Origin of the sequence: Curtobacterium sp. MCPF17_003 (assembly GCF_003224385.1) — a bacterium.
In the GTDB taxonomy this organism is placed as follows: domain Bacteria; phylum Actinomycetota; class Actinomycetes; order Actinomycetales; family Microbacteriaceae; genus Curtobacterium; species Curtobacterium flaccumfaciens.
On sequence record NZ_QKLC01000009.1, the window covers coordinates 1 to 115343 of the forward strand.

At 71.9% G+C, this 115343-nt stretch carries 100 protein-coding genes and 1 tRNA gene (1 of these 101 running past the window's edge); 40 read left to right on the forward strand and 61 right to left on the reverse strand.

The window, feature by feature from the left end:
* Positions 1-156: 156 nt before the first annotated feature.
* Positions 157-1230, forward strand: coding sequence for a nuclear transport factor 2 family protein (locus DEJ30_RS10375; RefSeq protein ID WP_146238556.1), 1074 nt, complete (start codon positions 157-159; stop codon positions 1228-1230).
* Positions 1231-1314: 84 nt separating this feature from the next.
* Positions 1315-2286 (forward strand): magnesium transporter CorA family protein, encoded by a 972-nt coding sequence (locus DEJ30_RS10380; protein ID WP_110861137.1) that lies wholly within the window; start codon positions 1315-1317, stop codon positions 2284-2286.
* Positions 2287-2333: 47 nt separating this feature from the next.
* On the opposite strand, the gene DEJ30_RS10385 is transcribed toward DEJ30_RS10380, so the two are convergent.
* Positions 2334-3485, reverse strand: coding sequence for an SLC13 family permease (locus DEJ30_RS10385; protein ID WP_110861378.1), 1152 nt, complete (start codon positions 3483-3485; stop codon positions 2334-2336).
* Positions 3486-3578: 93 nt separating this feature from the next.
* On the opposite strand from DEJ30_RS10385, the gene DEJ30_RS10390 reads away from it, so the two are divergent.
* On the forward strand, positions 3579-3767 hold the full coding sequence (locus DEJ30_RS10390) for a hypothetical protein (protein ID WP_027466522.1): 189 nt from the start codon (positions 3579-3581) through the stop codon (positions 3765-3767).
* A 121-nt stretch (positions 3768-3888) separates the two neighbouring features.
* On the opposite strand, the gene DEJ30_RS10395 is transcribed toward DEJ30_RS10390, so the two are convergent.
* Positions 3889-5052 (reverse strand): mechanosensitive ion channel family protein, encoded by a 1164-nt coding sequence (locus DEJ30_RS10395; RefSeq protein WP_110861139.1) that lies wholly within the window; start codon positions 5050-5052, stop codon positions 3889-3891.
* 138 nt (positions 5053-5190) lie between these two features.
* Between DEJ30_RS10395 and DEJ30_RS10400 the strand changes: the two genes are divergently transcribed.
* Complete coding sequence (locus tag DEJ30_RS10400; protein WP_110861142.1) at positions 5191-6723, forward strand: amino acid permease; 1533 nt, start codon at positions 5191-5193, stop codon at positions 6721-6723.
* A 76-nt stretch (positions 6724-6799) separates the two neighbouring features.
* Entirely contained in the window at positions 6800-7099 is a 300-nt protein-coding gene (locus tag DEJ30_RS10405; RefSeq protein WP_146238557.1) for a hypothetical protein, read from the forward strand.
* A 32-nt stretch (positions 7100-7131) separates the two neighbouring features.
* Here the strand turns inward: DEJ30_RS10405 and DEJ30_RS10410 are convergent, their stop codons facing one another.
* From DEJ30_RS10410 to DEJ30_RS10440, 7 genes are all read right to left on the reverse strand, one after another.
* Positions 7132-7773, reverse strand: a complete 642-nt coding sequence (locus DEJ30_RS10410; RefSeq protein WP_146248999.1) for a PepSY domain-containing protein — start codon at positions 7771-7773, stop codon at positions 7132-7134.
* Between the two features lie 49 nt (positions 7774-7822).
* Positions 7823-9214 (reverse strand): cell wall metabolism sensor histidine kinase WalK, encoded by a 1392-nt coding sequence (locus DEJ30_RS10415; protein WP_110861148.1) that lies wholly within the window; start codon positions 9212-9214, stop codon positions 7823-7825.
* Complete coding sequence (locus DEJ30_RS10420; RefSeq protein ID WP_110861150.1) at positions 9207-9884, reverse strand: response regulator transcription factor; 678 nt, start codon at positions 9882-9884, stop codon at positions 9207-9209. Before DEJ30_RS10420 ends, DEJ30_RS10415 begins: the two co-directional genes overlap by 8 nt.
* Before the next feature lie 158 nt (positions 9885-10042).
* Entirely contained in the window at positions 10043-10255 is a 213-nt protein-coding gene (locus DEJ30_RS10425) for an SCO4848 family membrane protein (RefSeq protein WP_110861152.1), read from the reverse strand.
* Between the two features lie 162 nt (positions 10256-10417).
* A complete protein-coding gene (locus DEJ30_RS10430; RefSeq protein WP_110861154.1) occupies positions 10418-11344 on the reverse strand; it encodes a hypothetical protein in 927 nt (308 codons plus the stop codon).
* On the reverse strand, positions 11341-11802 hold the full coding sequence (locus tag DEJ30_RS10435) for an ImmA/IrrE family metallo-endopeptidase (RefSeq protein WP_027466515.1): 462 nt from the start codon (positions 11800-11802) through the stop codon (positions 11341-11343). Before DEJ30_RS10435 ends, DEJ30_RS10430 begins: the two co-directional genes overlap by 4 nt.
* The gene (locus tag DEJ30_RS10440) at positions 11799-12239 is read right to left on the reverse strand and encodes a hypothetical protein (protein WP_051596928.1); all 441 of its coding nucleotides are present in this window, start codon (positions 12237-12239) and stop codon (positions 11799-11801) included. The genes DEJ30_RS10435 and DEJ30_RS10440 overlap by 4 nt, the downstream gene beginning before the upstream one ends.
* 101 nt (positions 12240-12340) lie before the next feature.
* Between DEJ30_RS10440 and DEJ30_RS10445 the strand changes: the two genes are divergently transcribed.
* Positions 12341-12991, forward strand: a complete 651-nt coding sequence (locus DEJ30_RS10445) for a YigZ family protein (RefSeq protein ID WP_375231875.1) — start codon at positions 12341-12343, stop codon at positions 12989-12991.
* 153 nt (positions 12992-13144) lie between these two features.
* Here DEJ30_RS10445 and DEJ30_RS10450 read toward each other — a convergent pair.
* Positions 13145-13217 (reverse strand) — tRNA-Lys (locus DEJ30_RS10450).
* Positions 13218-13312: 95 nt separating this feature from the next.
* On the opposite strand from DEJ30_RS10450, the gene bcp reads away from it, so the two are divergent.
* Complete coding sequence (gene bcp, locus DEJ30_RS10455; RefSeq protein WP_110861158.1) at positions 13313-13783, forward strand: thioredoxin-dependent thiol peroxidase; 471 nt, start codon at positions 13313-13315, stop codon at positions 13781-13783.
* Between the two features lie 79 nt (positions 13784-13862).
* Here bcp and DEJ30_RS10460 read toward each other — a convergent pair whose 3' ends face one another.
* Positions 13863-14294 carry a hypothetical protein gene (locus DEJ30_RS10460; protein WP_110861160.1) on the reverse strand — a complete coding sequence of 144 codons (432 nt, stop codon included), beginning with the start codon at positions 14292-14294 and terminating at the stop codon, positions 13863-13865.
* Positions 14295-14555: 261 nt separating this feature from the next.
* On the opposite strand from DEJ30_RS10460, the gene DEJ30_RS10465 reads away from it, so the two are divergent.
* Entirely contained in the window at positions 14556-14804 is a 249-nt protein-coding gene (locus DEJ30_RS10465; RefSeq protein ID WP_017888820.1) for a WhiB family transcriptional regulator, read from the forward strand.
* 163 nt (positions 14805-14967) lie between these two features.
* Here DEJ30_RS10465 and DEJ30_RS10470 read toward each other — a convergent pair whose 3' ends face one another.
* Positions 14968-16467, reverse strand: coding sequence for a sensor histidine kinase (locus DEJ30_RS10470; protein WP_110861162.1), 1500 nt, complete (start codon positions 16465-16467; stop codon positions 14968-14970).
* Positions 16468-16585: 118 nt separating this feature from the next.
* Here DEJ30_RS10470 and DEJ30_RS10475 point away from each other — a divergent pair, with 118 nt between their 5' ends.
* Positions 16586-17026 (forward strand): Rv3235 family protein, encoded by a 441-nt coding sequence (locus DEJ30_RS10475; RefSeq protein ID WP_110861164.1) that lies wholly within the window; start codon positions 16586-16588, stop codon positions 17024-17026.
* A gap of 70 nt (positions 17027-17096) precedes the next feature.
* Here DEJ30_RS10475 and secA read toward each other — a convergent pair whose 3' ends face one another.
* The 6 genes from secA to mtrA all read right to left on the reverse strand — a co-directional run bounded on the left by secA (position 17097) and on the right by mtrA (position 25848).
* Complete coding sequence (secA, locus tag DEJ30_RS10480; protein ID WP_110861166.1) at positions 17097-19877, reverse strand: preprotein translocase subunit SecA; 2781 nt, start codon at positions 19875-19877, stop codon at positions 17097-17099.
* A gap of 170 nt (positions 19878-20047) precedes the next feature.
* Positions 20048-20764, reverse strand: a complete 717-nt coding sequence (gene hpf / locus DEJ30_RS10485) for a ribosome hibernation-promoting factor, HPF/YfiA family (protein WP_110861168.1) — start codon at positions 20762-20764, stop codon at positions 20048-20050.
* Positions 20765-20922: 158 nt separating this feature from the next.
* Positions 20923-21585 carry a ComF family protein gene (locus DEJ30_RS18185; RefSeq protein ID WP_181420095.1) on the reverse strand — a complete coding sequence of 221 codons (663 nt, stop codon included), beginning with the start codon at positions 21583-21585 and terminating at the stop codon, positions 20923-20925.
* A gap of 140 nt (positions 21586-21725) precedes the next feature.
* Positions 21726-23408, reverse strand: a complete 1683-nt coding sequence (locus tag DEJ30_RS10495; protein WP_110861172.1) for a GerMN domain-containing protein — start codon at positions 23406-23408, stop codon at positions 21726-21728.
* The gene (gene mtrB / locus DEJ30_RS10500; protein WP_258369897.1) at positions 23408-25168 is read right to left on the reverse strand and encodes an MtrAB system histidine kinase MtrB; all 1761 of its coding nucleotides are present in this window, start codon (positions 25166-25168) and stop codon (positions 23408-23410) included. Before mtrB ends, DEJ30_RS10495 begins: the two co-directional genes overlap by 1 nt.
* 5 nt (positions 25169-25173) lie before the next feature.
* Positions 25174-25848, reverse strand: a complete 675-nt coding sequence (mtrA, locus tag DEJ30_RS10505; RefSeq protein WP_017888813.1) for an MtrAB system response regulator MtrA — start codon at positions 25846-25848, stop codon at positions 25174-25176.
* A gap of 151 nt (positions 25849-25999) precedes the next feature.
* Between mtrA and DEJ30_RS10510 the strand changes: the two genes are divergently transcribed.
* From DEJ30_RS10510 to DEJ30_RS10530, 5 genes are read left to right on the forward strand one after another with little or no spacing between them, the layout of a single operon-like run.
* On the forward strand, positions 26000-27364 hold the full coding sequence (locus tag DEJ30_RS10510; RefSeq protein WP_146238558.1) for a glycerophosphoryl diester phosphodiesterase membrane domain-containing protein: 1365 nt from the start codon (positions 26000-26002) through the stop codon (positions 27362-27364).
* A complete protein-coding gene (locus tag DEJ30_RS10515; protein ID WP_146238559.1) occupies positions 27319-28002 on the forward strand; it encodes a DUF4129 domain-containing protein in 684 nt (227 codons plus the stop codon). Before DEJ30_RS10510 ends, DEJ30_RS10515 begins: the two co-directional genes overlap by 46 nt.
* Positions 27999-29237, forward strand: coding sequence for a DUF4350 domain-containing protein (locus DEJ30_RS10520; protein ID WP_110861178.1), 1239 nt, complete (start codon positions 27999-28001; stop codon positions 29235-29237). The genes DEJ30_RS10515 and DEJ30_RS10520 overlap by 4 nt, the downstream gene beginning before the upstream one ends.
* A gap of 5 nt (positions 29238-29242) precedes the next feature.
* A complete protein-coding gene (locus DEJ30_RS10525) occupies positions 29243-30250 on the forward strand; it encodes an AAA family ATPase (protein ID WP_375231878.1) in 1008 nt (335 codons plus the stop codon).
* A complete protein-coding gene (locus DEJ30_RS10530) occupies positions 30250-31602 on the forward strand; it encodes a DUF58 domain-containing protein (RefSeq protein ID WP_110861180.1) in 1353 nt (450 codons plus the stop codon). Before DEJ30_RS10525 ends, DEJ30_RS10530 begins: the two co-directional genes overlap by 1 nt.
* Positions 31603-31615: 13 nt before the next feature.
* Here the strand turns inward: DEJ30_RS10530 and DEJ30_RS10535 are convergent, their stop codons facing one another.
* Positions 31616-32614: a stage II sporulation protein M gene (locus DEJ30_RS10535; protein WP_110861182.1), complete on the reverse strand. Its 999-nt coding sequence runs from the start codon at positions 32612-32614 to the stop codon at positions 31616-31618.
* Between the two features lie 42 nt (positions 32615-32656).
* Here DEJ30_RS10535 and DEJ30_RS10540 point away from each other — a divergent pair, with 42 nt between their 5' ends.
* Positions 32657-33526, forward strand: a complete 870-nt coding sequence (locus DEJ30_RS10540) for an RDD family protein (RefSeq protein WP_110861184.1) — start codon at positions 32657-32659, stop codon at positions 33524-33526.
* Positions 33527-33668: 142 nt separating this feature from the next.
* Here the strand turns inward: DEJ30_RS10540 and ahcY are convergent, their stop codons facing one another.
* Positions 33669-35147 (reverse strand): adenosylhomocysteinase, encoded by a 1479-nt coding sequence (ahcY, locus tag DEJ30_RS10545; RefSeq protein WP_110861384.1) that lies wholly within the window; start codon positions 35145-35147, stop codon positions 33669-33671.
* Between the two features lie 104 nt (positions 35148-35251).
* Positions 35252-35467, reverse strand: coding sequence for a DUF3499 family protein (locus tag DEJ30_RS10550; protein ID WP_110861186.1), 216 nt, complete (start codon positions 35465-35467; stop codon positions 35252-35254).
* A 59-nt stretch (positions 35468-35526) separates the two neighbouring features.
* Here DEJ30_RS10550 and DEJ30_RS10555 point away from each other — a divergent pair, with 59 nt between their 5' ends.
* Entirely contained in the window at positions 35527-35967 is a 441-nt protein-coding gene (locus DEJ30_RS10555) for a metallopeptidase family protein (RefSeq protein ID WP_110861188.1), read from the forward strand.
* A 48-nt stretch (positions 35968-36015) separates the two neighbouring features.
* On the opposite strand, the gene DEJ30_RS10560 is transcribed toward DEJ30_RS10555, so the two are convergent.
* From DEJ30_RS10560 to manA, 5 genes are all read right to left on the reverse strand, one after another.
* Entirely contained in the window at positions 36016-37419 is a 1404-nt protein-coding gene (locus DEJ30_RS10560; RefSeq protein ID WP_110861190.1) for a DUF5719 family protein, read from the reverse strand.
* Positions 37416-40253, reverse strand: coding sequence for a glycosyltransferase family 2 protein (locus tag DEJ30_RS10565; protein ID WP_146238560.1), 2838 nt, complete (start codon positions 40251-40253; stop codon positions 37416-37418). Before DEJ30_RS10565 ends, DEJ30_RS10560 begins: the two co-directional genes overlap by 4 nt.
* Positions 40254-40438: 185 nt before the next feature.
* Positions 40439-40771, reverse strand: coding sequence for a WhiB family transcriptional regulator (locus tag DEJ30_RS10570; RefSeq protein WP_375231876.1), 333 nt, complete (start codon positions 40769-40771; stop codon positions 40439-40441).
* 188 nt (positions 40772-40959) lie between these two features.
* Positions 40960-41922 carry a UDP-glucose 4-epimerase GalE gene (gene galE / locus DEJ30_RS10575; RefSeq protein WP_110861386.1) on the reverse strand — a complete coding sequence of 321 codons (963 nt, stop codon included), beginning with the start codon at positions 41920-41922 and terminating at the stop codon, positions 40960-40962.
* Between the two features lie 55 nt (positions 41923-41977).
* On the reverse strand, positions 41978-43186 hold the full coding sequence (gene manA, locus DEJ30_RS10580; RefSeq protein ID WP_110861196.1) for a mannose-6-phosphate isomerase, class I: 1209 nt from the start codon (positions 43184-43186) through the stop codon (positions 41978-41980).
* 45 nt (positions 43187-43231) lie between these two features.
* Here manA and DEJ30_RS10585 point away from each other — a divergent pair, with 45 nt between their 5' ends.
* Both DEJ30_RS10585 and DEJ30_RS10590 read left to right on the forward strand, forming a co-directional pair.
* A complete protein-coding gene (locus DEJ30_RS10585; protein WP_110861199.1) occupies positions 43232-45376 on the forward strand; it encodes an acyltransferase family protein in 2145 nt (714 codons plus the stop codon).
* A 17-nt stretch (positions 45377-45393) separates the two neighbouring features.
* A complete protein-coding gene (locus DEJ30_RS10590; RefSeq protein ID WP_146238561.1) occupies positions 45394-46773 on the forward strand; it encodes an O-antigen ligase in 1380 nt (459 codons plus the stop codon).
* 37 nt (positions 46774-46810) lie between these two features.
* Here the strand turns inward: DEJ30_RS10590 and DEJ30_RS10595 are convergent, their stop codons facing one another.
* On the reverse strand, positions 46811-48178 hold the full coding sequence (locus DEJ30_RS10595; protein ID WP_110861203.1) for a hypothetical protein: 1368 nt from the start codon (positions 48176-48178) through the stop codon (positions 46811-46813).
* A 90-nt stretch (positions 48179-48268) separates the two neighbouring features.
* Between DEJ30_RS10595 and DEJ30_RS10600 the strand changes: the two genes are divergently transcribed.
* Entirely contained in the window at positions 48269-49570 is a 1302-nt protein-coding gene (locus tag DEJ30_RS10600) for an O-antigen ligase (RefSeq protein ID WP_110861205.1), read from the forward strand.
* A 120-nt stretch (positions 49571-49690) separates the two neighbouring features.
* Positions 49691-51556: a hypothetical protein gene (locus DEJ30_RS10605; RefSeq protein WP_110861207.1), complete on the forward strand. Its 1866-nt coding sequence runs from the start codon at positions 49691-49693 to the stop codon at positions 51554-51556.
* A gap of 71 nt (positions 51557-51627) precedes the next feature.
* On the opposite strand, the gene DEJ30_RS10610 is transcribed toward DEJ30_RS10605, so the two are convergent.
* Together DEJ30_RS10610 and DEJ30_RS10615 are read right to left on the reverse strand one after the other, a co-directional pair.
* The gene (locus DEJ30_RS10610) at positions 51628-51873 is read right to left on the reverse strand and encodes a glycosyltransferase (RefSeq protein WP_110861388.1); all 246 of its coding nucleotides are present in this window, start codon (positions 51871-51873) and stop codon (positions 51628-51630) included.
* Entirely contained in the window at positions 51870-54524 is a 2655-nt protein-coding gene (locus tag DEJ30_RS10615) for a glycosyltransferase (RefSeq protein ID WP_375231877.1), read from the reverse strand. The genes DEJ30_RS10610 and DEJ30_RS10615 overlap by 4 nt, the downstream gene beginning before the upstream one ends.
* Between DEJ30_RS10615 and DEJ30_RS10620 the strand changes: the two genes are divergently transcribed.
* The gene (locus DEJ30_RS10620) at positions 54502-55821 is read left to right on the forward strand and encodes a glycosyltransferase (protein WP_146238562.1); all 1320 of its coding nucleotides are present in this window, start codon (positions 54502-54504) and stop codon (positions 55819-55821) included. The genes DEJ30_RS10615 and DEJ30_RS10620 overlap by 23 nt on opposite strands.
* 101 nt (positions 55822-55922) lie before the next feature.
* On the opposite strand, the gene DEJ30_RS10625 is transcribed toward DEJ30_RS10620, so the two are convergent.
* Both DEJ30_RS10625 and DEJ30_RS10630 read right to left on the reverse strand, forming a co-directional pair.
* Positions 55923-58436, reverse strand: a complete 2514-nt coding sequence (locus DEJ30_RS10625) for a hypothetical protein (protein ID WP_110861211.1) — start codon at positions 58434-58436, stop codon at positions 55923-55925.
* Positions 58436-58834: a hypothetical protein gene (locus tag DEJ30_RS10630; RefSeq protein ID WP_110861213.1), complete on the reverse strand. Its 399-nt coding sequence runs from the start codon at positions 58832-58834 to the stop codon at positions 58436-58438. Before DEJ30_RS10630 ends, DEJ30_RS10625 begins: the two co-directional genes overlap by 1 nt.
* Before the next feature lie 370 nt (positions 58835-59204).
* Between DEJ30_RS10630 and DEJ30_RS10635 the strand changes: the two genes are divergently transcribed.
* The 5 genes from DEJ30_RS10635 (at position 59205) to DEJ30_RS10655 (ending at position 64448) form a co-directional block, all read left to right on the forward strand.
* The gene (locus DEJ30_RS10635) at positions 59205-60104 is read left to right on the forward strand and encodes an ABC transporter permease (RefSeq protein ID WP_110861215.1); all 900 of its coding nucleotides are present in this window, start codon (positions 59205-59207) and stop codon (positions 60102-60104) included.
* 3 nt (positions 60105-60107) lie between these two features.
* Positions 60108-61337 (forward strand): ABC transporter ATP-binding protein, encoded by a 1230-nt coding sequence (locus DEJ30_RS10640; protein ID WP_110861217.1) that lies wholly within the window; start codon positions 60108-60110, stop codon positions 61335-61337.
* A gap of 14 nt (positions 61338-61351) precedes the next feature.
* The gene (locus DEJ30_RS10645) at positions 61352-62371 is read left to right on the forward strand and encodes a glycosyltransferase family 2 protein (protein WP_181420096.1); all 1020 of its coding nucleotides are present in this window, start codon (positions 61352-61354) and stop codon (positions 62369-62371) included.
* A gap of 74 nt (positions 62372-62445) precedes the next feature.
* Positions 62446-63597: a glycosyltransferase family 1 protein gene (locus DEJ30_RS10650; RefSeq protein WP_220032951.1), complete on the forward strand. Its 1152-nt coding sequence runs from the start codon at positions 62446-62448 to the stop codon at positions 63595-63597.
* Positions 63594-64448 carry a glycosyltransferase family 2 protein gene (locus DEJ30_RS10655; RefSeq protein WP_110861223.1) on the forward strand — a complete coding sequence of 285 codons (855 nt, stop codon included), beginning with the start codon at positions 63594-63596 and terminating at the stop codon, positions 64446-64448. Before DEJ30_RS10650 ends, DEJ30_RS10655 begins: the two co-directional genes overlap by 4 nt.
* Positions 64449-64467: 19 nt before the next feature.
* Here DEJ30_RS10655 and DEJ30_RS10660 read toward each other — a convergent pair whose 3' ends face one another.
* Genes DEJ30_RS10660 through DEJ30_RS10670 form a run of 3 tightly spaced genes read right to left on the reverse strand, consistent with a single transcriptional unit; the run spans position 64468 to position 67827 of the window.
* Positions 64468-66309: a glycosyltransferase gene (locus DEJ30_RS10660; protein ID WP_110861225.1), complete on the reverse strand. Its 1842-nt coding sequence runs from the start codon at positions 66307-66309 to the stop codon at positions 64468-64470.
* A gap of 23 nt (positions 66310-66332) precedes the next feature.
* Positions 66333-67196, reverse strand: a complete 864-nt coding sequence (rfbA, locus tag DEJ30_RS10665; RefSeq protein ID WP_110861227.1) for a glucose-1-phosphate thymidylyltransferase RfbA — start codon at positions 67194-67196, stop codon at positions 66333-66335.
* Between the two features lie 22 nt (positions 67197-67218).
* Positions 67219-67827 carry a dTDP-4-dehydrorhamnose 3,5-epimerase family protein gene (locus DEJ30_RS10670; RefSeq protein ID WP_110861229.1) on the reverse strand — a complete coding sequence of 203 codons (609 nt, stop codon included), beginning with the start codon at positions 67825-67827 and terminating at the stop codon, positions 67219-67221.
* A gap of 131 nt (positions 67828-67958) precedes the next feature.
* Between DEJ30_RS10670 and DEJ30_RS10675 the strand changes: the two genes are divergently transcribed.
* The 6 genes from DEJ30_RS10675 (at position 67959) to DEJ30_RS10700 (ending at position 75973) form a co-directional block, all read left to right on the forward strand.
* A complete protein-coding gene (locus DEJ30_RS10675) occupies positions 67959-68900 on the forward strand; it encodes a glycosyltransferase family 2 protein (RefSeq protein ID WP_110861231.1) in 942 nt (313 codons plus the stop codon).
* Entirely contained in the window at positions 68890-71805 is a 2916-nt protein-coding gene (locus DEJ30_RS10680) for a hypothetical protein (protein WP_146238563.1), read from the forward strand. Before DEJ30_RS10675 ends, DEJ30_RS10680 begins: the two co-directional genes overlap by 11 nt.
* A gap of 142 nt (positions 71806-71947) precedes the next feature.
* A complete protein-coding gene (gene rfbB, locus DEJ30_RS10685) occupies positions 71948-72934 on the forward strand; it encodes a dTDP-glucose 4,6-dehydratase (RefSeq protein WP_027466479.1) in 987 nt (328 codons plus the stop codon).
* 82 nt (positions 72935-73016) lie between these two features.
* Positions 73017-73868, forward strand: a complete 852-nt coding sequence (gene rfbD / locus DEJ30_RS10690; protein ID WP_110861392.1) for a dTDP-4-dehydrorhamnose reductase — start codon at positions 73017-73019, stop codon at positions 73866-73868.
* Positions 73865-74812 (forward strand): NAD(P)-dependent oxidoreductase, encoded by a 948-nt coding sequence (locus tag DEJ30_RS10695; protein WP_110861235.1) that lies wholly within the window; start codon positions 73865-73867, stop codon positions 74810-74812. The genes rfbD and DEJ30_RS10695 overlap by 4 nt, the downstream gene beginning before the upstream one ends.
* A gap of 9 nt (positions 74813-74821) precedes the next feature.
* Positions 74822-75973, forward strand: a complete 1152-nt coding sequence (locus tag DEJ30_RS10700; protein WP_110861237.1) for an acyltransferase — start codon at positions 74822-74824, stop codon at positions 75971-75973.
* A 121-nt stretch (positions 75974-76094) separates the two neighbouring features.
* Here the strand turns inward: DEJ30_RS10700 and DEJ30_RS10705 are convergent, their stop codons facing one another.
* Positions 76095-77276, reverse strand: a complete 1182-nt coding sequence (locus tag DEJ30_RS10705) for a glycosyltransferase family 4 protein (protein WP_110861239.1) — start codon at positions 77274-77276, stop codon at positions 76095-76097.
* A gap of 29 nt (positions 77277-77305) precedes the next feature.
* On the opposite strand from DEJ30_RS10705, the gene DEJ30_RS10710 reads away from it, so the two are divergent.
* Both DEJ30_RS10710 and DEJ30_RS10715 read left to right on the forward strand, forming a co-directional pair.
* Entirely contained in the window at positions 77306-78361 is a 1056-nt protein-coding gene (locus DEJ30_RS10710; protein ID WP_110861241.1) for a YbhN family protein, read from the forward strand.
* Positions 78362-78418: 57 nt separating this feature from the next.
* Entirely contained in the window at positions 78419-79561 is a 1143-nt protein-coding gene (locus tag DEJ30_RS10715; RefSeq protein ID WP_110861243.1) for a glycosyltransferase family 1 protein, read from the forward strand.
* Positions 79562-79586: 25 nt separating this feature from the next.
* Here DEJ30_RS10715 and DEJ30_RS10720 read toward each other — a convergent pair whose 3' ends face one another.
* The 5 genes from DEJ30_RS10720 to DEJ30_RS10740 form a co-directional block, all read right to left on the reverse strand.
* Positions 79587-80348, reverse strand: coding sequence for a glycoside hydrolase family 16 protein (locus DEJ30_RS10720; protein ID WP_110861246.1), 762 nt, complete (start codon positions 80346-80348; stop codon positions 79587-79589).
* Positions 80349-80523: 175 nt separating this feature from the next.
* Positions 80524-80991, reverse strand: a complete 468-nt coding sequence (purE, locus tag DEJ30_RS10725; RefSeq protein ID WP_071244222.1) for a 5-(carboxyamino)imidazole ribonucleotide mutase — start codon at positions 80989-80991, stop codon at positions 80524-80526.
* A gap of 54 nt (positions 80992-81045) precedes the next feature.
* Complete coding sequence (locus tag DEJ30_RS10730) at positions 81046-82194, reverse strand: glycosyltransferase (protein WP_146238564.1); 1149 nt, start codon at positions 82192-82194, stop codon at positions 81046-81048.
* Positions 82195-82269: 75 nt separating this feature from the next.
* Positions 82270-84243 carry a glycoside hydrolase family 6 protein gene (locus DEJ30_RS10735; protein ID WP_110861251.1) on the reverse strand — a complete coding sequence of 658 codons (1974 nt, stop codon included), beginning with the start codon at positions 84241-84243 and terminating at the stop codon, positions 82270-82272.
* Positions 84244-84446: 203 nt separating this feature from the next.
* On the reverse strand, positions 84447-85583 hold the full coding sequence (locus DEJ30_RS10740; RefSeq protein WP_110861253.1) for a 5-(carboxyamino)imidazole ribonucleotide synthase: 1137 nt from the start codon (positions 85581-85583) through the stop codon (positions 84447-84449).
* Between the two features lie 113 nt (positions 85584-85696).
* On the opposite strand from DEJ30_RS10740, the gene DEJ30_RS10745 reads away from it, so the two are divergent.
* Both DEJ30_RS10745 and DEJ30_RS10750 read left to right on the forward strand, forming a co-directional pair.
* Positions 85697-86215, forward strand: coding sequence for a GtrA family protein (locus tag DEJ30_RS10745; protein ID WP_110861255.1), 519 nt, complete (start codon positions 85697-85699; stop codon positions 86213-86215).
* 10 nt (positions 86216-86225) lie between these two features.
* The gene (locus tag DEJ30_RS10750; protein WP_110861257.1) at positions 86226-87764 is read left to right on the forward strand and encodes a DUF2142 domain-containing protein; all 1539 of its coding nucleotides are present in this window, start codon (positions 86226-86228) and stop codon (positions 87762-87764) included.
* Here DEJ30_RS10750 and DEJ30_RS10755 read toward each other — a convergent pair.
* The 4 genes from DEJ30_RS10755 to DEJ30_RS10770 all read right to left on the reverse strand — a co-directional run bounded on the left by DEJ30_RS10755 (position 87742) and on the right by DEJ30_RS10770 (position 92426).
* Entirely contained in the window at positions 87742-89625 is a 1884-nt protein-coding gene (locus DEJ30_RS10755; protein ID WP_110861259.1) for a hypothetical protein, read from the reverse strand. The genes DEJ30_RS10750 and DEJ30_RS10755 overlap by 23 nt on opposite strands.
* 56 nt (positions 89626-89681) lie before the next feature.
* Positions 89682-90989: a UDP-glucose/GDP-mannose dehydrogenase family protein gene (locus tag DEJ30_RS10760; protein WP_110861261.1), complete on the reverse strand. Its 1308-nt coding sequence runs from the start codon at positions 90987-90989 to the stop codon at positions 89682-89684.
* Positions 90990-91072: 83 nt separating this feature from the next.
* Positions 91073-91621 carry a PH domain-containing protein gene (locus DEJ30_RS10765; protein ID WP_181420097.1) on the reverse strand — a complete coding sequence of 183 codons (549 nt, stop codon included), beginning with the start codon at positions 91619-91621 and terminating at the stop codon, positions 91073-91075.
* A 4-nt stretch (positions 91622-91625) separates the two neighbouring features.
* Positions 91626-92426 (reverse strand): biotin--[acetyl-CoA-carboxylase] ligase, encoded by an 801-nt coding sequence (locus DEJ30_RS10770; RefSeq protein ID WP_220032952.1) that lies wholly within the window; start codon positions 92424-92426, stop codon positions 91626-91628.
* A gap of 74 nt (positions 92427-92500) precedes the next feature.
* Between DEJ30_RS10770 and DEJ30_RS10775 the strand changes: the two genes are divergently transcribed.
* Together DEJ30_RS10775 and DEJ30_RS10780 are read left to right on the forward strand one after the other, a co-directional pair.
* Complete coding sequence (locus tag DEJ30_RS10775; RefSeq protein WP_110861265.1) at positions 92501-94096, forward strand: acyl-CoA carboxylase subunit beta; 1596 nt, start codon at positions 92501-92503, stop codon at positions 94094-94096.
* Complete coding sequence (locus tag DEJ30_RS10780) at positions 94096-94350, forward strand: acyl-CoA carboxylase subunit epsilon (RefSeq protein ID WP_051596908.1); 255 nt, start codon at positions 94096-94098, stop codon at positions 94348-94350. The genes DEJ30_RS10775 and DEJ30_RS10780 overlap by 1 nt, the downstream gene beginning before the upstream one ends.
* A gap of 657 nt (positions 94351-95007) precedes the next feature.
* Here the strand turns inward: DEJ30_RS10780 and DEJ30_RS10785 are convergent.
* The 4 genes from DEJ30_RS10785 to DEJ30_RS10800 form a co-directional block, all read right to left on the reverse strand.
* Entirely contained in the window at positions 95008-96057 is a 1050-nt protein-coding gene (locus DEJ30_RS10785; RefSeq protein WP_110861267.1) for a hypothetical protein, read from the reverse strand.
* Entirely contained in the window at positions 96054-97307 is a 1254-nt protein-coding gene (locus tag DEJ30_RS10790) for a sensor histidine kinase (protein ID WP_110861269.1), read from the reverse strand. Before DEJ30_RS10790 ends, DEJ30_RS10785 begins: the two co-directional genes overlap by 4 nt.
* Positions 97308-97312: 5 nt before the next feature.
* Positions 97313-98032, reverse strand: coding sequence for a response regulator transcription factor (locus tag DEJ30_RS10795; RefSeq protein ID WP_110861271.1), 720 nt, complete (start codon positions 98030-98032; stop codon positions 97313-97315).
* A gap of 176 nt (positions 98033-98208) precedes the next feature.
* Positions 98209-99468, reverse strand: coding sequence for a class I SAM-dependent RNA methyltransferase (locus tag DEJ30_RS10800; RefSeq protein WP_110861273.1), 1260 nt, complete (start codon positions 99466-99468; stop codon positions 98209-98211).
* A gap of 14 nt (positions 99469-99482) precedes the next feature.
* Between DEJ30_RS10800 and DEJ30_RS10805 the strand changes: the two genes are divergently transcribed.
* Positions 99483-100277, forward strand: coding sequence for a nucleoside triphosphate pyrophosphatase (locus tag DEJ30_RS10805; RefSeq protein WP_110861275.1), 795 nt, complete (start codon positions 99483-99485; stop codon positions 100275-100277).
* A 79-nt stretch (positions 100278-100356) separates the two neighbouring features.
* Positions 100357-102141, forward strand: coding sequence for a biotin carboxylase N-terminal domain-containing protein (locus DEJ30_RS10810; protein WP_110861277.1), 1785 nt, complete (start codon positions 100357-100359; stop codon positions 102139-102141).
* An 88-nt stretch (positions 102142-102229) separates the two neighbouring features.
* Here the strand turns inward: DEJ30_RS10810 and DEJ30_RS10815 are convergent, their stop codons facing one another.
* The 13 genes from DEJ30_RS10815 to DEJ30_RS10875 form a co-directional block, all read right to left on the reverse strand.
* The gene (locus tag DEJ30_RS10815; protein WP_110861279.1) at positions 102230-103156 is read right to left on the reverse strand and encodes a hypothetical protein; all 927 of its coding nucleotides are present in this window, start codon (positions 103154-103156) and stop codon (positions 102230-102232) included.
* A gap of 173 nt (positions 103157-103329) precedes the next feature.
* Positions 103330-104994: a phospho-sugar mutase gene (locus DEJ30_RS10820; RefSeq protein ID WP_110861281.1), complete on the reverse strand. Its 1665-nt coding sequence runs from the start codon at positions 104992-104994 to the stop codon at positions 103330-103332.
* A complete protein-coding gene (locus DEJ30_RS10825; RefSeq protein ID WP_110861284.1) occupies positions 104991-105833 on the reverse strand; it encodes a purine-nucleoside phosphorylase in 843 nt (280 codons plus the stop codon). The genes DEJ30_RS10820 and DEJ30_RS10825 overlap by 4 nt, the downstream gene beginning before the upstream one ends.
* Before the next feature lie 29 nt (positions 105834-105862).
* Complete coding sequence (locus tag DEJ30_RS10830; protein ID WP_027466460.1) at positions 105863-106141, reverse strand: PTS sugar transporter subunit IIB; 279 nt, start codon at positions 106139-106141, stop codon at positions 105863-105865.
* Positions 106138-106584, reverse strand: coding sequence for a PTS sugar transporter subunit IIA (locus DEJ30_RS10835; protein ID WP_110861286.1), 447 nt, complete (start codon positions 106582-106584; stop codon positions 106138-106140). The genes DEJ30_RS10830 and DEJ30_RS10835 overlap by 4 nt, the downstream gene beginning before the upstream one ends.
* A 3-nt stretch (positions 106585-106587) precedes the next feature.
* Positions 106588-107700, reverse strand: a complete 1113-nt coding sequence (locus DEJ30_RS10840) for an adenosine deaminase (protein ID WP_110861288.1) — start codon at positions 107698-107700, stop codon at positions 106588-106590.
* A 120-nt stretch (positions 107701-107820) separates the two neighbouring features.
* A complete protein-coding gene (locus DEJ30_RS10845) occupies positions 107821-109119 on the reverse strand; it encodes a thymidine phosphorylase (protein ID WP_110861291.1) in 1299 nt (432 codons plus the stop codon).
* A gap of 1 nt (position 109120) precedes the next feature.
* A complete protein-coding gene (locus tag DEJ30_RS10850; RefSeq protein ID WP_110861294.1) occupies positions 109121-109603 on the reverse strand; it encodes a cytidine deaminase in 483 nt (160 codons plus the stop codon).
* A 19-nt stretch (positions 109604-109622) separates the two neighbouring features.
* Positions 109623-110912, reverse strand: a complete 1290-nt coding sequence (locus DEJ30_RS10855; RefSeq protein WP_110861296.1) for an ABC transporter permease — start codon at positions 110910-110912, stop codon at positions 109623-109625.
* On the reverse strand, positions 110909-112276 hold the full coding sequence (locus DEJ30_RS10860; protein ID WP_181420098.1) for an ABC transporter permease: 1368 nt from the start codon (positions 112274-112276) through the stop codon (positions 110909-110911). Before DEJ30_RS10860 ends, DEJ30_RS10855 begins: the two co-directional genes overlap by 4 nt.
* Positions 112273-113793: an ABC transporter ATP-binding protein gene (locus DEJ30_RS10865; protein ID WP_110861298.1), complete on the reverse strand. Its 1521-nt coding sequence runs from the start codon at positions 113791-113793 to the stop codon at positions 112273-112275. The genes DEJ30_RS10860 and DEJ30_RS10865 overlap by 4 nt, the downstream gene beginning before the upstream one ends.
* A gap of 141 nt (positions 113794-113934) precedes the next feature.
* Positions 113935-114999: a BMP family protein gene (locus DEJ30_RS10870; protein ID WP_027466452.1), complete on the reverse strand. Its 1065-nt coding sequence runs from the start codon at positions 114997-114999 to the stop codon at positions 113935-113937.
* 198 nt (positions 115000-115197) lie between these two features.
* Positions 115198-115343, reverse strand: the final stretch of a protein-coding gene (locus tag DEJ30_RS10875) for a mannose-1-phosphate guanylyltransferase (protein WP_110861300.1). The gene runs 970 nt beyond the window's last position; the window shows 146 of its 1116 coding nt (coding positions 971-1116); its start codon lies off the right edge, out of view — the gene reads right to left on this strand; the stop codon is at positions 115198-115200.

Here is a 115343-nt window from a genome sequence, read left to right on the forward strand (position 1 = left end):
AGATGTGTATAAGAGACAGCTCCCGGTGCTCCCGCTGCGCCCGGCGCGCCTGTCGCCGCCGACGCTCCGGCCGCCGCTGCGTGGAACACTCCCCCGGCCGCCGGCCAGCAGGCGCCGTACCCGCCGTCCGGCTCTGGCCGGGAGCCCGCGGACGGCGTGCAGTCGATCTCCGGCGTGCAGCCGCCCTCCGGCACACAGCCCCCGTACGGCGCACAACCCGCCTCCGGGTCGCAGCCGTTCATCGGCGGTGGCGCCCCCGCTCCGGCCCCGATGTCCCCGCGGTCCAGGAAGATCCTGGTCCGTTCGCTCATCGCCGGCGGCGCCGTGATCGTCGTCGTCATCGCCGGCGCGGTCACGACGAGCGTCCTCCGCGCCGGCGTGTGGGGTCCGGCCCCGACCGTCGAGTCCTACGTTCAGGCCATCGCCAGCGGTGACGCCGACACCGCCGCCGACCTGAGCGAGGTCCCCGACGACGCCGCGATGCTCGACTCGACGGTGCTCGGGAGCGCGAAGGACCGCCCGTCGGACATCCGCGTCGGCCGGGTCGCCCGGACCGGTGACACCGCGATCGCCACCCTGAGCTACACGCAGGACGGCAAGAACCGCTCCGGCCAGGTGTCGTTGCGGCGCACGGGCACCTCGTTCCTGGTGAAGGACGAGTGGCGCGTCACGCAGCCGCTCGCCCAGCAGGTCACCCTGACGGCCTCCGACGTGCTCGAGGGTGCACCCGTGACCGTCGGCGGCAAGGAGATCGGGAAGATCAGCGAGGGCACGTTCACGTCCCTCGCCTACCCCGGCACCTACCAGGTCTCGGTCGGCGGGACGAAGTACTTCACCGGCGGCACCGAGAAGGTCTCCGTGGGCGCGGCCACGTCCGGCTACGTCGACTTCACACCGAAGGCGACCAAGGCACTCGAGCAGGACGCCGAGCAGTACGTGACCGACCTGATCGACGACTGCGCCGAGAAGACCGAGCTCCGGGCCCTGAGCGGTTGCCCCTGGTACGGCCCCTACGACGCCGACGGCGGCGTGCAGTACGACGTCACGTCGATGCCCGAGCTGGAGGTCGAGGCGTCCCGCGCCGGCACCGTGATGGTGACGAGCACGAAGGACGGGAGCGTCTCGTACGCATACACGTCGTACCTCGGTGACGAGAAGCGCGGCGAGGACTCGTTCGATGTGAACCAGTACCTGAAGGTGGAGGACGGCAAGCTCGTCTCCGCCTACTGAGCAGGAGCCGACTGAGCGGTTCCGCAGCACCACGACGGCCGTCCCGGGATCTTCCGGGTCGGCCGTCTCAGTAGGCTGACGAGCATGGTCAGGACACGGGCGTGGTGCAAGGGCGACACGGTCGAGCGGGACTTCCCCGTCGACCGGATCTCCGACCTCGTCGCCGACCCGGACACCTTCGTCTGGATCGACTACACCGACCCGACGCCGGCCGACCTCGAGCAGATCGAGGAGGAGCTCGGCATCCACGCGCTCGCGGTCGAGGACGCCGTCGAGCACGGACAGCGCCCGAAGCTCGACCGGTACCGGGACAGTCTGTTCCTGGTCGTCTACGACGTGGGCGGCACGGACGACGAGGGTGACCTGATCACGCACGAGGTCAAGGCCTTCGTCACCGAACGGGCCCTCGTCACGATCCACGGGTCCGACGTCGACACCACCCCGATGGAACACCGACTCACGGCGAACTCCGACATCGCCGAACACGGCGTGCCGTGGCTCGTCTGGGCGCTGCTCGACGCCGTCGTCGATCGGGCCACCGACACCGTCGAGGACCTGGAGCGGCAGATCGACGCGCTCGAGGACGACCTGTTCGAGCCGGGCGACCCCCGTGAGCAGCAGATCCAGCGGCGGTCCTTCCGGCTCCGCAAGACCCTCGGGGTGCTCCGGCGACTGGTCGTCCCGACGCGGGACAGCGTCGCCTCGTTGCTGCACGGTGACGCGGAGACGATCTCGAACGGCATCCGGCCGTACTTCCGCGACGTCGAGGACCACCTGGTCTCGATCGCCGACTCCGTCGAACAGCTCCGCGACGCCGTGTCGAGCGTGCTCGACACGACCCTGAACCTGGCGTCGAACCGCCAGAACACCGTCATGAAGAAGGTCACGAGCTGGGCGGCGATCATCGCGATCCCGACGGGGGTGACGAGCTTCTTCGGGCAGAACGTCGAGTTCCCGGGCGAGGGTGCCTGGAGCGGGCTCTGGGCATCGCTCGCGATCATCACCGCGTCGTCGCTCGTGCTCTACCGCGTCTTCAAGACCCGCGACTGGCTCTGACCGCGCGCACGGCTCCGGCACCCGAACGGTGCGAGGCCCCGCCGACGTCAGAGCGCGAGCGCCAGGACCCCGGCGACGACGGTGAGCGGCGCGACGACGCACCCGAGCGCCATGTACCGGCCCCACGACAGGTGCACGCCCTCCGCCGACAGCCGTGCGTGCCACAGGAGCGTCGCGAGCGAGGCCCACGGCGTGATGAGACAGCCGGCGTTCACGCCGATGAGCAGCGCCGCGTACCGCACGGCCTCGTGCCCGGCGGCCGGTTCGAGCACCAGGTACGCCGGCAGGTTGTCGATGCCGTTCGCCGCGACCGCGCCCGCCCCGCCGAGCAGCAGCAGCGGGCCGGTCCCGGTGCCGCCCTGCAGCGCGTGCACGATCGGGTCGGTGATGCCCGTCGTGTGCAGCGCCTCGACCACCACGAAGAGCCCGGCGGCGAACAGCAGCGTGGACCACGGCACGCGGGACACCCGGAGTTCGGACGGGGACCGGAACGCCGCGACCACGACGAGCACCACGGCGGCCAGGACCGCAGCGATCCACACGGTCACCCCGGCCGTCAGGGCGACGACCAGCGCGACGAGCACTCCGGAGGCCGCCCAGAAGAACACGGGGTCGCTCGGCGTACGGACGGACACCGGCGAGTAGCGACCGAACAGCTTGCTCCGGAACACCACGAGCAGGACGACGCACGGCACGACCACCCCGGCGACCGCGGGCCAGGCCATCAGCCCGGCGAACGGCAGCGGGCCGCCGAGCCCCATCCGGTCGACGGCGAGCAGGTTCGTCAGGTTCGACACCGGCAGCAGCAGCGAGGCCGTGTTCGCGAGCCAGACCGTGGTCAGGGCGAACGGCATCGGGGGCAGTCCCACACGCCGTGCGAGCGAGATGACGATGGGGGTGAGGAGCACCGCGGTCGTGTCGATCGACAGGAAGACGGTGCAGAGCACGGCGAGCACGACGACCGCACCCCAGAGACCGATGGTGCGCCCGCCACCGACCCGGGCGGCGACGTCGGCGAGGCGGTCGAACACCCCGGCGTCCGCGGCCAGCTCGGCGACGATGGTCAGCCCGAGCACGAACCCGAGGACCGGCAGGACCCGGTCGGCGAGCACGGCGAGGTCGTCGAGGGGCAGCAGCCCGAACACGACGCAGACCGCGCCGACCACGAGCAGGGCTGCTCCGATGACCGCTTGACGCACGAACACTCCTCCGGCAGACACCGCGCCAGGGTGACCGGCGGCGCTCCAATGTACGGGCCGGTAGCGTTGTCAGCACGACGACAGGAGGCCTCTGTGCGCAAGTTCATGTTCAACGGTGCGGTGTGGAGTTCGCTCATCAGCGGCTACAGCGTGCTGCAGACCACCCGCCAGGGACCGCGTGACTGGCGGCTCGCGCTGACCTGGGTCGCGTGGCTCGCCACCACGATCGTGGCGATCGGCACGGTCGTCGAGGACGACCGCGCGGTCAAGGCGCGCCAGTAGGTCGAGACGCAGGCGGTCGTCGACGCGACCGGCCTGACGAACGGGAGGCACGGTGCCAGCTGGCACCGTGCCTCCCGTTCGTCGTCCTGGCCGTGCAGGGCACGCCGCTCCCGTCACCGGGTCAGCGCTCGGACTCCGGGATGCCGGAGGTCTGGATCGGTCCGGTGAAGAGCGCACCGCGCTCGTCGTCGCCGAACAGCTGCGAGTCCCCCTCTGCCGGGCGTCCGCGTCGGCGCGGTGCCGTCGCGCTCGGCTCGGTGAGCTGCACCCGCTGGACCGGCAGGGCGTCCGGGTGGGTGCGCTGGAGCCACTCGACCATCTCCTCGCGGACGTAGCAGCGGAGGTCGAACAGCCCGCCGGCGTCGGGTGCCGTCACGAGGATGCGGACCCGGACCAGTCCCCCGACGGCGTCCGTGACCTGGAGCACCTTGACCCGGCGGTCCCAGATCGTCGAGGTGTCGAGGATCCGGTCGAGCTCCGCCCGCATGTCGGCCGGGCTCACCCGCCAGTCGAGGTCGAACTCGACGGCGCCGAGCAGTTCGCTGCCGGTCCGCGTCCAGTTCTCGAACGGCGTGCTCGTGAAGTACGTCGAGGGCAGCACGAACCGACGGTCGTCCCACAGGTGCACGACGACGTAGGTCAGGGTGATCTCCTCGATCCGGCCCCACTGCTGCTCGACCACGACGACGTCGTCCACCCGGATCGACCCGGAGAAGGCCAGCTGCATGCCGGCGAACACGTTGCCGAGCGTGGACTGCGCGGCGAGGCCCGCGACCACGGAGATGAGGCCGGCGCTGGCGAGGACGCTCGCGCCCGCCGCCTCGACCCCGTCGAAGGTCAGCAGGATCGCGCCGACCGCGATGATGACGAGCAGGGCGACGGTGAGCCGCCGGATGATGAGCACCTGGGTGCGGATGCGACGCGCCTGCCGGTTGTCGGGCACGTCGATGCGGAAGCGGTGCAGCCCGAGGTCCTCGAGGAAGATCGCGACCTGGCACGCGAGCCAGCATCCGGTCGCGATCGTGACGATGAGGAAGGCGTGCACCACCTCGTCGCGCCACGGGTAGGCGTCGGCGTTCCGCGGGATGCTCGACGTGAAGGCGATCCAGAGCAGGACCACCAGCAGCACGGTGCGGAAGGGGTGCCTCGTCCGGCGCGAGAGCACGCCGGCCCAGCGTTCCCGGCGTGCGATCGCCCGGAGGACCAGGTGCAGGACGAGGGCGACGACGGCGGTGACGAGCAGGGCGAACCCGATCGCGACGAGGAGTCGGAGGAGGATGTCCATCCCTCCATGCAAGCAACGGACGACGGTCGTCGTTCAGGATCGGGACGCCGTCGGCTGTGCGGACGTTCAGCAGCTGCGGTTCGATCGAACCGGGGTTTGCGTGACGGCCCGGTCCGGTGCGCATGTAGGTTGTCGCGCATGACAGCGCAGAACGACACGGGTGGCAGCCGAGCGCCGGCGAACGACTTCTCGCACGAGCAGGAGGGCTACCAGCACGGTCTGAAGCCCCGGCAACTGCAGATGATCGCGATCGGCGGCGCGATCGGCACCGGCCTCTTCCTCGGTGCCGGTGGACGCCTGCACACCGCGGGCCCCGCGCTCGCGCTGACCTACCTGGTCGCCGGGATCTTCGCCTTCTTCATCCTGCGGGCCCTGGGCGAGCTGGTGCTGCACCGCCCGTCCTCGGGGTCGTTCATCTCGTACGCCCGCGAGTTCTACGGCGAGAAGTTCGCGTACGCCGCGGGCTGGATGTACTTCCTGAACTGGGCGATGACCTCGATCGTCGACACCACCGCCGTCGCGATCTACCTGCAGTACTGGTCGGCCTTCACCGCCGCACCGCAGTGGCTGCTGGCGCTGATCGCCCTGGTCGTCGTCCTCGCCGCGAACATGGTCGCCGTGAAGGTGTTCGGTGAGCTCGAGTTCTGGTTCGCCCTGATCAAGGTCGCCGCGCTCGTGGCGTTCCTCGTCGTCGCGATCATCTGGCTCGTCTTCGCGTTCCCGGTCGAGGCCGGCGGCGAGGCCGTGCGCACCGGGTTCACGATCTGGGGCGACAACGGCGGACTGTTCCCGAACGGGCTGCTCCCCGCGGTCATCGTGATCCAGGGTGTCGTGTTCGCGTACGCGGCCATCGAGCTCGTCGGCACCGCCTCGGGCGAGACGCAGAACACCGAGAAGGTCATCCCCCGCGCGATCAACTCCGTCGTCTTCCGCATCGCGGTCTTCTACGTCGGCTCGATCATCCTGCTCTCCCTGCTGCTGCCGTACACGGCCTACAAGGAGGGCGAGAGCCCGTTCGTGACGTTCTTCTCGTCGCTCGGCAACCCGCAGGTCGGGTCGATCGTCGGCGGCATCATGAACTTCGTCGTGCTCACCGCGGCCCTGTCGTCCCTGAACGCCGGCCTGTACTCCACCGGACGAGCCCTCCACTCGATGGGCATGAACGGTTCGGCGCCCAAGTGGACCACGAAGATGTCGAAGGGCGGCGTGCCCTACGCCGGCATCCTGCTCACCGCGGCGTTCACCGTCGCGGGCGTCGTGCTGAACTACTTCGTGCCGAGCCAGGCGTTCGAGATCGCCCTGAACATCGCCAGCCTCGGCATCATCACGGCGTGGGGCACGATCATCCTGTGCCAGATGCGGCTGCGTCAGTGGGCCAAGCAGGGGCTCGCGAAGGAACCCTCGTTCAAGCTCCCCGGGGCGCCGGTCACCGCCTGGCTCACCCTGGCGTTCCTCGCCTCGGTCATCGTGCTGATGGCGATCGACTACCCCGTCGGCACGTACACGATCGCGTCGCTCGTCATCGTGATCCCGCTGCTCATCGTCGGGTGGTTCCTGCAGCGTGACCGCATCCTGCGCATCGCCGCCCTGCGCGAGGGCGTCACGGGGCCCTACCCGATCGGTGTCCGCGACCCCGCCGCCTCGGTGCGACGCGACGGCGACGGGAGCTGACGCTCCGCTTGTCCCCGGAACGCAAGGCCCTCAGCGCCGAACACGAGCGGTCCGGCACCGTCGCTACCATCAGCGGGTGCCGGACCGTTCTGCTTCTCCCACCCTCGACCTGCAGCTCAGCTGGCGAGGTGCCTACGGACGCCTCCGGGTGTTCGCGGATCGTCTCGAGGCCGAGACCGACTACCAGCGCGAGACGCGCACGGCGGTGCCGATGGACGCGGTGCAGGGGTGGCGCCTCGGACCGTGCGACGAGGACGCCGTCTGCGTCGAGTTCCTCGCCGGGCCGGACACCTACCGGGTGCTGCTCGACACCCCGGACGAGCAGCTCGCTGCGCTGGCGATCCGGAAGGTGCTCGGCCCGCCGCTGGAGTCCTGAGGACGCCGGTGCCGGGCCCACGGGGACCCGGGTCAGTCGTCGGTGTCGACGCGGTCGGTGACGACGTCACCGGAGCCGGCATCGATGCGCACGCTGTGCTTGGTGCCGGACGAGTCGAGCACGTCGCCCTCCCAGACGACCGTGCCGACGTGGTCGTCGAGTCCGAGTTCGGTCACGGTCCCCGCGTGCAGGTCCTGGAATGCGTCGACGGCCTGCTTGACGCTCAGGTCGGCGGCTGCGACGAAGCGCTCGTGCTCGGCCTTGTCGTCCGCGTCGGCGGCCTCGGTCTGCGGGGTGCCGGCGACCGAGGTGCCGTCGGCGTTCGTGTGCACCTCGTGCTCGGTGCCGTCCTTCGTCACGACCAGGACCTCGTAGGCGGAGGCGCCCTGTTCCTGCTCGACCGAGATGACGGTGCCCGAGCCGACCTCGCCGCGCGCGGTGGCGACCGCTGCGAGCAGGGCCTTGTTCGAGCCGGCGGACGCCGCGCCGGACGCACCGGCCGAAGACGAAGCGGAGCCCGACGAGTCCGTCGCCGACGAGCCGGCCGAGCCGGTGTCGTCGTCCGAGTCGTCGCTGGCGCAACCGGTGAGTGCGAGCGCCGCGACGATCGGCAGGGCGGCGAACGCGGCGATGCGGCGGGCGGAGGGCTTCTGGTGCTGGGTACGGAGGTTCATGTGGACGAGCATCGCGTCGGGGTGCTGAAGCAGCCCTGAAGCCGCCTGTTCAGCCGCCGAGTGCGATGCGGACGACGAAGCGCGCGCCGCCGAGCGGGGACGTGACCACGGTCGTGTCGCCGCCGTGAGCCCGCACGGCGTCGCGGACGATGGCGAGGCCGAGCCCCGCGCCGCCGGCGTCCCGGCTGCGGGCCTCGTCGAGACGGACGAACCGCTCGAAGACGCGCTCGCGCTCGTCCTCGGGGACGCCGGTGCCGTCGTCGTCGACCGTGAGCACCGCGGACCCGTCGTGTTCGGTGAGCGACACCGTGACGCGTGTGCTCGCGTGCCGGACGGCGTTGTCGACGAGGTTCCGGACCACCCCCGCCAGCACGCGCTCGTCGCCGAGGACCCGCGCTGCGGAGATCGCCGAACCGTCCACCCGGACCGCCGGGGCGTCGCCGTCCCGCGCGGGCGCGACACCGGTCGTCGACCGTGCCCGCGCCACCGCGTCCAACGCCAGGTCGTCGAGGTCGACGGGGCGCCGCGTGCGGATCCCGCCCTCGTCGAGGCGGGAGAGCTCGAGCAGCCCGGTGACCAGGTCCTGCAGGCGCACCGCCTCGGACCGGACGACGTCGGCGAGGTCGGCCACCTCGGTCCGCTCCGGGTGCGCGACGGCGACCTCGGCGTGCTGCCGGATCGACGCGATCGGCGACCGGAGTTCGTGGGAGGCGTCGGACACGAACCGCCGCTGGCTCTCGGCGGACCGTTCGAGGCGGTCGAGCATGGCGTTCATGGTGCTCGCGAGCCGGGCGACCTCGTCGCCGGTGTCCGGCACCTCGACCCGGGCGTCCGGACGGGCCGTCCGGATCGTCTCGACCTCGGTGCGCATCCGCTCCACGGGCCGCAGCGAGCGTCCGGTGACGGCCCAGGTGACCGCGACCAGCAGGAGCACCAGTACGGGCACCCCGACGGCGAGGAGCACGACGGCGGTGCGGACCGCGGTGTCGGCCTGGTCGAGCGTGGCACCGTAGACGAGCGTCGCCTCGCCGCCGCCGGGCAGGTCCACGTCGTCCGCCACGAGCAGCCAGCGTTCGCCGTCGTGGGTCCACCGGGACTCGTCGGCGGTGGGCAGGGCAGCGCCGTCGGCGTCCTCGCCGTGCGCCAGGACCGCCCCGCCGTCGCCGATCACCTGCACCAGGACGTCCTCGTAGCCGGTCACCGCGGCCGCACCGTCCGCCTCGACCCGGGAGGACACCTGCTCGAGACCGGCCTCGGCCGAGGTGCGCACGCCGTCGAGCAGCACGAGCCGCAGCACGACGACGAACGCGACGGCACCGATGACCAGGGCCGCGAGGACGACGACCCCGGCGCCGAGGGTGGTGCGGGCCCGGACCGACCGAGGGCGCCGTGGCCTTCCTCGTGCGGCCCCGCTCGCACGGGGGTTCGGCCGCTCAGCCACCGTCCGCCGCCAAGCGGTACCCGGCGCCGCGGACCGTCTCTATCGCGGCACGCCCGAACGGCCGGTCGAGCTTCCGGCGGAGGTGTCCGACGTACACCTCGACGATGTTCGGGTCGCCCTCGAAGTCGACGTCCCAGACGTTCTCGATGACGTCGCGCTTCGACCGGACCTGTCCCGGGTGCCGTGCGAGGTACTCGAGCACGGCGAACTCGCGGCTGGTCAGCTCGACGGGGGTCTCGCCGCGCGCCACGGTGCGCGCCGCGGGGTCGACCACCAGGTCGCCGAGGGTCAGCACGGTGGGGCGCTCGCGGGCACCCCGTCGGACGAGCGCCCGCAGCCGTGCCACGAGCACCGGGTGCGAGAACGGCTTGGTGACGTAGTCGTCGGCCCCCGCGTCGAGCGCCTCGACCTGGTCCCACTCGCCGTCCTTGGCGGTCAGCATGAGCACGGGGGTCCAGTCGCCGTCGGAGCGGAGCTGCGCGCACACGGCCCAGCCGCTCAGGCCGGGCATCATCAGGTCGAGCACGATCGCGTCGTAGCGGAACTCACGCGCGTGCCACAGACCGTCCACGCCGTCGTGCGCGACGTCGACCGCCCATCCCTCGGCCTCGAGGCCGCGGCGCACGCCGTCGGCGAGCCGGACCTCGTCGTCGACCACCAGCACCCGCATGGGGTCGATCCTGCCGTGCCCCGCTGAAGCAGGGCTGAAGCGGCCCGCGAGCGCGGCTCGCGACGGTGACCGGGGGCGGACGGGAGGCCCGTGGCGGCGGCGCCACGGGCCTCCCGTCCGGTGGCGGTCCGGACCAGAGCCGCGCCGCCTCGGCCGGCTCAGACCAGCAGCAGGATCCCTGCGATCACGGACGCGACGGCGATCGCGAGCGCGACGAGCAGGAGCACGAGGTGCACCGTGTAGAACGTCGTCGGCTTGCCTGCGGCGTCGCGGGCACGCGAGTCCTTCGCGACGCGCTGGAAGAAGCGCGGCCAGGTGACGACGTTGAAGACGGCGCCGATGAACAGGACGACTGCGGCGAAGACGAGCACGGGACGATCCTAGTGAACGCCGGGGGCGACGATGCTGGTACGGGGTTGCCGGGCGGGTGGTGCTCGGCCGCCCCCAACGCGGCCGAGTCCCGACCCGGCAGGCCACAGGATCTGTAGCACCTGCTACAGACTGTACACGGCCTGTTCGGCAGCGTCGAGGGACTACGCGGTCTCGAGGGCGGCCTCGGCGTCGGCGAGGGCGACACGCTCGGCGTCGGTCAGCGACGCCCGTGCACCCCGCACGCCGTCGTTGATCTCGACGATGCGGCGACTGAGCCGGGTCGCGGGGTCGTCGGTCGGCGGGTAGGCGTTGTCCACACCGATCCGGTCGTGCAGCGGCGCCAGGCGGCGCAGCGCATCGTCCACGAGGCGGGCCCGGCGTCGGCGGGAGATCCGGTGCCCGACGACGAGCAGGAGCATGCCGGACGCCACGCACAGCACGGCTCCCGGCGTGGTGACGTCGTAGGGCAGCGAGAGCGCGTGCGTGACGTCCAGGTCACCGGCGACGTGCGCGACGTCCATCACGACGACCACGACCATGCGGACGACCCCGAGGACCCCACCGAGGACCAGGACCCACAGCCCCACCAGGTCGGTGGTCGTCCGGGCTTCGCGCAGCCGGAGCACGCAGATGAACCCCGTCGCGCCGAGGGCCACCCCGAGGTAGACGGTCTGCGCGATCGAGTAGACGGTGGCCGCCGGGTGCGAGCCGGCGTCGAGCATGAAGGTCGTCGTGGTCGCGGGCTTGTCGAGCACGGTGAACGCGACGACGACCACCACGACGACCACGGCGAAGGACACCACGACCGCGTTCCGGAGCCAGGGCCGCGCCGCGCCGACCGCCTTCGCCACGCCCCACAGCAGCGTGCTCGTGCCGGCCACCATGAGGCAGTCGCTGATGACGGTCACGACGTTGTACCCGCCGAGCAGCGGGTCGAGCCACCGGTACAGCGGGTCGACGTTCGTCACGATGGTGGCGGCGAAGAGCAGGAACGTGAACGCCAGCGTGCGGTCCTGCCCGCGTTGCAGGACCAACAGCACGATCGTCCCGACGATGAGCAGCACCGCCTGGACGACGGCGATGATCACCCGAAGACCCCTCGGAAGGCGCTCGGGCGGCCGCGGTGCTGGCGGATCACGGTGGCCAGGCGGTCGGCGAAGACCTCGGCCTCGTGCTCGTACGTGTTCGAGAACATGCCGCGGGCCAGCGCACGCTCGACCTTGTACTCGGGCAGGTCGGGGATGACATCGCGGATGTACGCGCTCTGCGGGGCGTGCTCCTGGTGCCGGTGCAGCACGTGCCCGAGCTCGTGGCCGATGACGAACGACCGGAACGTCGGCGAGGCTGTCGGTGAGATCATCACGAGGTGCGCGTGCTCGAGCGTGGCCACGAAGCCGCAGACGGGCTCGGCGGCCAGGAACGACTCCTCGCGCACCACGATCGGCTTGCCGACGACGTCGGCGGCGGCGGCGACGGCCTGGTCGACGTCCGACCACCCCTCGGCGGCGCCACGAGCCCAGAACGCCTCGACGAGGGCGTCGGTCATGCGACGCTCCCCCGCTGCGATTCCTCCTCGAGCACCTCGGCGATGCGCCGCAGCGCGTCGGGTGAGAGTTCACCGGGGAAGGTCCGGGCCGCGAAGCCGCTCACGCGGGCGGAGCGCAGGGAGCGGACGAGGGCGAGCTGGGCCCCGATCCGTTCCGGTACCTCGCTGTCCTCGAGCAGGAAGCGTTCGTCGACCTCGAAGTACCCGGCCAGCAGGCGCAGGAGCTCGGTGTCGCGGTTGCGGCGGCCGTCGCCCGAGAGCATGTAGGTCCACTTCGCCCGCGACAGCGACCCGCCGTGTGCCGCGACGTACTCCTCGATCGAGGAGAACGGCACCGGGGCGCCACGCTGCGACTCCTCGAAGTCGAGGAGCAGGTTGAGGCGCCGCGCGAGCTCGGCGGCGTCGAGCGCCCCGCCCTTCAGATCACCCGTGTCCATGTCGGACTCCTCCCCAGCCGTGTCCGCGCGAGGTGTGGGTCCGGCGCGTGGACGCCATGCTAGCGCGGGCGCCCGACACCCGCGCCGCTACCCTCGTGGGCATGCCCCGCCGCTTCCCCGCCACCGTCGCGGCACCGGTCGAGCACGAGATCGTCATCACGAAGTCGCGGTTCATCACCACCGTGGCACCGGTCTCCGGCGTCGAGGACGCCGACCGCGTGATCACCGAGGTCCGGCGGCGGTACTGGGATGCCCGGCACAACTGCACGGCGATGGTCACCGGCGTGCTCGGCGACCAGGCCCGATCCTCGGACGACGGCGAGCCCTCCGGCACCGCGGGCGTCCCCATGCTCGAGGTCCTGCGACGCCGCGACCTGACCGACGTCGTCGCGGTCGTCACGCGGTACTTCGGCGGGGTGAAGCTCGGTGCGGGCGGACTGGTCCGGGCCTACTCGACCTCGGTGTCCGAGGCGCTCGACACGGCGGTCCTCGTCCGCCGCGAGGCCCTGACGCAGGTGCGCTTCGACGTCGACCACGCCGACGCCGGACGGCTCGACAACGTGCTGCGCGACTGGGTCCGGCACCACCACGCGACGCTCGGTCCGACCGAGTACGGGCAGTCGGCGACCTTCGAGGTGTGGGTCCCCCACGAGGCGCTCGGAGCCCTGACCGCCGACCTCGCCGCCGCGTCGGCCGGTTCGCTCGAACCCGTCGTCGGCGAGGAGCGGATCGTCGACGTCCCCGTGGACTGAATTCCGCGTGGACTGACGTCCGCGCGGACCGACGTCTCCGTGGACCGGATTCCCCGGTTCGACGCACCCCGGGCGTGTCTCGACGTCGACGCGTCCACACCCCCGGAACGCACGAACGCCCCGACTCGATGAGCCGGGGCGTTCGTCCTACGGTGCACCCCCTCGGACTTGAACCGAGAACCCACTGATTAAGAGTCAGTTGCTCTGCCAATTGAGCTAGAGGTGCATGTTCCGGCTTCCGTGCCGCAACGGGAATCAACAATAGCATGGGTTTCGCGCGCCCACGACCACTCGTGGGCGCACGACGCGAACAGGAGCACCATGACCGACCGTCTCGTCCCCGGCGACACCGCCCCCGACTTCACGCTGCCCGACCAGGACGGCGTCCGGCACTCCCTGGCTGCCCTGCGCGGCAAGAAGGTCATCGTGTACTTCTACCCGGCAGCGTCCACCCCGGGCTGCACCACCGAGGCCTGCGACTTCCGCGACAACATGTCCTCGCTGCAGGCCGCCGGCTACGAGGTCCTCGGTGTCTCGAAGGACGAGCAGGCGAAGCTCAAGACGTTCCAGCACGAGCAGGCGCTGACGTTCCCGCTGCTGAGCGACCCCGACCTCACCGTGCACAAGGCCTACGCGGCCTGGGGCGAGAAGAACAACTACGGCAAGATCGTCACCGGCACGATCCGGTCCACGATCGTGGTCGACGAGGACGGCGCCGTGCAGCTGCCGCTCTACAACGTCAAGGCGACCGGTCACGTGGCGAGCCTGCGGAAGAAGCTCGGCCTGGTCTGAGGACCGGCCACGCACCGCAAGGCCCGGTGCCGGTTCTCGGAACCGGCACCGGGCCTCCAGTGCGTCCGGACCAGACCGTCTACTCGGCCGGGCGCGCGAGTGCGGCCGTCACCGACCGCGACAGCACCAGTGTGATCCCGAGCAGGGCCGGGACGAGCAGCAACCAGCCGACTGCGGCGACCCGGAAGACGCCCTGGAACGCCCCGATCGCGATGGCGCCCTGCAGCACCTGCCAGACGATGATGCCGGAGCGCACCCACGCACGGCCCTGCCACAGGCCGTTCAGCAGCGCACCGAGCCAGAGCGCAGCGATGGCGACGAGGACGGTGAGGGCGATGCCGGAGGCGATGCTCGTGGCCGGGGCGACGAGCAGTTCGACGACCAGGACGACCGTCACGACCACCAGCGCGAGGAACTCGAGGCCGACCACGGCGAGCAGCCCCAGCATCGCCGGCGACCGGCGCGCGACGGGTGCGGAGGGATCGGCGTCGTTCGGGGTGTCGTCGTGCACAGTGATCCTCCAGCATCGGAACCCTTGATTTGGCCCTACCAGTATGGAACGATATTGGAGGTCGTTTGGACGGCACGATGTGGTGTGCGTCTCCCGTGGTTCATCGCTCCTCCCCCGAGCGTCTCGCGGGCGTCAGACACGCTTCCTGCGGACTCCTCCCCACAGTTGTCCCCTCCATGCCGCATGCATGGTCAGCGGTCCGATCCCCCGAACCACGGCCCCGGCCTGCCGTTCGAGCATCGACATCAAGGAGCACCACACATGGACTGGCGTGACAAGGCTGCCTGCCTCACCGCAGACCCCGAGCTCTTCTTCCCCGTCGGGAACACCGGGCCCGCCGTCGACCAGATCGAGAAGGCCAAGTCGGTCTGTGCGCGTTGCACGGTCACCGAGATGTGCCTGCAGTACGCCCTCGAGAACAACCAGGACTCGGGTGTGTGGGGTGGTCTCAGCGAGGACGAGCGTCGTGCGCTGAAGCGTCGCGCCGCCCGCGCTCGCCGCGCGTCCTGACCCCGGTCGTCTGACACCACGACGCCCGTCGTCCCCCCGGGGGCGGCGGGCGTCGTCGTGCGCGCGGGGCCGATTCTGCAAGACACCGGTGTTCACGCGTCGAACACCGGAACGCGGGTGTTCGACCGGCGAACACCGGTGTCTTGCGATCTCGGAGCGGGCGTCAGGCGGGGGCGGTCAGCCAGCGGAACGGGATCGTGATCGTCACCTCGGTGCCGCTGCCCGTCAGGGTGTGCCAGTCGATGGTGCCGCCGAGCTCGCCCTGGATGAGCGTGCGGACGATCTGCGTGCCGAGGCCCGAGCCGACCTTGCCCTCGGGCAGGCCCACGCCGTTGTCGCGGACCTCGATCTCCAGGTGGTCGTCGAAGCGGCGGGCGACGATCTCGACCTCGCCGTCACGGCCGTCCAGCCCGTGCTCGACGGCGTTCGTCACGAGCTCGGTGAGGCCGAGGGCGAGCGGCGTCGCGGCCTCGGACGGCAGCACCCCGAACTCGCCGGTCTTCTTCGGGTGCACGGTCGTGTTGTGCGACGCGGCGACCTCGGTGACGAGCTTGAGCACCGAGTCGAACACCTCGTCGAAGTCCACCGTCTGGCTGAGGCCGCTCGACAGGGTGTCGTGCACGACGGCGATGGCGGCGACGCGGCGCATGGCGTTCTGCAGCGAGGTCCGCGCTTCTTCCGAGTGCGTTCGACGCGCCTGGATCCGCAGCAGGGACGCCACCGTCTGCAGGTTGTTCTTCACGCGGTGGTGGATCTCGCGGATCGTGGCGTCCTTGGTGATGAGCTCGCGCTCCTGGTGCCGCAGCTCGGACACGTCGCGGCAGAGCACGATGGCACCGATGCGCTCACCGTGGTCGCGGAGCGGGATCGATCGGAGCGACACCGTGACGCCCTTCGACTCGATGTCCGCCCGCCACGGTGCACGACCGGTGACGACGAGCGGCAGCGACTCGTCGACGTCGAGCTGGGCGCCGATGAGCTCGGTGGTGACCTCGGCGAGGGACTTCCGCTCGAGTTCCCCCTCGAAGCCCATGCGGTTGAACGCGCTCAGGCCGTTCGGGCTCGCGAACGTGACGATGCCGGCGGTGTCGAGGCGCAGCAGGCCGTCGCTGGCACGGGGCGCACCACGACGGGGGCCCGCCGGCGCACCGAGGTCGGGGAAGTCACCGGTGGCGATCATGCCGAACAGGTCGTTTGCGCTCGCGGTGAAGTTGAGCTCCTGGCGGCTCGGGGTCCGCATCTCGTCCTGGTTGGAGTGCCGGGTGACGACCGCGATCGGCCGCTCGGTGGTCTCGGCGCTCTTCGCGCTCAGGCGGCGGAGCACCGGGATCGCGCGGACGCGGGTCGGGGTGTCCTCGTACCAGTCCGGCTCGGCGGAGTCGACGACCCGTGACCCGGCGAAGCTCTCGGTCACCTGGCCGCGCCACTCCTCGCGGATCTCCTGTCCGACGATGTCGCGGTAGAACAGCGTCGCCGCGGAACTCGGCCTGGCGTGTGCGACGGCCACGAACGAGCCGTCCTCGGCGGTCGGGACCCAGAGCACCATGTCGGCGAAGGACAGGTCGGCGAGGAGCTGCCAGTCCCCCACGAGCAGGTGGAGCCACTCCACGTCTGCTTCCGAGGAACGGCCTTGCGCGAGGACGAGGTCACTGAGGGTCGACACCCAGCCAGTCTAGGTCCGACGCCTTGTGGAGAACGTCGCCCTCTCCACAGGGTAGACCGGTGTGTATTTTGTATGTTGCACGCCCCATACGCTCGCTCCAACGACGGAAGGGGCAGGGGTGGCAGAGCAGGCACGCCGCATCGATCACGAGACGACGACGGCGCATCCACCGCCGTTGCGGGTCGTCGAACCGCCGCCGGAGCCCGCCACGGCGACCGGCCCCCCGGACCCGGCGACGACCGCACGAGCGCTCGGGCTCTGCGTCGCCGAGGTGCTCACCGGCGCGCGGGAGGTCGACAGCATCGCCCGGTGGATCAGCGACGACGTGCAGCGGCACCTGCAGCAGCGGGCCGCGGTGGCAGCGCACGCCCGGGGCTCCGGTCGGCGGGCACGCGGGCGCCCGGTACTCCGGGTCGGCAGCGTCCTCGTCTGCCGCCCGGCGGCGGGGGTTGCCGAGGCGACGGTGGTCGTGCACACGCGCAGCCACGCGCGGGCGGTCGCCATGCGACTCGAAGAGCGACACGGACGGTGGCAGGCGACCGCGATCGGGGTCCTGTAGTCGGGTCGGGTGGCGGACAGACGGGAGGCACGGTACCAGCTGGCACCGTGCCTCCTGTCCTGTGTGGACGCTAGTTCTTCTTGGCGGCCTGGCGACGCTCGGCGCGGTTGCTCGCCGCGGCCTGACCGGAGGCCGTGGCCGCGTTGCCGAACGCGGAGCCCTGCTCCGGCTCGGCGGCCGCTTCGGCCTCGGCCTGGGCGCGCTGCGCACGAGCGGTCGCGGCCTGCTCGAGGCGACCCTTCTCGTCGCGGACCTCGACCTCGCCATCGATCGACGGCGCCGAGTACTCGAGGCCGGAGACCTCGTCCTCGCCGAGACCCTTGGCCTCGATCACCGCGTTCTCGCCGTCGGACTGCACCTGGACCTCGAGGTTGAACAGGTAGCCGACCGACTCTTCGCGGATCTGTCCCATCATCGTCTGGAACAGTGCGTAGCCCTCGCGCTGGTACTCGACCAGCGGGTCGCGCTGCGCCATGGCGCGGAGGCCGATGCCGTCCTTCAGGTAGTCCATCTCGTACAGGTGGTCGCGCCAGCGGCGGTCGATCACCGAGAGCACCACGCGACGCTCGAGCTCACGCATCGCCTCGTCGCCGAGGAGCTCCTCACGCTGCTGGTAGGCCAGCTTGGCGTCCGAGAGGATCTCGCGGGCCAGGAAGTCACGCGACGCCTTGCCCTTCGAGCCGGCCTCGGTGATGACCTCGTCGATGGAGATCGAGATCGGGTAGAGCGTGCCGAGCTCGGTCCACATGGCGTCGAGGTCCCAGTCGTCCGGGGAGCCTTCGCCGGTGTGGCTGTCGATCACGTCGTCGATGACGGCCTTGAGGAACGACTGCGCGCGGTCGTGCAGGTCGTCGCCCTCGAGGATGTGGCGGCGGTCGCTGTAGATCGCCTCGCGCTGGCGGTTCAGGACGTCGTCGTACTTCAGGACGTTCTTGCGGATCTCGGCGTTGCGGCCCTCGACCTGCGCCTGGGCGGACCGGATCGCACGGCCGACGAGCTTGTTCTCGATCGCCAGGTCGTCCGGCACGTTCGAGCGGCCCATCAGGCTCTCGGCGGCACCGGAGTTGAACAGGCGCATCAGGTCGTCGGTCAGCGACAGGTAGAAGCGGCTCTCGCCCGGGTCACCCTGGCGGCCGGAACGACCACGCAGCTGGTTGTCGATGCGGCGCGACTCGTGGCGCTCGGTGCCGAGCACGTAGAGGCCGCCGACGGCGCGGACCTTGTCGCCCTCTTCCTCGACCTCGGCCTTGACGCGGGCGAACACGTCGTCCCACGCGGCCTCGTACTCGTCGGGGGTCTCGGTCGGTGACAGGCCCTTGGCGTGCATCTCCTGCACTGCGAGGAACTCCGCGTTGCCGCCGAGCATGATGTCGGTACCACGACCGGCCATGTTCGTCGCGACGGTCACGGCGCCGAAGCGACCGGCCTGGGCGACGATCGCGGCTTCACGGGCGTGGTTCTTCGCGTTGAGGACCTCGTGCTTGACGCCCTGCTTGGCGAGGAGCTTCGACAGGTACTCGGACTTCTCGACGCTCGTGGTGCCGACGAGGACGGGCTGGCCCTTCTCGTGGCGCTCCGCGATGTCCTCGGCGACCTGCTCGAACTTCGCCTTCTCGTTCTTGTAGACGAGGTCCGTCTGGTCGATGCGCTGCATCGGCTTGTTCGTCGGGATGGGCACGACGCCGAGCTTGTAGGTCGACATGAACTCGGCCGCCTCGGTCTCGGCGGTACCGGTCATCCCGGAGAGCTTCTGGTAGAGGCGGAAGTAGTTCTGCAGCGTGACGGTGGCGAGGGTCTGGTTCTCGGCCTTGACCTCGACGCCCTCCTTCGCCTCGATCGCCTGGTGGATGCCCTCGTTGTAGCGGCGGCCCATCAGGATGCGGCCGGTGTGCTCGTCGACGATGAGCACCTCGCCGTTCATCACGACGTAGTCCTTGTCCTTCTTGAACAGGGCGACGGCCTTGATCGAGTTGTTCAGGAACGAGATGAGCGGGGTGTTCGCCGACTCGTACAGGTTCTCGATGCCGAGGTAGTCCTCGACCTTCTCGATGCCGGGCTCGAGGACACCGACGGTTCGCTTCTTCTCGTCGACCTCGTAGTCCTCGCCCGGGGTGAGGCGCTTGGCGATCGAGGCGAACTCGGTGAACCAGCGGTTGGCCTCGCCCGAGGACGGACCGGAGATGATGAGCGGCGTGCGGGCCTCGTCGATGAGGATCGAGTCGACCTCGTCCACGACGGCGAAGAAGTGGCCGCGCTGCACCATGTCCGAGGCCTGCCACGCCATGTTGTCGCGCAGGTAGTCGAAGCCGAACTCGTTGTTCGTGCCGTACGTGATGTCGGCGGCGTACTGCTCGCGGCGCTCGGCCGGGCTCTGGTTGGCGATGATGCAGCCGGTGGTCATGCCGAGCGCGCGGAAGACGCGGCCCATGATCTCGGACTGGTACGACGCCAGGTAGTCGTTGACCGTGATGACGTGCACGCCGCGCGACGGGATCGCGTTGAGGTACGCGGCGGTCGTCGCGACGAGGGTCTTGCCCTCACCGGTCTTCATCTCGGCGATGTTGCCGAGGTGCAGCGCGGCGCCACCCATGAGCTGCACGTCGAAGTGCCGCATGCCCAGGGTCCGCTTCGCGGCTTCACGCACGGCGGCGAACGCCTCGGGCAGGAGGTCGTCGAGGGTCTCGCCGTTGGCGTACCGCTCGCGCAGCTCCTTGGTCTCGTCGTGGAGTTCCTCGTCGGTGAGGCTCGAGAAGTCGTCCTCGAGGTCGTTGATGGCCGAGGCGTACGCCTTCAGCCGACGGAGGGTTCGTCCTTCGCCGATGCGGAGGACCTTCTCCAGCACGTTTGCCACGTGAACTCCTTACGAGGTCGTCGCGCGCGACCTGCGCGCCCGATCGACCAGTCATGCTAGCAACCTGCGAACGCACGGCGCTGTGAGCGGCGCGGCTCTCGCGGACACGGGTGTGCGCGGCCCGCGAACGGACCGCGCACACGGTGCGGGACCGGAGGTCCCGCGTCGGATCAGGCGATCGCGGCTGCGCGCTCCGCGTCGGTGTCCGCGTCGACCGAGGCCGGCGCCTGGCCGGCGGGCACCTCGTCGATGCCGATCACGCCGTAGTCCCAGCCCTTGCGTCGGTACACGACACTCGGACGGCGGGTCTCGGCGTCGAGGAACAGGTAGAAGTCGTGCCCGACGAGCTCCATGTAGTACAGGGCGTCGTCGACCGTCATCGGGGCGGCCTCGAAGACCTTGTGCCGGATGACGACCGGGCTGTAGACCTCGTTCTCGTCCTCGGCGGTCTCCTGGTCGACGACCGGGACGGCACCGGTCGCGACGTCCTCGATGAGCTTGCCGTCGGCCGGGACGACACCCATGCCGTCGAAGCCGCTGCCGGAGGCCTCGGCGACCGAGGTGGGGCGGTGCCGGCCGTGGTGCACCTTGCGGCGGTCACGCGCCCGACGGAGGCGTTCCATGATCCGCGCGAAGGCGAGGTCGAAGGCGGCGTACTTGTCCGACGCCGCGGACTCGGCCCGCACGAGCGGCCCCGGTCCGATCAGCGTGAGCTCCACGCGGTCCTCGCCCTGGCTGCCGCTCGACTTCTCGTGGTGGCGGCTGATGCGCACCTCGAACGCGAGGGCGCGGTCGGCGAGCACGTCGATCTTCTCGGACTTCTGTTCGACGTAGGTGCGGAAACGGTCGGTGACCCCGACGTTCCGGCCCGTGATCGTCACGTCCATGTGGCGGCTCCCATCCAGTGTCGGCGCGTCGCCTCCGTCCGGCGACCCGAACGCCTTGCCGCGAGGCTAGACCCGGTGCACTGTCGGCGTCACGGGGAGACGGCGAGTCCGCCGCACACTCACCGGACACACAGAGGACACCGGGTGTTCACCGAGCATCAGTCGTCGACGCTCGCCACCGCGACGCAGCGCACCACCCGCCCGCCCGCAGCCCGCACCGCACGGACGCCCTCCGCCATCGTCACGCCCGTCGTGACGACGTCGTCGACGAGCACGACGTCGCGGCCGTCGACGCCGGTCGCACGCAGGGTCCCGACGGTCGCCGCGACGCGTTCCACCGCCGACCGCTCCTTCTGCCCCGGTCCGGATCGCCGGCGTCCGGTCGGCACGCGGACGAGCCGACCCGTGTGCCGGACACCACCACGGGCGAGCAACAGCACCACCGGGTCGAACCCACGCCGTCGGGCACCCGCCCGGGACGGCGGCACCCGGAGCACCACGGTGCCGTCCGGTGCCGCGGCGAGCGCCGCGCGGACGAGTGCACCGAAGCGGACGCCGAGCGGACGGGCGACGTCGACCCGGCCCCGGAGCTTGAGTTCGAGTACCAGGGTGCGGACCAGCCCCTCGTACTCGAAGGCCGCGTCGAGCCGGACGCCGGCGACCAGCCGGACCCGCCGGGGCCGTGCGGCGAGCGCCGCGCGGCACGGTGGGCAGAGCGCGCGGTCCGGGCGGCCACACCCCAGGCAGGTGACGGGCAGGAAGAGCCCGAGCACGGCGAGCAGGGCGTCGCGCCACGGGCTGGAGGCATCATCAGTGGGCACGCCCACGACTGTGGTGGTGACCGGACGACGGCGGTGGACCGGTGCGCCGGACGGTGGACGGGCCTCCGGGCCGGGTGGGGTGTGGAGGACCGTCGTGTCAGCGCTGGACGCCCAGCACGTCGGCGGTGACGCCCGTCGTGTCAGCGCTGGACGCCGAGCACGTCGGCGGTGACGCCCGTCGTGTCCCAGCCGCCCCCGGTGGACTGCAGGACGTCGCCGTTCGACATCCGGAGCAGCAGCGCGCCGCCGCTGCCCCCGCTGATCGCGGTGGCGCGCCCATCGGGCTTCGGCAGGGTGCTCGACTTGCCGCCGATGGTGGTTCGGACGATGTTCGGACCGGTGGGCGTCTGCCCGACCGAGGCGACGTCGGTGTCGTTCACCCACGCGGCGTCTACCGCGGTGCCGCTGGCGGCCTGCACCCGGACGGGGGCGCCGAACGAGGTCGGTGACCGGTCGGGACCGCGGATGATCGCCATCACGTACAGGCCGGGGCCGTCCGAGGTCTCGATGAGCGCGAGCGCCCTGGTCGAGTCGCGGGACACCTGGAACGACACGAGGTCGCCGCGCGGCAGGGTGGTGCGCACCTGGTGGGGGTCGCCGCCGAGGCCGTACGCGGTGATGTGACGGGTGTCGGAGTGCTGCCCCGCCCAGACGAAGCCGAGGTCGTCGACGGCGGGGGCGACGAGGTCGTCGCGGGCATCGACGCGCAGGCGGTCCTTGCCACGCACGACGACGACGCCGTCCCGGTTGCCGACGGCGGCGGTGGTGCCGGACGCCGACAGGGCGATCGAGGTCGGGTCGAGGCCGGCGATCGCGGCCCCGACGCCGCTACCGAGTTCGGCGACCTTGCCGGTGCCCGAGGCGGCGTAGCCGACGACGCCGTCCTCGTCGACCAGGGGTCGGGGGTCGACGTCGGGGTTCTGCTGGGCGTCCGCTCCCCCGGAGTCCGGCACCGACAGCGTGGCGCCCTCGATGGTCATCGACACCGACGAGATGGTGGCGACCGAGGCGAGGGACTTGCTGAGCTGTTCGCGCATCCGGACCTTGTCGACGGTGCTCGCGCGCAGGGCGTCGCTCGACAGGTCGACGAGGGCGGTGCCGCTGTCGATCGTCACCGCGTTGAGGGACAGCTGCGTGCCCTCGGGGAACGACGAGACGACGGCGCCCTTCAGCCAGTCGGCGGGACCGGCGAGCAGGGCGCTGGCGATGCGGGTGCTCGTGGAGGACCGGGCGAGGAACCAGCGCTGGTCGGGCACGAGGAAGCGGTAGGTCGGGTCGTAGAAGTACAGCGCGTGCGGCTGGAACACCGACTCGAAGCTGACCGGCGACAGGATGATGCCGTCCGGGGCGTAGGCGATGCGCCACTCGCCGTCCTCGCGGACGAACTGGAACGTCAGCGTCGACGAGGTCGGGCGGACGGCCTGGGTGTACTCCCCCTCGGCGTCGACCGTGGCGCTGGCCGTCATCGTGTAGGTGAGCTCGCGGTCGTCAGCGCGCTCGACGGTGCCGCTGCCGTCCCGGATCGTGACGCCCTGCCGCGGGTTCCACTGCTGGGCGAAGTCGGCGGCCAGGAACTGCCGGGCGATCGCGTAGTTGTCCTGGGCTCCGGTGGCGGCGGCGATGAACCCGCGGAGGATCGCCGTCTGGTCGGACCCGGTGATCGGCTTGTCCGGCCGGAAGTCGACGCCCGAGAGCGACTCGTCCTTGATCGTCTGCCCGGTACGCACGGCCCCGTCGGTCGGGATGGCGGCGCAGGCGGTGACCGCGAGCAGGCTGACCGCGGCGAGCGCGACGGCGAGGACGTGGCGGATCGGGTGGCGCATCAGGACTCCTCTCGCACGGCTCGGGGGCCGTCGTACGACTCGTCGAGCTCGGGCAGCGGGATGGCCGAGGTGGCGGTCGTGCCCTGCTCGTTGCGGGGCAGGGTGAGCACGAACGTCGAGCCCTCGCCCGGTCGGGACCACACGTCGATGCGACCGCCGTGGAGCTTCGCGTCGCCGAGGCTGATCGCCAGTCCGAGGCCGGTGCCCCCGATGGTGCGCTTGCGGCTCGGGTCGGCACGCCAGAAGCGGTCGAAGACGCGGGCGGTGTCCTCGGGCGGCATGCCGACGCCCTGGTCGCGGACGGCGATGGCGACGGTGCGCGCGTCGCTGTCGACGACGACCTGCACGGGTTTCGCGTCACCGTGCTCGACGGCGTTGCCGACGAGGTTGCGGAGGATGCGGCGGACGCGCTTGGCGTCGAGGCGCATCGTGGTGTGGCCGCCGGGGGTCGCGAGCTGCAGCTCGACGCCGGCGCGTTCGGCGAGGGGACGGAATTCGTCCACGATGTCCGCGGCGAGGGACGCCGGCACCACGGGCGCGGTGTCGAGCTGCACCGCCTGGGCGTCGTACCGCGAGATCTCGAGCAGGTCGGCGAGGAGCATCTCGAAGCGTTCTACCTGCGCGTGCAGGAGCTCGGCGGACCGGCCGACCGATGGTTCGAACGCGTGCCGGGAGTCGTAGAGCATGTCGCCGGCGAGCCGGATCGTGGTGAGCGGGGTGCGGAGCTCGTGCGACACGTCGGACACGAACCGCTGCTGCACGCGGGAGAGCTCGGCGAGCTGGGTGATCTGGCGGCTGACCGCCTCGGCCATCCCGTTGAAGCTCCGCGCCAGGGTCGCCAGGTCGTCCTGCCCGCGCACCGGGATGCGTTCGTCGAGGCGCCCCGCGGCGATCTTCCGGCTCGTCTCGGCGGCACCGCGGATCGGCACCACGACGAGCCGGACGACGAGCGACGTGACCAGGGCGATGAGCACCATGAGCGCCACACCGCCGATCGAGAGCGTCTGGGAGACGAAGTCCAGGGTCTGCTGCGCATCGGAGAGGTCGTAGACCAGGTAGAGCTCGTACTGGCCGGCGCTCGGGATCTGCAGCGTGGACCCGACGGCGAGCCCCGGCACCCGGCGCCCGTCGTCGTCGAGTTCGACGGGCTGCAGGCTGAGGCGACCGGTGTTCTGCCCGACCTCCTTGCGCAGGGCATCGGTGATCACCGCGTCCGGGAAGTCCTGGCTGGCGATGGTCTGCAGCGTCTGCGGGGTGGACTGGCCCGGGCTCCGCTCGATGGCGATGCTCGTACCGCCCGGACTCGTCGTGTTCGACAGGATCGCCTGCTGCGCCTCGTTCTGCAGGGTCTCCAGCTCGGACTGGTTGTTGTCCTCGGCCGCCGTCGCCGCGTCGAAGATCCCCTGGGCGACGATGGTGGCCCGGGCCGACTCGGACTCGATCTGGTCGCGGCGCTGCGAGTAGACGTTCGTCGAGATGCTCACCATGACCGCGGTGCCGATGATCGCCACCGCGAGCCCCGTCGTCATCACGGTGATGGCGACCGAGCGGAACATGAGCGACCGCCGCCACAGGTACGCGATCGGGCGCCAGGCGCGTCGGAGCCAGCGCCGCATCCGGCGACGGCTGCGGTCGACGACGCCGATCGAGACGGTGGCGCCGCCGGCCCCACCGGCGCTGCCGGCCCCGCCGGCGCGGCCCGAGCCGCGTGCCGAGCCCGACGGGCGCGTCGAGCCCGACGGGCGCGTCGAGGGCGGCACGGTGCTCAGGCTCCTCCGGCGCGGTACCCGACGCCGCGGACCGTGGTGACGGTCTTCGGGTTGTCCGGGTCGTGCTCGATCTTCGCGCGGAGCCGCTGCACGTGGACGTTCACCAGGCGGGTGTCCGCCTTGTAGTGGTAGCCCCAGACCTGCTCGAGCAGCATCTCGCGGGTGAACACCTGGTTCGGCTTCTCGGCGAGCGCCCGGAGCAGGTCGAACTCGAGCGGCGTGAGCGCGATCACGGTGTCCCCGCGGCGTACCTCGTGTCCGGCGACGTCGACCGTGACGTCGCCGACGTGCAGCACGGTGGCGTCGGACGCGCTCGGCCGCAGGCGGGTCCGGATGCGGGCGACGAGTTCCTTCGGGTTGAAGGGCTTCACGACGTAGTCGTCGGCGCCGTTCTCGAGCCCGAGGACGACGTCGGCGGTGTCGCTCTTCGCCGTGAGCATGATGATCGGCGTGCCGCTCTCGGCACGGATGCGCTTGCACACCTCGATGCCGTCGATGCCGGGCAGCATGACGTCGAGCAGGACGAGGTCCGGCTTGGTGGCGTGGAACGCGTCGACGGCGTCGTTGCCGTCGGCGCTGAACTCGGGTTCGTACCCCTCGGAGCGGAGCACGATGCCGATCATCTCGGAGAGGGCCTGGTCGTCGTCGACGACGAGGATGCGCGGTGTCATGTGATCTGGACTCCGGGTGGCGTGCGGGAGTGCCGTGGTCGGCACGTGTCCCCACACGATAGCCGAGGCCCCGCCACGCGGGGTTTTCCGCCAGGATGGGGGTGGACCGCGCATCGCTGGCTCGGTCCGACACGACGAGGGGGCTGGAGTCATGTCCGATTGGCACACACCGGGCGGTGGGCAGCAGGGTGCGCCGACGCCGCCGTCGTCCGGACCGGCGCAGGGACCAGGACCCCGGCCTGGAGGCCCGCCCCGCTTCTCCGTGCCGCCGCAGCCCGCCCCGGGGCCGGGTCCGGGGCGACCGGGCGGACCGTCCGGCGGCTCGCGTCCGGTGATCCCGCTGCGCCCGCTCGGCCTCGGTGACGTCCTGGCCGGCGCGTTCACGGTGTTCCGCCGGAACGCCCGCGTGCTGCTCCTCTGGAGCGTGCTGCTGAGCGGCGTGCTCGGCCTGCTCTCGACGCTGGCCAGCACCTTCGGGCAGCAGGCGCTGCAGTCGCGGATGTTCTCGGCCCTCGACGGCGGCAGCGGTGCCGACTCGGTGGTCGCGGGCACGCTGACGCTCACGGCACTGCTCTCGGTCGTGCTGCCGTTCCTCGCCTACCTCGGCCGCGGGTTCCTGGTGGCGCCGGTCGCCGCGGACACCGGGCAGCGGGTGCTCGGCCGTCGAGCCACGTTCCGGGGGCTGTGGGCGCTGCTCGCCGGTCGTCGGTGGTCCGTCGTCGCCTGGATGCTCGTGCAGATCGGGGCCGGCGTGGTCCTCGCGATCCTGGCCGGGCTCGTGTTCTTCGGGGTGTTCGCGGCCATGGGGGCCGCGGACTCCGGCACCGGGTGGTTCGTGCTGGCGCTCGTGCTGTTCGTGCTCGGGATCGGTGTCGTCGTCGTGTGGCTCGCCACGCGCTTCGTGCTCACCGTCCCGACCATCGCGCTCGAGGGCCGGCCGGTCTTCGCCGCTGCCGCCCAGTCGTGGCGCCTGACCCGCGGGGCCTTCTGGCGGACCTTCGGCATCCTGCTGCTCGTGCAGCTCGTGTTCGGGTTCGCCGCGTCCATCGCGTCGATCCCGCTCACCATCGGCGCCGTGCTCATCGCAGGCACCTTCGACCCCCTCGGGCAGACGGGCGGCACGTCGGGTGCCGGTACCGGTGCGGTCATCGCCATCGTCGTCGGGAGCCTGCTCGCGATCGCGGTGCAGTGCATCACCGACGTGCTGAGCGCGTCGATCACCACGTTCCTCGCCATCGACCGGCGGATCCGCACCGAGGCCCTCGACCAGCGGATCGCGTCGCACCTCGACTCGGGGCAGCCGACCGACCCGTTCGCGCCGTCCGAGCCCGTCGCACGCCCGCCGTGGCCGCCGCAGCAGCAGTGGGCTGGCCAGCAGTGGCAGGCGCAGCAATGGCAGGCGCAGCAGCAGCCCTGGCAGCCCGCGCAGCAGCAGCCGTGGCAGCCCGGTCACCAGCAACAGCAGCCGCCGTGGCAGCAGGGTCCGGGCCAGGCACCGCCGAACGGCAGCGCGTGACGGCGGTCGACCCGGACGAGGCGCGTCGCCTGCTCGAGCGCGAACTCGACCGGTCCGCCTACGACGGCGCCCAGGCGACGTGGTGGGACCGTGCCTCGCGCTCCTTCCTCGACTGGCTCGGGTCGCTCCGCGCCGACGGCATCGACTCCCCCGCTGCGGCCCGCACCGCACTGGTGATCGCGATCGTGGTCCTCGTCGCGGTCGTCGTGCTCGTCGTCGTCGCCCGCGGGCTCCCCCGCCGGCGCGCACGGGCCGGAGACGGTGACACCGGCGGGGTGTTCGACGCGGACGACCTGCGCTCCGCCCGGGAACTCCTCGAAGCGGCCCAGGCCGCCGTCCGTCGCGCCGACTGGTCGGCAGCGGTGCTCGACGGGTTCCGCGCGATCGCCAGGGGCCTCGGCGAGCGCGACCTGGTGCCCGACGTGCCCGGAGCCACCGCGCGGACGATCGCCGCGCGGGGTGCCGTGCCGTTCCCCGCGTCGGCCGGTGCACTCGACGCGGCAGCGACCGCCTTCGACGCGGTCCGGTACCTCGGTGGCGAGGCCGACGAGGCCGCGGCCCTCCGCGTGCTCGACACCGAGCGCTCCGTCCGGCGGGCCCGCCCCGCCCGGGCCGAGGGACCGGTGGTGCCGGCATGACGACCGACACCGCCACGCGGACGAGCGCCGAAGCGACTCCTGCTCCGGCTCCGGCCGAGGGACGCCGGTTCCGCGTCGGGTTCTGGGTCGCCATCGTCCTGGTCGGCGTCCTGCTCGCCGCCCTGACCGCCCTCGTGCAGGGCACCGACCCGGACGCACCGCGCGCACTCGACCCGACCTCGACGACGGCCAGTGGTTCGGCCGCCCTGGTCCGGGTGCTCGAGCAGCGGGGCACCGCGGTCTCCGTCACCGACACGGTCGACGGCGTCGGCGGGATCGACGGCGGCACGGTGTTCATCGACGACGCCGACGGGGCGCTCGACCCCGCCGTCGCGGAACGCATCGCCCGCACGGCGCGGCACGTCGTGGTCGTCGGCACGAGCGGCGCCGGACTCGAGGCGCTCGGACTCCGGGTCGACCCGGCCGTCCAGGTCGACGGCGACGCCACCGTCTCGACGGCCTCGTGCGGGATCCCGGCGGCGGCCTCGGCTGCCCGGGTCACCACCGCCGGCTCCGGGTACACCGTGCACGACGAGGCCGCCGCGCGGTGCGCGCCGACGGGCGACCGCGGCTCGCGCGTCTGGGGTCTCGTGCGCACCGCGACGCCGGGCGGCGACGTCACCCTGCTCGGCACGACCTCGGCGTTCCGGAACGACACGATCACCACCGCCGGGAACGCCGCGCTCGCCCTCGGGCTGCTCGGCGCCGACGAGCGACTCGTCTGGTACACCCCGGCCGTCGGCACCCCCGACGCCGCTCCTACCCTCGGAGAGCTCGCCCCGCCGTGGGTCCCGAGCGCCCTCGCACTGCTCACCCTCGTCGCCGTCGCGGCCGGCGTCTGGCGGGGCCGACGGCTCGGCCCGCTCGTCGTCGAGCGGTTGCCCGTCGTCGTCCGTGCTGCCGAGACCACCGAGGGGCGCGCCCGGATGTACGCCCGCACCCGTGACCGCACCCACGCCCTCGACACCCTGCGCGTCGCCGCCGTCCGCCGCATCGGCCGGATGCTCGGACTGCCCCGATCGGCCCACGTCGACGAGGTCGTCCGGGCCGCGGCCCAGGCCACCGGCATTCCGCACACCCGTGTCGGTGCCGTGCTCGTCGGCGGGACCACCGACGACGACCGTGCGCTCGTCGACGGCACCGCGGCGCTCGACGACCTCGAACGCGCCGTGCGCCGGGCGACCTCCGGCGACCGACCGACCTCTGACCCCGACCGACCAGGAGCACGACCGTGACCGACCTGCCCCCTGCCACCACCGAGCACACCGCGCCGGAGCACGACCCCACGACCGCGGCCGGCTCCGACCTGCGCGACGCGTTCGGCCGGGTCCGCGCCGAGGTCGCGAAGGCCGTCGTCGGCCAGGAGGGTGCGGTGTCCGGAATGATCGTCGGACTCCTCGCGCAGGGGCACGTGCTGCTCGAGGGCGTCCCCGGTGTCGCGAAGACCCTGCTCGTCCGCAGCCTCGCCGCCGCGATGACGCTCGACACGAAGCGCATCCAGTTCACACCGGACCTGATGCCCGGCGACGTCACCGGGTCGCTCGTCTACGACGCCTCGACCGGCACGTTCCCGTTCCGCGAGGGCCCCGTCTTCACGAACGTCCTGCTCGCCGACGAGGTCAACCGCACGCCGCCGAAGACCCAGTCGGCCCTGCTCGAGGCGATGGAGGAACGCCAGGTGAGCGTCGACGGCGACGCCCGGGCGCTGCCCGACCCCTTCTTCGTCGCCGCGACGATGAACCCCATCGAGTTCGAGGGCACGTACACGCTGCCCGAGGCGCAGCTCGACCGGTTCCTGATGAAGCTGACCCTCGACATCCCGCCGCGCGACGTCGAGTGGCAGGTGCTCCGGCGCCACGCCGACGGGTTCGTGCCGCGTGACGTCCGGTCGGCCGGCATCACCCCGGTGGTCGGCGTCGACGAGGTGGTCCGTGCGCAGCGTGCCGTCCGCGCCGTCGGCGCCCGCGACGACGTGCTCGCGTACATCGTCGACCTCGCCCGGGCCACCCGGCAGGCACCGTCCGTCCGCGTCGGTGTCAGCCCCCGCGGTGCGACGGCACTGCTCGCCGCCGCCAAGGCCTGGGCCTGGCTCACCGGCTACGACGCGATCACCCCGGACCACGTGCAGGCCATGGCCCTGCCGGTCTGGCGGCACCGCCTGCGGGTCGCCGCCGACGCCGAGCTCGAGGGCGTCGGCGCCGACGGCGTGCTCCAGCAGGTGCTCGAGCAGGTGCGGGTGCCGATCTAGTGGCGGTCTCCGGCCGGTTCGTCGCGCTCCTCGCCGTCGCCCTCGTGCCCACCGTGCTGCTCGGCAGCGGGTGGGCCGGTCTGGCGTGGGTCGGGGTGGTGCTGCTCGCCGCGGCGCTCGACGTCGTGCTCGCCGCCGACCTGCGACGGGTCCGCGTGGAGCGGCGGATGCCCCGGCTCGCTCGACGCGACAGCACCGCGGACGGCACCCTCGTGCTCGCCAACGACGGCTCCCGCACGGTCCGCGGTGTGGTCCGCGACATGTGGGAGCCGTCGGCCGGCCACCGTCCCCGTCGGATCCGGATGGCGGTCCCCGCCGGGGAGCGGCGGACGGCCCGGATGCGCTTCACACCGTTCCGTCGTGGTCGACGCCGCACCACCGGGGTCGCCCTGCGGTCCTTCGGTCCCCTGGGCCTCGCCGCACGGCAGCGGGTCGTCGCGGCACCGGGCGAACTCGTCGTGACGCCGCCGTTCCGCTCCCGGCGGCACCTGCCGTCACGGTTGGCACGGCTCCGCGAGCTCGACGGCGAGACCACGCTGCAGCTCCGCGGGCACGGCACCGAGTTCGACTCGCTGCGCGACTACGTGCGCGGCGACGACGTGCGGTCCATCGACTGGCGCGCGACCGCGCGGCGGCAGGACCTCGTCGTCCGGACCTGGCGCCCGGAACGCGACCGGCGCGTCGTCGTCGTGGTCGACGCGGGCCGGGCGGGTGCCGGCCGTGTCGCCGACGAACCCCGACTCGACACGTTCATCGAGTCGGCGTTGCTCCTCGGTGCCCTCGCGGCAGCCGCCGGTGACCGCGTCGACCTGGTGGTCCTCGACGACACGGCGCACGACCGTGTGCACGGCGCCACCCGCACCGACGTCGTGCAGCGCTTCGGCGAGGCACTCGCGATGGCCGAACCGGGGCTCGCCGCGACCGACTGGGCATCCGTCCCCGCGCTCGTCGACTCGATCACGACCTCGCGCGCCATGGTCGTGCTCGCCTCGAGCCTCGACTCCGTCGGCGCCTCGGGCGACCTGCTCGCCGTGCTCCCGCGGCTGTCCCGACGGCACGCCGTCGTCGTGACGAGCATCGAGGACCCGGCCGTCCAGCGGATGGCGCGCGGCGGGGTGGACCCGGCCACGGCGATCCGAACCGCGCGGGGTGGACGGGTGCCTGGCCTCCCGACCGGCGCGGAGCGCGACGTCTACCGACGCGCCGCCGCCGAACGCACCCTGCTCGACGCGGACGGTGCGGCCGACGTCGCACGGCGTTCCGGTGCCGAGGTCGTGCGCGGCGCACCGGCGGACGTCCCGCCGCTCGTCGCGGACGCCTACATCCGGGCGAAGGCCAGCGGCCGGCTCTGAACCGGGACGGACGCTAGCCGGCCACCAGGGCGGTGGAGCCACGCTCGAACTCCTCGAGGTCGCCGCGCTCCCCCGCTCGGTACGCGCGGCCGCCGAGCACCCACTGGTAGGCGAGCACCGCGACCAGGGCGAGGGTGCCGATGCCGATCTTGATCGGCCACGGCCAGTCCTGCCGCGTCACCACGCCCTCGACGATGCCGGACAGCAGCAGGGTCAGGGTCAGGCCGATCGCGATGGTGATGAGTGCGCGGCCGTCCTCGGCGAGGGCCTGGGCGCGCGTGCGTCCGGGCCCCGGTGCCACCCACGACCAGAAGATCATCAGCCCCGCACCGCCCGCGAGGAACACCGAGTAGAGCTCGAGCTGCCCGTGCGGGGAGATGTAGAGGAAGAAGTCGGCCAGGCGTCCCTGGGAGTGCATGATCGCGGCGGAGACCCCGAGGCTGACGGCGTTCTGCATGATCGAGAACGGCACGAAGACGCCGGTGATGCCGAACGCCACCATCGTCGCGGCGATGTAGGCGTTGTTCGTCCAGACCTGCGCGGTGAAGGCCCCGAGGCCACGGTCGGAGTAGTAGTCGACGAAGTCCTGCGTGGCGTACCGGCGCAGGGCCTCGTCGCTGCCGAACGTCGCCGTCGCACCGGGGGTGGTGGTGATCCAGACGGCGACGATCGCCGCGATCGCCACCGTCGCGAGCGCGACCCAGATGCTCACCCAGCGGATCCGGTAGAGCGCCGCGGGCAGCTGCCGCGTGAAGAACAGGGTGACCGCGGTCAGCGGGTCGACGGGGGTGCCCGTGAACCGCAGGCGGGCGCGGAACAGCGTCAGCGAGAGCCGGTCGCCGGTCACGGTGCGCGGTGCGGCGCCCCGGATGCGGGCGAGGTCGGTCGCCGCCTCTTGGTAGCCGGCGACGAGCCGGTCGACGTCCGCTCCGGACCGGTGCCGGGCACGCGCCAGACGGTCGAGCTCCTGCCACCGGTCACGGTGCACCTCGGTGTAGGCATCCAGGTCCACGTGTTCCCCCTCAGGTCGCGCGATCTCCGACAGAATGATCCCATGCCGAAGCCCCGCACGCCGCGTGACCTCGCCGACGCCCGGTTCTCGCGCGACCTCGACGAGACCGCCGACGAGCTGGTGGTGGGCGAGGGCGTCGCGCTCGACGTCCAGCCGGCCGGACTCGTGCTGCGGCTCGCGGCCGCGCTGCTGGACGGCCTGTGCGTCCTCGTCCTGTTCGTCCTCGCGCTGTTCGGCGTCTCGCGGCTCTGGCCGAGGGGACTCGAACCAGCCTGGGGCGCAGCGCTCGGCATCGTGCTGCTCGTCGTCGTGCTCGTGCTGGTCCCCGCCGCGGTCGAGACCGTGACGAAGGGGCGGAGCGTCGGACGGTTCGCCACCGGCACCCGGGTCGTCCGGCTCGACGGCGGCGCGATCGGGTTCCGGCACGCCTTCACCCGGGCGCTCGTCGGCCTGTTCGAGCTCTGGATGACGTTCGGCTCGGTCGCCCTGCTCGTCGCGCTGTTCGGCAGTCGGCCGCGACGACTCGGGGACCTGCTCGCGGGCACGATCGTGCAGCACGAGCGGCTGCCGAAGCAGCGGGAACCCGAGGTGCTGCTGCCTCCGGAGCTGACGGCGTGGGCAGGCGTCGCGGACGTCTCGGCGCTGCCGCAGCGGTTGGAGAACCGACTGGGTGCGTTCTTCCGCGGGGCTGCACTGATGCGCCCCGAACTGCGCGAGACGGCGGCGCAGGCCCTGGCGGCCGAGGTGTCCGCGTTCGCGCACCCCGTGCCGCCCGTGCCGCCCGAGGTCTTCCTGGCCGGGGTCGTCGTGCTGCGGCGTCGACGGGACGTCCGGGCGCTGGGTGCCCGCGCCGAACTGCTCACCGCCGCGGGGGCGACGGCGGCGGCACCCCCGCCGGGCTTCCCGCGCTGACGCGGCGCCGGGCTGCCCGCGGCGCCGGGCTGCCCGCGGCGCCGGGCTGCCCGCAAGACACCGGTGTTCGCGCGCCGAACACCCGCGTGCAGGGGTTCAACGTGCGAACACCGGTGTCTTGCGGGAGCGCAAGAACCAGCGCTCAGTAGCGGTAGTGGTCCGGCTTGAAGGGACCCTCGACAGGGACACCGATGTACGCCGCCTGCTCCGGACGCAGCGACGTCAGCTGCACCCCGAGGGCGTCGAGGTGCAGGCGCGCGACCTTCTCGTCCAGGTGCTTCGGCAGCACGTACACGCCCGTCGGGTAGTCCTCGCGCCGGGTGTGCAGCTCGATCTGCGCGAGCACCTGGTTCGTGAACGAGTTGCTCATCACGAACGACGGGTGCCCGGTCGCGTTGCCGAGGTTCATGAGCCGCCCCTCGGACAGCACCAGGATCGACCGCCCGGTCGGCAGCCGCCACTCGTGCACCTGCGGCTTGATCTCGACCTTCGAGACGCCGGGCAGCGCCTCGAGCCCGGCCATGTCGATCTCGTTGTCGAAGTGCCCCACGTTCGCCACGATCGCCAGGTGCTTCAGCCCGAGCATCTCGTCGACCCCGACCACGCCCAGGTTGCCGGTGCACGTGATGACCATGTCGACGGTGTCGACGACGTCCGCCAGGCGCGCGACCTGGTAACCGTCCATCGCCGCCTGCAGCGCGCAGATCGGGTCGACCTCGCTGACGATGACACGGGCGCCCTGCCCGCGGAGCGCCTCGGCCGCACCCTTGCCGACGTCGCCGTAGCCGACGACGAAGGCGACCTTGCCGCCGATGAGCACGTCGGTGGCACGGTTCAGGCCGTCGGGCAGCGAGTGCCGGATGCCGTACTTGTTGTCGAACTTCGACTTCGTCACGGAGTCGTTGACGTTGATCGCCGGGAACTTCAGCTCGCCGTTCCGGAACAGCTCGTACAGGCGGTGCACGCCCGTGGTGGTCTCCTCGGTGACGCCCTGGATGTCGGCGGCGATGCGGGTCCAGCGGTCCGACGACGTCTCGAGCGACCGCGCGACGGTGTCGAGCACGATCTTCCACTCGGTGCTCGCGTCCGGCTCGGCGACCGGAGCGGCACCGGCCGCCTCGGCGTCAGCGCCGGTGTGCACGAGCATCGTGGCGTCGCCGCCGTCGTCCAGGATCAGGTTCGGCCCGGTCCAGTCGGCACCGGCCGCGGTGGCCTCGTCGCTCCAGTCGAAGATGCGGCTGGTGCACCACCAGTACTCCTCGAGCGTCTCGCCCTTCCACGCGAAGACCGGGACACCGTCGGGGGCGTCCGGGGTGCCGGTGGGTCCGACGGCGACGGCGGCCGCGGCCTCGTCCTGGGTGGAGAAGATGTTGCAGCTGGCCCACCGCACCTGCGCGCCGAGCGCGACGAGCGTCTCGATGAGCACCGCGGTCTGCACCGTCATGTGCAGGGACCCGGCGATGCGCGCGCCGGCGAGCGGCTGCGACGCCGCGAACTCGTCACGCAGGGACATCAGGCCCGGCATCTCGTTCTCGGCGAGGCGGATCTGGTGCCGGCCCGCCTCGGCGAGGGACAGGTCGGCGACGCGGAACGCAGCAGCGGTGCGGGTTTCGGTGGGCATGCCCACCAGTCTTCCATGCCGGGAGGCGCCGATCACCAGCCGATCCCGGTCACGTCCCACGGGCCTCCGGTCCGACCACCGCGGCACGTCGCGGACGCGAGCCGTCAGTCGGTGTCGCGCGGGAGCGGCTCGCGCCGCACCACCTGCCAGCCGCGCGGGACGCGCAGGGCGGCCGCGTGGCGGGCGCAGAGGTCGTAGCCGTGCGGTTCGACCCGGGTCGACAGCGGACCGACGACCACCATGGAGTCGCCGTAGTCGTACGTCAGGGTCGACGAAGCGCTGTTGGCACACGCCACCTTGCTGCAGATCCGCACGTCCATCTCGTCAGGGAGCCTAGCGGAGCGTCCGGCGCGCACCGGTCCCCGCGTACGATGTGGGGATGCGTCGGAAGCCTCGCCTCGTCACCCCGGTCGACCGCGGTCGGGGGCGCTCCCGGCACGGCCGTGGCGGCCGTTCGAGCGTCACCGGGCCGGAGCTCGCCCCGATCATCACCCGCGCCGAGGCGTTCGACCGGATCGTCGGTGACAGCGCGCACTACCTGCTCGGTCTGTGGCCCGACGAACTGGCCGGCGTGGTGTTCCAGGTGGCGGACATGCCGAGCGACACGACCCTGCCGGACGAGATGCCGCGCTGGCGCATCGACCGCGACACCCGCCGCGTGACCGTCTTCCGGATCCCCGTCGAACGGGTGAACCGGAGCCCCGAGAAGGACGACTCGGACCGCCGCATCATCATCGAGACCGCGGTGTTCCGCGCGGTCGGCGAACTGATCGGCAAGGACCCCTGGGACCTGGCACCGGACCGCTACCGGCACTGGTGAGCCACGGCGGGTCGCCGACGACGTCCGTCGCCGCGCGTCCGCCGGGCGTCAGGGGTAGACGCGGACCGGGGTCGACACCGCGGTGGCCGGCCGGACCGGGAACCCGGCGATCCCGTCGTCCCCGAGGTAGCTGACGCCGGCGACGACGCCGTCGGCACCGGTGATCGTGAGCTGCTTCGCGGTCTGCACCGACAGGGTCTCGGTCGCTCCCGACGGCACCTCGACCCGACGCTGCTCGTCGCCCGAGCGGATCGTCACGGTGCGGTCCGACCGGGTCGGGTTGACGAGGTTCAGCCGTGCGCCGTCCCCCGGGGCGATCGAGGTGATCGCCCGGTCGCCGAGCGGCTCCGCCGACGCGAACCAGCCGAGGTCGGTGCCGTCGCCGTCCGTCGGGGTCGTCGTGCGGGCCCCGGCGACGATCGGGAGGGTCGAGGTGATGGTGAACGAGTACCGGCCGTCCGGGAAGTCGTCGAGCGGGACGTCGGTGACGACGCCCGGTTCGGCGGTGGCGTTGACGGTCGTGCCGCCACCGTCCGCCGTCGTGATGCCCAGGGTGACGCGTGCGGACCGCTCGCCGGGGACGAACAGCCGGACGATCGGCGCGGCGTCGGCGGTGTCGCTGCCGCGCTGGGCCGCCTTGGCGTTCGCGAGGGCGACCGCGGGGATCACCTGCGAGCGCGTGGGCGCGGCACCGCCGGAGACGATGTCGTAGCCGCCCGGCGTGAGCGTCCGGACGACGGTCTCCTGCATGTGTGCCACGATCTGGCCGCCGGATGATGTGACGTGCACGACGGTCGAGGCCGCGTCGGAGACGAAGCCCGAGAGCGGGACGACCTTCTGCGTGTTCGGCGCCACCACGATCCCGGTGGTGCCCGGCGCGCTGACGGTGCCGTTGCTGTCGAAGATCGCCAGGTCGACGGTGGCGTTCACGTCGGTCGGGTTCGACAGCGTGACGAGGCTGGTGCGCCCGGTCTCCGTCGAACCGCCGACGAGCCAGGTGGACTGGCTCGGGTCGTCGCACGAGGCGGCACCGGCGCCGACGAGGTCACCGTTCGAGACGCTCTGGAAGCTGCTGCCCGCGACCTGCGGCGTGGTCTCCCCCGCCGGGGCCGTCAGCAGCCGGGGGTCGCTGCCGCCGGTGGTCGAGGCATCGAGCTCGGACCGTTCGACCGTCGAGCCCGTGGTCGCGGTGGCGACGGTCGCGGTGCCGACCGTGCTCGCCTGGGTCGCGTCGTTGCCGGCGTCGTCGGACAGGCGCAGGGCGCTGCCGGCGCACACGCGCTCGGCGGCGGCGGGGACCGGTGTGACCGTGCGCCCGGCCGGGCGACCCGGCTCGGAGTCGGTGCCGTAGGCGTGCGCCGCGGTGACGGCGCCGGCGGCGACGACGACGGCGACCGCCGTGGCGGTGCCGCGGACGACCCACCGGCGGACGGAGGCGGGGGTGCGGCTCATTCGTCTCGCTCCTCGTCGAAGGTGGTGGCGGGTTCCTCGGCCTCGATGACGTTCGAGGTGGCGCGGCGGCGGCGCGGTGCCGTCGGGACCGCGAGCAGGGCTGCGGCGCCGAAGACCACGCCGAGCACGACGAGGTACAGCACGTGGGTGGCCTGGGTCGCGGCGGAGCCGGAGCGGGTGCGGTCGACCTCGCCCTCGTAGTGGAACAGCTGCCCGTTGGTGGTCTCGCCGATGCTCGTGAAGAGCGCGTTCTGCCCGATGGCGCCGGCGGCCCGGTCGTGCACCGTCTGCGCCTCGGGGTCGTCGCCGGCGTCGTCGATGAGCACGAAGCTCACGCCGAGCTCGCGGAGCGCCGGCCGCGGGTCGTACCCGCTGCGGCTCGCCAGGTTGCCGGCGAGCGTGGTCAGCCGTGCGCCGGACTCGCTCAGCCGGAGTGCGGTGGCGTCGAGGGTCGACTGGTCGTCGAGGGTGGAACCCTGCCCGCGCTCCAGCGTGACGGCGAGCGAACCGTCGTCCTGCGGGACGACCACGAGCGTGCCGACGTCGGGGTTCGCCTGGGCCTCGGCGTTCACGTAGGCACTGAGCACCCTGCCGGTGGTCGGCTCGATCGTGGCCGCGCCGAGGTAGAACGCCGCGAAGGCCGGCGCCACGGCGACCCCGGCGAGCACGGTCGCGACGAGCCCGGTGACCGGGGCGGCCTTCGGCAGCACGTCGATGCCGATGCAGGCCGCGACCACGAGGGCGAGCCAGTACACGGACAGACCGCTGCCGGGCCAGACGATGGTGGTGGTCGAGCCGACACCGGTGACGGTGACGTGGGTGGCGGCGAAGGCCGTCGCGAAGCCGAGGAGTGCGACGACGAGCGCCGAGCCAGCGACCGCCCAGCGGTGTCCGAGCATCGCCCCGATCGCGGAGACGGCCACGGGGAGCGCGAGGACGGCCATCACGATCGGCAGGGCAGCGGCGACCAGTCCGAGCCCGGAGGTGGCCGGGAGCCAGCCGCTCCAGTCCGGCAGGGGCTGCCCGATGGCCAGCTGGAGCGCGGACGGTGCCCGGGTCGCGGACGGCACACCGGGGTCGGCGAACACGGCGAGCAGGTTGCCACGTGCCGCCTGCGCCAGGATCAGCGGCAGGAACAGCACCGCGGTCGGCACCGGGATGAACACCCGACGGTGTGCCCGGCGCCAGCCGACCAGGAGCGCCACGAGCCAGCCGACCAGCAGGACCGGCAGCAGCGACGGCGCCGAGGCGGCGACGACGGCGAACAGGAGCGAGGCGCCGGAGGCCCACGCCCACGAGCGGTGTGCCTCGAGCACGGCGACGAACAGCCACGGCAGGACCAGGTGCGCGATCACGGCGCCGAGGTGCCCGGTGGTCACCGCGCCGACGAGCGACGGGGCGATCGCGTAGAGCGACGCACCGATGACCGGCACCCACGTGCGGGTCGTGACCTTGCGGACCGCGAACCAGGCACCCAGGGCGGACAGCGGGAACGCGACGAGCATGACGAGCACGACCGCGGTGGACGGCGACCAGAACACGATCGACCCGAGCACGGCGAGCACGGCGGCGAAGGGGTCGGACGGGCCGGTGAAGCCCGTGCCGAGCGAGTGGAAGCCGTAGCCGACGTTCTGCCAGAGCTGCCCCGGGGTCGCGGAGAGCGGCAGGAGTCCCCCGCCGGTCAGGGCCGGCGACCCGAGCAGCGGGTAGAGCGTCACGACGCTGAGCACCGCTGCGGCCAGGACCACCCAGATGCCGCCGTCGCTCAGGAACGACGCCCGTGCGATCGGGGCGTCCTCGACCCGTGCGAGTTCGACGTCGCGCGAGGTGGTGCGGTGTTCGTGCACCCGCCGCCAGCTCACGCGGAGCGGTTCGACGGCCGCCCAGCCGAGCTTCTTCGTGCGGGCCAGGTTCTTGCGCGCGCGCCCCGTGCCACCGCCGAACGCGACGGCGAACGCGGCGGAGAGCTCGGGGACCACGGCGGCGGGGTGCTTCGCGACGAGGTGTCCGAGCGCGCGGCCGATCGCGAACGGCACGAGCGTGAGCCAGTGCAGCCAGACCAGCGCGGCCGGCGCGTAGGTCATCCTGCGGTGCAGCTGCGCCTGCCGGTGCATCCGGACGCGCCGCCCCTCGGACACGCGCTTGCGTCCGAACTCCTCGATCGGCCCGGCGCTGGTGACCTTGGCCTCCGGCACGAGGGCGACGCGGTGTCCGGCGAGACGGACCCGCACCGAGAAGTCGAGGGCCGCGTCGACGTCCGGCAGCGCCGGGTCGAAGCCGCCGAGTTCGTTCCAGACCGAGCGGCGCACCAGCATGCCGCCGGCGGCGACGGCGAGCACGTCGGTGTTGCGGTCGTGCTGGCCCTGGTCGAGCTCGTCCTGCACCAGCACGATCGACCGGCCGAAGCGGGTCATGCTCTCGCCGAAGGCACCGATGAGCGAGGGGTCGTCGTCGGCGACGAGCTTCGGACCGGCGACGACGACCGACGGCGCGATCTCGACGGCGGACAGCAGGTCGGCGAGCGCGGTCGGTGCCGGCGCGTTGTCGTGGCCGAGGATCCACAGCCACTCGTCGACCGGCTCGTCGGTCGCTGCGGGCGGCGCGCTGCGCTCGCCCTGTCGGACGGCGTCGCCGAACGCCCTGCCCGCGGGGAGCCGGACGAGCTGCGCGGACCCACCGAACGACAGTTCGGCAGTCGATCCGTCGGTCGTGCCGACGTCGACGACCACCAGGTTCTCGGGGTGGCGGGTCTGGGCGGCGAGCGCGTCCAGGGTCCGGTCGAGGTGGGCCGCCCCGTTGGCGGCGACGAGGATCGCGGTGACTCTGGGCTGCATGACGGGCGTCACTCTACGGTCTGGAGGCGCGGTGTCGGCTGCGGACGGCGGCGCGCCGTGAACCTGTGGGCGCGCTCACCGCACGGTGCGGGACGGTGCGGGACTGGCGGAAAACGGCTGGTCCCGGCGTCCTCGTCGCAGGCTCCTCGGCGCACCTTCGCACGGCGCTGGCACGCCGTGACCGCTCAGGCGCGCTTCCGCAGCTTGCGGCGTTCGCGCTCGGAGAGGCCGCCCCAGATGCCGAAGCGTTCGTCGTTCTCGAGCGCGTACTCGAGGCACTGCGCCCGGACCTCGCACGAGGTGCAGATCTTCTTCGCCTCGCGCGTGGAGCCGCCCTTCTCGGGGAAGAACGCCTCGGGGTCGGTCTGCGCGCAGAGCGAGTCGACCTGCCAGGCGAGCGGGTTCTCCTCGTCGTCGGACTCCGGACGTCGGACACCCGGGACGCCGAGCGCCACGGGATCGACGTGCCAGTCCTCCGGAACTCCGGCGTGGAACTCGGAACCGTTCACCCTGATCACCCCTGCCGCCTCGACAACGAACCCCAACTCTTGCGGCCGTTGCCTGTAATTACAGCGGTGTCATTCGCCTGAGTCAAGTCGCGGATCATAGAAGGCACTGACCGCTCCAGCGTGTCATGTCCCCCGTTTGGGCGTGTCGCGCCGCACGGGTGGGCCTTCCGGGGGACAACCGACGCGTCCTCAGGCGATCAGGAGGCGCTGCGACGGGCCTCCCACGCGCTCGACACCATCTCGTCCAGGGAGTGCCGCATCGCCCACTCGAGGTCACGGGCGGCGGCCTCACCGGTCGCGACGATGCGTGCCGGGTCGCCGGGGCGCCGCGGTGCGATCTCGGGGTCGAAGGCGATCCCGGTGCCCGCCGCCATGGCGTCCATGATCTGGCGGACGCTCACGCCGTCGCCGCTGCCGAGGTTGTAGGCGCGCTCGAGCGGCTCCCCCGCCTCGAGCTTCCGCGCGGCCACCGCGTGCGAGTGCGCCAGGTCGGCGACGTGCACGTAGTCGCGCACGCAGGTGCCGTCGGGGGTGGCGTAGTCGTCGCCGTTGATGCGCGGGGTGCGGCCGGCGAGCAGCGCGTCGAAGACCAGCGGGAACAGGTTGTGCGGACTGGCGTCGTACAGGTCGGGCTCCCCCGAACCGACGACGTTGAAGTACCGGAGCGACGTGGTCGTGAAGCCCGCGGCGACCTCCATGTCGCGCAGCAGCCACTCGCCGATGAGCTTCGACTCGCCGTAGGGCGACTCCGGGTTCTTCGGGGTGGACTCGACCACGGTCTCGACGTCCGGCGTGCCGTAGACCGCAGCGCTCGACGAGAAGACCGCCTTGGTGACGCCGGTCTCCGCCATCGCGCGCAGCAGGGTCGCCATGCCGGTGACGTTCTGCTCGTAGGTGTGCAGCGGACGCTCGACCGAGACACCGGCGTACTTGAACCCCGCGACGTGGACCACGCCGGTGACCTCGTGCTCGCGCAGAGTGCGTGCGACGAGCTCGCCGTCGAGGATCGTGCCCTCGACGAACGGCACGTCGTCCGGGACGAACGCGCGGAAACCGCTCGAGAGGTCGTCGAACGCGACCGTGTCGATGCCGGCCGAGCGCAGTGCTCGGACGACGTGGGACCCGATGTACCCGGCACCGCCGGTGACCAGCCAACTCATGCTCGCCACGCTAGCGGACGTCGGCGACGCCCCGGTGGCGGTGCCGGTCCGGCCCCTAGGCGCCGGTGGCGATGAACACGGTCGACGTGATGCCGTCCGACGAGTCCGCCTCGACCGTCACGTCGCCCTCGTCCGGCGTGATGAAGCACGACTCGCCCTTGCGGAGCAGGGTGGCGGACTGCGCGCCGACCAGCGTGACGACACCCTCGGTGCACACGGCGATCGACGGGCCGACCAGCGGGGCGACGCCGCCGGTGCTCAGTCCCGCCGGGCGGCCGTCGCCGTCCACCCGCAGCAGCGCGAACCCGACGCCGGCCGGCGCGAACCGGTCGACGCCCGGGGCGATGCGCTCGGGCTCGAGGACCGGGGCCGGGTACGCGGTGAAGTCGAGCACCCGCAGGAGTTCCGGCACGTCGACGTGCTTCGGCGTGAGCCCGCCGCGCAGCACGTTGTCCGACGGTGCCATCAGCTCGATGCCGAGCCCGTCGAGGTAGGCGTGGACGTTGCCGGCGGGCAGGTACATGGCCTGCCCCGCGGCGAGCGTCACCCGGTGCATGAGCAGGGACACGACGATGCCGGGGTCGCCGGGCCAGCTGGTCGCCAGGTCGCGGACGGTCGCGGTGTTCGGGGTGAGCAGGTCGTCGTCGAGCGAGACGGCCAGGTCGCTCGCGGCCTGCACCACGGCGAGCGCGGACTCGTCGGCGGTCTCGAGCCAGCGGACGGTGTCCTCGAGCCCGTGCAGCAGGTGCACCTCGAGCGGACCGAGCCGTCCGGTGCCGGCGTCGAGCACGCGCACCTCGGCCAGGGTCTCCTCGACGGGGCGGAAGCCGCTCAGCGCCTCGAAGCGCTCGCTCAGCGCGACGACGAGCTCGGGCTTCGGGAACGGGTCCTTGTAGTTGCGGGCCGGGTCGTCGAGCGGGATCCCCTCGCGCTCCTCGCGGGCGAACCCCTCCTCCGCCTGCTCCGGGGTCGGGTGCGCCTGCAGCGAGAGCGGTGCCGCCGCCGCGAGCACCTTGAGCAGGAAGGGCAGGCCGGTGCGGTCCGGACCGAGTGCGGTCTCCGGCTCGTCGGCGATCCAGTCGCGGAGCGTGTCAGCTCCACCGACCATGGCCGGGTTGACGACGACACTGGGGCTGCCGGCGTGGGCGCCGAGCCAGAGCTCCGCCTGCGGGGCACCCGTGACGGTGCGGCCGAGGAGCTCCGGGATCGCGGTGACCGAGCCCCAGGCGTAGTCGCGGGGGGTGTTCGTGATGCCGAGGAACATGGGCCAGAGCCTACCGGCGCGGCGCGCGACACTAGAATCTCCGCGATGTCTGCAAGCACGGTGGAGCCGCCGACCCGAGGATCCCTCCGCACCTCGTCGCCCCGATCGACCGACCCGACTCGGTGGGACATCCAGGGGCTCCGTGCGTTCGCGGTCCTGGCGGTCGTGCTGTACCACCTCTGGCCGGCACGTCTGCCCGGCGGGTTCGTCGGCGTCGACGTGTTCTTCGTCATCTCGGGTTTCCTCATCACCGGACACCTGCTCCGCGAGCTCACCGCCACCGGCCGGATCGGGCTCGCCGGGTTCTGGGCGCGCCGGGCGAAACGGCTGCTGCCCGGGGCGTTCATCACCATCGTCGCGACCGGCTCCGCCGTCCTGCTGTGGGTGCCGAGCGCGCTCTGGGGGCAGTACGGACGCGAGCTCATCGCGTCGACGGTGTACGTACAGAACTGGCAGCTGGCAGCCGACTCGGTCGACTACCTGGCGCAGGGCAACCGACCGTCGCCGTTCCAGCACTTCTGGTCGCTGTCGGTCGAGGAGCAGTTCTACATCGCCCTCCCGCTCCTCCTGCTCGCCGCACTGTGGGCTGCTCGCCGCATGCGCCGATCGGGTGCCGACCCGGTCACCGTCACGCGGGTGCTCCTGGGGGCCGTGGTCGTGCTGTCGCTGGCGTGGAGCGTCATCCAGACGCAGACGGCCCCGGGTGTCGCGTACTTCTCGACGGCGACCAGGGCGTGGGAGTTCGCGCTCGGTGGCCTCGCCGCGACCCTCCCCCTGACGGCGCCACGGACGACGCCGGCGCGGTCGGTGCGCATCGTCGGCGCGTGGCTCGGCGCCGCGGGGCTGGTGGTGTCGTTGTTCGCCATCACCGCGTCGACGCCGTTCCCGGGCATCGCCGCGGCCCTGCCCGTCGTGTCGGCCACGCTCGTCGTGCTGTTCGGCGGGCACTCCGGCCTGCAGCGCGTCGGCCGGTCCGCCCCGGTCGCGTTCCTCGGCCGGATCTCGTACGCGGTCTACCTCTGGCACTGGCCCGCGGTCGTCCTGCTGCCGATCGTGCTCCGCCACGACCTCACGACGAAGGACCGGGTCGCGATCCTGGTCGGCTCGGTCGTGATCGCCGCCGTGACGACGCTCGGCATCGAGGAACCCCTGCGGTTCTCCGCACGGGTGCGGTCGCTCCGCCCGCGTCGGGTCGCGCTCTACGGCGTCGTCAGCACCGCCCTCGTCGTGGCGCTCGGCGCCGCGTCGCTCACCGCCCTGCACGTGCAGCAGGTCCAGGCGGCCGAGTTCCAGGAGCGCCTGAGCACCGGTGACGTCCGGTGCTTCGGCGCTGCCGCACTGATCTCGTCGTCCGATCCCTGCGTCAACCCGGCGCTCGCGGAGGTCCGCGTCCCCGCTCCCGCGAACGCCCTGGAGGACGACTCGAACCGGCCGGCGTGCTGGTCGAACGACTCGAGCGCGTTCAACGTCTGCGCGCTCGGCCCGAAGTCCGGCTACACGAAGCACCTCATCGCGATCGGCGACTCGCACAACAACGTCTTCGTGGACACCTACGAGAAGATCGCCGAGGCGCGCAACTGGCGCATCGACGTCGCCGGGCACCAGAGCTGCTACCTCACCACGGCGGTGCAGGGTGCCAGCTCGCAGAAGCAGGTCGACGACTGCAACGCCTGGAAGCAGAACGCGATGGCGTACCTCCGCTCCCACCCGGACCTCGACGGTGTGATCGTGACGCACTCGACCGGCAACGGGCCGGTCGTGCCGGCGGCCGGCGAGTCCGACGAGGACGCCGTCGTCGGGGGTCTGGTGCAGGCGTGGCAGGCCGCGGCCGACGTCGGGATCCCGATCGTGGCGCTGCGCGACAACCCGGGCGCGCGACCGGACGTCGTGGCCTGCGTGGGGCAGATGTCCGGACCGACCACCGACGAGTGCGACTCCAGCCGATCGGTCGGCTTCACCCTGTTCGACGGCTCCGAGCAGGCGGTCGCCCGGATGCCGGACAAGGCGCGCCTGATCGACCTGTCGCGCTACTACTGCACCGACACGATCTGCCCGGCGGTCATCGGCGGAGTGCTCGTGCACCGCGACAGGACCCACCTGACGAACACCTTCGCGGTGACCCTGGCCCCGTACCTCGGCGACGAGATCGCCGGCGCACTCGACACGTTCGGCGGCGACGGCCGTCGATGAGCACGTACCCTGACGTCGTGACGAACACCTGGCCGCTGTCCCGCGGGACCGTCCCCGAGCGCGAGGCGTTCTCCTTCGGGGCAACCCTGCTGTTCGTGCTCTTCGCCGGGGACGCCGTCCCCAACACGCTCACGTGGGTGGGAGGGGCGGTCCTCTGGGCGCTCGTCGCCGCGTGGGGTGTCTCGATCCTGGTCCGGGCGCGTCCGCCGATCGTCCGGACGCCCTGGGCGCTCTGGTTCTTCCTGGGCTGGTGCCTGGTCTCGGTGGCGTGGTCGCACTGGCGCCTCGCCACGCTCGCCAGCATCACCGCGCAGGTGATCTGCGTCGCGGTGGCCTTCGCCGTCGCGTCCACCCTCACCTGGCGCCGGATCCTGGACGCGCTGAGCCTCGCCCTGCGCTGGGTGCTGCTGGTCTCGCTGCTGTTCGAGGCGTTCGTCGCCGTGGTCGTGCGCCATCCGATCGTGCCGGTCTGGACCGACTACGGCGACCGGGACATCCCGGACGCGTTCTACTTCTCGCGGGCCGAGCTCCTGACCGGCGGACGGATCCAGGGTCTGCCCGGCAACGCGAACCTGCTCGCCATGGTGGCCCTGCTCGTCGCCATCGCCGTCGCCGTGCAGTTCGCCGAGGGGCGCATCCGGCGGAACCGTGCCGTCGGCTGGCTGGTCCTGGCCGCCCTGGTGCTCGCGCTCACGCGGTCGTCCACCGTGCTCGTCGCGGCGCTCGTCGTCGTGGTCGTCTTCGTCGTCGCGCTGTGGATCCGGAGTGTCCCGACCGAGCGGCGGACCCCGCGGTACCTGGTCGTCCTGCTCGGCGCCGCGGTGGTCGCCGTGGTCTCGTCGGCGGCGAGCGGAGCCGTCTCGGAGATGCTCGGCAAGGGTGCCGACGCGACGGGCCGCGGGCTGATCTGGGACCGCGTCCTCGGTCTGGTCGATCAGCACCCGGTGCTCGGGTGGGGCTGGATCGGGTACTGGTGGCCGAGCATCCCGACGCTGGCCGACCTGGCGCACCGGAAGGGTGTGACGTACCTGCAGGCCCACGACGCGTACCTGGACGTGTGGATGCAGACGGGGTTGATCGGGCTGGTCCTGTTCGCCGTGTACGTCCTGACCACCCTGAACCGCTCGTGGTCGTCGGCGACCCGCATCGGGTACGAGGCGACGCAGGTCCCACGGCCGTTCGACCCGGTGTCCCTGCTTCCGCTGCTCGTCGTCGTCGCACTGCTCGTGCAGTCCGTCGCCGAGTCCCGGTTGCTCTACCAGGGCAACTGGGTGCTGTTCGCCCTCATCGCGATCAAGACGCGCATCGTCCTGGTCGGCGAGGAACCCCACTCCACGGGCGACGGCCCACGCACCCCGGCCGCACGACGCGAGTTCCGGCTGCCGAGCGGGCGCTGACCGCGCCGTCGGACGCTGATCGAGTGCACCGGGGCCGTCAGCGCCCGAGCAGTCGCCCGCACGGTACTCGCGACGACCACGGCGCCTTCCGGACGGCGACCGCGCCCGTCGGGTCCCCGTCGCACGCCGCGACCGCCGCCGGGATCTGTGTCGCCCAGACCGGACCATCGCTCCGGCGGGTCGGGCCCGGCCCGACGTTGCCCAGCGTGGCGACGACCACCACCGCGACGACGCACCAGCCGGTCAGGAGGCGGACGAACCGGGTCGGTGCCGAGCCCGGGGCCTTCCGCCTCGGCTGGTCCCCCAGCAGGACGCTCGCCGCGACGACTGCGCCGGCGAGCAGCAGCAGACCGGACGCCGCGGCGTAGCGCAGCGGCGGGACGGCCGCGAGGGTCACGGTCGGCGCCGCCCAGGGCTGCGCCTCGCCGCCGTTGGCGAGCAGCGCCGCCCACCACAGACCGCCGGACGCCACGGCGAGCGCGATGATCATCCACCGGGCTCTCCAGTGCGCGACCACGACGGCGGCGACGAGCACGGCGGTCACGAGCAGGACGGGGACGACCACGACGCCCCAGCCGTGCGTCACCACGGAGCGGACGGCGGCTCCGACGTCGGGGTTCCAGATGCCGGCGACCGGCTGCAGCGCCCAGCCGGCGATCACGTCGGCGATCGCCGGCGTGCCCGCGGTGCGCGGCCGGTGGTCGGTGGACGCCGTCACGAGCTGTGCGACGCCGCCTGTCAGGGCGACCACCGTGACCGGGACGGCGCGGGGCCACGCCCGGGCTCCGGACGGATCACGCGGCGGCCACCACGCGAGCCCGAGGAGCGGGAGGAACAGCACCGCCTGCAGCTCGGAGAGGACGACGAGGCCGGTCAGGACGGCGACGACGGCGGAGCCCCACCAGGTCCGTGCCCGGTACGCGAGCAGCCACGGCACCGCGAACAGCAGGAACCAGTGGAGGTTCGCGGCGTTCCCGGCGATCTCGAACGGGGCGAGCGGCAGCAGGGCGGGCACCGCGGCGAGCAGCGCACGGAGCGGCCACTGCGGCACGACACCGCGGGACAGCACGAACACGGTCGCCGCCACAGCCCCGACGACCAGGCAGGCGCCGACCGACAGCGCCCGGGCGTACTCCTCGACGGGCAGCGACCAGGCGACGTCGACGAGCACCCGCGGCACGAGGTGCAGGTACCCGGCGTACGGGTGCAGGAGGGAGTCGACCGGGCCGAGGGCGAGGCGTTCCCGGAGGAACACGCCGCCGTCCTCCGCCCACACGGTCCCCCGGGTCGCCGGACCGAGTCGCCACCACGTGAGCGCGGCCACGGCGACGCCGACCAGGAGTGCGGCGCCGACCACGCCGAGGGCGTGGAACGGGCGGGAGGTCGTGCTCGCGGGGCGCTGCATCGTCGGACGACGCTAGCCGGTTCATCGCGGATCAGCGATATCGACGCTCCGCGATGCCCGGCTCCGAGGTGCGTGCGCCAAGATGGTCGGGTGACGGACGGACGGTTGACGAAGCGTGTGCTCGCGCGCCGCTACCTCTCCGCGTGGGTCGGGTTCTCCGCCGGTGGACGGTTCAGCCAGGCGTTCGCGACGGTCATCGTCCTGTTCGCCTTCGGCCAGCCGACGGTCGAGGCGCTCGTCGGCCGTGCCGGGGTCTGGGCCGTGCTCGTCGCCCTCGTCGTCCTCGCCGGGCTCAGCCTGCTCGGCCAGCGCTACCGCATCGAGTGGCACGGGGTCCTCCCGCTGTCGCTCCTGGCCCTCGTCGGCTACTGCGCCCTGAGCGTGCTCTGGAGCGAGTACTCGTGGGTCGCCCTGCGGGGGCTCGTCAGCACCGTCTGCTTCATCGGCCTCGGCCTGTACCTGGCGCTCGGCCGCGACCTGGTGCAGCTCATCCGGGCGTCCGGCGACGCCTTCCGCATCCTGCTCGTCGCCGCGCTCGGCCTCGAGGTCCTGTCCGGGCTCGTCCTCGACCTGCCGATCCCCGCGTTCGGGATCCAGGGCACCATCGCCTACGGCGGCCCGATCCAGGGCATCGGCGGCACCCGCAACTTCATGGGGTTCATCGCGGCGATGGCGCTCGTCACCTTCGTCGTCGAGTTCCTCACCCGCTCGGTGACCACCTGGCGGGCGATCGGGTCCGTCGCCCTCGCCGTGATCGCGCTGATGCTGGTGCAGTCACCCATCACCGGTCTGGCGATGATCGCCCTCGCGGTCACCGCCCTCGCACTGTGGTCGCTGCGGCACGCCCGCCCGACGACACGGCCCGTGGTCAACGGCGTCCTGGGCGGGACGGTGCTGCTCATGATCGCCGTCGCCGTGCTCGCCCGGCACCGGGTCCTCGCCGAGATCGGCGCAGCGGGCGGCACCGCGACGCGGCTCGACCTGTGGTCGCAGATCCGGGTCTTCATCGGCCAGTACCCGATCCAGGGCTGGGGCTGGGTGGGGACCTGGCCCCGGGAGGCGGTCGTCCCGTACGTCACCTTCATCGACCCCGCCGGGCACCGGTTCACGTCCGGGTTGAACGCGTTCATCGACGCGTGGCTGCAGATCGGTCTCGCCGGCACGATCATCCTCGGGCTGACGGCCGTGCTCGCGTTCGCACGCGCCTGGGTGACGGCGACGACGTTCCCCGGCGTCGCCTACGTGTGGCCGGCCGCCGTCCTGGTACTCCTCGCGGTCACCAGCACGGCGGAGAGCTACCTGCTGCACGGCGCGGGCCTGATGGTCTTCGTGGCCGTCCTCGTCATCGCGGCACGACGTCGGTCGTGGCGTCGGCACCTGCCCCGCACCTGATCGGCGGGGCGTGTGCCGATGGACACACCACTGCACCGTCGAACGCGCTCCCGTCACCGGGTGCCCCTAGACTGCCCGGGACCGTCAGGGGGACGGTCCTCGTCGTCAAGGAAGCACCACATGCGTCTGCACCGCCGCCTCGCTCTCGTCCTGACCACCGCGCTCGTCGCCACCGGCATCGCCGTCGTCGCACCTGCGACCGCGGCCGACGCCGCAGCTCCGGCGACCGGCCGCTACACGCCGATCGACACGACGCGCGTGTGGTCCGGCGGGCTCAGCACCACGCCGAAGGCCGTGAAGATCGCCGGTTCGGCCGGGGTGCCGACGAACGCGACCGCCGTCGTCGTCAACGTCGAGGTCGCGAAGCCGACCGCCGCCGGCTACGTGCGGGTGACGCCGGCCGGCAAGGACGCCACCGTCGCCACCCAGGACTTCGCGGCCGGTCAGACGATCGCGAACCTCGTGACCGTCCGCCTGGTGAACGGGTCGATCCAGGCGAAGCTCTCAGCGGGCACCGCGAACGGGTACTTCGACGTCGCCGGCTACTACGCCGACGGCGCCGGCGCGACGTACACACCGCTGGACGCCGCCCGCGTGTTCAGCGGCCCGGTCGGCACCACCCCGGTCCCCGTGCCGCTCGCCGGCCGCGGCGGGATCCCCGCCGACGCCACGGCCGTCGCCGTCAACGTCGAGGTCAGCGGGCCGACGACGGCGGGGTACGTCCGGGTGACGCCCGCCGGGCAGGACCCACAGGTCGTCACGCAGCTGTACTCGGCCGGGCAGTCACTGTCGAACCTCGCGATCGTGAAGCTCGTCGGTGGTGCGGCGCAGGTGAAGCTCTCGAAGGGCTCGGGGACCGTCTTCATGGACGTCGCCGGGTACTACTCGAACGCGTCGACCGGTTCGGTGTTCGTGCCGATCGACACCACGCGCGCCTTCGCCGGAGCCGTGTCGACGACCGCGGGCACCCTCCGGCTCTCCGGCGTGGCCGGGGTCCCGGGCACCGCGACCGCCGTCGTCGCCAACGCCGAGGTCACGAAGCCCACGACGGCCGGGTACCTGCGCGTCACGCCGGCCGGACAGGACCCCCAGGTGGCGACGCAGCTGTTCGGCGCCGGACGGCCCGTCGCGAACCTCGTGATGGCCAAGGTCACCGGGTCGAGCGTCGACCGCCGGGTGCAGGCCAAGGTCTCGCGCGGCTCGGCACAGCTCCACCTCGACGTCGCCGGGTACTTCCTGGACGGCTCGAGCGGGACCGGCTTCGGCGCCGACGTCTCGTGGCCGCAGGGCGGTTCGCCGTCGGACTACCCCGTCGGCCAGGCGTTCGGGATCGTCGGCGTGAACGGTTCGCTGCCGAACCAGACGAACCCCTCCCTCTCGCAGCAGCTCGCGTGGGCCGCGGCGTCGACCGGCGGGACCGCACAGCCGAAGGCGCAGCTCTACGCACTCGCCGCGAACCCCGGCAGGGACGCCTCGGTGTGGCCCTCGTCGAACACCGACCCGGCGGGCCGTACCGTCATGAACCCCTACGGCACCTGCACGAAGGGCGCCTACAACAGCGCCTGCTCGTACATGTACGGCTACACCCGTGCTTACGAGGCTGCGAACACCCGTGGTGTCCCGAACCCCGCGTCGTACCGCTGGTGGATCGACGTCGAGACCGGGCTGTCGTGGCTCGGTGCCGCAGACGCGAAGGACCACCAGACGCAGAACCGTGCCGACGTCGAGGGCATGGTCGCCGCGCTCCGGTCCGCCGGCGTCTCGACCATCGGCATCTACTCGACCGCCTACCAGTTCGGGCAGATCGTGGGGACCGTCCCGACGACCTCGACGCTCCGTGGGTTGCCGAGCTGGATCGCCGTCGGTACAGACGGCGTCGCGGCCGCCCAGAAGGCGTGCTCGGCCGGCGGCCTCACCGCGGGCAGCCAGGTGCGGATGGCCCAGTACGTCGTCGGGAGCCAGGACTTCAACGTCAGCTGCGTCTGAGACGCGGCCGGCGACGGACGGGAGGCGCGGTGCCAGCTGGCACCGCGCCTCCCGTCCGTCGCACCGGTGCGTCAGCGACGCGTGCCCAGGCCGCGATTGCCGCTGCGCTCGAACAGGTGCCACCGCGGGTCCGTCGACGCGGTGTCGCGGACCACCCCGGCCGTGCCGTCGGGGCTGCCGTCGTCGACCACCAGGACGTGCGCCGTCGGCACCGCCCGGAGCACGGCCGCCGCGGCGGCACGGACGTTCTCGGCCTCGTCGTACGTCGGGACGTCGACGAGGGCCGAGGCCGGTGCCAGTGCCGGTGCCGGCGTCAGCGGTTCGTCAGGCGCCGCTTGATCTTGCCCGCGACGCTGCGCGGACCCTCGGTGCGGAAGTAGTGCACAGCACGGCCGACGTCGTAGCGGACGCCCGACAGCGGCTTGCGCTCGGGCACACGCACGCGCATCTGGTGCGGTTCGACGGCCGAGACGGTGTCGCGCACCGACTTGTCGGCCGCGCGGACGGGGTTCCGGCAGAACTCGACGAGCGGCGCGAGGACGTTCTCCCACGTGAACTGCTCGCGGATGCGGTCGACGTTGCCGATGAACTCGGCGCGGGCCTTCTTGTCGAAGAGCGCGGTCTCCAGCGCGTCGGCGAGGCCGTCGACGTCCTGCTCGTGCACGGCGATCCCGAGCTTCTCGGCAGCGACCAGGTCACCGAAGGAGTCACCGGCGGTCGTCACGATCGGCAGACGGGCCCACAGGTAGTCGAGGATCCGGGTGCGGAACGAGAACGTCGTCTCGAGGTGCTCGTAGTGCGTCGAGACACCGGCGTCGGCCTCGAGCAGGTAGGCACCGCGCTCCTCGTACGGGATCCAGGCGTCGTTGAAGAAGACGTTCGTGCCCGTGAGTCCGAGGGCGTCGGCCTCGGCACGCACCTTGGCGACGATGTCCATCTCGGGGACGTCCGGGTTCGGGTGCTGCACGCCCATGAAGAAGAGCTTGACGTTCGGCTTCCGCTCGGCGAGCCGGCCGATCGAGCGGACGAGCGTGATCGGGTCGAACCAGTCGTAGATCCCGCCACCCCACACGACGAGCTTGTCGGTCTTGCCGATGCCCGGCACCACGCCCTTGACCCGCTGCTGGTCGTGCACCGGCGGCGTCGAGGAGAGGCCGAACGGCACGACGCCGATGAGCGAGCGCAGGTCGGGGTCGCGCGAGTACGTCCGGGCGTTCACCCGCCCGGACCCGGCGAGCTGGCCGAGCCAGAACATCCGCTGCCGTTCCGAGGCGCAGATGAAGTAGTCGCCGAGCTCGAGCTGGTGGTTCAGCGTGTCCGAGGCGTCGAGGATCTGACGGTTCCACTGGTCGACGTCGTCGCTGCGGCCCTGCTCGAGCTGCTCGAGGTGCAACGGGTCGTAGACGTCGACGACGAGGATCTTGCGCGTCGACTCGAGCACCGGGAACAGCCGGAGCGCGTGGCCCTGGACGATGATGACGTCCGCCCACGCCTCGTGCTCGACCATCTGCCGCGGGTGGCGGTGCGGCACGGTGACGACCTCGTACGACGGGTCGATCTGCGACGAGCGCGTGAGGCTGATCACGCGCACGTCGTGCTCGTTCGCGAGCTGCTTCGCCATCTGGGTGGCGCGGATCGCCGGTCCGGCCATCTTCTCGCCGATCGAGTCGCCGGTGATGATGAGGACGCGACGACGGGTCCCGACCTCGAGCACGCCGAGCGAGTGCACGATCTTGTCGTAGCCGGCCAGGTAGTTCTCGATCGGGTACGCGGGCTCGTCGCGGTTGCCGAACAGGCGGAGGAGCTCGCGGTCACTGCGGACACGGCTCGCCTGGATCGCACGGCGCGACTCGGTCATCGAGGGCAGCTGCTCGACGAACTGGTCGACGCCGTAGATGCCCGCCATGCTCGTCTTCGGCACCGGGATGGTCGGGACGCTGTCGTCGCCCGGGTTGCGGAGGTCGAGCTCGGTGGAGTCGAGTTCACCGCGGCCGACGGCCCGGCGGACGGCCAGCGCGAGCGATCCCGGCAGCGCCGCCGCGAGCTGCTCGTCACCGAGGTTCTTGTACAGGGTGAAGAGCGCGTTGCGCTCGAGCAGGTAGGTCTCGCGGAAGTCGCCGAACTTGTTCATCGACGCGTGGTGCTTGTGGAACGCGACCGACTTCGGCTGGTAGCGGAAGCGCCACCCGAGCAGGTTGAGCCGCCATCCCAGGTCGACGTCCTCGTAGAACATGAAGTAGCGGTCGTCGAAGCCGCCGAGCTGCTCGAACAGCTCTGCGCGGATGAACATCGCCGCACCCGTACCGAACAGCACGTCGGTCTCGGATTCCCAGCGGCCGGTGTCCGGCGACCCGGCGAAGGGCTTGTAGCCCATGCCGTACCAGGTCATCGCGGCCTCGGTGAAGTCGACGTTGACGCCTTCCCAGTCGAGGACCTTCGACGCCACGGCACCGATGTCGGCGCCGGCGGCGAAGGTCGCCATCGCCTCGCGCACCCAGCCGGTGTCCGGACGGGCGTCGTTGTTCAGGAACGCCACGATCTCGCCGGAGGAGTGCTCGACGCCGAGGTTGCAGCCGCCCGTGAACCCGAGGTTGGCACCGGAGTCCACGAACGTGAAGTCGAGGTCGGAGGCCTTGAGCCGTCCGACGTGCTCGGGGCCGGAGCCGTTGTCGACGACGATGACCTCGAGCCGGTCCTGCGGCCAGTCCTGCTTCCGGAGCTCGGCGATGCTCGTCAGTGTGTCGTCCGTGCCCTTGTAGTTCACGAGAACGACGGACACGACTCCTGGCTTGCGCTCTGTCACGGCGAGTTCCTCCAGCTGCAGCCGCGGGCGCGGCACGGGTCGGTGATCCGGCCGTCGAGGATGCCCGACGGCCGACAACACCCTACAAGGCGCAGCACGGCGCTCGGCGGAGGTCGCGCCCGGGTCGGGCACAATGGGCACCGTGACGCACCACTCGATCCCCACGGCCCCCGCTCCGTCCCCGCTCGCCGCCGAGTACGACGCGATCGCTCGTGGCGACCACGCGACGGGCAGCAGGGGGACGATCCGCTTCGCGGTGTCGACGGACGACACCACCGAGGGCAAGGGCGACCTGTTCGTCGCGCTCGGGCTCGCCCGGGCGCTGCGTGCGCACGGCTGGGGCGTGGACCTGTGGCCGATGCGCCGCTGGGCGGAGGACGTCCCGGACGACACCACCGTGCTCGTCAGCATGATCGAGTCGTTCGTCCCCGGGCTCGTACCGTCCCGGACCGCCACGGTGGCGTGGGTGCGCAACTGGACGGCGCAGTGGGCATCGTCGCCCTCCCTCGCCGAGTTCGACGCCGTGTGGGCGTCGTCCTCGATCGCCCGCGACGCCCTGTCCGAGGTGGTCGACGTCCCCGTCGAGGTGGTCCCGATCGGCGTCGACCTCGACCTGTTCCGGCCCGACGTGGACGGGACGCCCGGCCCGCGGACCGGACGCGCCGTCACCACCGTCAACTTCTGGGGTGCCAGGCGCGGCGTGCAGGACGTGCTGCAGCAGGTGGCACCGGCCGAGCCCGTCGTCTGGTTCGCCGCCAACGTGGAGCACGTCGACGCCGCCCCGGGCGTGGAGCTCCGTCCGGCGGTGTCGTACTTCGCCCTGCCCGAGGTCTACCGGGCTGCCGCGTTCGTCGTCGACGACGTCATCGCGCCGGCCGCCGAGTTCGGCACCCTCAACTCACGCCTGTACGAGTCGCTCGCGTGCGGCGCGCTGCCGGTGACGAACTGCGCGCTCGGTCTCGACGAGCTCGGCCTGGCCGACGTCCCGGTCTTCACCGACGCCGCCTCGCTCGAGCGCGCGATCGCCATGCCGGCCCACGAGCGCGACGACCGCGCCGAACGGCTCCGGAACGTGGTCGTGGAACGCCATTCGTACGCCCGACGAGCCGAACAGGTCGCTCCGTCGCTCGACGCCGCGCTCGAGCGTGCAGCGACCCGCTCGGGCACGCGGCACCCGCTGCTGCGGTGGGCGACGCTGCAGCGCGAGGTGCTGCGCGCGACCGAGCAGGAGCGCGACGTGCACCGCGCCGGGGTCGACGACATCAACCGCCGGCTCATCGTGTCCGAGGAGGCGGTCGCGGTCCTGGACCGGGCCCGACAGGACGCCGAGGCCGCGCGACGGCGCGCCGAGGCAGAGCGTGACGCGATCGCGACCCGGTACGACGCCCTCACCCACTCCGCCGAGTTCCGTGCCCTCGACCGGCTCGGCGGCGTGGCACGAGCCCTCCGGCGCCGCGGCTGACACCGCTCCCGCGGCTGCGTGCGCCCCGGACGGGACGACGACGGAACGGGAGGCGCGGTGCCAGCTGGCACCGCGCCTCCCGTTCCGTCGTCCCGGACCCGCTACGAGACCGTCACCGTCCTGGTGCCGAAGTCCTTGTAGGCCCCGCCCGGCAGCTCCTGGTACCAGATGCGCACGGTGTGCTTGCCCGGCTTGACGCCGCTGAGCGTCGTCGCCAGACCGACGTCGGAACCCCATCCCGGGTGTGCCCGCTCCACGTCGGTCCGGACCGCGTTCGCACTGCCGGAGGCCGCGCCGACACCGTCGAGGTGGATCTTGTACTTCACCGGGGCGAACGTGTCCGGGTCGATCGCCCAGCCCCTGACGGCGACGGTCCCCCGGCCGCCGGTCGCGGCGTCGTAGGCGCCGTACACGGCTCCGGTCTTGCCGGTGGGTGCGGGGACGGCGTCCTTCACGGTCACCGACTTCGTGCCGAAGCTGACGTAGTTCCCACCGGGCAGGTCCTGGTACCAGACCGTCACCGTGTGAGTGCCCGCCTTGACGCCCGTGAGGGTGACCGCGAGCCCGACGTCGTCACCCCACCCGGGCTTGGCGGCGGCGATGTCCGCGCGGACCGCGTTCGCGCTGCCCGCGGCGGCACCGACGCCGTCGAGGTGGATCTTGTACCTGACCGGGTCGTAGCGGTCCGGGTCGATCGCCCAGCCCTTCAGGGCCACGGTGTTCGGACCGGCGGTGGCCTGCTCGAACGAGCCGGTGACGGCACCGGTCTTGCCGGTGGTGCCGGTCGACGGCGGGGCCGCGACCGTGACGGTCTTCGTCCCGGCGCTGACGTAGGTGCCGCTCGGCAGGTCCTGCCACCAGAGGGTGACCGTGTGCTTGCCGGGCGTGAGGCCGGTGAGCGTGGTCGCCAGGCCGTGCGACGATCCCCACTTGGGGTAGGACTTCGCGACGTCGCTGCGCGCAGCGCTCGCACTGCCGGCCGCCGCTCCGACACCGTCGACGTGGACCTTGTACCGCACCGACGCGTACGTGTCCGGGTCGATCGCCCAGCCCTTCAGCGCGACCGAACCGATGCCGCCGGTGGCCGACTCGAACGAGCCCTTCACGGCGCCGGAGGTCCCGGTCGACGCCGTGACGGTGACGGCCTTCTGCGCCACGCGCACCCAGGTCGCACCCGGCTTGTCCTGTGTCCAGAGCGACACCGTCCGCGATCCCGCCGCGACGTTCTGGATCGTCCTGGAGAAACCGACCGTGCTGCTGGCACCCGGGTACTTCGCGGCGATGTCGGTCCGCTGGACGTCGGCAGTCGCCGAGATCGCGCCGACACCGTCGACCTGCACCTTGTAGGCGGTCGCGGCGGACGAGTCCCGGTCGAGCGCCCACCCGCTCACCGCGATCGTGCCGGTGCCGCCGGTGACGGTCTCGAGGCTGCCCACCGGGGCCGCGGCCGGGACGGTGACGTCACCGCAGTTGAGCAGCGTGTTCGCGCCCGCGCCGACGTTGATGCCGAAGACGCACACGGTGTGCTTGCCCGGCGTGATGCCCGTGAGCGTCGTCTGGAAGCCGTGTGCGGTGTTGCCCGAGCCGAGGCGCGAGGCCAGGTCGGTGCGGTTGGCGTTCGCCATCACCGAGGCCTTGCCGACGCCGTCGACGTAGAACTGCGCCCTGATCGCGGCGGTGGTGTCCGGGTCGGCCGTCCAGCCGCGCACGGTGATCGTGCCGCCCACGCCGCCGGACTGCGAGTCGACGTGCCCGATCGGCGAGGACCCGCCGGTGGGCGATCCGAACCAGTCGGTGTACATCCGCCAGAAGTTGCGGTTGCCGTAGGCCGAGCAGGAGTCGCCGGTGCCGTAGAGGTTCGACATCGCCGCCGTGTTCGGCGTGTACGGGGTGTAGATGTACAGGCCAGCCGTCGCCTGGTTCTTGATGTAGACCGTCTTGCGCCCGCACGCCGCGTTCGGGTTGTAGAGGATCGAGTTGTTCCGGCCCGCCTGGTACGCCCACGACGTCGGCGACGCCTGGTAGCGCTTGAACTGCAGTGCCGCGGCGTAGACCTGCTGGCCGAAGCCGTAGTACGCCGGGTCGCACGGTGCGGTGTCCGGGCAGGCGAAGCCGGTGGCGTGCAGGTACATGTAGCTCGTCGGCGAGTTCGTCGCGACGATGCCCTGCTCCTTCTGGAGCAGGACCAGCAGCACCTTCTGGCTGATCCCGCACGCGGCACCCACCTGGGCGATGACCGTGGCGGCGGACTTGTTGCCGCCGGGGATCGCCGAGCACCGGTTCGGGACGACCCCGATGGCGCTCATGTTCTGCGTGAAGTCCTTCAGGCAGGCCGGGCCGCCGGAGGCGCGCTTGCAGTTCGGGGCGACGCTGTTGAGGAACGACTGGACGGCCGATCCGCTCATCGCGCCGCCGTCGTAGAAGTTGGCGTCGCTGATGATGTTGCCCGGGTCGAAGTTGGCGGGGACCGCGGCCGAGGCCGGTTCGGTCGTCGTCTGCTCGGACACGATCGTGCCGATGGTCAGGCCGCTCACCGCGATCGCCAGGGCAGCGGTCATGCCGAGCACCGCGCGCAGGGGTCGACGGCGACCGCCACGGTCGAGGATGGAACGCATCACGGCACCTCCGCCGTCATCGGCTCGGACGTGGTCGACTTCGACCCGACCGAGTACTGCAGGGTGATGGACCACGTGCCCGTCGACACCTGGCTCGCGGGGAACGACGCCTGCGCGCAGTTCACGGACGAGGCGCTGGCCTGGGCCGTGCTCGTCGCGCTGCGGGTGACGCCGCCCTTCTTCGCCTGGAAGGTGCAGGTCCCCGAGGCGTCGGTCGTGCCGGACACCAGGCCGCCCGCCTGGAGCGTCTTGCTGCCGGCATCCCAACCGGAGAACGTGACGACCGCCGTCGCCGGGAAGTCACCCGGGTCGACGTCGGGCTGCGGGGTCTCGCCGCTGCCGGGGAACGCCGTCGGGACGTCGTCGTCGGACGGCTCCGCGGTCGGCTGGGTCGACACGGGCGTCGAGGGGGTCGCACTCGGCGACGTCGTCGGGGTCGCGCTGGGCGTCCGCGACGCGCTGGGCGTGGGTCGGGGGTCATCGCCGGAGGAACACCCCGCCGCGAAGAGACTGAGAGCACCGACCACCGCGAGCGCAGCGATCGACCGTGGAGCAAGCTGCATGCTGACGGGCCGTCCTGTGGTTGTTGACAAGGGTCCGGGTTGCGTCAACGGTAACCCCAAAGTGAAGGTTGAGAGTTGTTCTCGCGCACTTTGGCCCCCGCACGGGGGCGGAGTCGCGAGGGGTTCCGCGCACGGGACGCGCGGCGTTCCCCCGCTGTGCAATGAGTATGCTGTTCCGGTCCTGCCCCCACGAACGAAGAGACGTATGGTCGACCAAGCCCGCATGACGGCGCTCGCCAAGGAGCCCCTCGTCGTGATCGGCGCTCCGACGAGCGCCTTCAAAGGCACCTGGAGAGAACTGCGCGACGTCTTCCGTCAGCGCGAGATGCTCGGGATGCTCATCCGCCGCGACCTGAAGGCGCGGTACAAGGACTCGGCCCTCGGGTTCGTGTGGACGCTGGTGCGTCCGCTGACCCAGCTGATGATCTACTACTTCGTGATGGGCAAGATCCTCGGCTCGTCACGGGCGATCGACAACTTCGCGATCTACGTGTTCACCGGCCTGACCGCCTACACGCTCTTCAGCGAGATCGTCGCCGGCTCCACCGGGTCGATCGTCGGCAACAGTGGACTGATCAAGAAGGTCTACGTGCCGCGCGAGGTCTTCCCCCTCGCCAGCGTGGGGGCCGCCCTGGTCAACTTCCTGATCCAGTTCGCGATCCTCATCGCCGCGACCGTCGTGCTCGGGGTCTTCCCCTGGCACGAGGGGTTGATCTACCTCATCCCGTCGCTCCTGGTGATCCTGGTCTACGGCGCGGCCATCGGGCTCGTGCTGTCCGCGCTCAACGTGTACCTGCGCGACGTGCAGTTCGTGATCGACGTCGGCCTGATGGTGCTGCTCTGGGCGTCGCCGATCGTCTACTCGTACTCGATGGTCGTCGCCGAGCTGAAGGTGCAGTGGCTGTTGGCGGTCTACACGAACAACCCGCTCACCCTGTCGGTGCTCGGACTCCAGAACGCGATCTGGCTGCACCCGACGCCGGTCGACTACCCCCCGCACCTCATGATGCGCCTCGGCATCGCCCTCGTGATCGGGCTCTTCTGCCTGCTCGGGGCGCAGCGGGTGTTCTCCCGGCTGCAGGGCAACTTCGCGCAGGAGCTCTAGACCATGGCCATCAGCACCCCCGTCGCCCCGGCGACCTCCGGCGCCGACACCGACCGCCCGGACGTCATCGTCATCGACCACGTCCGCAAGCGGTTCGTCGTCCGCAAGGACAACACCATCCGCGAGCGGATCGTCACCCTGGGCCGTGCCGGCCGGAAGCACCGGCAGGACTTCTGGGCGCTCGACGACGTCACCGTCTCGATCCAGGCCGGCACCACCGTCGGGCTCATCGGGCAGAACGGTTCCGGCAAGTCGACCCTGCTGAAGGCCATCGGCGGGATCATCCAGCCGACGTCCGGCACGGTCGCGCGCCGCGGTCGTCTGGCAGCGCTGCTCGAGCTGGGCGCCGGGTTCCACCCGGACCTGTCCGGCCGCGAGAACGTGTTCCTCAACGCGAGCCTGCTCGGCCTGACGCGCAAGGAGACCGAGGAACGCTTCGACGACATCCTCGCGTTCTCCGGGATCGGCGACTTCATCGACACCCAGGTGAAGTTCTACTCATCCGGCATGTACGTGCGGCTCGCCTTCGCGGTCGCCGTGCACACCGACCCCGACGTCCTGCTGGTCGACGAGGTGCTGGCCGTCGGTGACGAGGCGTTCCAGCGCAAGTGCCTCGACCGCATCCGCTCGTTCCAGGAGCAGGGCAAGACGATCATCATCGTCACGCACTCCCTCAGCCAGGTGCAGGAGATGTGCGACCGGGTCGTGCTCCTGAACAAGGGCAAGGTCCTGCACGACGGGGACCCGATCGGTGCGGTCAGCCTGTTCCGCGACGTCCTCGAGGAGCGCCGGGCCGGTGAGCTCAGCGCCGACGTGGCGGTCGGCCGCGGCACGGTCATCGCGGCCTCGGTGCACGCCGACGGCAAGGGCCAGCGCGACGGCGTCACGCCGGGCGACGACCTGCTGGTCGACATGGAGTTCGAGCACCTGGACGGCGTCGAGGACTGGGAGGCCGCAGTCCAGATCAACAACACGGCCGGACAGGTGGTGTACGGCACCACCACCGGCATCATGGGCATCCACCTCGACCCGCTGCACGGCCGCAAGAAGCTCCGCCTCCGGATCGCGGACACGAACTTCGGCACCGGCAAGTACTTCATCAACGTGTCGATGATGGACTCCGCGGGTCGGCACCTGCACGACCTGCCCGAGTGCGACTCGTTCGAGGTGCCGTCGTTCGGCGACGCCGTCGGCAGCGTGTACGCGAAGCCCTCCATCGAGGAGCTGGCCTGACGATCCCCGACGGCGTGACCAGCACCGCGGTCGTCGTCGTCAACTGGAACCGCGCCGACCTGACCACCGCAGCCGTCCGCGCCGTGCTCGCCGAGGGCACCGCCGACGACGTGATCGTCGTCGACAACGGATCATCCGACGACTCCGTCGCCGTGCTCCGCCGCGACCTGCCGGACGCCGTCGTGATCGCGCGGGACGACAACGGCGGTTTCGCCGCCGGCGCGAACACCGGGATCCGGCACACCGACGCCGACGTCGTCGTGCTCCTGAACAACGACGCGGTCCCCGCGCCCGGCTTCGTCGCGGCGCTCCGCGACCACCTGGAGCAAGCGGGGCCGGAGGTCGCGGCGGTGACGGGCCGCATCGTGCTCGCCGGACGCTGGACGGGCCTCCCGGCCGGTGCGGAACCCGCCCCCGACGCGCGCGTGCTGCGCGACCACGACGGCCGTCCCTGGACGCCGTCGGCGGACGGCGAGGTCCGCCTGAACTCCACCGGCGTCCGCGTCGACCGCGACGGCAACGGCATGGACCGGGACTGGTTCGCGCCCGTCGACCGCGTCGCCGACGTCGACGTCTTCGGCTTCTCCGGCGGCGCGTCGGCCCTGCGGCGGAGCGCGCTGGACGACGTCGGCCTGCTCGACGAGTCCCTGTTCATGTACTACGAGGACACCGAGCTCGCCTGGCGGCTCCGCCGACGTGGATGGCGCGTCGAGCACGCCGCCGGCGCGGTCGTGGAACACGACCACTCGGCGTCGTCCGGGGTGCAGAGCGACCTGTTCCTCTTCCGCAACGCCCGGAACCGGATGGTCGTCGCGCTCTGGCACGCACCGTGGCCGACCGTCCTGCGGGCGAGCGCCCGGACCCTCTTCCGCGGTCTGCGCGGACTGCTCACCGCGTCCACCCGCCGGGAGGCCCGGCTCGTCCTGGCAGCGTTCGCGGACGTCGTCGGGGCGCTCCCGTCGCACCTCGCGCGCCGGCTCCGCGAGTCGCGGCGCGCATCCGTCCCTCGTCGCAGCGTGGACCCGGGCGCATGAGCGCGGAGGGATATCCTGGTCACTCCCCCGCCGACGGACCCGACCGTGGCGCCCCCGTTCGGAAGGACCCACGCGTGCCGCAGCTCACCGTCCTCGTCGACGGGACCGCGGTACCGCGCGAACTCGGCGGTGTGGGCCGGTACGTCGACGGCGTCGTGTCACACCTGACCGACCCGGCGCTCGACGTCCACCTGGTCGTCCGACCCGTGCACGCCGAGCACTTCCGCGCCGTGGCGCCGCACGCCACCGTGCACACCGCGCCGGCGTGGACCGACTCCGTGCCGCTGCGGTTCCTCTGGGAGCAGACCGGCCTGCCGGCACTCGGCCGCAGGGTCGGCGCGCGGGTGCTGCACTCCCCGCACTACACGTTCCCGTTCGGGTGGCGCGGCGGATCCGTCGTCACCCTGCACGACGCCACGTTCTTCTCGAACCCGGAGTGGCACTCCCGGCTGAAGCGCACGTTCTTCACCTGGTGGAGCCGTCGCTCGCTGCGCACCCGCCCGGTCGTCATCGTGCCGAGTGCGGCCACCGCGACCGAGGCCGCGCGGGTCGTCCGCGGGATCCGCGCGGACGTCCGGGTCGCACCGCTCGGCGTCGACCGTGCCGTGTTCCACGAGCCGTCGATCGCCGAGGTCGAGGACGCGCGGATCGCGGCGACGCTGCCCGAGGGTGCACCCTGGATCGCGTTCCTCGGCACCATCGAGCCCCGCAAGAACGTCACGGCGTTGTTGGACGCCTACGCCACCGTGCGGGCGTCGCGAGCGGCCGCCGGTTCGGACACCCCTTGGCTCGTGCTCTCCGGGGCACGCGGGTGGGACGAGTCCGCGATCGCACGGCTCGACGCCCTGCAGCCGGACGACCGCGTCATCGAGGCCGGCTACCTGCCCCTCGAGGACCTGTCCGGCTACCTCGGCGGCGCGGAGTTCGTCGTCTACCCGTCGCTCGGCGAGGGCTTCGGCCTGCCGGTCGTCGAGGCGATGGCCTCAGGCGCCTGCGTCCTGACCACCCGGCGGTTGTCGCTGCCCGAGGTCGGCGGGGACGCAGCCGTGTACACCGAGCCGTCCGCTCCCGCACTGGCCGAGGCGATGGCCGCGCTGCTCGACGATCCCGCGCTCGTGGCGTCGCACCGGGCGGCGGCGCTGGCGCGTGCCGACGTGTTCACCTGGCAGGCCACCGCGGCCGTGCACGTCGACGCGTACTCCGCCGTCGCCGGGGGTGCACGGTGATCCGGGTCGCGGTGCTGACGGTCACCTACAACACCGGTGAGACCATCCGGCCGTTCCTGGCGAGCGTCGCCGCTGCGTCGTCCGAGCCGGTCGCCGTCGTGATCGCGGACAACGGGTCGGCCGACCTCGACGCACTGCGGGCGATCGGCGAGTCCTACGGTGCCGTCGTGGTGTCCTCCGGGGGCAACCGCGGCTACGGCGGGGGCATCGACGCCGCGCTGAGCGCCCTCGACGACGTCCTGCCCGACGTCCGCCCCGAGTTCCTGCTCGTCACGAACCCCGACGTCGTCCTCGCACCGGGATCGATCGACGAACTCGTGCGCGCCGCCGACCGGCTGCCGACGGGCGGGTCGTTCGGGCCACGGATCCTCGACGAGCAGGGCGAGACGTACCCGTCCGCGCGCCAACTGCCGTCGCTCCGGACCGGACTCGGCCACGCGGCGTTCTCGCGGTTCTGGCCCGCCAACCCCTGGAGCCAGCGGTACTGGTCCACGACGCAGGTCGTCGAGCGTGAGGCCGGGTGGCTCTCCGGCGCGTGCTTCCTCATCCGCACCGACCTGTTCCGGCAGCTCGACGGGTTCGACGAGTCGTACTTCATGTACTTCGAGGACGTCGATCTGGGCCAGCGCGTGGGTCGCTCCGGTCGCGCGAACGTGTACGTGCCGACCGCCGTGGTCACCCACACCGGGGCGCACTCGACGTCGTCGAACCGTCGCCGGATGGAGATCGAGCACCACCGCAGCGCGTACCGGTTCCTGTCACGGAAGTACCGGGCGTGGTGGCTGTTGCCCCTCCGTGTGGTGCTGCACGCCGGTCTGTCGCTCCGAGCCCGCTGGGTCACGCGCAAGTAGCGCGAGCCAGCGGCGGGCGTCAGGAGCCGGGGCGCAGACGCCTGCGTGCGGCGCGTGCGGCTGCGAGCAGCACCGTGGCCCGGGCGTCGAAGGAGTGCTCCGCCGCCATCCGATCGGCGACCGCAGCACGTTCGGCGGCCGCCGGCCACGCGTGCGCCGGGTCGAGCAGGGCGGCCACGTCGTCCCGCGAACGGGAGACGGCGAGCGTCGGGACGTCGAGCACGTCCCCGAGGCCGGCGACCTCGTCCGTGACGACGACCCCACCCGACGCCAGCACGTCGAACACCCGGTTCGACACGAAACCGCCCGCCGCCATGTCCGGCCAGTGGTCGTTGAGGACCACGCGGGCGGACGCGTACGCCGTCGCGACCTCGGCCCGTGAGAGTGCGACGGCCCCGAGCATCGCAGAGGGCACGACGCCGTCCCACCCCGGGCCGTGCACACGCAGGTCGGTGCCGAGTGCGACCGCGTCGGCGACCACCGGCCGGGCCGCGCCACGGGTCGACCCGACGAAGACGACGTGCCCCGCGTCCGCGCCGGACTCCGACCGGGCGGCCGGGTGGAACACCGCCGGGTCGGTCGCCTGCAGCAGTGTCCGGACCGGCACGCCGGCACGTGCGGCGGCTTCCGCAGCCCACACCGGACCCGCCGCGAACGCCGCGTCGAACGACCGGAGCTCGGTGTCCGAGACGTCGTCGGGGTGGCTGATCACCCAGAGCAGGTTCACCGACGCGGGGTTCGGCGGCACACGGTCCAGCCCGCGGATGACGAGCGTGACGTCGTCTGCGGCGTCGTCGTCCCGGACGTGCGCGTCGCGCCGGTCGACGCGGACCTGCTGGCCGAGGCCCTCGAGAGCGCTCGCGAGCTCGGTGGCGAAGTGCACGTCGCCCCACCCGTCGCCCTCGGGGCCGGCCGGGGCGGCGATCTTGACGGACCAGGACAGCCGGTCGTCGTCGGATCGCGATCGGGGCGCCGGTGTGACGGGTCGCGCACCCCACGGGGGCAGCGGGGGTCCGGCTGCGACCGCTCCGTCGCCGTCCGGGGCCCGGTCGCGCCAGACCGAGAACGCATCCACCGTCGACGCGTCGACCGTCCGTCCGGCCTCCGCCGAGCGGTTCAGCGACCACACCACGCGCACGGGTCCGCCGTCGCGGTCCGCGACCGCGCGGGTCCAGCTGGTCAGGGTCATCCGCTCGTCCGGGAGGCACGGTGCCGGCACCAGGGAAGCGCCCGGCATCGAGACGGCCGGCTGGTCCGCTGCGAAGACCGGCACCACAGCGAGCGGGAAGCCCTCGCGGTCGTCCGCCTGGCTGCGGACCGGGCTCGTCGACCCGTCGTCGGACCAGGGAAGCGCTCCCGGGCGCACCAGCCGCACGCCGTCCCGCTGCGAACCGTCGGGCATCCGGATGCGGGCCTGGGCCACGCCGCCGCCGCCGGCCTCCGCCAGGACCTGCAGGTCCTGGTCGGTCACCCGGACCGTCGAGTCGACCACCAGGAGCACCCGCCCGACCCCGTCGGCGACCCCGGCGTTGATCGCCGAGCCGATGCCGTCGACCGGGTCCGAGCGGACCCAGGGGATCCCCCGCGCCTGCTTGCCGACCGGCGACGCATCGGCGACGTAGCCGACCGCGCGGGTGTCCGCCGAGGGGCCGAACGCCATCCGGGCCGCGGTGACCATCGACGGCAGCGCGTCGTACCGGTCGGACCGGCTCACCAGCAGCACCGTCACCGACCGGTCGAGTGCCGGCAGGGCACCGTCCCAGCCGACCACCCGTTCGGGGTGGTCCGGCGTCACCGACGGGGGACGGGCCTCCGAACGGGAGACCGCCGCATCCGGTCGGCGGCGACGGAAGAGTGCCATGCGAGGACCGGCCGGGGGCGACGTCAGACGGCGAGCAGTCGCTGCAGGTAGACGCCGTAGCCGCCCTTGACGAGCGGTGCGGCCAGGTCGGCGAGCTGCGCGTCGTCGATCCAGCCGTTGCGCCAGGCGATCTCCTCGATGCAGCCGATCTTGAAGCCCTGACGGTCCTCGATGACCTTGACGTACTCGGACGCCTGCATCATCGACTCGAACGTGCCGGTGTCGAGCCAGGCCGTCCCGCGGTCGAGGACCTGGACGCCGAGCTCGCCCGCCTCGAGGTAGCGCTCGTTGACGGTCGAGATCTCGAGCTCCCCGCGGGCGCTCGGCTCGATCGTCTTCGCGATCTCGATGACCTTGTTGTCGTAGAAGTACAGGCCGGGGACGGCGTAGTTCGACTTCGGCTCGGCCGGCTTCTCCTCGATGGAGACGGCGGTGAAGTCGTCGTCGAACTCCACGACGCCGTACGCCTTCGGGTCGGCCACGTGGTAGGCGAAGATGGTGGCGCCGTCGACCTCGGTGTTCTTCCGCAGGTTCGTGCCGAGGCCCGTGCCGTGGAAGATGTTGTCGCCGAGGACCAGCGCGACGCTGTCGTCGCCGATGAACTCCTCGCCGATGACGAACGCCTGCGCGAGGCCGTCCGGGCTCGGCTGGACCGCGTACTGGATGTCCATGCCGAGGGACGAACCGTCGCCGAGCAGGGCACGGAACTGGTCGTTGTACTCCGGCGTCGTGATGACGAGGACCTCGCGGATGCCGGCCATCATGAGGGTCGACAGCGGGTAGTAGACCATCGGCTTGTCGTAGATCGGCATGAGCTGCTTGCTGATGCCCTTGGTGATCGGCCAGAGACGGGTGCCGGAACCCCCGGCCAGGATGATGCCCTTCATCGCGGTGTGCTTCCTTCGTTCGTTACTTGGTCGTGCGGAGCGACTCGGTGTACGCCACGCACTCCTCGTAGGTGGGCAGCAGACCCGCGGCGGCGGCTTCCTCGAGCGTCGGCGCGCTGGTGTCCTTCTCGGACAGGACCGGCTCGCCGAGTCCGTCGGGCAGCTCGAGGCCGACCGTCGGGTCGAGGATGGTGATCCCCTTCTCGCGCTCCGGGGCGTAGTGGGCGCTGACGAGGTAGTTCACCGTGGACTGGTCCTCGAGCGCGACGATGGCGTGCCCGAGGCCCTCGGACAGGTAGACGGCCCGACGGTCGACGTCGTCGATGCGCACGGAGTCCCACTGCCCGAACGTCGGCGAGCCGACCCGGATGTCGACGATGTAGTCGATGAAGGCGCCGCGCACCGCGGTCACGTACTTGGCCTGGCTCGGCGCGACGAGGGCGTAGTGGATGCCTCGGGCCACACCGGCCGCGGAGACCGACATGTTCACCTGTCGGAGGTCCAGCGGGTGACCGACCGTCTCTTCGAGGACGTCGGCGCGGTACGCCTCGAGGAATGCTCCTCGTGCGTCGCCGTGCTGGACGGGCGTGAACTCCCACGCGCCGGGGATCTTCAGTTCGCGGATCTGCACGGCTGCACCCTACCAAGCCGCCCGCCCCTGGACCCGTCGGCAGGCCGTTCCTGCGGCGGTCCGCGGGTTCGCATAGGCTGTCATGGCCTCGCGCACCTGCCGGACCCCATGAAACGAGACACTGCGAACCCGTGAAGCTCTTCATCCAGATCCCCTGCCTCAACGAGGAGAACACCCTCGCCAGCGTCATCGACTCCATCCCGCGGGAGATCGACGGCATCGATGAGATCGAGATCCTGGTGATCAACGACGGCAGCACCGACCGCACCGTCGAGGTCGCCAAGGAGCACGGTGTCAAGCACTTCGTGCACCACACCACGAACATGGGGCTCGCCCGCTCCTTCCGGGACGGCGTCGACTACGCGCTGCTCCACGGCGCGGACATCGTCGTCAACACCGACGGTGACAACCAGTACCCGCAGGCGCAGATCGCCGAACTGGTGCAGCCGATCCTCCGGAAAGAGGCCGAGATCGTCATCGGCGACCGGCAGACGCGCACCATCGAGCACTTCTCCGGCTTCAAGAAGCTCATGCAGCGCTTCGGCTCGTGGGTCGCCAGCCGCGCCGCCGGGCTCGACCTGCCCGACGCCGCGAGCGGGTTCCGCGCGTACTCGAAGTACTCGCTCATCCGCCTGAACATCGTCACGCGCTTCAGCTACTGCATGGAGACCATCGTGCAGGCCGGCTACAAGCGTCTGGCCATCGCCTCGGTGCCGATCACCACGAACCCGAAGACCCGCGAGTCGCGGCTGTTCAAGAACATCTGGCAGCACATGTTCCAGTCGGGTTCGGCGATCGCCCGCGTCTACCTGATGTACCGGCCGATGGCGCTGTTCCTCTGGGTGGCGGCGATCCTCGGGGCGCTCGGGGCCTGGCCGCTCGTCCGGTACCTGGTGCTGCTCGCGATGCACACCGGCGGCAACCACCTGCAGTCGATCATCCTCGGCGTCGTCCTGTTGATCACGGCGGTGCTGAGCATCGTGATCGGCGTCGTGGCGGACCTGACCCGCCTGAACCGGACCCTGGCCGAGGAACAGCTCGACCTGCAGAAGCTGCAGCGGTATGGGGACTGAGCGCGGAACGTCCTTGCTCGACCGGCGGACACGCTTCGCGCTCTGGGTCCGTCGACCCGGCAGCTGGGTGGAGATCGCGGCCTGGGCTGCGCTCGCGGCGTTCGTGGTCTGGACCATCGGACCGGCACTGATCGGACACGGCACCTTCCTGAACACCGGCCTGCTCGGGCGGTACACCCCGTGGGGTGAGACGTTCCAGTCGACGACGGCGTCGACCAACATCCTGAACAGCGACACGATCGACACCGTCGCGCCGCAGAACTCGCTCCTGACCCGCCTCGCCCACGAGGGCGTCTTCGGCGCGTGGAACCCCTACGTCGCCGGTGGCGCGGAACTCGGCGGCGTGCCCGACTCGGGCGCGTGGTCCCCGCTCGCCCTGCCCTGGTGGATCCTCCCCCTGGCCGCCGCCCCGGGCTGGGTGAAGCTCCTCGAGATCGTCGTCGTCACGGTCGGCATGTCCCTGCTGCTGCGCCGCTGGGGTGTCCCCCGCGCGGGCTGGGCGATCGCCGCCCTCGTCTACTCGTCGTCAGGGTTCATGGTCGCGTGGTCGAACTGGCCGCAGACACGGGTCGCGGCCTGCATCCCCCTGCTCTTCTGGGCGATCGACCGCGCCGCGGTGGAGCTCCGCGCGCGTGACGTCATCGCCGTGGGCGTGCCGCTCGCGTCGATGCTGCTCGGCGGGTTCCCGGCCATCGTCGGCTACGCCCTCTTCATCGGTGGGCTGTACTTCCTCGTCCGCACGATCGTCGCGCACCGACGGTGGGTCCCCGTGCTCGTGAGCGGGGCGATCGCGGTGGGCGGCATCCTGTTCGGCCTGCTGCTCTCCGCGTGGCAGCTCGTCCCCTTCGCCATCAACGCCACGAGCCTGGTCGACTTCAGCGGCCGTGGGCAGAGCGGCCCGAACGGTCTCGGCACCCCGCCGCTCGTCAGCGCGTGGGTGCCGGACATCTCGTTCGTGCAGAGCACCGGCCCGGCCTGGGGCATCCGCAACCCGGTGGAGGAGTACTCCTACCTGGGGATCGCGGCCGTGGTGCTCGTCGCCGCGGCGGTCCTCATCCGCCCGGCGACGCACACCGTCGCGTCCCTGCCCGACGACGCCACACCGGCCGTCCGCGCACGGCACGACCTGGTCCGACGTCGCACCCGCGGCGTCGTCGCGATCGTCGCCTCGATGCTGGCGCTCGCGGTGGTCATCGTCTACCTCGGCGGCCCCGTCCTGTCCGCCGTCCGCGAGCTGCCGGTGTTCGACACGAACCCGATCGGTCGCGCCCGCGTCGTCGTGATGTTCCTCGCCGCCGCGATGGCCGGGGTGGGCTTCGGCCGCCTCGTGCAGCCGGAGAACCTCCGTGACGAGCTGGCACGCTTCCGCGCCGCCGGGCCCCTCCGGCGCACCGGTCGGATCGCCGCCGTCGCCGTCGTGTTGTTCACCGCCGTCGGCGTGGGGATGCAGACCCTGCTCGCGATCCCGCCGATCGCCGAACAGTACGTGCACCGCACCAAGCTCGAGATCCTCACGGTCGGCATCCTCGGCGCGGTCACCGTCGTGCTCGTCGTGCTCGTCTGGGTGTTCCGGTCGCGGGTGCTGGCGACCGTCGCGGCGGTCGGGGTCGTCGCGCTCGTCGTCGTCCCCGCCGTGACGGCCACGAAGCCCTGGTGGCCGATCGCGCCCAACTCGACGTTCTACCCGACCACCCCCGCCATCGACTACCTGCAGGAACACGTCTCCGCGCAGGACCGCTACGCCGCCACCGGCAGCGCCATGCTCCCGGGGTCGTCCTCCTACTACCGGATCCGCGAGACCACGGGACACGCGTTCCAGACGGGCGAGTGGAAGGACCTCATGCGGGCGGTCGACCCGGACACGTACCCGACGGCCACGTACCTGACGTTCGAACCCAATCTCATGCCGTCGCTCGCCCGGTCGGGGATCCTCGACCGGCTCAGCACGAAGTACCTCGTCGCCGATCCGTCGGCGCCGCTCGCCGGCACCGCCGAGGCGGGTGCGGCGCAGACGAAGTGGTCGGACCTGACCGCGGACAACCCCTCGGTGGACTCGGCCAGCAACACCGGCCCGGTGAACGGCATCACCTTCACCGGTCCACCGGCCCCCACCCTGACGCTCGGGGGCATGACCCTCGACGTGGCGATCGTCGCGGACGACTCCGGCAAGACGATCACGTCGACGTCGACCCGCGTGCCGGGCCTCGGCGGCCCGCGGAACGTGGCGCTCCAGGGCTCCACCATCCCGAGGTCGACCTCGTGGCACGTCCGCATCACCGTGACCGGGCAGGACAAGCTCGTGCCGATCGGCACCGACGACGCCGGCGACGCCGTGATGAGCATCATCCGTCCGGTCTCCGGTGACGGCGTCCGGGTGGTGCACACCGGCGATGCGACGATCTACGAGCGCGGCGACGCCCTGGACCGCGTGCGCTGGGCGTCCGACCAGGTGGTGGAGCGCACCGGACCGGCGCGCGTCCGGGCACTCGCCGACCAGTCGCTGCCGGACTCGACCGTCGTCCTGAGCGCTCCGTCCGAGCACACGGCCGACCCGGACTCGAGCGCCGAGATCACCCTGCGGGGCAGCGACGTGAACAGCACGGTCGCCGAGGTCGACGCCACCGGGAGCGGCTGGGTGGTCGTCGCCGACTCGCTCCAGCGCGCCGGCTGGACGGCGACCGTCGACGGCGAACCGACCGACCTCGTCGCGGCCGACGACGCCGGCGCCGCCGTGTGGGTCCCCGCCGGCGAGCACACGGTGGAGCTGCGGTACACGGTGCCGGGCGCCCGGACCGGGTACCTGCTGACCGGCGGCAGCGTCGTCCTCGCCGTCCTCACCTGCACCGTCGTCACCCTGCTCGTCCGGCGCCGCCGCAGGCCGGGCGACGACGCGGCACGGCTGTGACCGGCTGGTATCGTCAACCGATCCACGGTCGACCGGCGGTCCTGAACGACACGCCGACGACCGACGCACCACCGGACGGCCACCGTCGACCGGAGAACACCGATCCCAGAACCACACCGACTCCGAAAAGGAACCAGACCTCGTGAAGATCCTCGTCACCGGCGGAGCCGGCTTCATCGGCTCGAACTTCGTCCGACGCACCCTGCAGGACGCGTACCCCGGACTCGAAGGCGCCGAGGTCGTCGTCTACGACGCACTGACCTACTCGGGCAACCTCGAGAACCTCGCCCCGGTCTCGGACTCCCCCCGGTACACGTTCGTGCAGGGCGACATCCGCGACGCCGCGAAGCTCGACGAGGTGATCCCCGGCATCGACGCGATCGTGCACTTCGCCGCCGAGTCCCACGTCGACCGGTCGGTCCGCGACTCCGGCATCTTCGTCGAGACGAACGTCGTCGGCACCCAGCGTCTGCTCGACGCGGCGCTCCGCCACGGCACCGAGCGCTTCGTCCACGTGTCCACCGACGAGGTCTACGGCTCCATCAGCGAGGGGTCGTGGGACGAAGAGCGCCCGCTCGAGCCGAACTCGCCGTACTCGGCGTCGAAGGCCGGCAGCGACCTGCTCGCCCGCAGCTACCACCGCACGCACGGGCTGAACCTCTCGATCACCCGCTGCTCGAACAACTACGGGCCGTACCACTTCCCCGAGAAGGTCATCCCGCTCTTCGTCACGAACCTCATCGACGACCTGCACGTCCCGCTCTACGGCGAGGGCAACAACATCCGTGACTGGCTGCACGTCGACGACCACACCCGCGGCATCGCGATGGTCCTGACCCGCGGTCGCGCCGGCGAGATCTACAACATCGGCGGCGGCACCGAGCTGACCAACAAGGAGCTCACACAGCTGCTCCTGGACGCGACCGGCAAGGACTGGTCGTACGTCGACCGCGTCGCCGACCGCCTCGGCCACGACCTGCGCTACTCGGTCGACATCTCGAAGATCAGCAGTGAGCTCGGCTACGAGCCGCAGGTGCCGTTCGAGCAGGGCCTCGCCGACGTCGTCCAGTGGTACCGCGACAACCGCAGCTGGTGGGAGCCGCTTAAGGAACGCGCCGCCCTCTCCTGAGCCGCCGTCGGCCCAGGAGCACACCGGCGTGCTCCTGGGCCGACCCCTGCTCGACCGCCACCCCCGACACGGAAGCGACACCATGACCCGGTACCTCATCACCGGCGCCGCCGGCATGCTCGGCCACGACCTGCAGCACGCCCTGGCCGGCCGCGACGTCACCGCCCGTTCCCGTGCCGAGCTGGACATCACCGACCCCGAGGCCGTCGACGCCGCGGTCGCCGGGCACGACGTCGTGATCAACTCGGCCGCCTACACGAAGGTGGACGACGCGGAGACCCACGAGGACACCGCGACCGCGGTGAACGCGGACGGGCCGGCGTTGCTCGCCGAGGCCGCGGTGCGGCACGGGGCCAAGCTCGTGACGATCTCGACGGACTACGTGTTCGACGGCAACGGCACCGCTCCCTACGCGGAGGACGCCCCCACGGACCCCCTGAACGCCTACGGCCGGTCCAAGGCCGTCGGCGAAGCCCGCGTCCGCGCGATCGCGCCGGACTCCTCGTACGTCGTCCGGACGGCGTGGATCTACGGCGCACACGGACCCAACTTCGCCGCGACCATGCTCCGGCTCGCGGCGTCCCACGACACCGTGAGCGTGGTCACCGACCAGGTCGGACAGCCCACCTGGACCGGTGACCTGGCCGCACGCATCGTCGAGCTCGTCGACGCCGACGCACCCGCCGGCATCTACCACGGCACGAACAGCGGTCAGGGCTCGTGGTACGACTTCACCCGGGCGATCTTCTCCGAGAACGGTCTCGACCCGGAGCGCGTCCTGCCGACCGACAGCGGCGCCTTCGTCCGTCCGGCGCCCCGCCCGGCGTACAGCGTGCTCGGCCACGACGCCTGGTCGCGCGCGGGCCTCGCCCCGATGCGCGACTGGCGCGAGGCGTTGCACGCGGCGACCGAGGCCGGGATCTTCCGCGCATGATCCAGCCGTCCACCCTGGTGGTCGGCGCCGGCGGGTTCCTCGGCGGCGCCGTGCACCGGTCACTCGTCGGTTCGGGCGCAGCGACCATCGCCGCCCGCGTGCCGTGGGACGACCAGGACGCCGCCGTCGAGGCACTCGTCGACGCCTTCCGCTCGGTGCGGTCGCAGCCCGGCCGCTGGCGCGTGCTGTGGTGCGCGGGCACGGGGGTCGTCGCCACCGGAGCCGACGTCTTCGACGAGGAGCAGCGCCTGATCGCCCGGGTCCTCGACGCGACCCGGGACGACCCGTCCGGAGACGGCACGCTCTTCTTCGCGTCGTCGGCCGGAGCGGTCTACGCCGGCAGCGCCGAACCGCCCTTCGACGAGGGCACGGAACCGCTCCCGCTGGCTCCCTACGGCCATGCGAAGCTCGCTGCCGAGGCCCAGTTCCGGTCCTGGGCCGCGGAGACCGGCACGCGCCTCGTGGTGGGACGGATCTCGAACCTCTACGGACCGGGCGCGAACCTCGGCAAGCCGCAGGGGCTCGTCTCGCAGCTCACCCTCGCCCACCTCGAGGGCCGGCCGTCGTCGATCTACGTGCCGATGTCGACCACCCGCGACTACCTGTACATCGACGACGCCGTCGACATGGTGCTCCGGACCATCGACCTCGTCGAGCAGGCCCCCCCTGCGGCCGCGGTCACGAAGATCCTGGCCTCCGGACAGCCGGCGACGATCGCCGACGTCATCGACGCGGTCGAGCAGGCGATCGGCAGCCGCCTGGACATCCGCGAGGGCGCCGACCCCTCGGCCACGTTCCAGGGACTCGACCTCCGCATGCGGTCCGAGGTGCTGCCGCAGGTCGGCGACCGCACCTTCGTCCCGTTCCCGCAGGGGGTCGCGACGACCGTCGAAGCCATCCGTGCCCGTCGCGCACCGGTCGGGGCCGAACCCGCCGAGCAGTAGGATCGCCGCATGCGTGATCGCCCCGCGGGCCGCATCGGGTCGTTGGACGGACTCCGTGGCGTCGCCGCCGCCGTCGTCCTAATCCACCACGGACTCCTCGTGGTGCCGACGCTCTCCGACGGCAACAACGGCCAGCCGATCCCGGCGAACCGCGCCTGGCTGGTCGACACGCCCCTGCACCTGTTCTGGGCCGGCGGCGAAGCGGTCTTCGTCTTCTTCGTCCTGAGCGGTTTCGTGCTGACGCTCCCCGCACTCCGTCGCGCACAGGACTGGATCGCCTACTACCCGAGCCGCCTGCTCCGGCTCTACATCCCCGTGATCGCCTCGGTCGGTCTGGCACTGGCACTGTTCCTGCTCGTCCCCCGGACCCCCGAAGCCGGGGCCTCGGGCTGGCTGCTCCGGCACGTCGAACCGCTCACCGCCGGCGGCCTGCTGGGCGACCTCACCCTGGTCGCGCCGACCCGACTCAACAGTCCGCTCTGGTCGTTGACGTGGGAGGTCGCGTTCTCCCTCCTGCTGCCGCTCTTCGTGCTCATCGCGAAGGCCACGAACCGGGTGTGGTGGCTCACCGCGATCGCCGCGCTCCTGCTCTCGGCACTCGGTCGGCAGTACCGCGAGGACTGGCTGATGTACCTGCCGATGTTCCTGCTCGGGTCCGCCCTGGCAGCCGGGTGGGAGCGGATCCCCGAGATCCGGCGTGGCCCGGGCTGGGCCCTCGCCGTGCTGGCGGTGCTCGGCATCACGTTCGAGTGGTGGCTCCCCCGCTCGCTGGTCGGCATCCACGTCCCGATGGTGGTCGTCGCCTCGGCCGGGCTCATCGTCCTGCTGTGCGGGAAGTGGCTGCCGGCGGAACGCGTGATGCTCGGACCGGTCCCCCGGGCGCTCGGACGGCTCTCGTTCAGCCTGTACCTGGTGCACGAGCCGATCACGGTGTCGGTCGCCTACCTGCTGCCCACCTCGGTGCCGTGGCTCACGATGCTCGTGGCGATCCCGGTCGCCGTCGTGGTCGCCGGGCTCTTCGCCCGGCTCGTCGAGCTGCCGGCGCACCGGCTGGCCAAACGGGTCGCGCGGACCATCACGGCGCGACGCGGACGCGTCGGCGGCCCGCCCGCCCGCGCCGACGACGCACGGCTCCCGGACGACGACCGCCGCGCAGCCTGACGGACGTCAGGTCGCGGGAACGGGACGGAACGACCCTGCGGGCCCGGAGGCGCGTGACGGCGCCGCCACGCGCCTCCAGACCGCCCGTGGTCGCGTCACCTGGTCGAGGGGACGCTCCTGACTACCGGGCGCGCGCGGCGGTGAGCAGGGTGCGGTACCGGTCGCCGACGGCGCCGACGGTGTGTGCCGCGGCAGTGTCGGCCGCTGCGCGGCCGAGCCGTTCGGCCAGCGCGGGATCGGCGAGCAGGCGGTCGATCGCCGCCGCGAGCGCACCGGCGTCGCCGGGTTCGACGAGCAGTCCGTTCACGCCGTCCTCGACGACATCGACGATGCCGGGGACCGCCGAGGCGACGATGGCGCAGCCGGCCGACATGGCTTCGAGGAGCGCCACCGGCAGGCCGTCGCGGTCACCGTTGGCGGCCGGCACCGACGGGTAGAGCGCGATCGCCGCCTTCGCGTACTCGGACGCGAGCGCTTCCTTCCCCTGCGCTCCGAGGAACGTCACGGCCGAACCGGCACGGGCCTCCAGCTGGGCGCGCAGCGGACCGTCCCCGACCACGGCCACCTCGGTCGGCTGCTCGGCCATGCGGTCGAGGGCGTCGAGGAGGACGGTCGCGCCCTTCTTCTCGACGAGGCGGCCGACGAAGAGCACCCGGCCGGGCACCCGGGCCTCGCGCTCGACGGCGCGCGTGATCGGGTCGAGGTCGACACCCATCGGGACGACGTGCACCTGGTCGTCACGGGCGCCGAGCTTCCGGAGTTCGCGCGCCATGTCGGTGCTCATGCAGGTGACCGACGCGGCGCTGCGGATGACGGACCGCTTGACGGCCTGGAGGACCGGGTGGCGCAGCGCGTACAGGTCGCCGCCCAGCGTGGTCACGACGCGGGGCAGGTCGCCGAGCACGACACGGCCGACGGCTCCCTGCGGGATGATCCAGTGCAGCAGCGCGACGTCGGGCTGCGAGCGGCGACGCTCGCGCCGGAGCGCGGCGGCCATGCACACGAAGAAGAACGGGACCTGCAGCCAGCGGGACTTCTTCGCCCGCAGGTTGTCGACGATCGCGCCGTCCGCCAGGTCACGCCAGCGCGACGGGAAGTAGCCGAACCGACGGACCTCGACGTCCCCGATCCGCTGGTGGGCGCGGGCGCCCTTCGTCATCGGGGCGACCACCACCACGCGGTACTCGTCCGACAGTGCCGTCGCCAGGTCGAGCACGAAGCCGGGCGTGCCGTCGCCGGCCTCGGCGGGGAAGGTCGACGCAGCGACGAGCAGGGTCGGGCGGAGTTCCGGATCGGGTCGCATCCAGCGCGCTCCCTTAGAGTTGTCGGTCGATGGACGCACAACAGCCTACGGGGTCGGCCGCGGGGTCCCCGGACCCGCTCGACACCTCCGCCGACGCCGCGATCGGCGCCGTCCCGACGACCGGACGGCGGGCCCGTGTGCTCACCGTCGTCAAGTGGGTGGCGGCCGTCGTGGCCCTCGCGTTCCTGGTCTGGAGCATCGCGCGGCAGTGGGACGACATCGCTCGCGACTTCGTGCGGCTCGACGCCCTCACGATCGTCCTCGGCGTCGCCGCGACGATCGTCGCCCTCGTGGCGAACATGCTCTCCTGGCGGGCCATGATGTCGGCGAGCGGGTTCCGGGTGCGCCTCGCCGCGGCGTCCTCGATCTTCTTCGTCGGCCAGCTCGGCAAGTACATCCCCGGCGGCGTGTGGTCGATCGCCGCTCAGGCCGAACTCGGGCGCGCACACGGCCTGCAGCGCACCGGCAGCGCCGTCGCGGCGCTGGCGTCGATGCTCGTGAGCATGGTCACCGCGGCCGTCGTCGGGATCGTCGCGGTCCTGCTGGCCTCCTCCACCGGGTTCGCGACGTTCTGGTGGCTCATCCCGGTCATCGTGGTGGGGCTGGTCTGCCTGACCCCGCCGGTGCTCGGTCGCCTCATCGCCGTCGCGTTCCGGGTCCTGCGTCGCCCCGCCCAGGACACCACCCTCACGTGGACGGGCACCGTCATGTCGCTCGTCTGGTCGCTCGTCATGTGGCTGGCGTACGGCGTCCAGGCCACCCTCGTGCTTCGGGTCTTCGGGGCCGACTCGCCCGCGCTCTTCCCGGTGGCCGTCGGCGCGTACGCCGTCGCCTGGCTCGTGGGGTTCGTGGTCGTCATCGCCCCGGCGGGCATCGGGCCGCGCGAGGGCATCCTCGTCCTGCTCCTCGGCAGCGTGGCCGGTGGATCGGCGCCGCTCGCCCTCGCCGTCATCAGCCGGGTCTTCATGACCATCGGAGACGTCGTGCTGGCCGGGGTCGGCGCACTGCTCGCAGCGCGCCACCGCCGGAAGTCGGCCGCCGCCGCGCTGGGCGGTGGCGCCCCGGGAGCGCCCCGTGCCGACTGATAGGGTCGGCGTTCGGCCGCGCCGCGCGCACGGCAGCACCACGAGGAGGCGCACCACATGACAACGCTCCACGTCATCGTGGACCAGGTCGTCGCCCCGGTCCCCGGAGGCATCGGTCGGTACGCCGAAGAGCTCACCCGCCACCTCATCGAGCACGCCCCCGTCGGCTGCGAGGTGTCCGGGGTCGTCTCGGCGGTGGGCCGCGACGAACTCGCCCACATCCGGACCCTGCTGCCCGGGCTCGCCGACCTCGACCGGCTGCCGCTCCCCCGCCGCGAACTCTCCCTCGCCTGGCAGGGCGGGATCGTCGGCGGCCTGGCGAAGGGCATGGTGCACGCTCCGAGCGTGCTCGCCCCGCTGGTCCGGCACGACCGTTTCCAGGACCCGGGCCGGCAGACCGTCGTCACCGTGCACGACACGGTCCCGTGGACCAACCCCGAGACCCTGACGCCGCGCGGCGTCCACTTCCACAAGGCGATGGTCAAGCGTGCGTGGAAGCACGCCGACGCCGTGGTGGTGCCGACCCACGCGGTCGCGAGTGCGCTCAACGAGATCCACCGGTTCGACGACCGGCTCCGGGTCATCGGCGGAGCGCCGAGCGGGCGGCTCCGGCTGCCCGTCGACGCCGTTCTCCGCGCCGAGCGGCTCGGGCTGCCGGAGCGGTACGTGCTGGCCGTCGGCACGCTCGAGCCACGGAAGGCGCTCGGATCCCTGATCGAGGCGATGGCGCACCCCGACGCGCCCGCCGACATCCCCCTCGTCATCTCCGGCCCGGACGGTTGGGGCGACGTCGACGTGTACGGCACGGCGGAACGAGCCGGTCTCTCGCGTGACCGGGTGAAGGTCCTCGGGCGGATCGACGACGCCGACCTCGCCGTGGTCTACGACCGGGCCACCGTGTTCGTGTTCCCGAGCCTGGCCGAGGGGTTCGGCCTGCCCGTCATCGAGGCGATGAGCTTCGGCACCCCGGTCGTGCACTCGGACGACCCCGCCGTGTCCGAGGTCGCGTCGGACGCCGGCGTCACGGTCGCCCGTGGTCCGAAGGAGTCCTACCCGGAGCGGCTCGCGCAGGCCGTCTACCAGGTGGTCAACGACCCCCTGCTCGCCGGGCAGCTGGCCGTCGCCGGCCCCGATCGCGCACGCATGTACGACTGGAGCGATTCCGCCGCCGAGACCTGGCAGCTGCACGCCGACCTCTGACGGCGTGCAGCTGCCCGTCCGGCGGTCAGCCCGTGTACGAGTAGGTCGTGACCCAGTCGATGTACAGGTGGCCGAGCCCGCCCCAGTTGCCCACCTGGAACATGTAGCGGTGCGCGGTGGTCGGGACGTCCTTGGTGATCGTCTTGATGACCTTCCCGTCGAGCGAGTAGGACACGGACTTCCCGGGGATCCACTCGATCGAGTAGGTGTGCCACGAACGCCACGACGTCCCGGTGCTCAGGCTGGTCGCCGTCGCTTCACGTCCGGGCGTCATCGAGTGCTGGTGCAGCATCGGTGCGGACTCGAAGTTGGACTCCGGGTAGTCGATCTCCCCGTCCGACCACTTGTCCGACGTCGGCCACAGCATGAAGGCGGCGCCGTTCCCGTTGCCACCGGCGGCCATGGCGCGCACCGTGAACTTCCCGCCCTTGTGTCCCCACGCTCCCGTAGGCGAGCCGAACGTGCCGGCGGCCCCGCGCTTGCCGTCGAGACGGACGTCCATGTTCCCGTTGATCGCACTGATCTGCGTCCCCGAGTAGTACATCCCGCCGGTCCCGTCGGGGTAGGGCTGCCACGACTTCGCGTAGGACGCGGCGAACTTCCCCTTGGCCGCCGCGGTCGTGCGGAAGTCCTCGCGGAAGGTCTGCTTGAACTTGCCGATGTTCCCGACCGGCGCGGACGTGTTCGCTGCTGAGGCGGCGCTCCCCTGACCGAACGGCCCGGCGACCAGCACGACTCCCAGGAGCACGACTGAGAGTGCGGCTCTCGTGATCGCGCGTTTCTGCATGAGCTGTCACTCCCTGACATGACGATTCGCACCCGTTCCCGTGGGTGCCGGACGGCCGACCCTCGGCCGTCCGCGGTCCACGGTAGTTGCGTTGTCCATCCTGCGCGGGGGGTTGACTTCGCCAGGGCGTCCCCAGTACGAGGGGTGCCGGATGGTGCGGGGAGCGCAGCGGACGTCAGAGGGAGTCGCGGAGGCGCGCGGCCTTCTCCTCGACCAGGCGCTCGAGTCCTTCGGCGTACTCGGTGAGCCGCGCCGCGACACCGGGCTCGGAGGACCCGATGATCCGTGCGGCGAGCAGTCCGGCGTTCGCCGCGCCGTTGATCGCCATCGTCGCGACCGGGATGCCGGCGGGCATCTGGACGATCGACAGGAGCGAGTCGAGTCCGTCGAGCCGTGCGAGCTGGACGGGCACGCCGATCACGGGCAGCGTCGTCATCGAGGCCACCATGCCGGGCAGGTGGGCAGCCCCACCGGCACCGGCGATCACGACACGGATGCCCCGCTGGGCGGCACCCCTGGCGAAGCGGGTCATCTTGTCGGGGGTGCGGTGCGCGGACACCACGTCCGCCTCGAACGGGATGCCGAGCTCGGCGAGGATGTCGGCCGCAGCCCGCATGGTCGGCCAGTCGGAGTCCGATCCCATGATGATCGAGACGAGCGGCTGTGCTGGGGCTGCGGAGTCGGTCACACGCCGAGCCTAGCCGAGCAGCACCCGCCGCCAGGTGTCACCGTCACGGCCGATCGTCCGCGCATCGCGGACCCACCGCTCGGCCCGTTCGTCGGGCGCCCCACGCTCGACCGCGCCGCGGACGGCTGCCCGCCAGGCGTCGACGTCGTCGGGGACCCCGACCGCTCCGTACCGCCCGGCCACGGCGTACGACGGCCGGTCGGAGACCACGGCCGGCAGCCCGAGTGCCGTGTACTCCAGGAACTTCAGGTCGCTCTTCGCGCGGTTGAACTCCTCGTCGCGCAGCGGCGCGACCCCCGCGCGCCAGCGCGCGCGGTGGGCGACGAGCCAACGGGAGAACGCCGGGTAGTGCCCGTCGGGCACCTCGATCCGGCGGAACCAGTCGGCGTCACCGTCCTCGGTGACGCCGATGACCTCGAGCCGGATCGGGGTGCCGTCGGCGGTGGTCAGGTCGGCGAAGACGTCCCTGAGCAGTTCGAGGTCGGCGGCGTGGGTGAGCGTTCCCATGTACAGCACGCGGTGCTCGCCGGTCGGCCGTTCGTCGTCGTCCTCGGTCGCGCCGGACGTCCACAACCCCGGGTCGAGGGCGTTCGGCACGACCACGACGTGCCGGGCGACGGGACGCACCACCTCGGCGAGCTCCGGCGTGCTCACGATCACGGTGTCGGCGCCGCGCACCAGGGCGTCGATGGAGGCCAGGCGGTCCGGGTCGTACTCGGCACGGGCAAGCCGTGCCCGGCCGGACGCCGTGAAGAAGTCGTCGTCGACCTCGGCCACCACCCGGATCCCCCGCCGCGCCGCGGTCTCGAGGAAGGGCTGCACGACGGTGCGCGGCAGGACGTCGCGCTGCACGAGGACCGCGGTGTACGCAGTGGTGTCCGTGCCCGCGACGAAGGCCACGGGATCGACCTGTCGGACCTCGGCGGCACCGGCGGACGACAGGTGCTCCACACGGCGCACGACGCGCACGTGGGCGGACGCGGGGTGTGCACCGCCCCCGCCCGCGACGACGTACCCGAGGACCGGCAGCGGCGCGGCCGGAGTGGCCGGCGCCTGCTGCTGCTCGGGCTGACGCTCGTGCTCGGCATCGGGACGCGGGGCACCGACGACGGCGCGGCGGAGTCGACGGGCGGCCCGGCGGAGGAGATCACGCGGCATGGGTGCCATTCTCCCGCACCCGCCGGACGGTCGCGGTCGCCCAGGCAACCGCTCCGGTCGCGGTCGCGGTCGCGGTCAGCGCACCTGCACCGTCGCGCACCCCAGCGACGTGTCGCCGCCCTTCCCGATCCCGACCGCGGTGAGGCACACCGACCGCTTCCCGGACGCGACCGGCACCGACCCGGTGAACCCGTGGTGCTCGCCGCCGCCGTGGACACGGTCGACGTCACTGCGCTGCCGGTCGGCGACGAGACTGCCGACGACCCGGCCGCCGACGCTGACCCGCACCGTGACCGGACGCTGCACGGCGTCACGGTCGAACGCCCACCCCCGGACGCTGACCCGGCCGGCGGATCCCGACGACGCCGCGTCGCGTCGGCCGACCGGGGCTGCGACGGGCACCGTGATGCTCCGGCACGGGCTCGCCGTCCGGTCCGCGCCGATGTCGATGTTCCGGGCGATCGCGCACACGGTGTGCTTCCCCGCCCCCGCGGCCACGATCTCGGCGAACCCGTGCGCAGGACCGGCGCCCCAGGTCCGGTCGACGTCGGCCCGGGCCCGACCAGCGGACCGGGACGCGACGACCCGACCGTCGACCGTGAACGCGACCGTGCTGGCCGTGTCCGGAGCGTCCCCGTCGAACGCCCAGCCCGTCACGGCAACGCCACCGACCGCGACGCTCACCGACTCGAGGCCGACGTACGGGTCGTGCCGGTGGGCACGCACCCTCGCGCACCCGAGGTCGGCGTCGGACCCCGCGCCGATGTTCACCGCGGTGACGCAGACCCGGCGGAAGCCCTCGGCGGCCGGCACCGCGGTGTCGAACCCGTGGGTCTCCCCGACGCCGTACGCCGCGTCGACGTCCGGGCGGGTGCGGTCCGCGCTCAGCACGCCGGCGGAGACACCGTCCACCGTCGCCCGGACCCGGACCGGTTGCGTCGGGTCGTCCTCGTCGAAGGCCCAGCCGCGCACGCGGACACCGCCTCCGGCACCGACGACGGCCTCGAGCGCGCCGCGCGGGGCCAGGTCGGCGGTCGGCACCCCGAGCCGGGCGTTCGCGACCAGCGCCTGCGCGTAGGCCGAGAACCACTTGCCGGCGGCCGGGGCACCGTTGCAGGTGCCGTCACTCGCGCCGGGGGTCTTCACCCACAGCAGGGCGTCGAGCGCCGTGCCGTCGGACACCACCCGGGGCGAGGTGCCGAGCCCGGCGCCCGGCCCGTTGCACCAGGTGCCGCGCCAGCCCTGCCCGTTGCGCGAGGTGTCGATCACGTAGTGCGAGCCCCCGGTCGCGGCCGACACCTTCTGCGCGTACGCCTGCTCCTGGGCGGTCGGGTAGTAGTTCGCGACGTTCGTGAAGAACCCCCGGGCCTGCTGCACGCCCGCGCTGTTCAGCCGCGACGCCATCAGCGCAGGCTGCACCCAGTTCGAGTTGCCGGCGTCCAGGTAGGCGGGGACCCCGGCGGCGGTCAGCCCGGCGACCGTGCGGGAGAGGATCCGGTAGCGCTGCTCGTCGAGCGCGGTGCTGCACTTGGCATTGCTGAGCATCGCGAGCGAGTCCGGTTCGACGATGACGGCTGCGCGGTGCCCGGCGAGCGCCGCGGTGACCTGGTCGACCCAGGCGTCGTAGGAGCGCTCGTCGAAGCCGCCGGCGGAGTACCCGCCGCAGTCGCGGTCCGGGATCGCGTAGAGCACGAACACCGGGGTGGTGCCGGACTGCTCAGCCCCGGTGAGGGCGGTGCTGATGGTCTTCGTCAGCTGCGTGCCCTGGCTCCAGTCACCGAGCCAGGTGGCGACGGGGTAGCCGGCGATGGTCCCCGCCGCAGCGGCTCCGGCCGGGTCGGTGGCGGCGAGGGCGGCCTGCGCCTTCGCCGCCTCGCTCGTGGGCGACCGGTACGGCCCGGCGCCGTAGAGCGACGCGGACGTGGCCGAGCGGATGGTGGCGGCCGAGGTCGCTGCGGACGCGGTCGCGGTCGGCAGCAGTCCGGCGACGGCTGCGACGAGGGCGACGGCGGCGCCGCAGACGGCGGCACGGCGCGGGCGGCGGCGCATGGAGACTCCCTGGACGGTGGGCGCGGACCCTTCCAGGGGAACACGCGCTCCCGACCCCCGCCAGCCTCCCGAGCGGGTGGCACCCGAGGGGGTGTCCGCAGAGCGACCGACAAGTGTGTCCCGCACCCGTGACGGACGGGAGGCCCGTGGCGGCGTCGCCACGGGCCTCCCGTCCGTCATCCGGTCACGTCGAGGACGCGACCTCAGTCGTCGAAGTGCGCCGCGGCCGCACGGGCGCGGTAGACGACCTCGTCGACGTCGTCGCCGAGCACCGTGACGTGCCCGATCTTCCGGCCGGGCCGGGGCGCCTTGCCGTAGAAGTGGTACTTCGCCTCGGGGAAGGCCTCGAGCGCTGCGGGGTACCGGGCGGCGAGGTCGCCGTCCGCGGGTCCGCCGAGCACGTTCACCATGACGGACGCCGGGGCGAACGAGCCGGTGGCTCCGAGCGGCAGGTCGAGGACCGCTCGCAGGTGCTGCTCGAACTGGCTCGTGGTGGCGCCGTCGATGGTCCAGTGCCCGGTGTTGTGCGGACGCATCGCGAGCTCGTTGATCAGGATGCGTTCGTCGTCGGTCTGGAACAGCTCGACGGCCAGCACGCCGGTCACCCCGAGTTCTTCGGCGATGCGGACGGCGATCGACTCGGTCAGGTCGGCGATCCGGCCGGCGCTGTCAGGGGCCGGTGCGATGACCTCGGCGCAGACCCCATCGCGCTGCACGGTCTCGACGAGCGGCCAGGCGACGACCTGTCCGGAGGGTCGGCGCGCCACGGACTGCGCGAGCTCGCGGGTGAAGGGGACGAGCTCCTCGACCAGGAGGGCCTGGTCGCCGCCGGCCTCAGCCACGGCGATGAACCAGTCGTCGACGTCGGAGGCGTCGGAGACGACCCGGACGCCCTTGCCGTCGTAGCCGCCCCGCGGGGTCTTGACGACGGCTCGGCCACCGTGCTCGGCGAGGAAGGCACGGAGTTCGTCGGGACCGTGCACGGCGGCCCAGTCGGGCACCGGCAGCCCGAGTTCGCTCAGCCGGCGGCGCATGGTGATCTTGTCCTGGGCGACGGCCAGCGCGTCCGGACCGGGGTGGACCGCCACGCCCGCGGCGACCAGGCTGCGCAGGACGTCCTGCGGCACGTGCTCGTGGTCGAAGGTCACGACGTCGACCTGTCGGGCGAACTCGAGCACCGTGGCGGCCTCGTGGTAGTCGCCCTCGGCGGTGGCGGCGATGCCTGCGGACATGCCCGGCCCCTCGGCGAGCACCCGGATGTCGATCCCCAGTTCGACCGCGGCCGGCACCATCATCCGTGCCAGCTGTCCCCCACCGATGACCCCGACGCGCAACGCCATGCTGTGTGATCCTTCCGGCGCTCCCACCGTGCGGTGTGAACGCGTTGTCTACAATCGCTGTTCGGGTCGCGCTCTGCCCGACCGGTCACAACTCTACGGATCCTGGAGGGCTCGTGCGGCGTCTCATCGCCCAACTGGCACGCTTCGGCGTCGTCGGTGCCGTCGGCTTCGTCGTGGACACCACGGTGTTCAACGTGCTGCGGTCGACCCTGCTGAACCCGGACGACGTGCACTCGGGACCGTTCTGGGCGAAGGTGGTCTCGACGACGGTCGCCATCTTCGTGAACTGGATGGGCAACCGGTACTGGACGTTCCGCGAGCAGCGACGGGCCGTGGCCACCCGCGAGGGGGTCGAGTTCGTCGTCGTGTCCCTCGGCGGCATGGTCATCTCGCTCGGCTGCCTCGCCGTCTCCCACTACGTCCTCGGCTTCACGTCGGCGCTGGCCGACAACATCTCCGGCAACGTCATCGGGCTGCTGCTGGGCACCGTGTTCCGCTTCTGGCTCTACAAGGTGTGGGTCTACCACCCGGAGCGCGCCGGACGCACCGGACCGGACGAGCGCACCGGAGCCGACACCGTCGAGGACGCGACCGTCGCCACGACGGCCCGGTCCGAGGCGTCGGGCCACTAGTCTCGAAGCGATGCAACAGGCACCGCACCCCATCGTCACCCGGGCGGAGGCCCTGCGGACCGCGGCGCTGACCGCCGCGTTCGGTCTCTGGCTCGTCCTCTGGGCGCTCGTCGTGCCGGTGTTCCAAGCACCGGACGAACCGGCCCACTTCGACGCCGCCCTGCACGTCGCGACCGGCTCCGGCTGGCCCGACCCGGGCACCCTGCACGTGTCGAACGCCGTCGCGGCCGCGCAGCAGGAGCAGGCCTCCGCCGATGCATCGTCCTGGTCGACCGTCAGCGCGTTGCTGCAGGAGCACCCCGGCGACTCCCCGACGGTGAACCAGATGACCCAGCACCCACCGACGGCGTACCTGGCGGACGCCGCCGTGCTCCGGGTCCTGCACCACGGCTCGTTGCGCTGGGACCACGCGCTCGTCGCCCTCCGGCTCTTCGACGCCGCCCTCGTGTCCCCGCTCGCGCTGCTGACGTGGGCAGCGGTCCGCCGTGTGACCCGCTCGCCGCGCGCGGCACTGTTCGGCGCGCTCGCCCTGTTCGCCGTGCCGCAGCTGGCGTCCGTCGGCGCGTCGGTGACGAACGACGCCCCGGTGCTCCTGCTCGGCGGCACGGTGGTGTGGCTCGCAACCCGGCTGCTCACGGGCGACCTCCGCCGCCGGACCCTGCTCGCCCTCGCCGTGGCGCTCGGACTCCTCGTCGCGACGAAGGGCACGGGACTGCCAGCGATCCCCTTCGTGGCGCTCGTGGTGCTCCTCGCGGGCGCGGGCACGCTGACCCGTGGTGCACGCTCCTTCCGGACGGGTGCCGCACTCGTCGTGGCGGGGGCGATCGGCGCGTGGTGGTGGGTGCGCAACCTCCTCGTGTTCCACACGCTGCAACCCGACGGCTACGCCGCGATCCGGCCGGACCGTCCGTTCCCAGCGGGTGAGCAACCGTCACCCGGGCACTTCCTCGACGTCAGCTGGGGAACGCTCGCGCGGACGTTCTGGGGGTCCCCCGGTCAGCGGGCGCAGGTGAGCATCGGTGACACCCTGACCGCCGTCCTGACCGCCGTCGCCCTCGTCGTGCTCGTCGGCTGGGCGTTCCGGCGCGGACCCACCCTGGTGCCGGCGGTGTGTCTCGCGGTGTTCCCCGGACTCCTGCTGCTGCTGCAGACGGCGAGCAGCGCCCGGGCGTACCTGGACACCACCGAGGTGGCCGGCACCCAGGGCCGCTACCTGTTCCCCGCACTCGTGTGCCTCGTCGCGCTCAGTGCCCTCGCGTGGCGGCGGCTCACGGGGCCGGGCGCCGGACGGACCGTGCTCACCCGGTCGCTCGCCGTCGCGCTGCCGGCGGTGGGGCTCTGGGGGCTCGCCGTCGTCAGCGCCTGGTTCTGGAACGCCGCCGACGGCCCCCTGTCGGCGACGAGCGTCGGGCGGTACGCGGCCACCGGTCCGGTGCCGTTCGCCGTGGTGCTCCTGGTCGCGGTCCTCGTCGCAGCCGGGATCACGGTCGGCGTGGCCGGGGTGTGGCGGCCGTGGCCCGTCGGCGTCAGCGCTCGGCGACCCGGATGACGTCCACGGAGCAGGACTGCTGCGGGGCGCCCTTGGCGTCCGAGCAGACCTGGTACACCGGGAACGAGCCGACCACCGCTCCGATGGCGGAGTAGTCGCGGACCTGCGGGTCGCGCGGGTTCGTGTAGTTCAGGAAGTACTGCACGCCCGCTTCGCTGAGCAGGCCGACGAAGGCCGGGTCCTGGTAGTCGTACGCCTGCCCGTCCTCGCCGTACATCTGCGCACCGAGCCGGAACGCCACGAGCACCGTGTTGCGGGTGTTCGTGCCGAGGATCCTGCTGCCGGCGGGGATGACGTCGGACGCCAGGAGCGCGTCGACCAGCGGCTCGTCGGGGTCGATGACCTCGCCGAGGACCTGTCCGGCCGGGATGCCCGACGGGCGGACGTCGTACGTCGAGAACGGGGCGCGGACTCCGTTCACGTTCTGACTGTACGAAGCGACCACGACCAGCACGCAGCCGAGGACGGCGACGACCTTCCGGATGCGTCGGCCGCGCCGCACCGCGCGCCAGAACGTGGGCAGCAGGGCGCCGGCGACGAGCACCGAACCCGTGAAGAGCGGCAGGTAGTACCGCGCGTTGCCGCCCGCCGTGTCCACCGTCGCGATGCCCGCGTACCCGAGCAGGTACACGCCGGAGAACAGCCCGACGATGCTCGCGAAGACGAACCGCCGGTAGTGCACCACCCCGGCGACGGCCGCACCGACGAACACCACCCCGATGGCCAGGGTGAAGGGCGCGAACGAGCCGATGCGGGTGAAGTAGAAGGGCAGCGCTTCGAGGCGCTGCTCGACGTAGTACCGGACCTTGCCGACGAGCGTCGTCGTGCTGCTCTCGTCGGGCTCGGCCGCGACCGGTGTGCCCGCAGGCAGCCGGACCGGCAGCTCGCGCTCGGCGGTGTACACGCCGGCCTCGTACAGCGACGGGGTGCGGTCCTCGTTCGGCGACACCGCCAGCCCGTTCGGCGGCGAGGGGATGCGGACCGCCTGGTAGTCCTTGCCGGACGTGTCGGAGAACTTCTTCGAGACGTTGACCGTCAGTGACGATCCGAGCTCGATGCCACCGAACTTCGCCGACAGCGCCCCCACCCAGGGCGCGGAGAACAACACCGCCGTCAGGAGCGCGACCACCGGCAGCAGCAGCGACCGCGGTTCTCGTGCGTCCCGCGGGTCCTGGAACCACCGGACGAGCGCCCACGACGGCACCACCACGAGGAACACGGGGACCAGGAACGCCTTCGTGCAGTACCCGATGGCGCACACCAGTCCGACGACCGCCGCGGCCACGACGATGCGCCGGACCGAGCCGTGCCAGGCGCGGTCCGCCGCGAGCAACGACCACACGAAGAGCAGGCCCCACAGCAGCACGAGGGTGTCCGGCGTCTGCAGGGCGACGTTCGCCAGCATCAGCGGGGCGGTCGCCACGATCGACCACGCGGCGGTCCAGCCGTTGCCGGTCGTCCGCAGCAGCAGCCACGCGCCGATGCCCATCACGGCGGTGCTCGCCGCCAGGTTCACGATCGCGAACGCCGTGCTCGGTCCGGACCCCATGACCAGGAACGGTGCCATCAGCCAGGAGACCATCGGGGACCAGTAGCCGTTGACCGCCTCGGCCCAGTGCCCGCCGGCGTACTGCTCGGCGATCGACATGTACGAGATGCCGTCGATGTTGGTCACCTCGAGCCGCGTGCGGTACGCCACGACGCCGACCAGGACCGCGGCGACGAGCAGCAGCGCAGCGTTGGCCAGGATCGAGGAACGCGACGGGTGCCGCCCCTCGTGGAACGCGCCGAACCGACGACGGTGACGCTCCCGCTCCCGCGTCCGTGGCCCGGCCGCGTGCGCGACAGCACGTGGCGGCACGGTCGTCCCCGTGTCTGTGTCCGCGATGCCCGTGCTGCCGCCCCCCGGGATGATGCTCAGCGCCCCATGCCGCGGTACGTGAAGCCCGCCGCGGTCCAGGCGTCGCGATCGAGGCAGTTGCGGCCGTCGATGACGACGGGCGACGCCACGAGCGCGGCAGCGGCGGTCGCGTCGAGCTCGCGGAACTCGGTCCACTCGGTGAGCACGAGCACCAGCTCCGCTCCCCCCAGCGCCTCGGCAGCGCTCTCGACGTAGTCGAGCTCGGGTCGCACGCGGCGCGCGGTGACGACGGCCTCGGGGTCGTACGCCGAGACGACGGCGCCGAGTTCGTGCAGGCGGGCCGCGATGTCGAGGGCCGGCGAGTCGCGGACGTCGTCGGAGTTCGGCTTGAAGGCCAGGCCGAGCACCGCGACGCGCTTGCCGCTGACGACCCCGCCGAGCAGCTCCTGCGCCAGCTCGACGACGTGGGCGCGACGGCGCAGGTTCGTGGCGTCGACGTCGGCCAGGAACGCCAGGGACTCCCCGACGCCCAGCTCGTTCGCCCGCGCCTGGAACGCACGGATGTCCTTGGGCAGGCAGCCGCCACCGAAGCCGAGGCCGGCGTTCAGGAACTTCCGGCCGATGCGGGCGTCGTGGCCGATCGCGTCGGCGAGCGCCGTGACGTCGGCACCGGCGACCTCGGCGATCTCGGCCATCGAGTTGATGAACGAGATCTTCGTGGCGAGGAAGGCGTTGGCGCTGATCTTCACGAGCTCGGCGGTGGGCAGGTTGACGACGAGTCGGGGCGTGCCGGTGGACAGTGCCTCGGCGTAGACCTCGTCGAGAGCGGCGACGGCCTGTTCACCGGCCTCGCCGTCGGGCACGCCGTAGACGAAGCGGTCCGGCGCGATGGTGTCCTGCACGGCGAAGCCCTCACGCAGGAACTCGGGGTTCCAGACGAGGGTGGCACCGGGGACGGCCTCGCTGACCTCGGCGGCCAGGCGTGCGGCGGTGCCGACGGGCACGGTCGACTTGCCGACGACGAACTCGCCGGCGGACAGGTGCGGGGTGAGCGCGGCGACGGCGGCGTCCACGTAGGTCAGGTCTGCGGCACCGGTCGGACCCTGCGGGGTGCCGACGGCGAGGAAGTGCACGCGGGCGCCGGCGACCTCGGCCATGTCGGTGGTGAAGCGGATCCGACCGGACTCGAGGGCCTCGGTCAGGATCTCGGGCAGGCCCGGCTCGAAGAAGGGGGCCTCGCCCGCGGCGAGCCGCTGGATCTTGGTGGGGTCGACGTCCACGGCGACGACCTCGTGTCCGAGTTTGGCCATGGAGGCGGCGTGCACGGCACCGAGGTAGCCGCAGCCGATCACAGAGATACGCACGTCGAAGACGGTACCGGTTTCTCGCCGAACTCTCATCACGGCGCCCGCTGCGACGCCCACGGCGACGCTCGCGGCGGCCGGGGTCAGGCCCGCACGTCACCCCACGGCGGACGTTCCGGACCGCCGACGATCTCGTCCCAGTCCGGCTCACGGTGCCGTCGCCTGGCCTCGTACGCCTCCACCAGGTCGTGCAGGACGGCGACGACGAGGTCGGCGTGCGGCACGTCGGCGAGGACCACCGCCGGGTCGTCCCCGGGGAACACGAGCACGTCGCCGGAGCGGAACAGCCCCTGCAGCCCGCGGCGCCGCACGGTGACGTCGTAGCCGCGGGAGTGCAGGAGCTCCCGTCGGGTCCGGGTGCCGAGTCCGTTGACCACGACCAGGCGACGGGTGGTGACGACGTACCGCTCCGACATCCAGCGGAACAGCGGGACGGCACCGCCGAACACGACGAGCACCACGACGACGAGCGCGACGACGGCGTTCAGCCACGCCAACTGCGCCTGGAACACGCCGAAGCCGAACCCCCCGGCCGCGGTGACGAGCACGACGAACACCGCCGGGCGCACCAGCCGACGAGCGTGCGGTCGCAGGCGCGCGACGACACGTTCGGGCGGAGGCTCGGCGGTCATGCCGTCATGCATACCGCAGGTGGGTGACGTCTCCCACCGCGACGCCCCTGGTGACGCCCGCCTGGTCCCGGATCGTGATGCGACCGGCGTCGTCGATGCCGGTCGCGTCGGCCTCCTCGACCGTCCCGTCCGGCAGCTCGAGGCGGATGCGGCGACCGATCGTGCCGCACGCCGCACGGACGTGGGACCGGACCGTCTCGGCGGCGGGACCACCCGTGACCAGGCCGGCCACCGCCTCCAGGACGGACCGCAGGAAGGCGGACAGGACCGCGTCGGCCAGGGCGGGTGCGTCGTCGACCGCGCCGGCGAGCAGGAGCGAGGTGGACGTCGGGGTGGGCAGCCGATCCGCCGGGATCGTCAGGTTCACGCCGGCCCCGACCACGACGCTGCCGTCGGCGGCGACCTGGCAGAGGATCCCGCACACCTTGTCCCCGGCGACCTGCACGTCGTTCGGCCACTTGACGACGACGTCCGCGCCGGCGGGGAGCACCGACGCGATCGCGTCGCGCATCGCCGCGCCGGCGACCAGCGGCAGCCAGCCGCGGTCGTGGTCGTCCAGGTCCGCACGGACGAGCACGCTCGCGGCGAGCGTCTCACCGGCCGGAGCGGCCCAGGTGCGGTCGAGCCGACCCCGCCCCGCGGTCTGGTGCAGGGTCGCGAGGACGCTGCCGTGCTGCTGCTCCGGGGCGCCGGCGAGCAGGTCCGCGTTCGTGGACCCGGTCTCCGCGGGGGTGGTCATCGTCGCACCCGCCGACCGGACAGCCTCGCTGGTGGCGGGGAACGACGGCGACGGGGATGTGGACATGCACGCAAATGTACGGGCAGGAACCGTGGGGGTCCTCCAACCGGCAGCGTCCCACCCGCCGGTAGGGTGAGCGGGTGACTTCAGGAGACACCCCCGATCTGTCGACGACGGCCGGCCGGCTGGCCGACCTCCGCGACCGGTACCACGAGGCCGTGACCGCCGCGGGCGAATCCGCCATCGCCAAGCAGCACGCGAAGGGCAAGGGCACCGCGCGCGAACGCATCGAGCAGCTGCTCGACGAGAACTCCTTCGTGGAGCTCGACGAGTTCGTGCGCCACCGCACCACCTCGTTCGGCATGGACGCCAAGCGCCCCTACGGTGACGCGGTCGTCACCGGCGTCGGCACGATCCACGGCCGCAACGTCGCGGTCTACGCGCAGGACTTCACGGTCTTCGGCGGGTCGCTCGGCGAGGTCGCCGGCGAGAAGATCATCAAGGTCATGCAGCACGCGCTGAAGACGGGCGTGCCGATCATCGGCATCCTCGACTCCGGCGGCGCCCGCATCCAGGAAGGCGTGGTCGCGCTCGGCAAGTACGGCGAGATCTTCCGCCTGAACACCCAGGCCTCCGGCGTCATCCCGCAGCTCTCCATCGTGATGGGCCCGGCGGCCGGCGGCGCGGTGTACTCCCCCGCCCTCACCGACTTCGTCATCATGGTCGACAAGACCAGCCACATGTTCGTCACCGGTCCGGACGTCATCAAGACCGTCACGGGCGAGGACGTCGGCTTCGAGGAGCTCGGCGGCGCCCAGACGCACAACGCGGTCTCCGGCGTGGCCCACTACCTGGCCGAGGACGAGACCGACGCGCTCGACTACGCGCGCTCGCTCATCGGGTTCCTGCCGGACAACAACCTGTCCGACCCGCCGGCCTACGACGTCGCCCCGGAGCTCGAGACCACCGACGCCGACCACGAGCTCGACCTCGTGATCCCGGACTCGACGAACCAGCCGTACGACGTCACCACGATCATCGAGCACATCGTCGACGACGGTGAGTTCCTCGAGGTGCAGCCGCTCTTCGCCCCGAACATCCTGATCGGCTTCGGCCGGGTCGAGGGCCGCACGGTCGGCATCATCGCGAACCAGCCGCAGGCGATGGCCGGCACGCTGAACATCGACGCCGGCGAGAAGGCCGCCCGCTTCGTGCGGTTCTGCGACGCGTTCGGCATCCCGATCCTGACCCTGGTGGACGTGCCCGGTTACCTGCCCGGCACCGACCAGGAGTGGACCGGCGTCATCCGCCGCGGCGCGAAGCTGCTGTACGCCTACGCCGAGGCCACCGTCCCGCTCGTCACCGTCATCACCCGCAAGGCCTACGGCGGCGCGTACATCGTGATGGGCTCCAAGCAGCTCGGTGCCGACATCAACCTGGCGTGGCCGACCGCCGAGATCGCCGTCATGGGCGGTCAGGGCGCCGTCAACATCCTGTACCGCGCCGAGATCAAGCGCGCCGAGGAGTCCGGCGAGGACGTCGCCGCGGTCCGCACGAAGCTCGCGAACGAGTACACGTACAACGTCGCGTCGCCCTACCTGGCAGCAGAGCGCGGTGAGCTCGACGGCATCATCCAGCCGCACGCCACCCGCGTGTCGGTCATCAAGGCCCTCCGGTCGCTGCGGGGCAAGCGCGCCACGCTGCCGCCGAAGAAGCACGGGAACATCCCCCTCTGATGGGGCGCCACGCAGCAGCCGTGCCCTCGGACGAGCCCGCCTCGGTGGCGGACGTCCGGGTGGTCTCCGGCGACCCCACACCCGAGGAGCTCGCCGCCGTCGTGGCCGTCCTGCAGCGCCAGGCCGACGAGGCCGCTGCCGCCGGGCGCGCAGCCGTGGTCGTCGAGCCCCGCACCGGGTGGGACGCCGCCGCCCGCGGACTGCGCCGCCCGCTCGACCACGGACCGGGCGCCTGGGGCCGATCGCTCCGCTGATGTACCCCTGGCGCGCACGCGACCGGAACAGTTGCAGGGCGCACTTCCCGGTCGGTATCCCCTCACTCGGGGGACACGATCAGCGGATACGGACCGGAACTGCCGGAATTGTCCCCCATAATGACGACTGACATGCAGCTCGTGCGTGGGCATAGTAGTTGGTGTTCGGTGTCCTTCAACGAAAGACATCGCAGGACGGTGGCCGACTAGGGTACGAAGCCACCGCCCGCTGCGAGGCAGGGCGACATTCGGGTTGTCGCTCAGCCTCGGGTCGTGAACGGGCCGGTCGGTATCCGACCGGCCCGTTCCCCGTTTCCGGGGCGTGTTGCGGCTGCGGGCGGGTGTCCGAGCGGCTGCCGGGGCCGATGCGGAACGACACCGTCGCCGTCGGACGACAACGACATGGTCGTGTCCGTGCCCGCGCCGGCCCGGCGCGACCACCTGACGGCCGGGAGGCCCGTGGCGGGGCCGCCACGGGCCTCCCGGCTGTCCCCCGATCGCGTCCCCCGCCGCCCGCACGCTCGGCGCACCACGTTCGTCCGCAACGCGGTCCGCACCACGTTCGCGACGATCCACCTGTCGATCACGTGGTGCATCGTCGGGACACGCGCGCGCGTGCCGCCGCGCGTGCCGCCGCGTGCCGCCGCGTGCCGCGCGCTACGCCGGCTCGTGCCGCGGGATCTCCAGCCAGAGTGCGACGGAGTCGTCCTCGTCACCGTCGTCGTCGTCCAGCCCCGCTCCGAGCGCCGCGGACTCACTGGCCGCGCCGTCGAGGCGGAGTCCGACGACGGTCACCGCGGAGTCGGATCCCTCGCCGACCGTCCGGACGATGACGTTGTCGGCGTCACGGGCCTGCCGGAGCGCCTCGGCGACGCGGGCGTGGATGCGGCGGATGTCCGGGGCGTCCAGGTCGTCGAGCCCGCCGTCGTCGTGCAGCTGGACGGTCGCGCCGCGGCGACGCAGGCGCATCACCTCGTCGCGGACGTCGTCGGACAACAGGGAGCGGCCGCGGATCTCGTCGCGGATGGCCTGCTCGAGGTGCAGGCACTCGGCACGGTCGGCGTCGTCGAGGTCGCCGCAGGAGTCGATGATGCGCTGCAGCATCGGCAGGGCCATCCGGGTGGTCTGGCTCAGCCGGAACTGCCGCTCGAACACGTGGGCGTCCTGCGCGGCCTGCCAGTCGGCGGTCTCCTGCTCGGCGACGACGAGCTCACGGGTGTTCCGGGTGGCGCGGCTCATCGCGGCGGCGAAGACCGTGGCGATCGCGACCCAGGCGACGCTGCCGACCACGCCGAGCCCACCGAGCGAGCCGAGACCGGCCCAGGCGACGGTGTACACGGTCAGGAACAGCACGCCAGCCCATGCGAAGGGTCCGCGGCCCCGCACGACGAGCACCACCATGAGCGTGCCGATGGCCGCGATCCACCACGTGGCGGAGCCCGGACCGCGTCCCTCGACGAGGACGGGGGCGGCGATCACCGGCATCACGATCGCGGTGGCGAGCGAGAAGCAGGCGGTCCAGACCGGCAGGACCCTGCCGGGGACGAACAGCGCGAGGCCGGTGGCCGCGGCGTACAGGACCATGCAGGCGATGATCGGGGCGACCTGGTCGACGCGCGGGAGCGTGGCCGCGGCGAGGACCAGGTGGTAGACGGAGAACAGCGACGCCAGGCCGAGGGCGATGCTCGCCGGCAGGGAGACCTTCATGCGGTCGTCCTGTCAGCCGGCGACCACGTCAGCACGATGCGGGTGCCCTCGCCCGGTGCGGTGTGCACCTCGGCGCGTCCGTCGACGGTCGCGACCCGCTCCACGATGGAGCGACGGACACCGAGCCGTTCGGCGGGGATGGCCGCGACGTCGAACCCGCGGCCGTCGTCACCGACCTCGACGAGCACTCCCTGGCCCTGCTGCTCGATGCGGACCCAGCGCGTGACGTCGCCGTCGCCGGCGTGCTGCACGCTGTTCACCGCGGCCTGCAGCGCTGCCGAGGCCAGCGCATCGGCGACCGACGCGGGCAGGCGGACCGACCCGGTCGGCGTCGGGACGAGGCGGACCGGGGCGGGCAACGCACCCACCCCCTCGCGGATGCGCGCCCGGAGTTCCCCGAGGGCGACCGGCGCGACGTCACCGGGACCGTCGGTGGCCGCGGCCTCGAGGTGGTCGATCGCGTTCCGGGCCATCCGCGCGGCGAGGGTCTTGGCCTCGAGCGTGTCAGCGCGGGCGGCGGAGAGCAGCGTCGTGAGCACGCTGTCGTGCACGATGGCGTCCACCTGGACCCGCTCGACCTCGGTCGCGTGTTCCCGGATGGCGAGCGAGTACCGCCGCACCGCCGTGGACTGCGCCGTGTCGACCGCCGTGGCCGCACGCCGCAGCACCACCGCGATGACGAGCACCGCGCCGCTGAGGAGCGCCGTGTAGACGCCGTCGAGCAGGACGGCGAGGACCCCGACGTCGCCGCCGAGCGGGCTGAGCCGGATGACGACGTACACCGCCGGCACGAGCGCGGTGTAGACCGTCGCACGCCACGTGGCGAAGCCCATCGCCGCCGCGGTGCAGCCGACCGTGCAGAACCACCACGGCCACGGCTGCTGCGACGAGGGGATGGGCTCCTGCACGGTCGCCGTCCACGTCACGAGCACGACGAGGAACAGCAGCGCGCAGACGATCTGCGCCGGCTGCGCCACCCGCTGCACGAAGGCCGAGACCCCGATGAACACGAACGACGCCGCGAGGGCGAGCATCAGCGTCGGACCCCAGAACGGGTCGAGGTACGGCAGCTGCTCCAGGACCGCGGGCGCGTCGACGATGCCGAGGCCGATCGCCGCCATCGCGAGGAGGATCGCGAACGCACGCTCGACCGACGCCTGCGTGATCGAGGCGCGGACGCTGCGCGCCGGATCGGCGCCGAACGGCGCCGGTTCGACGACCGTCCGCGCCGACTCAGCCGCGGTCGCCATCCGTGTCAGCGACCGTCGCCGTCGGGGTCGATGCCCGAGTCGAGCCCGGGGAGGATCCCGTCCTCGACGGCTCGACGCAGCAGGTCGACCTTCGTCGGGGCCGGGCGACCGACCTCGACGTACTTCACACGGATCCGGTCGAGGTACTCACGGGCCGTCGAGTAGCCGATGCCGAGCTGCTGGGCGGCGAGCTTGAGCGGGAGGCCCGAGGCGTAGAGGTGCAGGATCTCGCGCTCGCGGCGGCCGAGCTGTGCCTTCGCGAAGTCGCGGTCGGCGTCGATGGCGCTGGCCCACTCGAGGTTGTTGAGCACGTCACCGCGTGCGACGGTGGCGACCGCGGCCATCACGGTCTTGGTGGCCGAGGACTTCGGGATGACGCCGGCAGCCCCTGCTGCGAGCGCCTCACGCACGTTGGCGACACGGTCCGCGATGGAGTGCACGAGCACCGCCGATCCCGTCCCCTGCACGCCCTTGACGTTCTCGGTCACGGTCGAGCCGTCACCGAGGGACAGGTCGAGGACGACGACGTCGACCTCTCGCCCGTCGAGGTTCTGGACGTACTCGGGGACGCTGGCGGCGGTGAGCACCACCTCGAACCCCTCGTTCTGGCACGCCGCCTGGATCCCGAGTCGGACGGACTCGTGGTCGTCGACGATCGCGACCCGGACCGGCCTGGTGGCCGCCCCTGACGTCTCGGTGCTGGTGGGTGTCGTTCCTGCTGCCACAGTGGCCTCTCGTTCCGATGCGCGACGCCGGCCCCTGAAACCGGAGTGCCATCAACGACCCAGGATACCCAGCCCGGACTCAGGTGCGGGGCTTCTGGGCTGCGCCACGCTGGCCGGTCCGCCGATTGGTGGACACCCCGACACGCGGGGACCCTTGGTCGCGCGACCACCGGACCTCAGCGCGCGGGGACCAGGCGTGCGACGGCTTCCAGGTGGTGGGTGTGCGGGAACAGGTCGAAGGCCCGCAGTGCTTCGAGCCGGTAGCCGAGGTCGGTGAACGTCGCGACGTCGCGGGCCAGCGCCACCGGGTCGCACGCCACGTAGACGACCTGCTCCGGCTGGAGCGCGGCGATCTGCACGACGACGTCACGACCGGCACCGGCGCGGGGCGGGTCGAGCACGATCGTCCCGGCACGGAAGCGGTCCTTCTCGGCGCGCGAGGCGTTCGCCACCGTGTTCGCCAGCCAGCGGTCCACGCGGCCGGTCTCGGCGCGGGCGCCGAGCCACTCGGACAGGTTCTCCTGCGCGTGCTCGGTGGCACGGGCGGCGCTCTCGACACTCGTGATGCGCGCCTTCGGGCCGACCAGGTCGCCGAGCGCGGCGGCGAGCAGGCCGACACCGCCGTACAGGTCCAGGTGGGTGCCCTCGGGGTCGAGGCGGTCGCGGTCGACCAGGTCCTGCACGGCCTCGGTGAGCACGGTCGCCGCGGCGCGGTGCACCTGCCAGAACCCGTTGTCGTCGACCTGGAACGTGCGCTCCCCCACGACCTCGGTCACCACGGTGGGCTTCTGGTCGTCGATGACGAGCCGCGCTCCCTCGGAGCCACTCGGTGCGAGGACGTCGATGACCGACGAGCCCGGCAGCGCACCACGGCCGAGCGGGGCGCTCTGCTGCACGACGGCGGTCGCGAGCGGCAGGCCGGTCACCGGGACGACGGAGTGGGAGCGTGCCGCGAACGGGCCGGCGGTGCCCTGCTCGTCGACGTGCAGCCGGACGCGGGTGCGCCAGCCGAGGCCGTTCGCCGCGTCGTCGCCGGGCGCGGCCTCGACGACGACGTCGTGGCCGAGCACCTCGGCGAGGTCCATCCGTGCGAACCGCGCGAACGAGTCGACGAGGACGTCGTGCTTGAGCGTGCGCTGGTGCGCCAGGGCGATGTGACCGAACTCGGCACCACCCGGGCGCGTCTCGGGGTCACGCTCGAGCGCGGCCTCGGGCCAGACGTGGTCGACGCGGTGCTCGCTCGGCGTGACGACGCTGACCGTGTCGGCGCGCCAGAACGACTTCTTGCGGTCCTCGGTCACCCGTGCGACGACGCGCTCCCCGGGGATCGCGTCCGAGACGAAGACCACCCGTCCTTCGTGCCGTGCCACCGAGATGCCGCCGTGGGCGATCCCGGTGACGTCGAGTTCGAGCAGCGTGCCGACGGATTCACCCATGGTGAGATGGTCCCATGCGTCTGTACCTCGCGAGTACATCCCCCGCCCGCCGAGCACTCCTCGCCCAGTCCGGGGTCGAACCCGTGCTCGTGTCCCCCGGGGTCGACGAGGACACCGTCGGCGCCGCCGCCGCGGCATCGCTCGGCCGTGCCCTGACCGGGCCGGAGCTCGTCTCGCTCCTCGCCGTCGCGAAGGCGTCCGCAGTCGCCGACTCCACGGTCGCCGGGTCGCCGGTCGACGGGGTCGTGTTCGGCGGGGACTCGGCCTTCGAGGTCGACGGGCAGCTGTACGGCAAGCCGCACGACCCCGCGGTCGCCCGGGAGCGCTGGCGGCAGATGCTCGCCGCCGGCGGCGGGACGCTGTGGAGCGGACACTGCGTGATCGATCGACGACGCGACGACCGGCGCCCGGCTCCGGACCCGGGCACGGGACGGCCTGGAGGCGCGGCACCGGCCCGCACCGTGCCTCCCGTCCGGTCCCTGGTCACGTCGACCGCCGGCGTCCCGCTGCTGGGTGACGTCGCGCCCGGCGGATCGGCGCTGGCCGCCGCTGGCGACCGCGTGGTCGCGGTCGACAGCGCGGTGCTGACCTTCGCCGACGACGTGTCCGTCGACGAGATCGACGCGTACGTCGCGACGGGCGAGCCGCTCGAGGTGGCCGGCGCCTTCACCATCGACGGTCGGGCCGCGGCGTACATCACGCGGATCGACGGAGCACCGTCCGCCGTGATCGGGATGTCGCTGCCGGTGCTGCGATCGATGCTCCTCCGGGGCTTCGGCATCGCCTGGCACGACCTGTGGGCACTGTAGACATCCGCACCTGTTCCGGGTGGTTCTTTGTGGGTGCCAGTCAAAACGCACTCCCGCCGCACGAATACGCTGATGTGTCATGCCCCGTATCAGCAAGGTCCTCATCGCGAACCGCGGCGAGATCGCCGTCCGCATCATCCGCGCGGCCCGCGACGCGGGCAAGGCATCGGTCGCGGTCTACGCCGACCAGGACCGCGATGCCCTGCACGCCCGCCTCGCCGACGAGGCCTACGCGCTGAACGGCACCACGAGCGCCGACACGTACCTCGTCATCGACAAGATCATCTCGGTCGCCCGCCGCTCCGGCGCGGACGCCGTGCACCCGGGCTACGGGTTCCTCGCCGAGAACGCCGACTTCGCCCGCGCCGTCATCGATGCCGGGCTCGTCTGGATCGGCCCGTCGCCTGCGTCGATCGAGCGCCTCGGCGACAAGGTCTCCGCGCGCCACGTCGCCGAGAAGGTGGGCGCACCGCTCGCCCCCGGCACCATCGAGCCCGTGCAGGACGTCTCCGAGGTCTTCGACTTCGTCGACCAGGTCGGTTTGCCCGTCGCGATCAAGGCGGCGTTCGGCGGTGGCGGTCGTGGTCTGAAGGTCGTCCGCGACCGTGCCTCGGTCGAGGAGCTCTTCGAGTCCGCCACGCGTGAGGCGATCGCCGCGTTCGGTCGCGGTGAGTGCTTCGTCGAGAAGTACCTGGACAAGCCGCGCCACGTGGAGACCCAGTGCCTGGCTGACGAGCACGGCAACGTCGTCGTGGTCTCCACCCGCGACTGCTCGCTGCAGCGACGCCACCAGAAGCTCGTCGAGGAAGCTCCGGCGCCCTACCTGACGCCCGAGCAGCAGACCGCGCTGTACGAGTCGTCGAAGGCGATCCTGCGCGAGGTCGGCTACGTCGGTGCCGGCACCTGCGAGTTCCTCATCGGCGCCGACGGCACCGTGTCGTTCCTCGAGGTGAACACCCGCCTGCAGGTCGAGCACTGCGTCTCCGAAGAGGTCACCGGCATCGACCTGGTGCGCGAGCAGTTCCGCATCGCCGAGGGCGGCGTGCTCGACTACTCGGACCCCACGCCGCGGGGACACTCGTTCGAGTTCCGCATCAACGGCGAGGACCCGGGTCGCAACTTCTTCCCCGCGCCCGGCCCGGTGCACGCGTTCAACGCGCCGTCCGGCCCCGGCGTGCGTGTCGACTCGGGCGTCGTCTCCGGTGACGTCGTGTCCGGATCGTTCGACTCGATGCTCGCGAAGCTGATCGTCACCGGCGCCACCCGTGCCGAGGCGCTGGAGCGTTCGCGTCGTGCACTCGCCGAGTTCGAGGTCACCGGCCTGCCGACCGTGCTCCCCTTCCACCGTGCCGTGGTGTCGGACCCGGCGTTCGCGACGGCCGACGACGAGCCGTTCAGCGTCTACACGCAGTGGATCGAGACCGACTTCGTCAACGAGATCCCGGCGTGGAGCGGCTCCCCCGAGGAGCTGCCGGCGCCGGCTGCGCGCGACTCGGTCGTGGTCGAGGTGCAGGGCAAGCGCATCGAGGTCACCATGCCGTCGATCGTCGGTGGCGGTGCTGTCGGCGGTGTCGCCGGTCGTCGTCCCACCGGCCCCTCCGCTCCCCCGAAGCGCCGTTCGTCGGCCGTCCGCGGGGGCCTGGCGAAGTCCGGGTCGTCGGTGGCGTCGCCGATGCAGGCCACCGTGGTGAAGCTCGCGGTCGCCGAGGGTGACACCGTGGTGAAGGGCGACCTGCTCGTCGTGCTCGAGGCCATGAAGATGGAGCAGCCCGTGCAGGCCCACAAGGACGGCGTCGTCACCGGCTTGAACGCCCCGGTCGGCCAGACGGTCTCCTCCGGTCACGTGCTGCTCGAGCTCGCGTAGCGCGGGCGCTCCTTCTCGCAAAACACCGGTGTTCGCCGGTCGAACACGCGCACACCGCGGTTCGACTCGTGAACACCGGTGTTTTGCTTCATCGAACACGATGCACTCCGGCTGCCTCGAGTGCCACGGGGCCGTTGCCACCCGGCTCCACGTCCGGCCACGTCACGCGGACGACCCTGCGGACGTGGCGGTGCGCACGGAGCCGGTCCTCTCGGAGCTTCTCGTCGATGACGACGCGCTCAGGGGATCGACCAGCGCGCATCGTTCGGTCACGGTACTTGACCAGCCCGTCGAACTCCACGACGACGCCGGCGTCCTCGAACCAGAAGTCCACCCGGCCGATCAGGCCGGCCGCATCGCGGAACTCCTGCTGCAGCACCGGCGCCGGGAACCCCGCTTCCGCCCAACACAGCCGCGCCACGGACTCACCCGGTGAGTCAGCAGCCGCGTCTGCGAACTCGATCGCGCGTCGCGCGCGGGTGGACGACCGCGGACGAGGCTCCCGACTGCGCAGTTCGGCGAGCAGCGCTTCCTGCGCCACTCCTCGGGCCAGCACCGCGTCCAACACGACCACCGCAGTGCGGAACGACGCTCGGAGCGCGACGTCGACCCCGGTGACCACGAGAGTCGTGACGGGCAGTCCGCCGACGCTCGCACAAGCGATGGGGCGACCCGCCCCTCCGACCTTCTGGAGATGGGCGCGACGTTGACCGGTGGCTCGACGCGGATCGGTGGCGACGACGTGCTCCGGGAACTCCCCGAGCCACGGGAGTCCGAGCATCGCCACAGCCGACTCGTGGGAGATCACGAGGGCGGGGTGGATGTTCGGCGCGACCGCTTCGACCCGTGCACGATGGCGCTCCGCTGCACTCGCTGCTTCGAACGCGTCTCGGTCGACGTACCGGCCGGCCGTCAGGCGGATGAGGGTCCCGCGGCGAGCGGCATCCGCGAGCCGTCGGTGCGCTCTCGGATCGGGATCGCCCGGAGCCGCGCCGAACACCGTGATGTGAGCCATGGCCCCACCGTCACGGCTCCCGCACGGCCCACACGACGGCGGTCCCCTCCTTGTTGGCGGCCCTCGCTCCCCCACCCCCCTGTGGAGGAACAGCAAAACACCGGTGTTCGCGCTCTGCACCGCGTTGTGCGGGTGTTCAGAGCGCGAACACCGGTGTTTTGCGGACCGACGCCCTACGACACCAGGGGGCGCACCGAGTCGGCGAGGGCGTCGACCAGGCGCTGGGCCTCGGCGGGGGTGTCCGCGACGGTGTCGATGTAGACCTTCACCTTGGGCTCGGTCCCGCTCGGGCGGACGATCACCCGGGCGTCGCCGGACAGGTCGTAGCGCAGGATGTCCGAGGGCGGGAAGCCCGCCACCCCGTCGGCGTAGTCCGTCACCGTGTGCACGTCGAGCCCACCGAGCGCCGTCGGCGGCGTGGACCGGAGCGACGCCATGATCTCGCCGATGCGCGCCAGGTCGTCGACGCGGGTCGCGACCTGCCCCGAGGCGAACGCCCCGAACTCGGCGGCGAAGGCCTCGAGGTGGTCGGCGATGGTCGAGCCCGACGCGGCGAGCTCGTCGGCGAGGGACAGCAGCTCCAGCGCAGCCGAGATGCCGTCCTTGTCGCGCACGACCGACGGGTCGACCAGGTAACCCAGGGCCTCTTCGTACCCGAACAGCAGCTCGGGCACCCGCGACACCCACTTGAAGCCGGTCAGGGTGTCGCGGTACCCCAGCCCGTGGCGTGCAGCCACCCGGGCCAACGCCGGCGACGAGACGATCGAGGCGGCGAGGGTGCCGGTCGCGCCGGACTCCGACGCCCGTGCGGCGGCCCGCCACCCGAGCAGCCAGCCGACCTCGTTGCCCGACAGCCGACGGAAGGAACCGGATCCGTCCGGGATCGCGAGTGCGAGCCGGTCGGCGTCGGGGTCGTTCGCGATCACCAGGTCGGCGCCCACGGCGAGACCGCGGGCGATCGCCAGGTCCATCGCACCCGGCTCCTCGGGGTTCGGGAACGACACCGTCGGGAACGCACCGTCCGGCTCGATCTGCTCCGGCACGACGGCCGGCTCGGCGAACCCGGCGGCGGCGAACACCGCGCGAGCGGTCTCCCACCCGACGCCGTGCATCGCCGTGTAGACGACCTTCGGCTGCTCATCGAGACCGAGTGCCGGAGCGGGCACGATCGCGGCCGTGGCGGCCACGTAGGCATCGAGCAGGCCCGCCGACGCCACGGTGTAGTCCGTGTCGCGCGGCAGCTCCGTCACCGACCCGGCGGCGACGGCGTCGATGGCGTCCGCGATCTCGCCGTCGACGGGCGGCACGATCTGCGAGCCGTCGTCGTCCTGACCGAGGTAGACCTTGTACCCGTTGTCCCGCGGCGGGTTGTGGCTCGCGGTGACCATGACGCCGGCACCGACGTCGAGGTGCCGGACGGCGAACGCCAGCACCGGTGTCGGCAGGGCCGAGGGCAGCAGGGTGACCTCGAGCCCGAGGCCGCGCATGACCTCGGCCGAATCGCGTGCGAAGACGTCCGAGTTCACCCGCCCGTCGTACCCGATCACGACGCTGCGCGAGCGACCGGTGTCGATGAGGAACCGTGCGAGCCCCGCAGCAGCCTGGGTCACGACGATCCGGTTCATGCGCAGCGGGCCCCAGCCGAGCTCCGCGCGGAGTCCGGCGGTGCCGAACTGCAGCCGACCGTCGAACCGCTCGGCGAGCGCACGGACAGCGGACCCGTCACCGTCGACCGCCGCGTCGATCGCCGCGGCCAGCTCGTCGCGGGTCTCCGGGTCGGGGTCCTGCGCCAGCCACGCCCGCGCGGTGCCGAGCACCTGGTCGAGGTCGAGCTTCACGATGCCGGCTGCCCGACTGCGGCGACCACGCGTGCGAGCAGGTCGGCGATCACCGGCTCGGCCTGCTTGCCGGCCTCGAGCACCTCGGTGTGCGACAACGGGGTCTTCTGGATGCCCGCGGCGAGGTTCGTGATGAGCGAGAACCCGAGGACCTCCATGCCGGCCTGACGGGCGGCGATGGCTTCGAGCGCGGTGGACATGCCGACGATGTGCCCGCCGATGGTCTTCGCCATCTGGACCTCGGCCGGGGTCTCGTAGTGCGGGCCGCGGAACTGCGTGTAGACGCCCTCGTCGAGGGACGGGTCGACGGACTTCGCGACCGAGCGCAGCCGCGCCGAGTACAGGTCGGTGAGGTCGATGAACGTCGCGCCCTCGAGCGGGCTGTCCGCGGTCAGGTTGATGTGGTCGCTGATGAGCACCGGGGTGCCCGGGGTCCAGTGCTCCTTGATGCCGCCGGCACCGTTCGTCAGCACCATGATCGAGGCACCGGTCGCCGCCGCCGTGCGGACGCTGTGCACGACCCGACGGACCCCGTGGCCCTCGTAGTAGTGGGTGCGGGCACCGATGACGAGCGCGTGGCGGCCGTCGGCGAGGCGGATCGACCGGATCGTGCCGGAGTGTCCGGGGACGGCCGAGGCGCTGAACCCGGGGACCTGCTCGGCCGGTATCTCGGACACGGTCTCACCGATGATGTCGGCGGCCTTGCCCCAGCCCGAGCCGAGGGTCAGGGCGATGTCGTGCCGCTCGATGCCGGACTGTTCGGCGATGGCGGCTGCGGCGTCCCGCGCGACCTCGAACGGGTCGGCAGCGGGGTCGTTCAGCGGGTTCTCGGTGCTCATGCCCCAACTCTAAAGGGCGGACTGAGCGCTCAGTGCTCGCCGAGCGCCCGGTCCACCGCCGCCGTGATCTCGCCCTGGTCGAAGTGGTTCGCGATGACGATGACCTCGGCGTAGGTGTCGCCGATCGCCTCGACGAACTCCTGACTCGTCAGGATCACGTTGGCGTCGTCCGAGACGTCCCGCACGGAGGCGACGTCCGCCGCGACGACGGACGCCGAGAGCCCGAGGGCGTCGAGCGCCTTCTCGGCGTTCACCTTCAGGATGCCGCTCGACCCGATGCCGGCGCCGCAGATGGTCACGATCTTCACGCGGAGACCCCCATGATCGAGCGGACCTCGTCCGCCGTGGTCGCCGCCGCGATCCGCCCGGTCACGGTGGCGTCGTTGAACAGGTTCGCGATCTCGCCGATCGACTCCAGGTGGGTGCCGACCTCGGCCACCGCGAGCCCGAGCACCACACGGACGGGGTCGTTGTGCGGGTGTCCGAACGCCACCGGCGACGCGAGCGTCACGATCGCGAGTCCGTCCCGCACGACGGCACCACCCGGCCGGGCGTGCGCGAACGCGAGCCCCGGCGAGATGACGATGTACGGCCCGTGCTCCTCGACCATGCCGATCATGGCGTCGGTGTACTCGTCGGTCGTGGCGCCCGAGGCGACGAGCGCACCGCCGACCAGGCGCATCGCGTCACGCCACGCGGGCGCGTCCACACCGAGGAGGACGGCGGTGTCCGGCAGCGGTGGCAGTCCCATGCGTCAGGCCTCCTGGTACCCGGCCGTGATGGTGGCGATGATCTCCTCGCGGTCCTCGAGCGGCAGGAACGACCCGAGCGCGGCGTTGATCTGGAACGCGGCCAGGTCGTCGAGGTCGTACCCGAACGTGCCCGCGAGCAACGAGAGTTCCTTCGACAGCGAGGTCCCGCTCATCAGGCGGTTGTCCGTGTTCACCGTGACGCGGAAGCCGAGCTGGTAGAGCACGTCGAACGGGTGGTCGGCGAGGTCGTCGCCCCACGCGGCGATCGCCCCGGTCTGCAGGTTGGACGACGGCGAGACCTCGAGCGGGATCTCGCGGTCACGGACCCACGAGGCGACCTCGCCCAGCGAGGCCAGCGTCGAGCCGTCCCCGGCGTCGGACAGGGCGACGTCCTCGAAGATGCGGACGCCGTGCCCGAGGCGGAGCGCCCGACCGTCGACGAGGGCGGACCTGATGGAGGCGAGCCCGTCGGCCTCCCCCGCGTGCACGGTGACGGGGAACAGTTCGGACGCCAGGTAGTCGAAGGCGGCGCGGTGGTTCGAGGCGGGGAACCCGGCTTCGGCACCGGCGATGTCGAAGCCGACGACCCCGGCGTCACGGTGGCGGACGGCGAGCTCGGCGATCTCGAGCGACCGGTCGGCGTGCCGCATCGCGGTGACGAGCTGGCCGACGCGGATGCGCCCACCGGCGGCGTCGACGGCTTCCTCGATGCCGGCCTGCACGGCCTCCACCGTCTGGTCGAGGGTCAGCCCACCCTGCAGGTGCTGCTCCGGCGCCCAGCGGACCTCGCCGTAGACGACGCCGTCGGCGACCAGGTCCTCGACGAACTCGCGGGCGATCCGGGTGAGCTGCGGTGCGGTCTGCATCACCGACGTGGTGACGTCGAACGTCTTCAGGTACTCGACCAGGGAGCCGGAGTTCGACTGGTCGGCGAACCACTGCCCGAGCTCGGCCGGGTCGGTGGTGGGGAGCGACACACCCGCCGAGGCTGCGAGCTCGATGATGGTCGCGGGACGCAGACCGCCGTCGAGGTGGTCGTGCAGCGAGACCTTCGGCAGGTCGTTGATGACCGCCCCGGCGTCGGGCAGGCGGTAGGTCGGGGCGTCGGCGCTCATGCCCCCAGGCTATCGGTGGTCACCGCCGCCGCGCAGGCACCTGTGCACAACCCACAGCGGAAGACACTGGAGGCTCCCCACAGGTGTGCAGGGAGCCTCCGGTCGGTCGCGCGGCCGGGTTCAGGACCCGATGCGCTCGCGCACGATCGGCCCACGTGCCGCAGTGGCAGAGTCCGCCGGGCCGATGGTCCACGCACCCTCGAGCGACTCCAGCGCGCGCGGGATCCGCGACGCGTCGTCGGAGTGCAGCGTCCAGAGCGGCTGCCCCTCGGTCACGGTGTCCCCCGGCTTGGCGTGGAGCTCGATGCCCGCACCTGCCTGCACCGGGTCCTGCGCGCGGGCACGACCGGCCCCGAGCCGCCAGGCCGAGACGCCGAACGGCAGCGCGTCCTGCTGCGTGAGGACCCCCGACGTCGGAGCGGTGACGACGTGCTGTTCGCGGGCCACGGGCAACGCGGCGGACGGGTCCCCACCCTGCGCCTCGATCATCCGACGCCAGGTGTCCATGGCGCGGCCGTCCGCGAGCGCCGCTGCGGGGTCGGCGTCGGGCAGTCCGGCCAGCGTGAGCATCTCGGTCGCGAGCGCCACGGTCAGCTCGACGACGTCGGCGGGGCCTCCGCCGGCGAGCACCTCGACCGACTCCCGCACCTCGAGGGCGTTGCCGATCGTCAGCCCGAGCGGGACCTCCATGTCGGTCAGCAGGGCCGAGGTCGCGACCCCGGCGTCGTTGCCGAGGTCGACCATGGTCTGTGCGAGCTCACGGGACGCCTCGTACGTCGGCATGAACGCGCCGGACCCGAACTTGACGTCGAGCACGAGCGCACCGGTGCCCTCGGCGATCTTCTTCGACATGATGCTCGACGCGATGAGCGGGATGCACTCGACCGTGCCGGTGATGTCGCGGAGCGCGTAGAGCTTCTTGTCCGCGGGGGCCAGGCCGGACCCAGCGGCGCAGATGACCGCGCCGACGTCCTGCAGCACCTGCATCATGCGGTCGTTCGTGATGGACGCCTGCCACCCGGGGATCGACTCGAGCTTGTCGAGCGTGCCGCCGGTGTGGCCGAGTCCGCGGCCGGACAGCTGCGGCACCGCCACGCCGAACGACGCCACCAGGGGTGCCAGCGGCAGGGTGATCTTGTCGCCGACCCCGCCGGTGGAGTGCTTGTCGACCGTCGTCTTGCCGAGCGACGAGAACGACATCCGCTCCCCCGACGCGATCATCGCGAGCGTGAGGTCCTTGATCTCGCGCCGCTCCATCCCGTTCAGGAAGATCGCCATCGCCATCGCGGCCATCTGCGGGTCCTCGACGTACCCGCGGGTGTACGCGTCGACGAGCCAGTCGACCTCGGCGGTGCTCAGGGCCCCGCCGGAGCGCTTCGTGCGGATGAGGTCGACGGTGTCGAACGGCTCGACGGCCATGTCAGTGCTCCTGCTGGTAGGTGGCGAGGGTCCGGGGCCCGAAGGCGTCCGGCAGGACCTCGTCGATGGTGCGGACACCGGAGAGCGTCTCGAGGAGCATGCCCTCGGTCGAGTGCTCGAACAGCAGCTGACGGCAGCGGCCGCACGGCATCAGGGTCGCCCCGTCGCCGTCAACGCACGTGAACGCGACGAGCTTGCCGCCGCCGGTCATGTGCAGCTGCGACACGAGGGAGCACTCCGCGCAGAGCGTCACTCCGTAGCTCGCGTTCTCGATGTTGCAGCCGGAGACGATCCGGCCGTCGTCGGTGAGCGCCGCGGCGCCCACCGGGAACGACGAGTACGGCGCGTAGGCGCGCCGCATCGCGGCCGTGGCGGCGTCCCGCAGGGCGCCCCAGTCCACGTCGTCGGCCGGGAGGCCCGTGGCGGCGTCCGTCGGGTCGGTGGCGGTGACCGCCTGGTCACCTGGTTGCTGCGTGTCGGTCATGTGTCGTGCCTCCAGGCCGTCAGCTCTTGATGTAGGGCTTGCCGGACGCGGCGGGGCCGCGCGACTGCCCGACCAGGCCGGCCACGGCGAAGATCGTCACCACGTACGGCAGCATCAGCAGGAACTCGCTGGGCACGGGTGAGTCGATCGCTCCGAGCGTGTTCTGCAGGTTCGACGCGAAGCCGAACAGCAGCGCCGCGAGCGTCGCCTTGATCGGGTCCCACCGGCCGAAGATGACGGCGGCCAGGGCGATGTAGCCGGCGCCCGCGGTCATGTCCTTCGTGAACGGCCCGACCGCGTCGAGGGTGAAGTACGCCCCACCGAGACCGGCGATCGCACCGGCGAGGGAGACGTTCCAGAACCGGGTGCTCGTGACGTTGATGCCCACCGTGTCGGCGGCCTGCGGGTGCTCGCCGACCGCGCGGAGCCGCAGGCCCCAGCGGGTCTTGAACAGACCGAAGGTGACGACGGCCACGGCGATGTAGGCCAGGTAGACGACGACCGTCTGCTCGAAGAACACCGGACCGATGACCGGGATCTGGTGCAGCAGCGGGATCTCGACCTTCGGGAACCGGATGCCGATGTTCAGGGTCTCCTCGTTCGGGGAGAGCACCTGCGAGTACAGGAAGCCGGTCAGGCCGGAGATGAACGCGTTGATCACGACACCGACGATGACCTGATCGACCAGGTACTTGATGCTGAACGCCGCGAGGACGAACGACACGAGCATGCCGGCGACGAGCGCGGCGACGAGGCCGACCCAGGGCGACCCGGTGATCGACGCGACCATCGCGGAGCTGAACGCACCGGCGAGGAACTGCCCCTCGATCGCGATGTTCACCACGCCGACCCGCTCGGAGATGACGCCGCCGAGGGCACCGAACACGAGCGGGACGCTCAGGCTCAGCGCGCCGAGCAGCAGGCCGGGGATCGGCAGGGACGAACCGGCAGCGGCCCAGGTCAGGAACCCGATGACGAAGACGACCGCGAACACCGACGTGACCCACAGCGGGACCCGGCGGAGCGCCCGCGTCTCGATGAACGCGTACACGGTCAGGATCGCGAGCAGGACGATGACGACGATGCCCGTCCCGAGCGCGGGCAGCGGGACGTTCGGCAGCGCGAAGAAGTCACCGGCGTTCGCGAGGCGGAACGTGGTGGTGCCGGAACGCGGCAGCAGGCCGAACAGCACGATCGCGATGAGCGTGAACACGCCGTACCCGATCGGGAGCTTCCAGCTCCTGGTGGACTCGACCGGACGGTCCGCGAGCGGCGACGCGGGGGCCGCGGTGGGGCTGATGGTGCTCATGCGGCGACCGCCTTCTTGCTGGTCTTGCTCGTCTTCGTGCGCTTGCGTGCACCCGGCTGCGGGATCCGGAAGATCGCGCGGACGAGCGGCGGCGCCGCGATGAAGAGGACGATGAGGGCCTGGATGACCCCGACGATGTCGATCGGGATGCCGTTGGCGGCCTGCATGGCGTAGCCACCGTTCTTCAGCACGCCGAACAGGATGGCCGCCCAGAAGACGCCCCACGGCTTGGAGCGGCCGAGCAGGGCCACGGTGATGGCGTCGAAGCCGATGCCGGCGTCGATGCCCGAGGTGAAGCCCGACGTGACGGCGCCCTGCACCTGGTAGGCGCCGGCGATGCCGACCAGGGCACCGGAGATCAGCATCACCCAGATGGTCAGCGACGGGACGCTCATGCCGGCCACGCGGGCGGCACGGGGGTTCTCACCGATCGTGCGGAACCGGAAGCCGAGCGATGACTTGTTGACGAGCCACCAGACGACGACGACCGCGATGATCGCGACGACGAACCCGAGGTCCACGCCGTACCGCACGCCGAAGAGCTGCGGCAGGAGCGCGCTCTCCTTCGTGGCGGGCGAGATCGGGTTGCTGCTGCCGGGGGCCTGCAGCAGGCCCGGGGTGCGGAGCAGGTAGCTCACCAGGTAGAGCGCGACGTAGTTGAGCATGATCGTGACGACCACCTCGTTCGCACCCGTCCGGGCCTTGAGCACCCCGACGATGCCACCCCAGACCGCGCCGCCGACGATGCCGGCGATGATCGTGAGCGGGATGTGGATCGCGGCCGGCCCGTCGAACGAGAACCCGACCCACCCGGCGGCAGCGGCGCCCATCAGGATCTGGCCCTGGCCGCCGATGTTGAACAGCCCGGCGCGGAACGACAGCGCGATCCCGAGCCCGGCGGCGATGAGCGGCACCGAGTAGTCGACGGAGCGCGTGAGCGGCCCGATCGCCTGCTGGAAGGACTCCGCGCCGAAGTTGAACACCGAGCCCTGGAACAGCGAGGCGTACGCGCCGCCGACCGCGGTGCCGACCGCCTGGAGCATGTCCGTCGGGCGGGCGAAGAAGTACCCGGCGGTGGCACGGACGTTCTCGTCCGTCACCGCGATGAGGATGCCGCAGGCGACCAGCGCGAGGACGACGGCGAGCACCGTGACGAGCACGGACCCGTTCAGGATCCCCTGCAGGGCGGCCTGCCAGCGGTCACCACCGGCTCCGTTGCGGCGTTCGGTGTCCTCTGCCGAGTCCGTCATCAGGTGCGGGGTCGACTCGACCTCCTGCAGACGGTCGTCGGTGAGCGGGGCGTCCGCGGTGCCGTGCGCAGCCGCCACCGGCTGCTGCGTGTTGTCTGGCGGTGGGGTGGTCACGCTGCCAGCTCCGTTCCTTCGGGGATCTCCCCGGCCATCATGAGGCCGAGGACGTCGCGGGGGGTGGTCGCGGGGACGATGCCGACGATGCCGCCGCGGTACATCACGGCGATGCGGTCGGCCAGGGCGACGACCTCGTCGAGCTCGGTGGAGACGACGATGACCGGCACACCGGTGTCGCGGGTGGCGACGATGCGCTTGTGGACGAACTCGATCGAGCCGACGTCTATGCCGCGGGTGGGCTGCGCGGCGACGAACAGCCGGAGTTCACGGCTCAGTTCGCGCGCCAGGACGATCTTCTGCTGGTTCCCGCCGGACAGCCGACCGGCCGCGGTGGTGCGACCGGGCGTGCGGATGTCGAACTCGGCGATCTTCTCGTCGGCGAAGGCGTCGCGTTCCGCCGACCGGATCGTACCGGCGCGGACGAACTCGGCGTGGTCGGCCCGGTCGAGCATCAGGTTCTCGGCGATGGTGAACTCGCCGACCAGGCCGTCCTCCTTGCGGTCCTCGGGGACGAAGCCGACGCCCGCGTCGAGCACCTGCTTGACGCTCCGGCCGGTGAGTTCCTTGCCGTCCAGGGTGATCCGGCCGGCGTGGGCGGGCTCGAGGCCCATGATCGCCTCGGTGAGCTCGGTCTGCCCGTTGCCCTGCACCCCGGCGATCGCCAGGACCTCGCCGCGACGCACCGTGAAGGAGACGTCGTCGACGAGCACGATGCCGGACGGGTCGGTGACGGTGAGGTGCTCGACGAGCAGGGCGTCGTCGCCGCCGGTCGAGGGTTCCTTGTCGACCACGAGCGAGACGGCACGGCCGACCATCAGGGCGGCCAGCTCGTTGTTCGTGGCGGTCGGCGAAGCCTCGCCGACGACCTTGCCGAGACGGATGACCGTGATGCGGTCGGCGACCTCGCGCACCTCGCGGAGCTTGTGGGTGATGAAGACGATCGCGGTGCCGGCTTCGCGGAGCTGGCGCATGATGCCCATCAGCTCGTCGGTCTCCTGCGGGGTGAGGACGGCCGTCGGCTCGTCGAACACCAGCACTGAGGCGTCGCGGGACAGCGCCTTGATGATCTCGACGCGCTGCTGCACGCCGACGGGCAGGTCCTCGACCTTGGCGTCGGGATCGACGTCGAACCCGAAGCGGTCGGAGATCTCCTGCACGCGCTTGCGGGCACCGGCCAGGTCGAGCCGCCCGCCGAAGGTGGTCTGCTCCTGCCCCAGCATGACGTTCTCGGCAACGGTGAACACGGGCACGAGCATGAAGTGCTGGTGCACCATGCCGATGCCGGCGCGCATGGCGTCACCGGGGCCGTCGAAGTCCTGCACCACATCGTCGAGCAGGATCTCGCCCTCGTCGGCGTCGTACAGGCCGTACAGGACGTTCATCAGGGTGGACTTGCCGGCGCCGTTCTCACCCAGGAGGCAGTGGACCTCACCCGGCTCGACGGTGAGCGAGATGTGGTCGTTGGCGACCAGGGCGCCGAACCGCTTGGTGATGCCGCGGAGTTCGAGCTTCATGTTCGGGAGTCTATTTCTGTCTCGCGCGCGCCACGCGGGCGCACGGTGTCGCGTGCACCCCGCGGATGCACGATGTGGTGTGCGCCACCCGGGCGCACGAGAACGCGGGCGAGGGATGCTCCCCCGCCCGCGTTCACCGGGTCAGGACTGGGTCTTGACCTTGATCGAGCCGTCGATGATGCCGGCCTTCACGTCGTCGAGCTCGCCCTGCAGGCCCTTGTCGACCTTGGACTCGAAGTCGTGGAACGGCGCGATGCCGACGCCGTCGTTCTCGAGGGTGCCCACGTACGGGTCCTTCGAGAACTTGTCGTCAGCCGCCTGCTCGACGACGTCCTTCACGGCCGGGCGCATGCCCTTCTCGACCGAGGTGAAGGCGATGTCCTTGTAGCGGGGGTCGGCCTCGTAGAGGTCGCTGTCCGCACCGATCAGGACGGAACCGTTGTCGGCGTCCTTGATGGCCTCGGCAGCGGACTGGTAGATCGGGCCACCGACGGGCAGGATCACGTCGGCGTCCTGGTCGAGGAGCGTCTGCGCGACCGACTTGGCCTGCGTGCCGGCCTCGAAGCCACCGGTGAAGGAGCCCTTGCCGGTGTCGACGTTCCAGCCGACGACCTTGACGTCCTTGTCCTTCTGCTCGTTGTAGTACTTCACGCCGTCCGCGAAGCCGTCCATGAAGATGGTGACGGTCGGGATCTGCATGCCGCCGAAGGTGCCGACGACGCCGGTCTTCGAGTAGGACGCCGCCGCGTAGCCGGCGAGGAACGCCGCCTGCGAGGTGTCGAACGTGATCGGCTTGACGTTCTTCGCGTCGATCGAGTTGTCGTCGATGATGGCGAAGTCGGTGTCGGGGTTCGCAGCGGCCTGCTTCTTCGTGGCGTCGGCCAGGTTGAAGCCGACGGTCACGACGAGGTTGCAGTTCTGGCCGATGAGCTGCTCGATGTTCGAGTCGTAGACGGTGGCGTCCTTCGACTCGGCCTCCTTGTAGGTGGCACCGAGGTCCTTGGCGGCGTCCTTCATGCCCTCGTAGCCGAGCTGGTTGAACGACTTGTCGTCGAACCCACCGGCGTCGGAGACCATGCAGGGGCGGAAGTCGGTCTTCTTCGCCGAGTCGGTGGTGGACGGCGCCGAGGCGCAGCCGGCCAGGACGGCGACGGTGCCGGCGAGCGCGAGGCCGCTGAGGACGACCTGTCGGGTACGAGATGTCACGGGTTGGTTCCTCCGGGGAGCGTGCCCGGACCACGTGCGTTCCGGGCGATCGTGGCGACAGTACACGACCGTCGGGCCGGTACAGGACCCGTTGCGGGGGTCCTGCGGATCGGTTACGGGATCGCGACCCCGCCGAAACGCGCCCGTAACGCGACGTCGCACACAGACCCCCAGTTCGAGGGGTTTGTCGGTGGAGCGCTACAGGACGTCGCCCCGGCCGCTGATCTTCAGCGCATCCACCACACTCTTCACCCGCTGCGCGTTCGCACTGGTGGTGACGAGCAGGGCGTCCGGGGTGTCCACGACGACGATGTCCTCGACGCCGATGAGCGAGATGAGCCGCT

Bases quoted from the DNA above. Each gene is read 5' to 3' on its own strand.
- DEJ30_RS10380 (WP_110861137.1), top strand. From the start codon at position 1,315: ATGGTCAGGACACGGGCGTGGTGCAAGGGCGACACGGTCGAGCGGGAC.
- DEJ30_RS10395 (WP_110861139.1), bottom strand. From the start codon at position 5,052: ATGGACATCCTCCTCCGACTCCTCGTCGCGATCGGGTTCGCCCTGCTC.
- DEJ30_RS10400 (WP_110861142.1), top strand. From the start codon at position 5,191: ATGACAGCGCAGAACGACACGGGTGGCAGCCGAGCGCCGGCGAACGAC.
- DEJ30_RS10410 (WP_146248999.1), bottom strand. From the start codon at position 7,773: ATGAACCTCCGTACCCAGCACCAGAAGCCCTCCGCCCGCCGCATCGCC.
- DEJ30_RS10420 (WP_110861150.1), bottom strand. From the start codon at position 9,884: ATGCGGGTGCTGGTGGTCGACGACGAGGTCCGGCTCGCCGACGGCGTG.
- DEJ30_RS10435 (WP_027466515.1), bottom strand. From the start codon at position 11,802: ATGACCGACGCCCTCGTCGAGGCGTTCTGGGCTCGTGGCGCCGCCGAG.
- DEJ30_RS10440 (WP_051596928.1), bottom strand. From the start codon at position 12,239: ATGGACACGGGTGATCTGAAGGGCGGGGCGCTCGACGCCGCCGAGCTC.
- DEJ30_RS10445 (WP_375231875.1), top strand. From the start codon at position 12,341: ATGCCCCGCCGCTTCCCCGCCACCGTCGCGGCACCGGTCGAGCACGAG.
- bcp (WP_110861158.1), top strand. From the start codon at position 13,313: ATGACCGACCGTCTCGTCCCCGGCGACACCGCCCCCGACTTCACGCTG.
- DEJ30_RS10465 (WP_017888820.1), top strand. From the start codon at position 14,556: ATGGACTGGCGTGACAAGGCTGCCTGCCTCACCGCAGACCCCGAGCTC.
- hpf (WP_110861168.1), bottom strand. From the start codon at position 20,764: ATGGACGTGACGATCACGGGCCGGAACGTCGGGGTCACCGACCGTTTC.
- DEJ30_RS10495 (WP_110861172.1), bottom strand. From the start codon at position 23,408: ATGCGCCACCCGATCCGCCACGTCCTCGCCGTCGCGCTCGCCGCGGTC.
- mtrA (WP_017888813.1), bottom strand. From the start codon at position 25,848: ATGACACCGCGCATCCTCGTCGTCGACGACGACCAGGCCCTCTCCGAG.
- DEJ30_RS10510 (WP_146238558.1), top strand. From the start codon at position 26,000: ATGTCCGATTGGCACACACCGGGCGGTGGGCAGCAGGGTGCGCCGACG.
- DEJ30_RS10520 (WP_110861178.1), top strand. From the start codon at position 27,999: ATGACGACCGACACCGCCACGCGGACGAGCGCCGAAGCGACTCCTGCT.
- DEJ30_RS10540 (WP_110861184.1), top strand. From the start codon at position 32,657: ATGCCGAAGCCCCGCACGCCGCGTGACCTCGCCGACGCCCGGTTCTCG.
- ahcY (WP_110861384.1), bottom strand. From the start codon at position 35,147: ATGCCCACCGAAACCCGCACCGCTGCTGCGTTCCGCGTCGCCGACCTG.
- DEJ30_RS10550 (WP_110861186.1), bottom strand. From the start codon at position 35,467: ATGGACGTGCGGATCTGCAGCAAGGTGGCGTGTGCCAACAGCGCTTCG.
- DEJ30_RS10555 (WP_110861188.1), top strand. From the start codon at position 35,527: ATGCGTCGGAAGCCTCGCCTCGTCACCCCGGTCGACCGCGGTCGGGGG.
- DEJ30_RS10560 (WP_110861190.1), bottom strand. From the start codon at position 37,419: ATGAGCCGCACCCCCGCCTCCGTCCGCCGGTGGGTCGTCCGCGGCACC.
- DEJ30_RS10565 (WP_146238560.1), bottom strand. From the start codon at position 40,253: ATGCAGCCCAGAGTCACCGCGATCCTCGTCGCCGCCAACGGGGCGGCC.
- galE (WP_110861386.1), bottom strand. From the start codon at position 41,922: ATGAGTTGGCTGGTCACCGGCGGTGCCGGGTACATCGGGTCCCACGTC.
- manA (WP_110861196.1), bottom strand. From the start codon at position 43,186: ATGTTCCTCGGCATCACGAACACCCCCCGCGACTACGCCTGGGGCTCG.
- DEJ30_RS10585 (WP_110861199.1), top strand. From the start codon at position 43,232: ATGTCTGCAAGCACGGTGGAGCCGCCGACCCGAGGATCCCTCCGCACC.
- DEJ30_RS10595 (WP_110861203.1), bottom strand. From the start codon at position 48,178: ATGCAGCGCCCCGCGAGCACGACCTCCCGCCCGTTCCACGCCCTCGGC.
- DEJ30_RS10605 (WP_110861207.1), top strand. From the start codon at position 49,691: ATGCGTCTGCACCGCCGCCTCGCTCTCGTCCTGACCACCGCGCTCGTC.
- DEJ30_RS10625 (WP_110861211.1), bottom strand. From the start codon at position 58,436: ATGCGTTCCATCCTCGACCGTGGCGGTCGCCGTCGACCCCTGCGCGCG.
- DEJ30_RS10635 (WP_110861215.1), top strand. From the start codon at position 59,205: ATGGTCGACCAAGCCCGCATGACGGCGCTCGCCAAGGAGCCCCTCGTC.
- DEJ30_RS10640 (WP_110861217.1), top strand. From the start codon at position 60,108: ATGGCCATCAGCACCCCCGTCGCCCCGGCGACCTCCGGCGCCGACACC.
- DEJ30_RS10660 (WP_110861225.1), bottom strand. From the start codon at position 66,309: ATGGCACTCTTCCGTCGCCGCCGACCGGATGCGGCGGTCTCCCGTTCG.
- rfbA (WP_110861227.1), bottom strand. From the start codon at position 67,196: ATGAAGGGCATCATCCTGGCCGGGGGTTCCGGCACCCGTCTCTGGCCG.
- DEJ30_RS10680 (WP_146238563.1), top strand. From the start codon at position 68,890: ATGGGGACTGAGCGCGGAACGTCCTTGCTCGACCGGCGGACACGCTTC.
- rfbD (WP_110861392.1), top strand. From the start codon at position 73,017: ATGACCCGGTACCTCATCACCGGCGCCGCCGGCATGCTCGGCCACGAC.
- DEJ30_RS10695 (WP_110861235.1), top strand. From the start codon at position 73,865: ATGATCCAGCCGTCCACCCTGGTGGTCGGCGCCGGCGGGTTCCTCGGC.
- DEJ30_RS10700 (WP_110861237.1), top strand. From the start codon at position 74,822: ATGCGTGATCGCCCCGCGGGCCGCATCGGGTCGTTGGACGGACTCCGT.
- DEJ30_RS10705 (WP_110861239.1), bottom strand. From the start codon at position 77,276: ATGCGACCCGATCCGGAACTCCGCCCGACCCTGCTCGTCGCTGCGTCG.
- DEJ30_RS10710 (WP_110861241.1), top strand. From the start codon at position 77,306: ATGGACGCACAACAGCCTACGGGGTCGGCCGCGGGGTCCCCGGACCCG.
- DEJ30_RS10715 (WP_110861243.1), top strand. From the start codon at position 78,419: ATGACAACGCTCCACGTCATCGTGGACCAGGTCGTCGCCCCGGTCCCC.
- DEJ30_RS10720 (WP_110861246.1), bottom strand. From the start codon at position 80,348: ATGCAGAAACGCGCGATCACGAGAGCCGCACTCTCAGTCGTGCTCCTG.
- purE (WP_071244222.1), bottom strand. From the start codon at position 80,991: ATGGGATCGGACTCCGACTGGCCGACCATGCGGGCTGCGGCCGACATC.
- DEJ30_RS10730 (WP_146238564.1), bottom strand. From the start codon at position 82,194: ATGCCGCGTGATCTCCTCCGCCGGGCCGCCCGTCGACTCCGCCGCGCC.
- DEJ30_RS10735 (WP_110861251.1), bottom strand. From the start codon at position 84,243: ATGCGCCGCCGCCCGCGCCGTGCCGCCGTCTGCGGCGCCGCCGTCGCC.
- DEJ30_RS10740 (WP_110861253.1), bottom strand. From the start codon at position 85,583: ATGGCGTTGCGCGTCGGGGTCATCGGTGGGGGACAGCTGGCACGGATG.
- DEJ30_RS10750 (WP_110861257.1), top strand. From the start codon at position 86,226: ATGCAACAGGCACCGCACCCCATCGTCACCCGGGCGGAGGCCCTGCGG.
- DEJ30_RS10765 (WP_181420097.1), bottom strand. From the start codon at position 91,621: ATGACCGCCGAGCCTCCGCCCGAACGTGTCGTCGCGCGCCTGCGACCG.
- DEJ30_RS10770 (WP_220032952.1), bottom strand. From the start codon at position 92,426: ATGTCCACATCCCCGTCGCCGTCGTTCCCCGCCACCAGCGAGGCTGTC.
- DEJ30_RS10780 (WP_051596908.1), top strand. From the start codon at position 94,096: ATGGGGCGCCACGCAGCAGCCGTGCCCTCGGACGAGCCCGCCTCGGTG.
- DEJ30_RS10785 (WP_110861267.1), bottom strand. From the start codon at position 96,057: ATGAAGGTCTCCCTGCCGGCGAGCATCGCCCTCGGCCTGGCGTCGCTG.
- DEJ30_RS10790 (WP_110861269.1), bottom strand. From the start codon at position 97,307: ATGGCGACCGCGGCTGAGTCGGCGCGGACGGTCGTCGAACCGGCGCCG.
- DEJ30_RS10800 (WP_110861273.1), bottom strand. From the start codon at position 99,468: ATGGGTGAATCCGTCGGCACGCTGCTCGAACTCGACGTCACCGGGATC.
- DEJ30_RS10805 (WP_110861275.1), top strand. From the start codon at position 99,483: ATGCGTCTGTACCTCGCGAGTACATCCCCCGCCCGCCGAGCACTCCTC.
- DEJ30_RS10810 (WP_110861277.1), top strand. From the start codon at position 100,357: ATGCCCCGTATCAGCAAGGTCCTCATCGCGAACCGCGGCGAGATCGCC.
- DEJ30_RS10815 (WP_110861279.1), bottom strand. From the start codon at position 103,156: ATGGCTCACATCACGGTGTTCGGCGCGGCTCCGGGCGATCCCGATCCG.
- DEJ30_RS10825 (WP_110861284.1), bottom strand. From the start codon at position 105,833: ATGAGCACCGAGAACCCGCTGAACGACCCCGCTGCCGACCCGTTCGAG.
- DEJ30_RS10835 (WP_110861286.1), bottom strand. From the start codon at position 106,584: ATGGGACTGCCACCGCTGCCGGACACCGCCGTCCTCCTCGGTGTGGAC.
- DEJ30_RS10840 (WP_110861288.1), bottom strand. From the start codon at position 107,700: ATGAGCGCCGACGCCCCGACCTACCGCCTGCCCGACGCCGGGGCGGTC.
- DEJ30_RS10845 (WP_110861291.1), bottom strand. From the start codon at position 109,119: ATGGCCGTCGAGCCGTTCGACACCGTCGACCTCATCCGCACGAAGCGC.
- DEJ30_RS10850 (WP_110861294.1), bottom strand. From the start codon at position 109,603: ATGACCGACACGCAGCAACCAGGTGACCAGGCGGTCACCGCCACCGAC.
- DEJ30_RS10855 (WP_110861296.1), bottom strand. From the start codon at position 110,912: ATGAGCACCATCAGCCCCACCGCGGCCCCCGCGTCGCCGCTCGCGGAC.
- DEJ30_RS10865 (WP_110861298.1), bottom strand. From the start codon at position 113,793: ATGAAGCTCGAACTCCGCGGCATCACCAAGCGGTTCGGCGCCCTGGTC.